Annotated in this window: 113 protein-coding genes and 1 pseudogene (2 of these 114 cut by a window edge); 64 read left to right on the top strand and 50 right to left on the bottom strand. The window is 63.6% G+C overall.

The window, feature by feature from the left end; genetic code table 11:
- Positions 1–33 carry the 5' portion of a deoxyribose-phosphate aldolase gene (gene deoC / locus KU306_RS15715; RefSeq protein ID WP_258302476.1) on the bottom strand. It extends 606 nt beyond the left edge of the window, so 33 of the gene's 639 nt are visible here — the first part of the coding sequence; the start codon lies at positions 31–33; the stop codon falls past the left edge of the window.
- Positions 34–99: 66 nt separating this feature from the next.
- On the opposite strand from deoC, the gene KU306_RS15710 reads away from it, so the two are divergent.
- The 3 genes from KU306_RS15710 (at position 100) to KU306_RS15700 (ending at position 2,558) form a co-directional block, all read left to right on the top strand.
- Positions 100–912 carry a DUF63 family protein gene (locus tag KU306_RS15710; protein WP_007543205.1) on the top strand — a complete coding sequence of 271 codons (813 nt, stop codon included), beginning with the start codon at positions 100–102 and terminating at the stop codon, positions 910–912.
- Between the two features lie 140 nt (positions 913–1,052).
- Positions 1,053–1,943, top strand: a complete 891-nt coding sequence (locus tag KU306_RS15705; protein ID WP_007543207.1) for an ATP-dependent ribose-1-phosphate kinase — start codon at positions 1,053–1,055, stop codon at positions 1,941–1,943.
- Positions 1,944–2,033: 90 nt separating this feature from the next.
- Positions 2,034–2,558 (top strand): hypothetical protein, encoded by a 525-nt coding sequence (locus KU306_RS15700; protein ID WP_049918768.1) that lies wholly within the window; start codon positions 2,034–2,036, stop codon positions 2,556–2,558.
- Between the two features lie 59 nt (positions 2,559–2,617).
- Here KU306_RS15700 and KU306_RS15695 read toward each other — a convergent pair whose 3' ends face one another.
- Entirely contained in the window at positions 2,618–3,061 is a 444-nt protein-coding gene (locus KU306_RS15695) for a hypothetical protein (RefSeq protein ID WP_258302475.1), read from the bottom strand.
- Between the two features lie 221 nt (positions 3,062–3,282).
- Here KU306_RS15695 and KU306_RS15690 point away from each other — a divergent pair, with 221 nt between their 5' ends.
- Together KU306_RS15690 and KU306_RS15685 are read left to right on the top strand one after the other, a co-directional pair.
- On the top strand, positions 3,283–4,011 hold the full coding sequence (locus tag KU306_RS15690; protein ID WP_007543210.1) for a guanosine phosphorylase: 729 nt from the start codon (positions 3,283–3,285) through the stop codon (positions 4,009–4,011).
- 9 nt (positions 4,012–4,020) lie between these two features.
- Entirely contained in the window at positions 4,021–5,475 is a 1,455-nt protein-coding gene (locus KU306_RS15685) for an HPP family protein (RefSeq protein WP_258302474.1), read from the top strand.
- 93 nt (positions 5,476–5,568) lie between these two features.
- Here the strand turns inward: KU306_RS15685 and KU306_RS15680 are convergent, their stop codons facing one another.
- Positions 5,569–6,810 carry an NAD-binding protein gene (locus tag KU306_RS15680; protein ID WP_258302473.1) on the bottom strand — a complete coding sequence of 414 codons (1,242 nt, stop codon included), beginning with the start codon at positions 6,808–6,810 and terminating at the stop codon, positions 5,569–5,571.
- Positions 6,811–6,919: 109 nt separating this feature from the next.
- On the opposite strand from KU306_RS15680, the gene KU306_RS15675 reads away from it, so the two are divergent.
- Genes KU306_RS15675 through KU306_RS15665 form a run of 3 tightly spaced genes read left to right on the top strand, consistent with a single transcriptional unit; the run spans position 6,920 to position 9,848 of the window.
- Positions 6,920–8,131, top strand: coding sequence for a DUF8167 domain-containing protein (locus KU306_RS15675; RefSeq protein ID WP_258302472.1), 1,212 nt, complete (start codon positions 6,920–6,922; stop codon positions 8,129–8,131).
- Positions 8,128–9,561, top strand: coding sequence for a DUF8167 domain-containing protein (locus KU306_RS15670; RefSeq protein ID WP_258302471.1), 1,434 nt, complete (start codon positions 8,128–8,130; stop codon positions 9,559–9,561). Before KU306_RS15675 ends, KU306_RS15670 begins: the two co-directional genes overlap by 4 nt.
- Positions 9,562–9,584: 23 nt before the next feature.
- Positions 9,585–9,848: a ubiquitin-like small modifier protein 1 gene (locus tag KU306_RS15665; RefSeq protein WP_258302470.1), complete on the top strand. Its 264-nt coding sequence runs from the start codon at positions 9,585–9,587 to the stop codon at positions 9,846–9,848.
- A 9-nt stretch (positions 9,849–9,857) separates the two neighbouring features.
- On the opposite strand, the gene KU306_RS15660 is transcribed toward KU306_RS15665, so the two are convergent.
- The 3 genes from KU306_RS15660 to KU306_RS15650 all read right to left on the bottom strand — a co-directional run bounded on the left by KU306_RS15660 (position 9,858) and on the right by KU306_RS15650 (position 13,411).
- The gene (locus tag KU306_RS15660; protein WP_258302469.1) at positions 9,858–10,931 is read right to left on the bottom strand and encodes an SDR family oxidoreductase; all 1,074 of its coding nucleotides are present in this window, start codon (positions 10,929–10,931) and stop codon (positions 9,858–9,860) included.
- On the bottom strand, positions 10,928–12,493 hold the full coding sequence (locus tag KU306_RS15655) for a succinic semialdehyde dehydrogenase (protein WP_258302468.1): 1,566 nt from the start codon (positions 12,491–12,493) through the stop codon (positions 10,928–10,930). The genes KU306_RS15660 and KU306_RS15655 overlap by 4 nt, the downstream gene beginning before the upstream one ends.
- A gap of 75 nt (positions 12,494–12,568) precedes the next feature.
- Positions 12,569–13,411: a Rieske (2Fe-2S) protein gene (locus tag KU306_RS15650; protein ID WP_258302467.1), complete on the bottom strand. Its 843-nt coding sequence runs from the start codon at positions 13,409–13,411 to the stop codon at positions 12,569–12,571.
- Between the two features lie 224 nt (positions 13,412–13,635).
- On the opposite strand from KU306_RS15650, the gene ppc reads away from it, so the two are divergent.
- Complete coding sequence (gene ppc, locus KU306_RS15645; protein WP_258303410.1) at positions 13,636–16,329, top strand: phosphoenolpyruvate carboxylase; 2,694 nt, start codon at positions 13,636–13,638, stop codon at positions 16,327–16,329.
- 109 nt (positions 16,330–16,438) lie between these two features.
- Here ppc and KU306_RS15640 read toward each other — a convergent pair whose 3' ends face one another.
- Positions 16,439–16,606, bottom strand: coding sequence for a hypothetical protein (locus KU306_RS15640; protein WP_169317607.1), 168 nt, complete (start codon positions 16,604–16,606; stop codon positions 16,439–16,441).
- Between the two features lie 115 nt (positions 16,607–16,721).
- The gene (locus KU306_RS15635) at positions 16,722–17,522 is read right to left on the bottom strand and encodes an aldo/keto reductase (RefSeq protein WP_258302466.1); all 801 of its coding nucleotides are present in this window, start codon (positions 17,520–17,522) and stop codon (positions 16,722–16,724) included.
- Between the two features lie 473 nt (positions 17,523–17,995).
- On the opposite strand from KU306_RS15635, the gene KU306_RS15630 reads away from it, so the two are divergent.
- The 13 genes from KU306_RS15630 (at position 17,996) to KU306_RS15570 (ending at position 29,489) form a co-directional block, all read left to right on the top strand.
- Positions 17,996–19,342 (top strand): MFS transporter, encoded by a 1,347-nt coding sequence (locus KU306_RS15630; protein WP_258302465.1) that lies wholly within the window; start codon positions 17,996–17,998, stop codon positions 19,340–19,342.
- A gap of 69 nt (positions 19,343–19,411) precedes the next feature.
- Positions 19,412–19,969 carry a maltose acetyltransferase domain-containing protein gene (locus KU306_RS15625; protein ID WP_007543223.1) on the top strand — a complete coding sequence of 186 codons (558 nt, stop codon included), beginning with the start codon at positions 19,412–19,414 and terminating at the stop codon, positions 19,967–19,969.
- Between the two features lie 111 nt (positions 19,970–20,080).
- Entirely contained in the window at positions 20,081–21,730 is a 1,650-nt protein-coding gene (gene pyrG, locus KU306_RS15620; protein WP_007543225.1) for a glutamine hydrolyzing CTP synthase, read from the top strand.
- Positions 21,730–22,647, top strand: coding sequence for a glutamine-hydrolyzing GMP synthase (gene guaA / locus KU306_RS15615; protein ID WP_007543227.1), 918 nt, complete (start codon positions 21,730–21,732; stop codon positions 22,645–22,647). Before pyrG ends, guaA begins: the two co-directional genes overlap by 1 nt.
- Complete coding sequence (locus tag KU306_RS15610) at positions 22,644–22,964, top strand: DUF7126 family protein (protein WP_007543229.1); 321 nt, start codon at positions 22,644–22,646, stop codon at positions 22,962–22,964. The genes guaA and KU306_RS15610 overlap by 4 nt, the downstream gene beginning before the upstream one ends.
- Before the next feature lie 487 nt (positions 22,965–23,451).
- Positions 23,452–24,030 (top strand): DUF4382 domain-containing protein, encoded by a 579-nt coding sequence (locus KU306_RS15605; RefSeq protein WP_007543231.1) that lies wholly within the window; start codon positions 23,452–23,454, stop codon positions 24,028–24,030.
- A gap of 223 nt (positions 24,031–24,253) precedes the next feature.
- Positions 24,254–25,216, top strand: coding sequence for a beta-ribofuranosylaminobenzene 5'-phosphate synthase family protein (locus tag KU306_RS15600; RefSeq protein ID WP_258302464.1), 963 nt, complete (start codon positions 24,254–24,256; stop codon positions 25,214–25,216).
- A gap of 75 nt (positions 25,217–25,291) precedes the next feature.
- Positions 25,292–26,128, top strand: coding sequence for an RAD55 family ATPase (locus tag KU306_RS15595; protein ID WP_007543234.1), 837 nt, complete (start codon positions 25,292–25,294; stop codon positions 26,126–26,128).
- A gap of 102 nt (positions 26,129–26,230) precedes the next feature.
- Positions 26,231–27,166, top strand: coding sequence for a magnesium transporter CorA family protein (locus KU306_RS15590; protein ID WP_258302463.1), 936 nt, complete (start codon positions 26,231–26,233; stop codon positions 27,164–27,166).
- Entirely contained in the window at positions 27,159–27,710 is a 552-nt protein-coding gene (locus tag KU306_RS15585; protein WP_258302462.1) for a DUF8135 domain-containing protein, read from the top strand. Before KU306_RS15590 ends, KU306_RS15585 begins: the two co-directional genes overlap by 8 nt.
- A gap of 61 nt (positions 27,711–27,771) precedes the next feature.
- A complete protein-coding gene (locus KU306_RS15580) occupies positions 27,772–28,101 on the top strand; it encodes a transcription factor S (protein WP_258302461.1) in 330 nt (109 codons plus the stop codon).
- Between the two features lie 664 nt (positions 28,102–28,765).
- Positions 28,766–28,951 (top strand): HalOD1 output domain-containing protein, encoded by a 186-nt coding sequence (locus tag KU306_RS15575; RefSeq protein WP_258302460.1) that lies wholly within the window; start codon positions 28,766–28,768, stop codon positions 28,949–28,951.
- A gap of 133 nt (positions 28,952–29,084) precedes the next feature.
- Positions 29,085–29,489: a hypothetical protein gene (locus KU306_RS15570; RefSeq protein ID WP_258302459.1), complete on the top strand. Its 405-nt coding sequence runs from the start codon at positions 29,085–29,087 to the stop codon at positions 29,487–29,489.
- Positions 29,490–29,518: 29 nt separating this feature from the next.
- Here the strand turns inward: KU306_RS15570 and KU306_RS15565 are convergent, their stop codons facing one another.
- Positions 29,519–30,133 carry an alpha/beta hydrolase gene (locus KU306_RS15565; protein ID WP_258302458.1) on the bottom strand — a complete coding sequence of 205 codons (615 nt, stop codon included), beginning with the start codon at positions 30,131–30,133 and terminating at the stop codon, positions 29,519–29,521.
- Between the two features lie 54 nt (positions 30,134–30,187).
- On the opposite strand from KU306_RS15565, the gene KU306_RS15560 reads away from it, so the two are divergent.
- Together KU306_RS15560 and KU306_RS15555 are read left to right on the top strand one after the other, a co-directional pair.
- Positions 30,188–31,003: a PspA/IM30 family protein gene (locus KU306_RS15560; protein WP_007543247.1), complete on the top strand. Its 816-nt coding sequence runs from the start codon at positions 30,188–30,190 to the stop codon at positions 31,001–31,003.
- 84 nt (positions 31,004–31,087) lie between these two features.
- The gene (locus tag KU306_RS15555; protein WP_258302457.1) at positions 31,088–32,167 is read left to right on the top strand and encodes a DUF7972 family membrane protein; all 1,080 of its coding nucleotides are present in this window, start codon (positions 31,088–31,090) and stop codon (positions 32,165–32,167) included.
- 6 nt (positions 32,168–32,173) lie between these two features.
- Here the strand turns inward: KU306_RS15555 and KU306_RS15550 are convergent, their stop codons facing one another.
- From KU306_RS15550 to KU306_RS15520, 7 genes are all read right to left on the bottom strand, one after another.
- Positions 32,174–33,211 carry a dipeptide epimerase gene (locus tag KU306_RS15550; RefSeq protein WP_258302456.1) on the bottom strand — a complete coding sequence of 346 codons (1,038 nt, stop codon included), beginning with the start codon at positions 33,209–33,211 and terminating at the stop codon, positions 32,174–32,176.
- Complete coding sequence (locus KU306_RS15545; RefSeq protein WP_258302455.1) at positions 33,212–34,237, bottom strand: N-acetyltransferase DgcN family protein; 1,026 nt, start codon at positions 34,235–34,237, stop codon at positions 33,212–33,214.
- A gap of 81 nt (positions 34,238–34,318) precedes the next feature.
- Positions 34,319–35,230: a Vms1/Ankzf1 family peptidyl-tRNA hydrolase gene (locus tag KU306_RS15540; protein ID WP_258302454.1), complete on the bottom strand. Its 912-nt coding sequence runs from the start codon at positions 35,228–35,230 to the stop codon at positions 34,319–34,321.
- A 66-nt stretch (positions 35,231–35,296) separates the two neighbouring features.
- Positions 35,297–35,665, bottom strand: coding sequence for a DUF5802 family protein (locus KU306_RS15535; RefSeq protein ID WP_007543259.1), 369 nt, complete (start codon positions 35,663–35,665; stop codon positions 35,297–35,299).
- 131 nt (positions 35,666–35,796) lie between these two features.
- Positions 35,797–36,138, bottom strand: a complete 342-nt coding sequence (locus tag KU306_RS15530) for a DUF7977 family protein (RefSeq protein WP_007543260.1) — start codon at positions 36,136–36,138, stop codon at positions 35,797–35,799.
- Positions 36,128–37,168, bottom strand: coding sequence for a zinc-binding dehydrogenase (locus tag KU306_RS15525; RefSeq protein ID WP_258302453.1), 1,041 nt, complete (start codon positions 37,166–37,168; stop codon positions 36,128–36,130). Before KU306_RS15525 ends, KU306_RS15530 begins: the two co-directional genes overlap by 11 nt.
- A 157-nt stretch (positions 37,169–37,325) precedes the next feature.
- A complete protein-coding gene (locus KU306_RS15520) occupies positions 37,326–38,618 on the bottom strand; it encodes an RNA-guided endonuclease TnpB family protein (protein WP_258302452.1) in 1,293 nt (430 codons plus the stop codon).
- A 58-nt stretch (positions 38,619–38,676) separates the two neighbouring features.
- Between KU306_RS15520 and KU306_RS15515 the strand changes: the two genes are divergently transcribed.
- The 4 genes from KU306_RS15515 to ilvD all read left to right on the top strand — a co-directional run bounded on the left by KU306_RS15515 (position 38,677) and on the right by ilvD (position 42,262).
- The gene (locus tag KU306_RS15515) at positions 38,677–38,811 is read left to right on the top strand and encodes a hypothetical protein (RefSeq protein WP_007543265.1); all 135 of its coding nucleotides are present in this window, start codon (positions 38,677–38,679) and stop codon (positions 38,809–38,811) included.
- A 70-nt stretch (positions 38,812–38,881) separates the two neighbouring features.
- On the top strand, positions 38,882–39,691 hold the full coding sequence (locus KU306_RS15510) for a helix-turn-helix transcriptional regulator (protein ID WP_258302451.1): 810 nt from the start codon (positions 38,882–38,884) through the stop codon (positions 39,689–39,691).
- Between the two features lie 78 nt (positions 39,692–39,769).
- Positions 39,770–40,417, top strand: coding sequence for a MogA/MoaB family molybdenum cofactor biosynthesis protein (locus tag KU306_RS15505; RefSeq protein WP_258302450.1), 648 nt, complete (start codon positions 39,770–39,772; stop codon positions 40,415–40,417).
- A gap of 93 nt (positions 40,418–40,510) precedes the next feature.
- A complete protein-coding gene (gene ilvD, locus KU306_RS15500; protein ID WP_258302449.1) occupies positions 40,511–42,262 on the top strand; it encodes a dihydroxy-acid dehydratase in 1,752 nt (583 codons plus the stop codon).
- Between the two features lie 33 nt (positions 42,263–42,295).
- Here ilvD and KU306_RS15495 read toward each other — a convergent pair whose 3' ends face one another.
- Positions 42,296–43,255, bottom strand: coding sequence for a D-2-hydroxyacid dehydrogenase (locus KU306_RS15495; protein ID WP_007543272.1), 960 nt, complete (start codon positions 43,253–43,255; stop codon positions 42,296–42,298).
- Between the two features lie 60 nt (positions 43,256–43,315).
- Positions 43,316–43,543 carry a hypothetical protein gene (locus KU306_RS18995; protein WP_007543274.1) on the bottom strand — a complete coding sequence of 76 codons (228 nt, stop codon included), beginning with the start codon at positions 43,541–43,543 and terminating at the stop codon, positions 43,316–43,318.
- A 164-nt stretch (positions 43,544–43,707) separates the two neighbouring features.
- Between KU306_RS18995 and KU306_RS15490 the strand changes: the two genes are divergently transcribed.
- The 4 genes from KU306_RS15490 to KU306_RS15475 all read left to right on the top strand — a co-directional run bounded on the left by KU306_RS15490 (position 43,708) and on the right by KU306_RS15475 (position 48,817).
- Positions 43,708–45,099 carry an NAD(P)/FAD-dependent oxidoreductase gene (locus KU306_RS15490; RefSeq protein ID WP_258302448.1) on the top strand — a complete coding sequence of 464 codons (1,392 nt, stop codon included), beginning with the start codon at positions 43,708–43,710 and terminating at the stop codon, positions 45,097–45,099.
- A 42-nt stretch (positions 45,100–45,141) separates the two neighbouring features.
- The gene (locus KU306_RS15485) at positions 45,142–45,561 is read left to right on the top strand and encodes a hypothetical protein (protein ID WP_007543278.1); all 420 of its coding nucleotides are present in this window, start codon (positions 45,142–45,144) and stop codon (positions 45,559–45,561) included.
- Positions 45,562–45,898: 337 nt separating this feature from the next.
- Positions 45,899–47,584, top strand: a complete 1,686-nt coding sequence (locus KU306_RS15480) for a potassium channel family protein (RefSeq protein ID WP_258302447.1) — start codon at positions 45,899–45,901, stop codon at positions 47,582–47,584.
- A 165-nt stretch (positions 47,585–47,749) separates the two neighbouring features.
- The gene (locus KU306_RS15475) at positions 47,750–48,817 is read left to right on the top strand and encodes a CNNM domain-containing protein (protein WP_258303409.1); all 1,068 of its coding nucleotides are present in this window, start codon (positions 47,750–47,752) and stop codon (positions 48,815–48,817) included.
- A gap of 10 nt (positions 48,818–48,827) precedes the next feature.
- Here KU306_RS15475 and KU306_RS15470 read toward each other — a convergent pair whose 3' ends face one another.
- Both KU306_RS15470 and KU306_RS15465 read right to left on the bottom strand, forming a co-directional pair.
- Positions 48,828–50,081, bottom strand: coding sequence for a PAS domain S-box protein (locus KU306_RS15470; RefSeq protein ID WP_258302446.1), 1,254 nt, complete (start codon positions 50,079–50,081; stop codon positions 48,828–48,830).
- 108 nt (positions 50,082–50,189) lie between these two features.
- Positions 50,190–51,500: an alpha/beta hydrolase gene (locus tag KU306_RS15465; protein ID WP_258302445.1), complete on the bottom strand. Its 1,311-nt coding sequence runs from the start codon at positions 51,498–51,500 to the stop codon at positions 50,190–50,192.
- A gap of 178 nt (positions 51,501–51,678) precedes the next feature.
- On the opposite strand from KU306_RS15465, the gene KU306_RS15460 reads away from it, so the two are divergent.
- The gene (locus tag KU306_RS15460) at positions 51,679–51,846 is read left to right on the top strand and encodes a hypothetical protein (protein WP_169317608.1); all 168 of its coding nucleotides are present in this window, start codon (positions 51,679–51,681) and stop codon (positions 51,844–51,846) included.
- Between the two features lie 10 nt (positions 51,847–51,856).
- Positions 51,857–52,165 (top strand): amphi-Trp domain-containing protein, encoded by a 309-nt coding sequence (locus KU306_RS15455; protein WP_007543286.1) that lies wholly within the window; start codon positions 51,857–51,859, stop codon positions 52,163–52,165.
- Positions 52,166–52,183: 18 nt separating this feature from the next.
- On the opposite strand, the gene dpsA is transcribed toward KU306_RS15455, so the two are convergent.
- Both dpsA and KU306_RS15445 read right to left on the bottom strand, forming a co-directional pair.
- Positions 52,184–52,729, bottom strand: coding sequence for a DNA starvation/stationary phase protection protein DpsA (dpsA, locus tag KU306_RS15450; protein ID WP_258302444.1), 546 nt, complete (start codon positions 52,727–52,729; stop codon positions 52,184–52,186).
- Positions 52,730–52,880: 151 nt separating this feature from the next.
- The gene (locus KU306_RS15445) at positions 52,881–54,293 is read right to left on the bottom strand and encodes an ATP-binding protein (RefSeq protein WP_258302443.1); all 1,413 of its coding nucleotides are present in this window, start codon (positions 54,291–54,293) and stop codon (positions 52,881–52,883) included.
- 151 nt (positions 54,294–54,444) lie between these two features.
- On the opposite strand from KU306_RS15445, the gene KU306_RS15440 reads away from it, so the two are divergent.
- Positions 54,445–54,996 (top strand): GNAT family N-acetyltransferase, encoded by a 552-nt coding sequence (locus KU306_RS15440; RefSeq protein WP_258302442.1) that lies wholly within the window; start codon positions 54,445–54,447, stop codon positions 54,994–54,996.
- Positions 54,997–55,055: 59 nt separating this feature from the next.
- Here the strand turns inward: KU306_RS15440 and KU306_RS15435 are convergent, their stop codons facing one another.
- Entirely contained in the window at positions 55,056–56,168 is a 1,113-nt protein-coding gene (locus tag KU306_RS15435) for a pyridoxal-phosphate-dependent aminotransferase family protein (RefSeq protein WP_258302441.1), read from the bottom strand.
- A 299-nt stretch (positions 56,169–56,467) separates the two neighbouring features.
- On the opposite strand from KU306_RS15435, the gene KU306_RS15430 reads away from it, so the two are divergent.
- Positions 56,468–57,748, top strand: coding sequence for an LVIVD repeat-containing protein (locus KU306_RS15430; protein WP_258302440.1), 1,281 nt, complete (start codon positions 56,468–56,470; stop codon positions 57,746–57,748).
- 123 nt (positions 57,749–57,871) lie between these two features.
- Here the strand turns inward: KU306_RS15430 and KU306_RS15425 are convergent, their stop codons facing one another.
- The 3 genes from KU306_RS15425 to KU306_RS15415 all read right to left on the bottom strand — a co-directional run bounded on the left by KU306_RS15425 (position 57,872) and on the right by KU306_RS15415 (position 60,602).
- Positions 57,872–58,516 carry a helix-turn-helix domain-containing protein gene (locus tag KU306_RS15425; protein ID WP_425499547.1) on the bottom strand — a complete coding sequence of 215 codons (645 nt, stop codon included), beginning with the start codon at positions 58,514–58,516 and terminating at the stop codon, positions 57,872–57,874.
- Positions 58,517–58,550: 34 nt separating this feature from the next.
- Positions 58,551–59,513, bottom strand: coding sequence for an alpha/beta fold hydrolase (locus KU306_RS15420; protein ID WP_258302438.1), 963 nt, complete (start codon positions 59,511–59,513; stop codon positions 58,551–58,553).
- A 99-nt stretch (positions 59,514–59,612) separates the two neighbouring features.
- The gene (locus KU306_RS15415) at positions 59,613–60,602 is read right to left on the bottom strand and encodes a ring-cleaving dioxygenase (protein ID WP_007543302.1); all 990 of its coding nucleotides are present in this window, start codon (positions 60,600–60,602) and stop codon (positions 59,613–59,615) included.
- A 69-nt stretch (positions 60,603–60,671) separates the two neighbouring features.
- Between KU306_RS15415 and KU306_RS15410 the strand changes: the two are divergent.
- Positions 60,672–60,809, top strand: a pseudogene (locus KU306_RS15410) (helix-turn-helix domain-containing protein); the annotation flags it as partial.
- 20 nt (positions 60,810–60,829) lie between these two features.
- Here the strand turns inward: KU306_RS15410 and KU306_RS15405 are convergent.
- The 5 genes from KU306_RS15405 to KU306_RS15385 form a co-directional block, all read right to left on the bottom strand.
- Entirely contained in the window at positions 60,830–62,092 is a 1,263-nt protein-coding gene (locus KU306_RS15405; protein ID WP_258302436.1) for an MFS transporter, read from the bottom strand.
- A 23-nt stretch (positions 62,093–62,115) separates the two neighbouring features.
- Positions 62,116–63,333, bottom strand: coding sequence for a phosphotransferase (locus KU306_RS15400; RefSeq protein WP_258302435.1), 1,218 nt, complete (start codon positions 63,331–63,333; stop codon positions 62,116–62,118).
- 141 nt (positions 63,334–63,474) lie between these two features.
- On the bottom strand, positions 63,475–64,533 hold the full coding sequence (locus tag KU306_RS15395; RefSeq protein ID WP_258302434.1) for an SAM-dependent methyltransferase: 1,059 nt from the start codon (positions 64,531–64,533) through the stop codon (positions 63,475–63,477).
- 13 nt (positions 64,534–64,546) lie between these two features.
- On the bottom strand, positions 64,547–65,485 hold the full coding sequence (locus tag KU306_RS15390; RefSeq protein WP_258302433.1) for an alpha/beta fold hydrolase: 939 nt from the start codon (positions 65,483–65,485) through the stop codon (positions 64,547–64,549).
- Positions 65,486–65,545: 60 nt separating this feature from the next.
- Entirely contained in the window at positions 65,546–66,481 is a 936-nt protein-coding gene (locus KU306_RS15385) for a helix-turn-helix transcriptional regulator (protein WP_007543317.1), read from the bottom strand.
- A 223-nt stretch (positions 66,482–66,704) separates the two neighbouring features.
- On the opposite strand from KU306_RS15385, the gene KU306_RS15380 reads away from it, so the two are divergent.
- Entirely contained in the window at positions 66,705–68,105 is a 1,401-nt protein-coding gene (locus KU306_RS15380) for an FAD-binding oxidoreductase (protein WP_258302432.1), read from the top strand.
- A gap of 24 nt (positions 68,106–68,129) precedes the next feature.
- Here KU306_RS15380 and KU306_RS15375 read toward each other — a convergent pair whose 3' ends face one another.
- The 3 genes from KU306_RS15375 to KU306_RS15365 all read right to left on the bottom strand — a co-directional run bounded on the left by KU306_RS15375 (position 68,130) and on the right by KU306_RS15365 (position 70,674).
- Positions 68,130–68,921: an alpha/beta fold hydrolase gene (locus KU306_RS15375; protein WP_007543321.1), complete on the bottom strand. Its 792-nt coding sequence runs from the start codon at positions 68,919–68,921 to the stop codon at positions 68,130–68,132.
- Between the two features lie 100 nt (positions 68,922–69,021).
- The gene (locus KU306_RS15370) at positions 69,022–69,630 is read right to left on the bottom strand and encodes a hypothetical protein (RefSeq protein ID WP_258302431.1); all 609 of its coding nucleotides are present in this window, start codon (positions 69,628–69,630) and stop codon (positions 69,022–69,024) included.
- A gap of 99 nt (positions 69,631–69,729) precedes the next feature.
- Entirely contained in the window at positions 69,730–70,674 is a 945-nt protein-coding gene (locus tag KU306_RS15365; protein ID WP_258302430.1) for an ATP-grasp domain-containing protein, read from the bottom strand.
- 117 nt (positions 70,675–70,791) lie between these two features.
- Between KU306_RS15365 and KU306_RS15360 the strand changes: the two genes are divergently transcribed.
- Positions 70,792–71,226, top strand: coding sequence for a cytidine/deoxycytidylate deaminase family protein (locus KU306_RS15360; protein WP_007543326.1), 435 nt, complete (start codon positions 70,792–70,794; stop codon positions 71,224–71,226).
- A 14-nt stretch (positions 71,227–71,240) separates the two neighbouring features.
- On the opposite strand, the gene KU306_RS15355 is transcribed toward KU306_RS15360, so the two are convergent.
- A complete protein-coding gene (locus KU306_RS15355) occupies positions 71,241–71,900 on the bottom strand; it encodes an HAD family hydrolase (RefSeq protein ID WP_258302429.1) in 660 nt (219 codons plus the stop codon).
- Between the two features lie 114 nt (positions 71,901–72,014).
- A complete protein-coding gene (locus KU306_RS15350; RefSeq protein ID WP_258302428.1) occupies positions 72,015–73,175 on the bottom strand; it encodes a dihydropteroate synthase in 1,161 nt (386 codons plus the stop codon).
- Between the two features lie 243 nt (positions 73,176–73,418).
- Here KU306_RS15350 and KU306_RS15345 point away from each other — a divergent pair, with 243 nt between their 5' ends.
- From KU306_RS15345 to KU306_RS15330, 4 genes are all read left to right on the top strand, one after another.
- A complete protein-coding gene (locus KU306_RS15345; protein ID WP_258302427.1) occupies positions 73,419–75,515 on the top strand; it encodes a pentapeptide repeat-containing protein in 2,097 nt (698 codons plus the stop codon).
- 50 nt (positions 75,516–75,565) lie between these two features.
- Positions 75,566–75,817: an MTH865 family protein gene (locus tag KU306_RS15340; RefSeq protein WP_007543333.1), complete on the top strand. Its 252-nt coding sequence runs from the start codon at positions 75,566–75,568 to the stop codon at positions 75,815–75,817.
- A gap of 155 nt (positions 75,818–75,972) precedes the next feature.
- Complete coding sequence (locus KU306_RS15335) at positions 75,973–77,415, top strand: alpha,alpha-trehalose-phosphate synthase (UDP-forming) (RefSeq protein ID WP_258302426.1); 1,443 nt, start codon at positions 75,973–75,975, stop codon at positions 77,413–77,415.
- 164 nt (positions 77,416–77,579) lie between these two features.
- On the top strand, positions 77,580–78,401 hold the full coding sequence (locus tag KU306_RS15330; protein WP_258302425.1) for an arylamine N-acetyltransferase family protein: 822 nt from the start codon (positions 77,580–77,582) through the stop codon (positions 78,399–78,401).
- A 24-nt stretch (positions 78,402–78,425) separates the two neighbouring features.
- On the opposite strand, the gene thiD is transcribed toward KU306_RS15330, so the two are convergent.
- Genes thiD through thiE form a run of 3 tightly spaced genes read right to left on the bottom strand, consistent with a single transcriptional unit; the run spans position 78,426 to position 80,772 of the window.
- The gene (gene thiD, locus KU306_RS15325) at positions 78,426–79,253 is read right to left on the bottom strand and encodes a bifunctional hydroxymethylpyrimidine kinase/phosphomethylpyrimidine kinase (RefSeq protein WP_258302424.1); all 828 of its coding nucleotides are present in this window, start codon (positions 79,251–79,253) and stop codon (positions 78,426–78,428) included.
- Positions 79,250–80,131, bottom strand: coding sequence for a hydroxyethylthiazole kinase (gene thiM, locus KU306_RS15320; protein WP_258302423.1), 882 nt, complete (start codon positions 80,129–80,131; stop codon positions 79,250–79,252). The genes thiD and thiM overlap by 4 nt, the downstream gene beginning before the upstream one ends.
- Positions 80,128–80,772 carry a thiamine phosphate synthase gene (gene thiE / locus KU306_RS15315; protein WP_258302422.1) on the bottom strand — a complete coding sequence of 215 codons (645 nt, stop codon included), beginning with the start codon at positions 80,770–80,772 and terminating at the stop codon, positions 80,128–80,130. Before thiE ends, thiM begins: the two co-directional genes overlap by 4 nt.
- Before the next feature lie 141 nt (positions 80,773–80,913).
- Between thiE and KU306_RS15310 the strand changes: the two genes are divergently transcribed.
- The 17 genes from KU306_RS15310 to KU306_RS15230 all read left to right on the top strand — a co-directional run bounded on the left by KU306_RS15310 (position 80,914) and on the right by KU306_RS15230 (position 97,514).
- The gene (locus KU306_RS15310; RefSeq protein ID WP_258302421.1) at positions 80,914–81,519 is read left to right on the top strand and encodes a flavodoxin domain-containing protein; all 606 of its coding nucleotides are present in this window, start codon (positions 80,914–80,916) and stop codon (positions 81,517–81,519) included.
- Between the two features lie 3 nt (positions 81,520–81,522).
- Entirely contained in the window at positions 81,523–82,335 is an 813-nt protein-coding gene (locus KU306_RS15305) for a hypothetical protein (protein ID WP_258302420.1), read from the top strand.
- A 125-nt stretch (positions 82,336–82,460) separates the two neighbouring features.
- On the top strand, positions 82,461–85,571 hold the full coding sequence (locus KU306_RS15300; protein WP_258302419.1) for an FAD-binding and (Fe-S)-binding domain-containing protein: 3,111 nt from the start codon (positions 82,461–82,463) through the stop codon (positions 85,569–85,571).
- A 166-nt stretch (positions 85,572–85,737) separates the two neighbouring features.
- Positions 85,738–86,871 carry a pyridoxal-phosphate-dependent aminotransferase family protein gene (locus tag KU306_RS15295; protein ID WP_258303408.1) on the top strand — a complete coding sequence of 378 codons (1,134 nt, stop codon included), beginning with the start codon at positions 85,738–85,740 and terminating at the stop codon, positions 86,869–86,871.
- A 159-nt stretch (positions 86,872–87,030) separates the two neighbouring features.
- Positions 87,031–87,315 (top strand): hypothetical protein, encoded by a 285-nt coding sequence (locus tag KU306_RS15290; RefSeq protein ID WP_007543345.1) that lies wholly within the window; start codon positions 87,031–87,033, stop codon positions 87,313–87,315.
- A 57-nt stretch (positions 87,316–87,372) separates the two neighbouring features.
- Positions 87,373–87,951: a hypothetical protein gene (locus KU306_RS15285; protein ID WP_258302418.1), complete on the top strand. Its 579-nt coding sequence runs from the start codon at positions 87,373–87,375 to the stop codon at positions 87,949–87,951.
- A 93-nt stretch (positions 87,952–88,044) separates the two neighbouring features.
- A complete protein-coding gene (gene hisD, locus KU306_RS15280; protein WP_193788127.1) occupies positions 88,045–89,331 on the top strand; it encodes a histidinol dehydrogenase in 1,287 nt (428 codons plus the stop codon).
- Positions 89,332–89,499: 168 nt separating this feature from the next.
- Complete coding sequence (locus KU306_RS15275) at positions 89,500–90,834, top strand: gluconate 2-dehydrogenase subunit 3 family protein (RefSeq protein ID WP_007543349.1); 1,335 nt, start codon at positions 89,500–89,502, stop codon at positions 90,832–90,834.
- Entirely contained in the window at positions 90,834–92,516 is a 1,683-nt protein-coding gene (locus tag KU306_RS15270) for a GMC family oxidoreductase (protein ID WP_258302417.1), read from the top strand. Before KU306_RS15275 ends, KU306_RS15270 begins: the two co-directional genes overlap by 1 nt.
- Positions 92,517–92,588: 72 nt before the next feature.
- Positions 92,589–92,954, top strand: a complete 366-nt coding sequence (locus KU306_RS15265) for a HesB/IscA family protein (protein WP_007543352.1) — start codon at positions 92,589–92,591, stop codon at positions 92,952–92,954.
- Between the two features lie 40 nt (positions 92,955–92,994).
- The gene (locus tag KU306_RS15260) at positions 92,995–93,243 is read left to right on the top strand and encodes a DUF5816 domain-containing protein (protein WP_007543354.1); all 249 of its coding nucleotides are present in this window, start codon (positions 92,995–92,997) and stop codon (positions 93,241–93,243) included.
- 218 nt (positions 93,244–93,461) lie between these two features.
- Positions 93,462–93,806 (top strand): DUF7116 family protein, encoded by a 345-nt coding sequence (locus KU306_RS15255; RefSeq protein WP_074795129.1) that lies wholly within the window; start codon positions 93,462–93,464, stop codon positions 93,804–93,806.
- 47 nt (positions 93,807–93,853) lie between these two features.
- Complete coding sequence (locus KU306_RS15250; protein WP_258302416.1) at positions 93,854–94,585, top strand: hypothetical protein; 732 nt, start codon at positions 93,854–93,856, stop codon at positions 94,583–94,585.
- Entirely contained in the window at positions 94,582–95,241 is a 660-nt protein-coding gene (locus tag KU306_RS15245) for a DUF2238 domain-containing protein (RefSeq protein WP_258302415.1), read from the top strand. The genes KU306_RS15250 and KU306_RS15245 overlap by 4 nt, the downstream gene beginning before the upstream one ends.
- 51 nt (positions 95,242–95,292) lie before the next feature.
- Entirely contained in the window at positions 95,293–95,502 is a 210-nt protein-coding gene (locus tag KU306_RS15240; protein WP_258302414.1) for a dodecin, read from the top strand.
- 141 nt (positions 95,503–95,643) lie between these two features.
- Positions 95,644–97,023, top strand: a complete 1,380-nt coding sequence (locus KU306_RS15235) for a bifunctional metallophosphatase/5'-nucleotidase (protein WP_258302413.1) — start codon at positions 95,644–95,646, stop codon at positions 97,021–97,023.
- A gap of 83 nt (positions 97,024–97,106) precedes the next feature.
- The gene (locus KU306_RS15230) at positions 97,107–97,514 is read left to right on the top strand and encodes a universal stress protein (RefSeq protein WP_007543367.1); all 408 of its coding nucleotides are present in this window, start codon (positions 97,107–97,109) and stop codon (positions 97,512–97,514) included.
- Positions 97,515–97,529: 15 nt separating this feature from the next.
- Here KU306_RS15230 and KU306_RS15225 read toward each other — a convergent pair whose 3' ends face one another.
- Entirely contained in the window at positions 97,530–98,654 is a 1,125-nt protein-coding gene (locus tag KU306_RS15225; protein WP_258302412.1) for a mechanosensitive ion channel family protein, read from the bottom strand.
- Between the two features lie 268 nt (positions 98,655–98,922).
- On the opposite strand from KU306_RS15225, the gene trmB reads away from it, so the two are divergent.
- A complete protein-coding gene (gene trmB / locus KU306_RS15220; RefSeq protein ID WP_007543371.1) occupies positions 98,923–99,984 on the top strand; it encodes an HTH-type sugar sensing transcriptional regulator TrmB in 1,062 nt (353 codons plus the stop codon).
- 27 nt (positions 99,985–100,011) lie between these two features.
- Here trmB and KU306_RS15215 read toward each other — a convergent pair whose 3' ends face one another.
- From KU306_RS15215 to KU306_RS15180, 8 genes are all read right to left on the bottom strand, one after another.
- On the bottom strand, positions 100,012–100,803 hold the full coding sequence (locus tag KU306_RS15215) for a DUF8054 domain-containing protein (RefSeq protein ID WP_258302411.1): 792 nt from the start codon (positions 100,801–100,803) through the stop codon (positions 100,012–100,014).
- 45 nt (positions 100,804–100,848) lie between these two features.
- Entirely contained in the window at positions 100,849–101,937 is a 1,089-nt protein-coding gene (locus KU306_RS15210; protein WP_007543375.1) for a Gfo/Idh/MocA family protein, read from the bottom strand.
- A gap of 113 nt (positions 101,938–102,050) precedes the next feature.
- Positions 102,051–102,254, bottom strand: a complete 204-nt coding sequence (locus tag KU306_RS15205) for a DUF8005 family protein (protein ID WP_007543377.1) — start codon at positions 102,252–102,254, stop codon at positions 102,051–102,053.
- Positions 102,255–102,304: 50 nt separating this feature from the next.
- Positions 102,305–103,492 (bottom strand): ABC transporter ATP-binding protein, encoded by a 1,188-nt coding sequence (locus KU306_RS15200; protein WP_007543379.1) that lies wholly within the window; start codon positions 103,490–103,492, stop codon positions 102,305–102,307.
- A gap of 2 nt (positions 103,493–103,494) precedes the next feature.
- Entirely contained in the window at positions 103,495–104,454 is a 960-nt protein-coding gene (locus KU306_RS15195; RefSeq protein ID WP_007543381.1) for a carbohydrate ABC transporter permease, read from the bottom strand.
- 1 nt (position 104,455) lies between these two features.
- Positions 104,456–105,403: a carbohydrate ABC transporter permease gene (locus KU306_RS15190; protein ID WP_007543383.1), complete on the bottom strand. Its 948-nt coding sequence runs from the start codon at positions 105,401–105,403 to the stop codon at positions 104,456–104,458.
- 131 nt (positions 105,404–105,534) lie between these two features.
- On the bottom strand, positions 105,535–107,037 hold the full coding sequence (locus KU306_RS15185; RefSeq protein ID WP_258303407.1) for an extracellular solute-binding protein: 1,503 nt from the start codon (positions 107,035–107,037) through the stop codon (positions 105,535–105,537).
- A gap of 211 nt (positions 107,038–107,248) precedes the next feature.
- Complete coding sequence (locus KU306_RS15180; protein ID WP_258302410.1) at positions 107,249–108,235, bottom strand: aldo/keto reductase; 987 nt, start codon at positions 108,233–108,235, stop codon at positions 107,249–107,251.
- Between the two features lie 108 nt (positions 108,236–108,343).
- On the opposite strand from KU306_RS15180, the gene priS reads away from it, so the two are divergent.
- From priS to bcp, 3 genes are read left to right on the top strand one after another with little or no spacing between them, the layout of a single operon-like run.
- Complete coding sequence (priS, locus tag KU306_RS15175) at positions 108,344–109,501, top strand: DNA primase small subunit PriS (RefSeq protein ID WP_007543389.1); 1,158 nt, start codon at positions 108,344–108,346, stop codon at positions 109,499–109,501.
- Positions 109,498–110,520 (top strand): DNA replication protein, encoded by a 1,023-nt coding sequence (locus KU306_RS15170; RefSeq protein WP_258302409.1) that lies wholly within the window; start codon positions 109,498–109,500, stop codon positions 110,518–110,520. The genes priS and KU306_RS15170 overlap by 4 nt, the downstream gene beginning before the upstream one ends.
- A gap of 36 nt (positions 110,521–110,556) precedes the next feature.
- Complete coding sequence (gene bcp, locus KU306_RS15165; RefSeq protein ID WP_007543391.1) at positions 110,557–111,015, top strand: thioredoxin-dependent thiol peroxidase; 459 nt, start codon at positions 110,557–110,559, stop codon at positions 111,013–111,015.
- A 246-nt stretch (positions 111,016–111,261) separates the two neighbouring features.
- Here bcp and KU306_RS15160 read toward each other — a convergent pair whose 3' ends face one another.
- Together KU306_RS15160 and KU306_RS15155 are read right to left on the bottom strand one after the other, a co-directional pair.
- Positions 111,262–113,520, bottom strand: coding sequence for a CDC48 family AAA ATPase (locus tag KU306_RS15160; protein WP_007543392.1), 2,259 nt, complete (start codon positions 113,518–113,520; stop codon positions 111,262–111,264).
- Positions 113,521–113,709: the 3' portion of an Hsp20/alpha crystallin family protein gene (locus KU306_RS15155; protein ID WP_258302408.1), read on the bottom strand. It continues 60 nt past the right edge of the window; the window shows 189 of its 249 coding nt (coding positions 61–249); its start codon lies beyond the right edge, outside the window; the stop codon is at positions 113,521–113,523. It lies immediately after the preceding gene.

The raw sequence follows: 113,709 nt of genomic DNA, 5'->3' as shown, positions 1-113,709 counted from the left end.
GTCGATTCGGGCGGCGAGGTCGTCTCGGTTCATACCCCGAGGTGGCGACGGGGACCTAAAGAACGTAAGGCTTTCACGCCGCCCCGTCGGGCTTCTTGCATGGCCATCCTCCCCGAAGGATTCGCGCTGCCCCCACTGCCGTACCTCGCCGTCCTCGTCGCGGGACTCGTCGGTGTGGGTGTCGGACTCGTTCGAACCCGGCCACCGGTCTCGGAGGGCCATATCCTCGCCCTCGTTCCGTGGATGGTGTCCGGGTCTGCGCTACACGTCTTCTACGTCCTCGACTTTCTTCCCCCGGCGCTCCGCCCCCTCGCCGGGACGCCCGCCGTCTACGCGACGGTGGCTGTGCTCGCGGGCGCGACGTGGCTCGGTCTCCACGTCGGCGACGTTGACACACCGCGGAATCTTGCGGTGCCGGGCCTCGCCCTCGCGGGCCTGCTCGTCGGGTTCGCGCTCTTCGTCGGCCTCGCTGGCGGGACGCTCGCCCCGCTGTGGCCCGGTATCGCGCTCGTCCTCTCGCTTCTCGTCGGTCCGGTCGCGTGGGTCGCCGTCACCCGCATCGCCCCGGAGGCGGCCGATGCGGGACGATTAGGCGCGCTCACCATCTTCGGCCACGCGCTCGACGCCATCTCGACTGCCGTCGGTATCGACGTGCTCGGGTTCGGCGAGCGGACGCCGCTCTCGAAGGTCATTCTCGAAGCCGCTGCCGCGCTCCCGACCGCCGAGGTTATCGGCGTCGGCTGGTTGTTCGTCCTCGTCAAACTCGTCGTCGCCGGATTCGTCGTGACGCTCCTCGCAGACTACGTCCGTGAGGAACCGACCGAGGGGGCGCTGCTCTTGGGTCTCGTCGCGGCCGTCGGTCTCGGGCCGGGCGTCCACAATCTGCTGCTGTTCGCCGTCTCGGGCGTCTGACCGGTCGGCGACCGAAACTCATCTGCGGGCGTGGCCGACCCAGCCGGCGACTAACTCGAACCGCACAAACTGTCTGATTTTTCAGAAGAATGGGATATCCGGGAGAGTTATCTAATCGGCGGACCGAGTCTTGGGGACGTATGTCCCGAGTTATCTGCGCCGGTCACGTCAACTGGGACGTCACACTCCGGGTCGATTCTCTCCCCGACCCCGACGGCGAGGCGACCGTCGAGTCCCGCGTCGGCGCGGGCGGCGGTAGCGCCGCCAACGTGGCCAGCGGTCTCGTCGGATTGGATGTCCCCGCGACACTCCTCGGAAGCGTCGGCGACGACGAACACGGCCACGCGGCTATCGCGGAACTCGCCTCGAAAGGGGTTGATTGCCGACATGTCGTCAGCACTGACGACGGCCCGACGACGGTCAAGTACGTCGTCGTCGACGCGAAGGGCGAAGTGTTCGTCCTCGGCTCTCCGGGCGTGAACGAAGTGTTCGAGGCGTCAGCCCTCCCGAAATCTGCCCTCGCCGAGGCCGACCATCTCCACCTTACGAGCCAAGCACCGGCGACAGCCGCCGAACTCGCCCGTCGAGCCTCCGCCGTCGGAACGACAGTCAGCTTCGACCCCGGCCGGAGAATCGGCGACCGCGGCTACACCGAGGCGCTTCGGCAGGTCGATTTCGTCTTTCTCAACGACCGCGAGGCGGCGACGGCACTGGGTGACTCTGGAAACGGTGGGTCCGTCGGCGACGCCCTCGACAACGCGACGCTCGTCCTCAAACACGGGCCGAAGGGCGCAGAAGTTCGGGACGGCGACGACACACACGTCCATCCGGGCTACCCGGTCGACGCCATCGACACGACCGGTGCGGGAGACGCGTTCGCGGCCGGATTCATCGCGTCTCGAATCGACGGCGAGACGTACGAGCGCGCCTTGGCTATCGCCAACGCCTGCGGTGCGCTCACGGCCGCCGAACCGGGGGCGCGGACACAGCTATCGTGGCGGCGACTCGACGATTTGGTCGAGGCGATTTGAGTCTCTACTGTAACGCATGGTGTAAACCACGCAACTGGTCGCAGTCGACGACCCAATCAATTTTATCCCTCCCTTGCATCGCTCGGGACGATGTTACAGCACGTGTTGTCCGTGGTTGCCGCCGTCGGTGCGGCCACGGGTATCGGCCCCCTCTCCGGGCGGCTGCTACTCGGGGCGTTCGCCGGACTCGCGGCGGCAGTCGTGATGGACATCCCGATGTGGCGACAAGAGGAGGGTTACACGCCCGCGTACGTCGCCGCGTCTGTGCTCCGGCGGGCCAGTCCGAACGAGGTTTCGTTCATCGACGCGAACGTCGTCCACCACGTCGCCGGCGCGTTGGCCGGCGTCCTCTACGCGCTCGTCCACCTCGCCGTCGACGTCGTCGTTCCCGACGTGCCCATCTTCGGGCTCGACATCTTCCCGCACGTCGTCGCCGTCGTCGTCGTCGTGCCCAGTATCTACGCGCTGTTTTCGTACTTCGTCCTCCCGCGGGCCGGGCGAGCAATCTACGAAGAACGGGCGACCGCCGTCCGCGGGCAGTGGCTCCGCTCGGCGCTCGTCTTCGGAGTGACGCTGCTCGTTCTCGGACCCGCACTGTTCGCTGGCATTCAGTGAAAAGCGTTCGTGGGGGCTAGTGCGTCGAATCTACTCTCTCAGTTCATACGTCAAACCGACTAATCCAGCGTGTCGTCAAACCGACTAATCCAGCGCTGGGCGACAGTAGCAACCACCCACCCCGACGTATTGGAGACGACGTCACCGACCGTATCCTCCCATCCACCCGCCATGAGGACGAAGTGCGGTGTCGCCGCTTCGAGTACCTCCCAAGCGATGCCGATACTGAAGAGGAACACCAGCGCCGCGACAGGGCTGACCCCGATACGGTACAACCACACCACGAGCGCGGCGCTACAGGCGGCGTGCATGGCGATGTCCCACCACCAGATTGACTCGTACAACGGGAGGAGCCCCAGACTCACGACAGCGAGCGTGGCAAACGTGAGAACCCGTGGGTTCGTCGCTGCGGTACCGGCCCAAAAACGCCACGTCTCGGTCGGTGCGTCGTGCGTGGTGGACGAGGAGGTCGTAAACAGGTGCGAGCCCGGCCGAGTTGCCATTGCCAAGAGAGACGGGAGTAAATCGGTTAGTTACTCATCCGTGACATTCCAGTTAGGCCGCCAAAAAGCGGGAAGATACACATTAACGTCCATCTTCGAAAGAATGTTCAAAATTCCAGATTATTTTGTGAAGCGGTCACAACGGCCACGGCCACCCTCTCATCGAGCGGTCGAATCCGGCGAACCGCGTCGTTTTTCACCACGACACGAGACGTTCGGATATGGCGAAACAGCCTCATCTCCTCGTCGAAGAAGGCGACGTGAACGATATCGCACTCATCCCCGGCGACCCCGGTCGCGTCGACCGTATCGCCAAGCAGTGTGAGAACGTCGAGGAGGTCGCACAGAACCGAGAGTACAAGGTCGTCAACGCGGAGTACGAGGGCGTCCCGCTGACCATCTCCTCGACCGGTATCGGCTGCCCGTCGGCCGCAATCGCTATCGAGGAACTGTCGCGCGTCGGCGTCGAGACGTTCATCCGCGTCGGCACCATCGGCGCGCTGCAGGAAGACATCGAAATCGGCGACATGATTGTCGCGACCGGTGCCGCCAAGGAAGAAGGAACCTCCAAACGCTACGAATCTGAAGTCTACCCGGCCGTCCCCGATTACGACGTCCTCTCGTCTCTCGTCGACGCCGCAGAGGCCAACGACGAAGACGTCCACGTCGGCCCCATCGTCTCCGACGACGCGTTCTACAACGAGTCCGACGAGTACGTCCACGACTGGAACGACGCTGGCCTGCTGGCTATCGAGATGGAGGCGGCGACGGTGTTCTCGCTCGCCCGCCGCAAGGGCCTCCGCGCCGGTGCAATCTGTACGGTCGACGGCAACCTCGTCGCCGGAACTCAGAAGGGTGCCGACTCCGACGACGAACTCCCGGAGAAGGCCAAGAACAACGTCGAACGCGCTATCTCCATCACTCTCGACGCCGTCACCGAACTGGCGTAAGGCACTCGCATGCGCCTCCGTCGTTTCGCGGCCAGGTTGGTCGTACGCACCCGGACGCTCTGGGGACGGATTCGGCGCAGAGAGCGGCGCGAGATGGTCGCATTCCGACGCTGGATAGAGAACACGAGTAATCTGCTGCATCTCACCGTCCTGCTTCTCATTCCGGTTCTCATCGGGGCGGTGACGTTCGTCTCCAACGCCATCGACGCACTCTCGTTCCTCCTGTTTCCGCCGCTCGCGTCGGGGACGTACACGCTTTTTTCGGACCCGGAAGGACGCTACGCCTCGCCGTATCGATTCATCCTCGCACTCACGGTGGGTGCCCTCTGCGGCCTCGTCGCCTACGGCTTCACGGCGTGGGTGCACGGCCCGACCGACATGGCAATCGTCCATCCCTCGTCGGCAGCGCTGGCTATCTTTCTGGCTGGCGGGGCGACGTGGGCACTCGACGTGGAAGCCCCGTCCGCGTTTTCGACGGCGCTCTTGACGCTCGTCACTGGCGACGTAGAACCCGTCGAATACGTCGTGAGCATCTTCGCCGCGAGTCTCGTCATCGCCGGGGTGTTCACGCTCTGGCGCGAGGAGTTCTACGAGCGCCGCGCCGAATATCTCTACGAGACGGTTCGCGGCGACGACCACGTTCTCGTCCCGATGCGGGGCGACGACAAGATGGCGACGCGAACCGCGTTCTTCGCCGCCCGCCTCGCTGCCGCGCACGCCGCCGGAAAAGTCGTCCTCCTCGACGTCTTGCCGCCTGACGAAGTGGTCGATAGCGAGGCTGAAAACGCACCCTCCGACTCGACACCGAACCTCCCCGTTTCGGAGACGACCGGAAATCCGGCAGCCGACGCGGCGGTCGAACGTCTCGAATCCACCGCCCATCAGCTTCGAACCCACGTTGGCATCCCGGTCGAAGTCGTCGTCGCCAGCGGGGACTCTCTCCCGGCGACCACGGAGGCGGCCGCGAACACCAACTCCGACCTCATCGTGACGCCGTACGAGGAAGACCGCGGCTTCCTCTCGGACTACGTTCGCGGGCTCTTCGGCGGCGAGTACGACACCGTCGCGTTTCGGTCGGTCGGGACCGAGTACTGCTGGCGTCGCGTCCTCGTGCTCGTGGCTCGGCCCGGAGATTCCGCACACGCGATGATAGACTTCGCCAGCCGACTCGCTGGCGAAACCGGCAGCGTGAGCGTGACGACCTGCATCTCGACGGAGGTCGAACGCCGACCGGCAGAGACGAAGCTCGCGAACCTCGTCGAGACGGTCGATGGAAACGTCGAGACACGAGTGTCGAAATCCGATGTGACGGCGTTTATCGACGCCAACGCGGCGAGCTACGACCTCGTCGTCCTCGGGTCGAGTGGCGACCGGTCGGCAGCGTCGCGATTCATCTCGCCGCCGACGTTCGAACGAATCAGAGAAATCGACTGCGACGTGGCTGTCTTCGACCGCGGGCTGTGAGTTGCGGTTCGCTGCAGGCTGTGAGTCGCGGTCGGCTAAACGACGTGACTCGCGGTCAGATGAATGACGTGAGTCGCAGTCGGCCGTGTGGAGCTAGTCGCTGCTGTTGCTCTCGGCCTCACCATCGCTACCGTCCACACCGTCATCGCTCTCCGCTGGCGGAGCGTCCGGCTCTTCGTCGAGAAGCCGGTCTTCGATAGACTCCAGTCCGCCGCCACCGATGGCGGACTCGGCGAGGAAGTGGCCGCCGAGCGCGGCGGGGCTGATGACCGTATTCGCCCCGGCACGCCGCAGTTTTCGTTCGTTCTCGCGCTGGCTCGCCGAGGCGACGATGTGCACGTCGGGGTTGAGTTGCCGGGCGGTGAGGATGGCGAGTGCGTCTTCGGCGTCGTTGCTGGTGGCGACGACGACAGACCGCGCCGTGTCGACGCGGCCGCGTTCGAGTGATTCTTCGTCGCTCGGGTCGGCCGTGAGCACGTCGTAGCCACGTTCCGTGAGGCGCTGGGCGCGCTCCGCGTTGGGCGTGATGATGAGCACGTCTGCCCGCCCGTCGAGTTCTTCGAGTATCGGTTCGGTCAGTTCCCCGTGGCCGAGGACGAGGACGTGGTTCTCCAGAATGTCGAGTTGTGATTCGGTCATGCGTCCGAGTGCTTTGGTGAGTCGTGCTTCGATTGCGGGCGTGAGCAGGACACCGAGCGCCACCGCGAAACTCGCGACGGTCACGAGCAGCGCCGACATCCCGAACAGTTTGGCGACGGGCGTCCGCGGCGTGATGTCGCCGTACCCGACGGTGCTGCCGGTGACGAGCGCGAAGTAGAACGCGTCGAACAGCGTCTCGACGCCGTTGAAATCTTCTCTGAGCGCGTACGCGCCGGCGGTCGCGTAGGTCTGTGCGCCGGCGATGGCGAGGAGTGCCGAGAGTTGCGTCACCGTCAGGTCGAGGTCGCGGTCGAACGCCCGACGATTGAACAAGAGGAGTCCGAGGCCGACGACCGAGAGGCTGACGAGGAGCGTGAGCGCGACGAGTGGCTCGATTCGGTCGGGCGACTGGACGAGTCCCTGCGCGGCGGACACCGGGAGCAAAATTATCGTCGTGTACCACGCGGCGCGAAGGCGGCGACGGAGACCGAAGGCGCTCGCGAGGAGCAGAAAGCCGGTCAACGTGCCGGTGAATCCGGCAGCGGTTCGGACGGTGTCCGGAATGTACGGCCCGAGCAGTCCCCCGGTCGCTGGCAGGCTGATGTTGACCAACCCGGTCACGGCCGAGAGGACGGCGACGACGAACACCACGGCTATCGTCGTCCGAGCACCGAACCAGTCGCGTACCGACACCATGTCTCCCGAAACTGTGGCCCAATCGTAGATAAGGAATTGGGTATTTCCCGGTCGATGGCGGCGGTGTCCCCCCGGCACGCATTTATTTCGCCGGCGACTTGACTGGGCTATGGCTTCACTCCCCGTCGAAGTCGTCTACGGACTCTACTTCGGCATCTTGACGGGTCTCGTCCCCGCCGCCGTCGCCTGGCTCTTGGGCTTCGGATTTCGGTATCTCACCGGCGTGACGGTTCCCGGACTCGCCGTCGTCGTCCTCGGCGTCGCCATCGCCGGAGCGAGTGGGGGCCTCATGGCCCTCGCCGACCCGACGATTACGCAGTCGGACAATCAGGTTCGGCTCACGGTCGCGCTCCTGGTCGTGTTGATGGCGTCGCTGTACGCCCACAACCGCGGCGACGCCTTCGCCAACGAGATTCCACGGAAGGTGTCGCTTCGGAAGTTGACCGAGCGAACGCTCTCGACCGACGTGGTCGAACTCGTCGGCGGACGCGGACAGGTCAGTATCTCCGTCTCTGGGGACGTCGCTGACGTAGAAGGCTACCCGCCGGTGCCACACGACATTCGGGCGGCCATCCGCGACGGGGAGTGGACGTTTCCGGCCGACATCCCGCTCATCGAACTCGAATCTCGGTTCGCCGACCGCCTCCAGACCGAATTCGACCTCGCGGCGGTCGAGGTGACGCTCGACGAGCGCGCTCGGGCGACTGTCGCCGCTGCCGCACCCTTTGGCGGGCTCTCGAAGCGCCTCCCACCCGGAAAACGCGCCGTTTCCATCGACGCGCTGGTCCCGACTGGCCTCGCGGTGGGCGACGAAGTCTCGGTCGTCGCTGGCAACGAGACGGTCCCCGCGACGGTCGTCGGCATCGACAACCCGGTCGAGGCACCCATCGTCGAGAGCGACGAGGACGACGAGTCGGACGCGACGAAACCAGCGCCGCGCGCTCCCACGGCTGCGGGTGGCGACGGAAGCGTGACGCTCGCCGTCTCTCGGCAAGCCGTCGATACGCTCGTCGGAACGACCCCCGACCGACTCGTCGTGCTCTCGCGCGGTGTTCGGCGAGAGTTCGAACTCGTGTCGTTGCTTCGGCGCGCAGGCAAGCGATTCTCTCGGCTCTCGGTCGGCGCGGATGCGCCTCTCGATGGGGTGACACTCAGTGATGCTGCCGTCCGCGACACCTACAACGTCGCCGTCCTCGCCGTTCGCCACGGTGGGGCGTGGACGATGGCCCCGCGGGGCGACCAACTGGTGAGCGCGGGGGATACGGTGTTCGCTGTCGGCGCTCGCTCTGACCTCACCGCGTTCGAGGAGGCGGTCGCATGAGCGAACTGTTCCTGTTCGTCGGGCAGGTCTCGATTCCGTCCGCTGGCGACCCGCTCGTGCGGTCGGCCCTCCGGTTCGTCGGCCTCGTCGTGGGTGCGTTCGTCGCCTCCAGCGTCGCCGCCATCCTCTATCGGTGGTACACCCGCGAGGTCATCCCGCGCTCGCTCGCGGTGCTCTTCGGAGCGGCGCTCGTCGCGCTCTATCTCAACACTATCGGCCTGTTCGGAGAGTTCGCCGCCGGAACCAACCCGGCCGTCTTCGAACCGGAGACGGTGCTGTACAACGGCGGCGCGCTGGCCGGGGGCGCGCTCGTCTCCCCGGTCGGCCGCATCGTCGGCGACAGAATCGCCACGGACGTGTTCGCCGTGGCCGGGGCGAAGGAACTCGACGCCGACGTGAGCCGGTTGGTTCGAACGGTCGGCCGCGTGACGACCGTCACGCTCCCCGAAGATATCGACGACATCGAGGCGTACGACCCCGTCCCCGAGACGGTCAAAGCGCAACTGCGCGAGAAGACGCTCTTGTTCCCGCGTCGGCTCTCGGTCCCCGAACTCCGGGACCGACTCGTCAGCCGAATCAAAGACGACCACGGCGTCGGCCACGTGGACGTGGAAATCGCAGACGACGGGACAGTCTCGTACCTCGCGCTCGGCAGTCGAGCCGCTGGACTCGGGCCGACACTCGGTCCCGGAACCGTCGCGATTGCAATCCGTGGCGACCCCGGTCCAGGTGCGGCCGCTGGCGACCCAGTTCAAGTGTGGGCAGTCCCCGATTCGGACGACGACGAAGCGGTGACTGAGGCGGAGAGTGCCACCGACGGCGCTGGTGAGTCACCTGCTGTGTCCGCCTCGGCCGACTCGGAGACTGCCGATGCCGAACCCGCAGGACCGAATCGCGTCGCGTTCGGCGAACTCCGCGGTGTTACAGACGGTGTTTCGACGGTCGCGCTCGACGAGGTCGACGCCGAACGGCTCTCTGGGGCCGACTCGTACCACCTCGTCACGCTCCCGGCGAGTCCCCACGTCGACCGTGAGTTCGCGTCGCTGCTTCGGACCGCAGACGAGACGATGGCCGTCGTCACGGTCAGCGAGGACTCGGCACTCGATGGAGCGACGGTCGCCGACGTCGAGACGACCGTCGTCGCGATTCGCACCCCGAACAGACCGGTCGAGGCTATCCCTGCCCGCGGCCGTGAGGTCGCTTCCGGCGAGATGCTGTACGTCGTGGGGAGACCGGAACTCCTGCGACAGGTCGAACGACAGGCAACTGAGGGGACGGAGACAGACGGTGGAGGCGACGAGGGTGCGGAGACAGACGGTGGAGGCGACGGGGATGCGGAGACTGATGGGGGAGATGACGGAGATACCAGTGACACGTCGGACGAGTCGGCAGCCGGGGACGACACAGACCCGTCGGCGCAACCCTCATGAGCCCCGAGCGTGGAGACGGGGGTATGGAGTGGAAGTTATTCGCCGACCTCGCGGAGGTCGCCGGGTCCCGGACGGTCGAAGTCGAGGTCGAACGCGACGCGACCGTCGGCGACGCCCTCGACGCGCTCGTCGGGAGCCACCCGCCGCTCGAATCCCGCGTGTTCGCCGACGACGGCGGGCTCTACGAGCACATCAACGTCCTTCGAAACGGCGAGCCCGCGCCGCTCGACGCGGCAGTCGAAGTCGGCGACGAACTCGCCCTCTTCCCGCCGGTCAGCGGTGGCTAGTCGCGGGCTTCAGGTCATCGCGTCAGACCGAAGGTTCGGGTTCTCACGGACGAACTGAACCAGTTGGTCGGCGTAGGACTCGAACGCTGGCGGGGCGATACCGGACCCCGCCAAGTGTGCTCGGGCGTTCGCACCGACGTACTGCGTCGGGTGCGTGAAGTACGCGAGCGTCTCCGGTTCGATACCGACGAGCGATTCGAGAGTGTCCCACCGTTCGAGTGCGGACTGCGCGACGCGACGGGGGAGTGGGAGCACGAGACCGGCCCTGTCCGCCGCGTCGAGGAGCGTCGACACGAACTGGCGAATCGTCGGTGGATTCGGGTCGCACAACTGGTAGGTAGTGTTCTCGGCGCGGTCGAGTCGAGAGAGGTGGTCGATAGCCTCGACGACGTAGTCCCGCGGGACGACGTTCAACTCGGTCGCGTCCGGGTCGCCGAGTCGCGGGACGACCGCGATTGACGGTTGCCGAAGGAGCCAGCGAACGAGGTAGTACGGCCCGTCGTACTTCTGGGTCTCGCCGGTTCTGCTGTCGCCGACGACGATTGCCGGCCGGTACACCGTCGCAGGAACCGCGTCCATTCGCTCGCGGACCAGCACTTCCGCGCGGAACTTCGTCTCCTCGTAGTGGTTGTTGAACGTCTGTCCGACGTCGAGGTCGGACTCGGTGAAGACGCCGTCGTAGCGACCGCTGACGTAACAGGTGCTGACGTAGTGCAGTCTGTCGACGCCGGCCGACTCGGCGAAGTCGAGGACGTGGCGCGTTCCATCGACGTTGACCGCCTGCCCGACTTCGGGGGCGACGCCCAGGTCGTAGACGGCCGCGAGGTGGTACACCGCCGTAGTCTGTGATTCGAGCGTCGAGTACGTCTCGGCGTCGAGGCCGAGTTCCGGGTCGGTGATGTCGCCTTCGACGAGCGTGAGCGACTCACGCCAGTCCGACCCGAAGATGTCCGTCGCCCGCGACACGGCATCGTCGTAGTACTGTGGCTGTACGAGACAGACGAGTTCGTCGGTTCGGTCGTCGAGTCGGCCGACCAGCGCGCTCCCGAGGAACCCCGGGAAGCCGGTGAGGAAGACGCTCACGGCCCCAACTCCGAGACGTGTTTCCAGAGTCGAGCGCCGACTGTCGCTGCCTCCGCCCAGAGTCGCTTTCCGCGCTTGGGCGGCGAGAGCGACACGACTCGCTGGGTCGCGACTGTCTGTGACTCCGTGTACTTTCGCATGCCACGCCGGCCGTGACGGCGACCGATTCCCGAGTCTTTCATTCCGCCCATCGGGGCGTCGAACGACCCCCACGCCGCGATATAGGCGTCGTTGACGTTGACGGTCCCGGCTTCCAGTCGCGTCGCGACTTGCTCGCCTCTGTCTTTGTTCTCCGTCCAGACGCTCGCGTTCAACCCGTAGGCCGAGTCGTTCGTTCGCTCGATGGCTTCCGAGACGCTCTCGACTTCGTACAGCGAAACGACCGGGCCGAACGTCTCCTCGTCGGCGAGTGTCATCTCGGGCGTCACGTCGGTGAGAACCGTCGGTTCGTAGAAGTATGGCCCGAGGTCGGGTCGAGCGCGCCCGCCCGTGAGAACTGTCGCACCCTGCTCGACCGCGTCTTCGACGTGGGCTTCGACCTTCGCGAGCAACTCACCGTCGAGCAATGAGCCCACGTCGTGGTCGTAGTCGTAGCCCGCGTCGAGCGCGAGCGCGCGTGTCTCGCGGAGGAAGGCGTCGCGGAAGTCGTCGGCGACGGACTCGTGGACGTAGATTCGCTCGATGGAGATACAGAGCTGTCCGGCGTTAGCGAAACAGCCTTTGACAGCGCCGCGAGCCGCTTTTTCCACGTCAGCGTCGTCGAGGACGAGAAGCGCGTTCTTTCCGCCGAGTTCGAGCGAACACTCCGTGAGGTGACGGCCCGCCGCCTCGGCGACGATGCGACCGACTTCGGTGCTGCCGGTGAAACTCACGTGGTCGACCGCCTCGACGAGCGGGTCGCCGAGTGTCGGCCCCTCGCCGGTGACGACTTGCAGGACGCCTTCCGGAAGACCGCACTCGTGGAGGAGTTCGAGTCCCCACAGCGGCGTAAACGGCGTTCCCTCGTCTGGCTTGATGACGACGCTGTTTCCGGCGAGCAGCGCGGGAATCGCTTCGGAGAGAGACAGCGACAGCGGGTAGTTCCACGGTGAGATGATGCCGACGACGCCGACGGGGTGGTGGTGTTCGACGGTCTTGGTCAAGAGCGGAATCGCACCGCCGCGACGGGTGGGAGTGAGCACCTGTCCGGCGTGGTTTCCGTAATACCGTGCAGCGCTCGCGGCGTCGAGAACTTCTTCGAGCGCGTCCACGCGAGCCTTTCCAGTTTCGGTCTGGATGATGTCGAGAATCGACTCGCGGCGGTCGAGCAGTGCGTCGTGGAACCGGCGAATCACGGCGACGCGGTCTTCGACCGGCCACGACGCCCACTCGTCTGCGGCCGCTCGGGCGTCTTCGACGGCCGTTCGAACGTCGTCGGGCGTCGATAGGGGGACGTCGCCGACGACGCTGTCGTCGTACGGTGCGCGAACTGGGAGCGAGTCGCGGTTAGTCGGGGATGCAGCGAGACCTGCGAGCGCGTCGAACCGCTCGCGGGCGACCGGGGAGGAAGGGGCGTCGACCATACATCCCCCATTGGGCGCGAGGCTACTAACCAGCGTGGGACGAAACAGAGAACGGAGGGCTGATTTCGGGCCTTACTACTCGGGCCGCGGCAGTGCGGTAAAGAGGGTCTGGACGATAGAGAACGGGTCGTAGACGGACTGGTGGCACTGACAGTAAACGCCGTCTTCTGCGTTGAACTTGGCGGCGTCGGCAGCCTGCTTGTAACCGGGGACACAGCAGAAGTGCGTACACTTGTTGAGCCACGCGATGACGCCTTGGTCGGTCGAGGCGGCGAGCCAGTCGTTGTCCTGGGCCGCCTCTTCGATGCGCTCAGAGCGGAGGATCTGAATCGGCATCGTGTCTTCGGCGTCCTGCGAGCGCCACGTTCCGGTGGCGGGCTTCCCGAGGCCGTCTCGTCCGATACCGTTGCCCCACTCTTTGTAGTCGCCGAAGTCTTCGATGTTCAGCTTGTCGCCGGCGCTGTAGGCGTCCTTCTGCCAATCGTATCCGCCGGAGTCGGCGCGGAAGTAGTTGTCAGACTCGTAGTCCGGTGCGAGACCGCCGTAGGACTGCACACCGCAGTACTGGAACCACGCCGAGGAGTAGGTGACGCCGGACCCTTTGTAGTCGTCAGTCTCGGCGATTTTAACGTCGATACCGTTCTGTGTAACCGTCTTGACTTCCGGCCAGACACCCTTGATGAACCCATCGCTGTCGATTTCGATGGGAATCTGGGGCATCCCGCGCGGGGCGGGTCCTGCGGTGTTCTCGATGGCGTACGCCTGCGTCGGACCGCCACCCGCACCTGGGGAGGTAGTGGCGGAATTGATGGCGGCCGCACCAGTCGTTCCCACGCCCGCGAGCGCCGCTCCCCCAACGACGCCTTTGACGAACCGACGGCGACCCGAGTCGTCGGGGTACTTGTCGCTATCGCTCATATCAGGAACTTCGCCCCGTCCAGTAAAAGCGTGACGAATCCCCCGTGTGAGTGGGACGCACGAAACCGCCGTCCTCAATACTTTGGGCCACTAAATACTATGATTCTCGGATTTTGGTGGAATCCACCAGTCGTTTACTAACGTTTGTTTGGATGGGCATTTCGGGCAATTTTTCGGCGCTACGCCTGCCCTTTTACAATGTGGTACTCGTATTTGAGTACGAGATGCAACTGCACACCAGAGACGTCAGACAGGACGTTCGCGAGCTGGGGGCGCTGCTCGGGGACGTTCTGGAAGCCCAAACCTCCACGGCGTCGTTCGAGACGGTAGAAGAACTTCGACAGTCCGCCATCGCCTATCGAAAAGGCGAGGCGGGGTCACGCGAAGCACTCTACGACGTCGTCGCCGACCTCGACCCGGAGACCGAAGGCGTCGTCGCCCGCGCCTTTACGACCTACTTCGAACTCATCAACCTCGCTGAGGAGCGCGAGCGCGTGCGCGTCATCCGAGAGGCCTCGCAGGAAGGAACGCTCGAAGACGGCATCTTAGATACACTCGACGCCCTCCGCGACGAAGGTGTCGACGAGGACCTCCTCGGGCGCGTGCTCGAAGACGTGCTCATCGAGCCGACGTTCACCGCACACCCGACCGAGGCACGTCGCAAGACGGTGAAAGCAAAGCTTCGCTCCATCGCCAACCGACTGGAAGGCATCGACGAACGACGCCTCACGGACCTCGAACACGACCAAGAGTGGCGACACATCATCGCCGAAGTAACGAGTCTCTGGCAGACCTCGCAGGTCCGCAATCGCCGCCCCGAGCCGACCGACGAGGCGCGGAACGTCCAGTGGTATCTGGAGAACATCCTGTTCGACGTGGTCGGCGAAGTGTACGAGGAACTCGAAGAGGAGTTCCACGACGAGTACCCCGACCTCGACGTCCCGAAGCTCTTCGAGTTCCGCTCGTGGGCCGGGTCCGACCGCGACGGCAACCCCTTCGTCACGCCCGAAGTGACAGAAGAGACGCTCGAACGGCAGCGAAGCGTCGTCTTAGAGAAATACAGTGACGCCCTGAAACGACTCTCTGGTGTGCTCAGTCAGGACGCCACACGAATCGACCTCGGTCCCGAACTGGAGCGGTCGCTGAAAGCCGACCGCGAACTGCTCCCGGTCGTCGCCGACGAAGTCGACGAACGGTACCCCGACGAGCCGTACCGCCAGAAGCTGAAGTTGATGCGCGAGCGCCTGCGCCGCATCGAGGACGTTCGCCCGAACGGCTACCGCGAGCCGCAGGAACTGATGGACGACCTCGCGGTCATCGACGCCAGCCTCCGCGGAACCGGAGCCGAACAGGTCGCGGACGTGTACGTCGAACCCCTGATGCGACAGGTCGATACGTTCGGCTTCACGCTCGCCAGCCTCGACCTTCGCGACCACCAGGAGAACCACACCGAGGCGGTCCACGAGGCACTGGCTCACGAGGGAATCGACTATCAGAGTCGTCCCGAAGAAGAGCGCGTCGAACTCCTCACCGACGCGATGCTCCAAGAAGAGCCCATCGTCGACCTCGACGAACCGGGCGACGTATCCGAGACGGCACAGCGCGTCCTCCGCCGCTTCCGGAAACTCGGCGAGTGGCAGCGCGAGTACGGCGTCAGCGCCATCGACACCTACTGTATCTCGATGACCGAAGAGCCGTCGCACGTGCTCGAAGTCCTCTTCCTCGCGGACCAAGCGGGCGTCGTCTCCCTGCCGGACCACTGCGGTCTCGACGTGGTTCCCCTCCTCGAAACCGAATCGGCGCTGAACGGCGCGCGGCGCATCATGGGAACGCTGTTCGAAAACGAGGCCTACGGGAAGGCGCTGGCCGCCCGGAACAACGTCCAGGAGATTATGCTCGGGTACTCCGACTCGAACAAGGAAAACGGCTTCCTCGCGGCCAACTGGGACCTCTACAAGAACCAGCGCCGCCTCGCCGACATCTGCGACGACTTCGACGTCACGATGCGGTTGTTCCACGGTCGCGGCGGGTCCATCTCGCGCGGCGGCGGCCCGATGAACGAGGCCATGCTGGCGCTCCCGAACGAGACCATCACCGGCCAAATCAAGTTCACCGAACAGGGCGAGGCTATCGCCGAGAAGTACGCCAACCCGCGAATCGCCGAGCGCAACCTCGAACAGATGCTCAACGCGCAGATTCGGGCGCGCCTGAACGCGATTCGCCAACCCGAAGAGCACGTCCCGGAAGAGTGGGTCGACGCCATGGACACGATGGCCACGACCGCCCGCGCGGAGTACCGTGACCTCCTCGAATCCGAGGGCTTCGTCTCCTACTTCGAGCAGGCGACGCCCATCACCGTCATCGAGGAACTCAACCTCGGGTCGCGCCCGGCCTCGCGGTCGGACGAACGCAGTGTCGAAGACCTCCGCGCCATCCCGTGGGTGTTCTCGTGGACGCAGTCGCGGTGTATCCTCCCCGGGTGGTACTCGCTTGCCGCGGGTGTCGAAGCCTATCTCGACGACGGCGGCGACCTCGACACCCTCCGCGAGATGTACGACGAGTGGCCGTTCTTCCGAAGCACGCTCGACAACGCCGCGATGGCTATCGCCCGCACCGACCTCGAAATCGCGTCGGACTACGCGGACCTCGCCGACGAAGAGCTTCGAGAGACGTTCTTCCCGCGTCTCCAAGCCGAGTACGAGTCCGCAGAGGGACTCATGCTCGATATCATCGGCCGCGACGGACTGCTGAAGCGGGAGTGGCTCGAAGACAGCCTTCAGCGTCGCAACCCCTACGTCGACCCGCTGAACCTCTTGCAGACGCACTTACTCGCCCAGAACCACCGCACCGACGAAGAAGAACGAACCCTGCGGCTCACCGTCAAAGGCATCGCCGCCGGGATGAAGAACACAGGATAAGGCCGCGCCAGCGACTCGGCCGCCTTCGGCAGTCGCTCACGGGCCGCAGTGAGATTCCGGCCACCCACCGGAATCACCACCTCGGCTGCTAGTCTTCAACCGCGTCAGGTCAGGCGCGCCGGAGGTCGTACGGATTCGAACAGACAGGGCACGTTTCGCGCGTGAGGCGATACTCTGGTTTGACGCCCTGTCTGACTCCATCGAAATCGGCGTCACCCTCGTAACTCGGTTCGACGTGCTGTCCACAGTGCGGACAGGCCACCACCACTGTCGCCATACGAGACCCTACGAGAGTATCTCTCATATACGTTAACCTGGATTGCGAAAGGCTCGCATAAGGGGGTGAACGATTCGCCCAGCCCCCCACATTCTGAAAGAATCTCGCCTGAGCGTTAGCTCTGATTCCACGGCGCTTCGTCGAAGTCGACGATGCGGTGGTGTTCGTCGAGCGCGTCGATAGCAGCGATATCGTCGTCGGAGAGTTCGATATCGAGCGCGGCGAGGTTGTCACGGATGTGTTCGGGCGAGGCAGCCTTCGGAATCGGAGTGGCACCCTTCTCGACGAGCCACGCCAGCGACACCTGTGCGGGCGAGGCCTCGTGCTTCTCGGCGATGTCGACGAGCGTGTCGTTGTCGGCGACTTCGTTGCGTGCAATTGGCGAGTACGCGACCAGATGGTGGCCGTCTTCCTCGGCCATCCCGAGCAGTTCCTCCTGCTGAAGCAGCGGGTGCATCTCGACCTGATGGGCGAAAAGCGGCGTTTCGAGTCGGTCCAGTGCCTCTTCGAGTTGGTCGGGTCGGAAGTTACTGAGGCCGACGTTGGCGACGATGCCCTCCTCGACGAGTTCGTCGAGCGCCGCGAGCGTCTCGTCGGGGTCGTAGGAGTCCAGCGGCCAGTGGACGTACAAGAGGTCGATAGTCTCGACGCCGAGCTTCTCGGCCGATTCGCGGGCCGTCTTCAGCACGTCGTCGAAGCCGAGGTTGTCGGTGTCCAGTTTCGTTGCCACGAAGATATCGTCGATATCGACGTCAGATTCCGCGAGGGCCTCGCCGACGAACTCCTCGTTGTCGTACATCTGGGCCGTGTCGATGTGGCGATAGCCCACGTCGAGGGCTGTCGTGACGGCCTCGATGCACTCGTCTCTGTCTTCGAGTTTGTACGTCCCGAAGCCGAGTTGCGGGAATTCCTTCATACGCGAGTACACTCGATGGGACGCTTCAAAGCCTGCGATTGCGGAACAGGTCTCCGCCGCTCTGCTGGAATCCACGCAGCGTCGCTGGCGACGAACTTAGGAGGGAGAGGCTGGCGGTTCGTCGCTGAGTCGGGAGGACGTGTCAACCCACCAAAACCACTAAGTGGGAGTTCGCAGATTGTGCGCCTGAACCGTTCTATGACCTGCTGGCGTGCGATTCGCTCAGTGTACGACCCACTCACGCGCACTGCCGCGTGAGGGACCCGATAGCCGCAGCACTCGGGTTCGCGCCGCTACGTTCTGTAGCCGAAGTACACTGACCGAACACACACGTCAATGCAGATATTCGCTGAGCCACCGGCGGAGAGCCGGGGCTCGTTCGATAGTCGTTCGCCTTCCAAACACCAGCCGTCTCGCTCGCACTCGTGCAGGCCGAGTGACCACCTCGCGCCGACTGCCGGAGGTGGTCGCCCATGACTGGGGCCGAGATAGCCGAAACAGCTGGTTCTCCCACTGGCCACTCGTCGCTGTGGCGGAACCGTGATTTCCGGCGGTTCTTCGCCGGACAGTTCGTGACGAACGCCGGAGACAGCCTCTACACCGTCGCCGTGCTGTGGCTCGTCTTCGACCTCAGCGGCTCGACCATCCTCACGGGCATCGCAAATTCGATACTCCTCCTCCCGTGGCTCTTGCAGATATTCGCCGGGCCAATCGTCGACCGACTCCCGTTCAGGCTCGTCCTCGTCGGCTCGCAGGTCGCTCAGGGTGTCGTCGTCCTCGTGCTCCCACTGGCCGCGGCGACGGGTCATCTGAGCGTCGAACTTCTGCTCGCTGTCGTCCCCGTGTTGATGCTCGCCGCACTGCTGATGACGCCGATGGAGGCCGCTCTCGTCCCGCGTCTCGTGAGCGACGAGCGGTTATCCAAAGCGAACTCCGCCCTCGCAACCGTCACGCTCGGGCTGGACATGGTGTTCGATGCACTCGGCGGCGCGTTCATCGCCGTCTTCGGTGCGACGGCGCTGTTCCTGTTCGACTCGGTCACATTCGCTCTCGCGGGGCTGCTGTTCGCTGGGATTTCGCTGTCGAACACGAGTGGTCCCAGCGAACCCGAGCAGGCCACTGACTCGACGACGACGGAGTCCGACGAGACGGATAGTGACTCGATATTCGAGTCGTACGTCTCAGACCTCCGCGTGGGTGTCTCGACGCTCCGCGGGACCGTCTTCGTCGAGTTCATGTTCACGACGGCGGTGGCCAACCTCGCAACCGGCGTGACGCTCGCAATCCTTCCGGCGTTCGGCGACAGCCTCGGCGGGCCTGCTGTCTACGGCCTGTTGCTCGGTGCGCTCGGTATCGGTCGGCTCCTCGGGTCGCTCGTCGCTCCCCGCCTCGAACACGTGTCGTACGGCCGACTGCTATTCGTCGGCAACGCGGTCGGTGCCTGCTGCTGGTTTGTCTCCGTCTACGTGCCGACGGCAGCACTTACGGTCGTCCTATTCGGCCTCGCGTGGGTTCCGATTGGTATCTCCGGGGTGCTCTCGTCGACCCTGAACCAGACCGTGTTCCCGAAGGACCTCCTCGGACGGCTGTCCACTATCAAGGGCACTGCATCCGGCGCGACGCTCCCGCTCGGGTCGCTTATCGGCGGTGTCGTCGCGGAAGGACTCGGCACCACCACGACCATGGCAGTCGCCGCGTTCGGCTTCGGGTTTACGGGATTGTACCTTCTCGCGCGTCCGCGACTCCGACGGCTTCCCGCAGTCGCCGACGCCACTCCCGAGGCATTCGGGGTGACAGTGTCGGCTGAGAACGAAGAGTAACGCTCTCGCCTCGCCTTTCGCCGCCGATTCGGGGACACATACAACACATCCCCTCGTGAATGCACCAGCATGCCCTCCGAGAAAGAAAAGATGCTCGCGGGTGAGTTGTACGACGCGAGCGACCCGGAGCTCGTCGCGGAGCGAAAGCGCGCGCGCCGACTCACGCGACTGTTCAACGACACCGACGAAACCGAGACGGAGCGCCGCGAGGAACTCGTCCGCGACCTCTTTGGTGCGGTCAGCGAATCGTTCGAAATCGAACCCCCGTTCCGGTGTGACTACGGGTACAACATCCGCGTCGGCGAGAACTTCTTCGCCAACTTCGACTGCGTCTTTCTCGACGTGTGTCCCATCACCATCGGCGACAACTGCCAAATCGCACCGGGCGTCCACATCTACACCGCGACCCACCCACTCGACGCGGCCGAGCGCATCAAGGGCCCCGAGTCGGGCGACCCGGTGACGATTGGAGACAACGCGTGGCTCGGCGGGCGCGCGGTCATCAACCCCGGCGTCACCATCGGCGACGACGTGGTGGTCGCTTCCGGGGCCGTCGTGACGGAAGACGTGCCGGACTCGGTGGTTGTCGGTGGGAATCCGGCCCGCGTCGTCAAAGAACTGGAGTAACTGACTGGGTGTTCGCCGTCTGCGGATTCTTCAGTTTTCGGGCATGTGCGGGCGTCTGGCACACAGTGTTGGCTCCGAAATCGTTTTGAAGTACGCTCGCACACGGTCAGTATGCCGACGGACGAATACGACCCCGATATGGGGCGCAAGTTCATTTTCGTAACCGGGGGTGTCATGTCCGGCCTCGGGAAGGGTATCACGGCCGCCAGCACAGGCCGACTCCTGAAGAACGCCGGGTTCGACGTCACCGCGGTCAAAATCGACCCGTATCTGAACGTCGACGCGGGGACCATGAACCCCTACGAGCACGGCGAAGTGTACGTGCTGAAAGACGGCGCGGAAGTCGACCTCGACCTCGGGAACTACGAACGGTTCCTGGGCATCGACATGACCGCCGACCACAACATCACGACGGGCAAGACCTACCAGCACGTCATTCAGAAGGAGCGCGCTGGCGACTACCTCGGGAAGACGGTCCAGATTATCCCGCACGTCACAGAAGACATCAAGCGCCGCATCCGCGAGGCGGCCGAGGGGACCGACGTGTGTATCGTCGAAGTCGGTGGCACGGTGGGCGACATCGAGTCGATGCCGTTCCTCGAAGCCCTCCGCCAGTTCGCCTCCGAGGAGGAAGACGGCGACGTGCTCTTTACCCACGTCACGCTCGTCCCCTACTCGAAGAACGGCGAGCAGAAGACCAAGCCCACACAGCACTCCGTCAAGGAACTCCGGAGTATCGGTCTCCAGCCCGACATCCTCGTCGGGCGCGCGGACGACAAACTCGAACCGGAGACGAAGACCAAGATTGCGCAGTTCTGTGACGTGCCGGACGCCGCCGTCTTCTCGAACCCCGACGTTCCGGACATCTACCACGTCCCCCTGATGGTCGAAGAAGAAGGGCTCGACGAGTACGTGATGGAACGCCTCGAAATCGACGACGAGGCGCTCCCGAAGGCCGACCGCGACAACCGCTGGCGCGAACTCGTCACGGCCGAGCGCACCGGTTCCGTCGACATCGCGCTCGTCGGCAAGTACGCGCTCGAAGACGCCTACATGTCCATCCACGAGGCGCTCAAGCACGCCGGTATCGAGTGCGGCGTCGACGTGAACATCCTGTGGGTCGACGCCGACGAGATGCACGACAAGCACGAAGAGCGCCTGAAGGGCGCAGACGGCGTCGTCGTTCCCGGCGGATTCGGCTCCCGCGGGACGGACGGCAAAATCGAGGCCATCCGATACGCCCGTGAGAACGACGTTCCGTTCCTCGGTCTCTGTCTCGGCTTCCAGATGGCCGTCGTCGAGCAAGCGCGCAACGTCCTCGGCTACGAAGACGCGCACTCGACCGAACTCGACGAAGACACGTCGTACCCGGTCATCGACCTGCTCCCCGAGCAGTACGAAGTCGACGAGATGGGCGGCACGATGCGTCTCGGTGCCCACGAGACGGACATCGACCAAGGCACCCTCGCAGAAGTGGTCTACGGCGGCACGTCCTGTACGGAGCGCCACCGCCACCGCTACGAGGTGAACCCCGAACTCATCGACGAACTCGAATCCGAAGACCTGCGGTTCTCCGGCCGCGCAGAGAACCGCATGGAGATTCTGGAACTGGACGACCACCCGTTCTTCTTCGGGACGCAGTTCCACCCCGAATTCCGTTCCCGACCCGACCGCGCGAGTCCGCCGTTCCTCGGCTTCCTCCGTGGCGTCCTCGGCGAACTCGACGCGCGTGAACTCGACAACGAAGAGGTGACAGCATAATGGTAAACGTAGACGAATTCATCGAAGACGCAACAGCATCGATTCGCGACCAAATCGGCGACGAACACGCCATCATCGCCCTCTCGGGCGGTGTGGACTCCTCCGTCGCAGCGACCCTCGCGTACGAGGCCGTCGGCGAGCAGCTCACCCCTGTCTACGTCGACACCGGCCTGATGCGCAAAGGCGAGACCGAACAGATTGCGGACACCTTCTCCTTCATGGAGAGCCTCCGCGTCGTCGACGCCGAAGAGCGGTTCTTCGACGCCCTCGAAGGCGTCGTCGACCCCGAGGAAAAGCGCAAGGTCATCGGCGAGCAGTTCATCCGCGAGTTCGAGCGCGAGGCGAAAGAGACCGACGCGCAGTATCTCGTCCAGGGGACCATCTACCCCGACCGCATCGAGTCCGAAGGCAACATCAAGTCCCACCACAACGTCGGCGGCCTGCCGGACGTCGTCGACTTCGAGGGCATCGTCGAACCCGTCCGCGACCTCTACAAGGACGAAGTTCGCGAAGTCGCTCGCGCCCTCGGTCTCGAATCCATCATCGCAGAGCGTATGCCCTTCCCGGGCCCGGGCCTCGCGGTCCGCGTCCTCGGCGAAGTGACGCCCGAAAAGGTCGACGTCGCGCGCGACGCGTGTCACATCGTCGAAGACGAGACCGAAAAGCACGACCCGTGGCAGGCGTTCGCCGCCGTCATCGGCAAGGGGACCGGTGTCAAGGGTGACAACCGCGTCCACGGCTGGATTGTCTCGGTTCGCTCCGTGGAGTCCCGCGACGGCATGACCGCCCGCGCACAGGAACTCCCGTGGGACACCCTCCAGCGCATCCAATCGCGTATCACCGGCACGAACGAAAACGTCGCCCGCGTCGTCTACGACGTGACCCACAAACCACCCGCGACCATCGAATACGAATGACGACTGCACTCGTCGCCGGAACCGACCCGGAAGGGCTCGGCGAAGCGCTCGAATCGGAAGGCGCAACCATCGTCCGTATCACCGGCATTGCCTCGGCAGAATCGCTCGGCGAGGCCGGTATCGAGGAGGCTGACCTCCTCGTCCTCACCGACATGGACGACGCGACGGCCATCTCGGTGGCCAAGGAACTGAACCCCGACGTTCGCGTCGTGACCTACTCGCGAGACTCGCTCCCCGAGTTCGCGAAGGGACAGGCCGACCTCGCGGTCGACCCCGACCTCCTCGCGGCCGACGTGGTCGCCGAAGAACTGCTCTGAACGCTGCCCGTCGGTCACGCTGACCGAGCTTTGCGGTTCGTATTTTTCGCTACGTACCGACGCACGGCTACTCAGTGAGTCGCGACGCGCGTGTCTCGTGTCGCGTTCGGTGGCGCACCAGTGTCGCGTTCGGGTGGCGCGTCAGCATTGCATCCGGGTGATCCACCCGACCAGAACACAGTCGGCGAAATCGACAGCCGTCGTCGCCTGTTTTTCAGCCAAACTCGGCGAAAACCGGGCCCAACCGTCCGTAATTTTCGTCGAACGACCGCAACCCGGTACAGCGATTTCCACCCTTCAATACCGACCGGGCCACAGCCGAGGATGCGGAATCGCGCCGGACGCCGCCTGCACCTCGCCCGGTCTGTAGGCACGGCGCGTGAAGAGATTCGGCCAGCGTGTGGCCGCTTCATGAGCACTTCGGTCACCTGCCCGGGTGACCTTCACAGTACAGTTCGACAGACACACCGATAGCACACATGACACGATGACACTCAACCGACGAACATTCGTCACGAGCGCCGTTGGAATCGCCGCTGCAAGTACCGCCGGTCTCGCCGGCTGCATGGGTACCGCGTCCGCGACGACCGGAACGCTCTCGACGCGCGTGAGCGACAACCCCGGCGACATCTCGGACTTCGAATCCTGCTTCGTCACCATCTCGACGATTCGCGTACAGCCGACAGATGGCGACGAGAAGTCCATGGACGCGGGCGATACCGAAGTCGACTTAGTCGAACTACAGGGCGATGCCTCCGCGCTCGTCGACGACTTCGAAGTCGAGACGGGGACCTACGAGTATCTTCAGGTCGACGTCGGCGAAACCGACGCCACCCTCACCGATGGCTCCGAGGCGACTGTCGAAGTCCCCGGCTCCGCCCCGCTGAAATTCGACACGTCGTTCGAGATACGCGCCGACCAGACGACGACCTTCACGGCGGATTTCACGCCTGTGAAAGCCGGGAACTCCGGAAAATACGTCCTTCAGCCCGTCGCTGACGAGGTGACGGTCGTCTACGAGTCCGACGAGACGACCACGGCCACGAACACGACGACGAGCGAATAGACTTCATCTCACTCTCGCTCGTCAACACCGACCCACTCTCTCACGACTCTCTCACAGGTCTCCGATGACGTGGTCTCCCTTCGGCCCTCCTCTTAGTACCCGCCTAGTTCCCGTCTGTTCCCCGTCTATCGAACTCCCTAATCGACAGACAGCGTCGGGTAATGGCGGCCCGCGTTGCCATGGTCGCAACTCCCTTTATCAGTGGATCCTGACAGACGGGTACATGGCACGGGTCTCGGTCGGCGCGCGAATCCACTTCGGCTTTCTCAACTTGAGCCTCGCGCGCGACCGCCTCTACGGCGGGTTGGGCGTGGCACTCGACGAGCCACGGGTAGTCGTCTCCGCCGAACCCGCCGCAGAAGTCCGGTGTCGCCACCCCGTCGCAACCGAATACGTCCAGCGGGCCGCAGACCTCCTCGACATCGGCGGCGTCGACGTGGTAATCGAGCGGTCGCTTCCCCGACACACAGGTCTCGGAAGCGGGACGCAACTCGCGCTCGCAGTCCTCCGGGCGGTCGCCGAGGCGACGAACACTGACGCCGACGTTCGGAACCTCGCACCCGAGATGGGTCGCGGCGGGCGCTCCGGTGTCGGCGTGGCGACGTTCGAAGCGGGCGGTGCCGTCATCGACGCGGGCCACCCGACAGCGCGCTTTACTACCGACAGACCCGACGACGGCGAGTGGACCGTCCCGCCGGTGGTCGCCCGGCACTCGGTTCCTGACGACTGGCGCTTCCTGCTGGTCACGCCGGACGTCGACCCCGGAAGAAACGGCGCGGCGGAGGAGGCGAGCATGCGCACGGTCGTCGAGCGCGCCGACCCGACGACGAGCGACCGAATCGCCGGTATCGCCGCCAGACGGCTTCTTCCGGCGCTCGCAGAGGGGTCGGCAGAACGCTTCGGCGACGCGGTCGAGTCGCTCGGCCGACTCAACGGCACGTGGTACGCCGACGAACAGGGTGGCGTCTACCGGCCGCCGGTCGGCGCTATCGTCTCCTCGCTCGACGAGTCGCCGGCGGTGTTCGGTGCCGGACAATCCTCGTGGGGACCGTCGGTGTACGGCGTGACCGATGCCGAGCACGCCGACGAAGCAGTCGCAGCAGGACGGGCCGCGCTCGACGACGCCGGCGTCGCGGGAAGCGTCTCGCTCTGCCGTGGCCGGAACCGCGGCGCGCGAGTCGAGTGAGGGGGCGACACTGCGCTCGAAGGCGGCGTCGACCGCCCCGAAACGACTAACCGACCTGACCGAGTCGGTGGCGACATGGAGTACATCCCCTTCGGGGTCCCCCGACTCGACGGCATCATCGGCGGGGGCGCACCGCCGGGAAACGTCGTCCTCCTCGCGGGTGAGTCCGGTGCCGGCGCACGTGAGTTCCTCTACACGAGCGTCACGATGAACGGTCTCGCACACGCCGACGAAGAGCTATTCGACCTTCACTACGGCACCCTCGACGAGTCCGCCAGCCCGCCGCCGGAGATTCACTACGTCTCGTTCACTTCCGGTGGGTCGTATCTCCACCGCGAGATGGGGTATACGATGGACGACGAAATCGTCGACGCCGCCACCGAACACATCGAGTTCCACGACCTCTCGTCTGAGTACTTCCAACTCAGCGCGATTCCCCGCGAGTGGTACCTCGGGCAGACGACGACGCTCGACGACCTCGGAAGCCGTCACAACCGCGAATCCGTGTTGAACGCGCTCGGAACGACACTGAGCGAACACGCACCCGGGAACCTCGTCGTCATCGACTCCGTAACCGACCTTCTCGCTGGTATCTCCGACGAGATGACGTGGTCCGACATCGCGATGGTGATGAAGGGTCTCGCGACGGCCTCCCACCGGTGGGGTGGCCTCATTCTCGTTCTCGTGAGCACCGAGGCGCTGACAGACACACAACTCGGCCTCCTCAAGGGCGCAGCCGACGGGACGCTCCAGTTCTCGTGGGAGTCCGGGGGGTCGAAACGAGCGCGGACGATGGTCGTCCAGGAGTTCAGAGGCGTCCTCTCGCAGCTCGAAAGCGAGAACATCGTCCAGTTCGAGACCGAGATAAACGAAAGCGGGCTCGACGTGAGCGACGTCAGAAAGATTCGCTGAGAGACCGGCGATTTCGGCTCGAAACACTGTCGTGTCATCCAATTCTCACGCAACGTAGCGCGGAGCCAGTTCTTAAGGTGGAGCAGCCGAATTGCTACCAGCATGGCAGGGGACGACGGAGGTTCGCTCCCGGAAGACCTCCGCGACTGGGTCGACGAACGCGCCGAAGCAGAGGGCGTCGACCGGTCGACGATACTCACACGGGCACTCAGCGTCTACCGACTTGCTGTCACCGACTCGGGCGAGTCCGTCGACGCCTTGGAGTCACTTCCAGAGCGACTCGACGACCTCGAAGGGCAACTCGATAGTCTCGGAGACGACGTCGATACCCTCGAAGACGACGTTGGGGGCCTCGAAGACGACGTCGACGAGAAGATAGACGACGTGCGGATGCGCGTCGTGCAGGTCAAACGCGAGACCGACGGGAAAGCGCCGAGAGACCACGACCACCCCGACCTTCAGGTCGGTATCGACCGCGCGACCGCAGGTGTCGAGGCCGTTCGCGACCGTCTCGACGAACTGGACGACCGCGTCGACACCGGCTTCGACAACTTCGAAGACGTGCTCTCGTATCTCGACGAGACGACCGCCGACCTCGATGGAAAGCTTCGGTCGGTCGTCCAGGCGCTGTTGAACGTTCGCGCCCGAACTGCGGACATCCAGGCTGCGGAACTCGAACGAAAGGCACTCGCCGACTTGCTCCGCGTCGCCAACGACGCGAACGAGCGCAAAGCGAAGTGCGAGGCGTGTCGCGAGACGGTCCATCTGGACTTACTCACCGAGCCGCGGTGCCCCGCGTGTCAATCCCCGTTCCAGGAATTATCGGCATCGCGTGGCTTCTTCGGGTCTGCAACGCTCCACACCGGAACCCCGCCCGAACTCGAAGCGGCAGAGACCGACGGCGAGGAGACGACAGGCGGCGTGGAAGACATCCTCGACGAAGCGACTGAGACAGACGCAGATGTCGAGCGGCCGGACCCCGTAGAGGACACAGGCAACACCGAGGTGACCGCCAGCGGCGAACACAGCGATGACTGATTCCGACGACGCCCACGAGTCCAGTGACGACGGGGGCGATACGACCGAGACGGTAGACGACTTCCTCGGAGGCGACGCCCGACAGGGACACGACGCCGACCACGAAACCACCACCGAAGACGGCGCAGACGTCGTTTCCGACGGCGACAGTGACCGCTCTGAGCCGCTTTCGGATATCGCGAGTCGAGTCGCCGAACGCCGCGCCCAAGCGAGCGTCAGAGACGACAGCGAAGACGAGTTGTTCGAATCCATGAGCGTCGGCGACCTCGACGACGAGGACGTGTGGACCTCGTTGGTCGATGGCGACGACGACGAGGAGGTCGCTGTCGGTGTCGGCGTCGGTGCCTCCGCAGAACCGGTCGACGACCACGGCGACGTGTCTGACCCCGAGCACGTCATCCCGAAAAACGAGTTCTGCCAGCGCTGTGAGTACTTCTCCGACCCGCCGGAACTCGCGTGTACCCACGAGGGGACGACAATCGTCGAGATGCCCGACAGCGACCACTTCTGCGTGCGAAACTGTCCGATGGTCGACGACGAGTGAGACGGCGCGCGTCGACTACGGAAGTGACAGATTCTTAGTGTCGCAACCGGCTAGTTTTGGTATGCAGTTTTGCGACGAGTGCGGTTCGATGATGGTCTCACAGGACGGCACGATGACGTGTACGAACGACGAGTGCGAGGGGACCGCCGACCGGGACGAGGACCTCGCAGAACAGTTCGTCTCGACCGAGGTGCAGTCCGGCGACGAACTCATCGAGACCGAAGAGGGCGCGGACTTCGAGGGCAAACCCACTGCGAAGGACGTCGTCTGCGACGAGTGTGGCCACACCGAAGCGTGGTACACCATCAAGCAGACGGCGTCCGCGGACGAACCGCCGACGCGGTTTTTCAAGTGCCAAGAATGCGGATACAGATGGCGGGAGTACAACTAACGCGAGCACGCGACCCCGAAGTTTCGACATGACCAAACGAGACAAGAGTGGTCAGAAGCGACATAGCCCGAGCTATTATTGTCGTTGCGCTGTCCGTATAGACTAGTGCAAACAGTTCCAGCCACGAGTCGTTCGAGAGCGTCCCATGTCGGGTGTGATGAACATCCCCGGCATGGGCGTCCCTGAGCAGGGAACGCGGTCGAAGCTGGCTGGACGCCGCATGTAAAAAGCTTCCCAAACTCCGGGTCGTATTCGCGCTTTTCTGGCTCTCTACCCGGTATCCTCTCGTTTGGGTATACCTCCCCGTCGCGTATTCGACCGCAGAGTGGCTGGTGCCCCTGCTGGTGCCCGCATTTGGCTGGGTTGGCGGCGTCCTCACGAAGGCACTCGAGATTGCAATCGCCACGATACTCGTCGAGGTGGTGTGGCACCGACGGCGAGAAGAGACGTGAGCAGCGTAGCGACCCCATCTTATGCCATCGTACCATTCCCTGTGTTCGAGAGTCATCGCGCACGCCACGTTGCTGCGTAACTTAGTTCACCAAGAGAGCAACTGCACTCTCACCCTGGGCATCCATGACACCACCACCTGACCCCCCCTAAACCGGACCTTGAGGTTCGGTGGATAGACGAAACGGACTCACTGACGGAGGCACTGGTCACTGTGGCGACCGAACTCGGCGTCGACCCGACGCAAGAATCCACGCGCCTGCAAGACGTACTGGACGTGGACTCACTGCACGCACTCGTCGGCGACACCAGAGCGGCGACAGTCCAGGTTTCGTTCGACATCTGGGGGATTCAGTTCACCGTCACGCCCCTCACCGTCGCTGCGACGAGTGACACCTAATCGGGGCCATCTGCTACCCCGTTTGCAGGTCGTCTGCCGAGAGCGCGCCAACTCCATCGTGGTCGAATTCGTCCGCGTCGGCAGAGACGACACCACCACGGCGTTTTTGTCAGCGGGAGACGACATTTGGCGTATGTCCCTCCAGCACCGACTTCGGGAGTGGTTCCGTCCGTGGTACGCGCTCGTCTTCGCGGTCTTCGTGGCCGGGACCGCATGGTCCCTCCGCGGGCAGCCACTCGGACTGTCGTCGATTCTCATCGCCGTCACGGGCGGGTTGCTCGGCGCTATCGTCTTCCAGTTCACCGTCGGTAGCGTGTGGGCGTACATCGTCGAGTACGCTAACGCGGGGGGAAGGTGGACCGACGGGCCGTTTCTCGCCCCGTTCACAATCGGCATCACGACTGGTGCCGTGACGTACGTCTACGACGCGTCGGTCGGCGCAGCAGCGTGGGCAGCGTTCTGGTCGTTTGCCGTCTCGGCCGCCGCACTCGCGGTTATCGCGCAGTTCTACGCCGGGTATCGTGAGTCGTCACCCTAACCGATTTCGAGCGGTCGTCGAAGCGGTTCTCACGACTCGTCCGGTTGGAGCGCCGGAACGAGGAAGTCGGCGACCGCGTCCGCGACTTTTCCGGTCTGCCCGACGAAGAAGTGGTCGGCGGCGAGTTCGACGACCGACTGGTGATACTCGCGTGCGCAGTCCACGATGGGTGTCGCGTCCACGATAGTGTCTCGCGTGCCGTAGATGATTTGCACCGGGACGTGAATCTGGTCGAACACCGCGACCACGTCGAGGTCGGATTCGAGACGCGGCGCGGGAGCGAGTGCCGAGACGGCGTCTACGTCCGCTCCCTCGGCGGTCGAAAGAAGCGCCATCGCCCCGCCGAAACTGAATCCGAAGAGGCCGACGCGGTCGTAGCGCTCGCGTGCCCACTCGACGGCGTGGCGAGTGTCGGCCTGTTCTCCGTATCCGTGGTCCCACTCGCCGTAATCGAACCGCAGGCAGTCGATGCCGTGGGCGGAGAGCGCGTCGCTGACGGCCGTGAGACGTGCGTCGCTTCGGTTGCCACTGTGTTGCGGATGCGGGGGGCACGCGACGACGATTGCGTCTGCCGCGGTGTCACCCGCGCGGTCGAGTGTCGCCCGAACGTCTCTGCCGCCGGGGACGAGGAGTGGGTCGCTCATGAGGACATCTTGCTCTGGTGAGGTTTTAAGCCGAGCGTCACTAAGATAGTGGGTATGGGAATCCTCTCTCGCACGTCGTACGTCATTCGGTCGAAGATAAACGCCCTCCTCAACCGTGCGGAGGACCCGACCGAGACGCTCGACTACTCGTACGAGAAGATGCGTGACGAACTCCAGCAGGTCAAACAGGGTATCGCCGACCTGACGACGCAGAAAAAGCGACTGGAGATTCAGAAGCGACGCCTCGAAGAGAACGTCGAAAAGCACAACGAGCAGGCCCGCGAGGCCGTCCAACAGGACCGCGAAGACCTGGCGCGGAAGGCCCTCGAAAAGAAGCAGGCCAAGATGAACCAAATCGAGGAACTCGACGCGCAGATTGCGGGTCTACAGGACACACAGGACAACCTCGTCGAGAAGAAAAACGACCTGCAGAACCGCATCGAAGAGTTCCGCACGAAGAAGGAGACGATGAAGGCTCGCTACGAGGCCGCCGAAGCGTCGAGTCGCGTCTCCGAGGCCATGTCCGGCGTCGGCGACGAGATGGCCGACGTGGGTCGCGCGCTCGAACGCGCCGAAGAGCAGACCGACGAGATGGAAGCGCGGTCGGCCGCGATGGACGAACTCATGGATTCGGGTGCGTTCGAAGACCAGCTTTCGGACAAAGACGCCATCGAGCGTGAACTCGAAGCGGGTCGGTCGAACGCGGAAGTCGACACCGAATTAGAGACGCTAAAAGCCGAGATGGGCAAGTCGTCCGCTCCGGCAGAAGAGTCCGAGGCGGACGCCGACGTCGACCTCGACGAGAGCGTCGCAAACGAGGAAGTCGAAGCCGAACTGGAGGAACTCAAGAACGACGACGATTCGTCGTAACTCGACTGGCCGCACACGCTGAGGGAGCCGTTTTTTCCGACCGACCGCCACTATTCCTTTCTGCCTGCCCGGAGACCGTAGCGTATGTCGAACAGCGACGGGTCGTCGTCCGGCGAACCGGGCGACAGAATGCGTGAACGCGGTACGACGAGTCGGGCGAAACTCGGCGTCTACCTCCGGACCGACCGCCGAATCGTCGCCGCGGCCCCGCTCGTCGTCATCTTCGTCGCCATCGTCGCCATCGGTGTTCTCGCCCCGACGCCACTTCGAGACGCCGTCGCCTCCTCGGACCCAGTCGAGACGCTCGCACAGGGGCTTTTGACCGCTATCGTCACGGGTGTCACGCTGGTCGTCAGCATCAACCAACTCGTGTTGTCGCGCGAACTCGGCCCGCTCGGCGACCAGCGCGAGCGAATGGAGGGGTCGATACAGTTCCGTGACGACGTCGCCGACCTCCTCGACGTCCCCGTCGCCCCGCCCGAACCCTCGGCGTTCATGCGGGCGTTAGCCGAGAGTATCGCAGCGCGAGCGCGGGCGGTCGACGAGACGGTCTCACCCGACCGCGACGTCGACGCCGACGGACAGCCCTCGACGGACGAGGTGAGCGCACGCGTCCACGAGTTCGCGACCGAGGTGTCGGAGAACGCCGACGATGTCGCTGCCCGACTCGACGGCAAGCAGTTCGGGACGTTCGAGGTGTTGTCGGCGGCGCTGGACCTCAACTACTCGTGGAAGATTTATCAGGCGACGCGTCTGCGACGAACCGCTGACGACCTCTCGTCGGAGACGGAGACGGCGCTCGCCGACCTCGAAGACGCGCTCGAACTGTTCGGACCGGCACGCGAACACGTCAAGACGCTCTACTTCCGGTGGGAACTCGTGGACCTCTCGCGGGCGATGTTCTACACGGCGGTGCCCGCGCTCGTGGCGAGTATCGCTGCGATACTGTTTCTCGACAATCCCGAAAGCGTCGCGGGTGCAACGTTCGGCGTCTCGAACCTGCTTCTCGTGGTCGCGTTCGTCACCGCCGTCTCGTTGTCGCCGTTTACCGTCCTCGCGGCGTACGTGCTCCGTATCGCCACGGTCGCCAAGCGAACACTCTCTATCGGTCCGTTCGTGTTGCGGTCGGAGACGCGAGACGAAAATCTCGACTGGGAGTCCTGACGCCGGTTACAGGGGGTGTGCGCCGGTTCCAGAGCGGTCGAGCGATTCGAGGTCGATTGCTCCGTGCGGCATCGGCACGCCCTCGTAGGGGTCGTCGGCGAGCAGGAGCGACCCGTCGAGGTCGGCGTAGTCGAGAAGCGGCGCGAGGTGACAGCCGGCGGCGATAGCGGCGTTCGTCTCAATCATGCATCCGAGCATGACTTCGAGACCGTGAGCGCGCGCGGTGTGAATCATGCGCTTCGCCTCGGTGAGACCGCCGCACTTCATCAGTTTCAGGTTCGCGATGTCGACGCGGTCGGCAATCTTCGGGATGTCGTCGACGGTGACGCAGGACTCGTCGGCGGCGATGGGGAGCGCGGCGTTCTCGTAGACGAACTTCAGGCCCTCGTGGTCCTCTGCCGGGACCGGTTGCTCGATAAACTCGACGCCGTAGTCGGCGAGGAACTCGGACATCTCGACCGCTTCGCGGGGCGTCCACGCCTCGTTGGCATCGACTCGGATGGTCACGCCGGGTGCTTCGTCGCGGACGGCCTCGACGATGGCCTTGTCGCGGTCGGTGCCGAGTTTGACTTTGAGGACGTCGTACCCAGACTCGTAGGCGTCTGCCGTCTTCTCGCGCATCGTCTGGAGGTCGTCGAGACCGATGGTGAACGACGACGACGGCGTGCGGTCGGGGTCGAGACCCCACAGCCGGTACAGTGGGATACCGAGGCGCTTGGCCGCGAGGTCGTGCAGCGCGATGCTGACGGCGGTTCGCGCCGCGGGGTTGTGGCGGACCGTCTCTTTCATCCGGCGTTCGATGCGGTCGATAGCGTGGGGGTCGCCGACCTCTTCGACGACCGCGAGGAGGTCCGGAAGCACCGCTTCGACGGTGTCTGCGGTCTCGCCGTAGTGAGACGACGGGGCGGCCGCGCCGACGCCCGTCATGCCGCCTTCGTCCTCGATTCTGACGACGACGTTCTCGGCTTCGGTCTGAGTCCCGCGGGAGATGCCGAACGGATCGGCGAGCGACATCGAGATGCGCTCGAACTCGGTCGAGAGCATTCAGAACACCTCGTCGATAAACGCCCCCGTGTCGAACCGAACCGGGTCGACGGCGGGCGCGCCGAGTTCGTCTGCGAACGCTTCGACTGCGGCAGCGGCCTCGTCGTCGTCGTCGATTTTCGAGGTGTTGAGCGCGCCACCGACGACGTCGGTCTCGTGGACCGGGGCTGCGAGGTTCTCGTAGAGGGAGACGTACTCCGAGAGTTCGGGGAGCGCGAAGTCCTCGTAGCCGTGAATCGCGTCACGGGAGGACTCGTGACAGAGAATCAGTTTGTCGGCCATCGCGCCGTGGAGAATACCGCAGGTGACCGCGGAGTACGCGGGGTGTGTGATGCTGCCCTGTCCCTCGACGAAGAGCACGTCGTACTCGTCGCCCTTTTCGAGAATCATCTCCTCGACCGACCCGGCGGTGAAGTCGCTGACGACGCGGTCGACCGGGTTGCCCCAGCCAGCAATCATGATGCCGGTCTGGCCGGTCGGGATGAACCCCGCGTCGATACCCCGCTCGCGGGCGGCCTCGACGAGTTCGAGCGTCGCGGTCATCTTGCCGACCGAGCAGTCGGTGCCGACGGTGAGGACGACTTCGGCGTCGACGTCGGCAGCGGTGCCCTGTGCGACCCCGATGTCGTCGTGGGGCTTGCGCACGTCGTTGATGTCACAGCCGTACTCGTCAGCGAGGGCGGCGAACTCCTCGTCGTCGTTGAGGAAGTAGTGGAGTCCCGCGATGATGTCACAGCCGCGTTCGAGTGCGGTGCGAACGTCGTCGCGCCACGTCTCGTCGAAGCCGCCGCCGATGGGGGCGATGCCGACGAGGAGCGCGTCTGCGTCGGGCGCGTCGGCCATCGAGGAGACGATGGGTACGTCGGGGAGGTCGCGGCGGTGGTCGCTCGCGGACGTCCCGGGGTTGTCGCGGTCGAGGACGGCGACCACGTCGTAATCGGCGTACTTCAGCACGCCGGTGGCTGTCTTCGCGCGGTCCGGGAACTTCTCGTGTGCGAGGACGACGACTCGCTGTGGGTCGCTCATACTGAATGCCACGGCGTGGCAACCTAAAAGGACGACCACTTCGGAAAGAATGGAGAGCGGGTCGGGGGGTTCGAGCCGAACTCAGAGGCGATACAGTCGCGTCATCCAGAACTCTCGTGAGGCCGTTCGAAGCGCCGCTTCGGGGTCGCCCGTGGCGTCGACTGTGGCCGTCTGCGACGCTCGCTCGCGGAACTCGCCGAGGACTGCCCGCTCACCGAGGACGACGAGGTCGCTCGCACCTTCGGCGTCGCCCGCGACGTACTCGTCCAGCGTCTCGTGGCACTCGTCGAGGTGGTCGTCGATTTGTCCCTCGCGGATGCGCTCGAAGCGCGACTGCGAGAACCCGCCCTTCGAGTGGGCGGATTTCACGTCGCTTTCGAATCCTGTCTCGTAGACCAGCTCGCCGTCGTCGTAGCGGCCGAGAGCGAAGAGGTCTGCCCGGACGAGCGCGACCACAGTCTCGGCGGTCGGCGCGAACCACGTTTCGTCGAGCGAGAAGCTTTCGCCCCAGTCGTCGAAGGCGTCGGGGAGACGCGGCGGGGAGAGCGCGACGCTCACGAGACCGGCATCGTCGGTGAGCGCGAGACACGGTGCGGCCCGGCGGACGAGCGGGGCGCGCTCGTCGAAGGCGTCTTCGACCGCGGCTGGGAGCGACCGGTCGTCGGGAACGACGGCCGTGAGTGCGCCTTCTGCCCCGGTCGAAACAGAGTCCAGTCGGTAGAGAATCTCGTGGAGGCGGTCCCCGCGGAGGTCTTCCGTGCCGCGGTAGTCGAGGGCGTCGTCGTCGCCGGAGAGGCGCTCGACGCGGTCTTCTAACTCTTCGATGCGGTCTTCGAGTCGGTTGACCTCGGCTTCGGCCTCTTGTCTCGCCCGGACTGCTTCTTTTCGGCGGTCTGACTCACCGGAGAGCCGACCCTCCAGCGCGTCGCGCTCGTCTTCTAACTCGGCGATTCGCGCTTTGAGTTCGGCTCGCCCCAACAACTCGTCCAGCATACGCGGAAGCGTGCGGGCCGACCACTTGAGGTTTCGGTCGTCCGGCGAAAATCGTGGGGTGTGGTATCAGGCAGAGAGGTCCTGGCGTGTCGAGACCGAGTTGATGTCGTAGCCCGCGTAGCGAAGGAGTTCTTCCGCCCGGTTCGCGTCGGCGAGGAGAACCGGCCTGTCGTCCGGGAGTGCCGCCGAATCGACGGTCTGACGTGGGAGGGCGAGTGTCCCCGCGGGAACACCGTCGTCGGCCACGACGGGGAAGTGTGTACTGTCGAGCTTCATCACGAGCGGGTGGTCGATTCGCTCGACCCCGCGACCCGTGGTGTAGACGTGCTCGTTCAGTCGCTCGTGGTCTGTCCGCTGTATCGCAGCCTCGGCTCCGTCGTACGGCTCGACGTACAGTCGGCCGAGGTAGTATCCGCTGGAGAATCGTTCGAACATCTGTGCAAGTGAATCTCAACCACGGTGGTAGATAAGCCTTGTCGATACTTTTTATATCGAAGCGCAAACTCAGCGATTCCAACTGCGTTTCGTCGGGCGGCAAACGGCCGTGTCAAAAGAGGGTCGGAGACTTACGAATCGCCGCGAGTCGCCGCCGTCATCGACCAGACGGCGACGAGGCCGAGCAGGAGCGCGGGTAGCATCGGCAGCGCCAGCATGGCGGCGATGTACGGGAGGCCTGCCATCGCCGGAAGCGACGGGACGAGGTACACTGCACCCGGAATCACGAGGAAACAGAGGCCGACGACGCCGACGAGAATCCATCCACGGCGTCCGAAGCCCTCCGGCTCAGGTTCGTTGGCTCCGACAGTGATGTCGCGGTCGGAGCCCCCGGTTCCGGCGGTATCGCCGGTGTCGGACTCACCCGGTCGGTGGACGTAGGTATCGTCCCGAGTCGTGGTGTCAGAGCTCACTATCTGGGATAACGACCACCTTACCAAAGCCCTGTCGCTCTTCGAGGAGTTCGTGCGCACGTTCGATTTCGCTCATCGGCAGCGTCTCTCTGATGCGCGGTTCGAAGGTGCCGTCCCAGACGAGGTCGAGGGCTTCGTCGGCCTCTCCGGGCGTCGCCATCGTCGAGCCGATGACCGACAGTTGGTTCCAGAAGATGTAGTTGAGACCCGCACCCGGGTCGGGGCCGGTGGTCGCGCCGCAGGTGACGACCCGTCCGCCCTTGGTGAGGCTCTTGAGCGACTGCTTGTACGTCGACTCGCCGATGTGGTCGACGACCATGTCGACGCCGCGGCCGTCGGTCATCTCGTAGATTTTCCGCGAGAAGTCTTCGTCTTCGTAGTTGATGACGTGGTCTGCGCCGCAGTCGCGGGCGTACTCCAGTTTCTCTTCGGTCGAGGCCGTCGCGTACACCTCGGCACCCGCGTGGTCGGCGATTTGGACTGCCGCGTGGCCGACACCGCCGGACGCACCGAGGACGAGCACGCTCTCACCGGGGCGGAGTTCGCCGCGGTGGATGAGCATCCGCCACGCCGTCTGGAAGACGAGCGACGCCGACCCCGCGACTTCCCACGGAACATCCTCGGGGACGGGAACGAGGTTCTCCTCGGGAACTGCTGCGTACTCCGCGTGGACGCCGCGCATGTGCTCGCCGATGATCCGATAGTCGGGTGCGAGCGTCGGGTCGCCCTTCCGGGAGAATTCGTCGCCGCCGTCTGAAACACCCGCGAGGAGTGCGACGTGGTCGCCTTCTTCGAATCGCGTCACGCGCTCGCCAACCTCGGTCACGACACCGGCCATGTCGCTGCCGGGAATGTGTGGCATCTCCAGTTCGACGCCCGGGAGACCGCGTCGCGTCCAGACGTCCAGATGGTTGAGTGACGCTGCTTTCACGTCGACGAGGACTTCTTCGGGACCAGCTTCTGGGTCGGGGAAGTCGCCGTATTCGAGGACGTCTCGGTCGCCGTGTTCGCTAAATTGGACCGCTTTCATCTCGGTCCGACCGACGAAGGGAAGAAATAAAAGTCTAAGTTTACGCCGATTGTCTTTCTTCTTGTTCGACAATCGTCGTTCTCTAGTGTTCCTCCAATTATACTCTCCGTTCGACGACTCGCCCCCAATATTTCGCTATGTGACATCCTCGCCCGCCCTAAAGGGCGGGGCTTCCTACAAGGGAAGCCTCGTCGTCGGAGGTTTCAGAACTGAAGTCTCCGAGCGTCGTCTGTCGGGATTGCCGACTCTGCTCGCAGTGTCCTGTGGTGCTGTCACAAGCACTCCCATCCTGTGGCGAGTCATCGGTGTACGGTTTCAACGCGCACCTCTCTCCCCACGGGTTGACGCGACGTGCGATGTTCACACTCGCGTTAATGTCTGCTTGGTACTCCGTCACCCAACACTCGTCGTTCGTACAGCGGAACATGGCTTGAGAACTACGAGAACCGATGTGTCCACACTCATGGCACGTCTGACTCGTGTACGAAGGATTCACGAATCGGACACAGATGCCCGCGTCACGGGCCTTGTCCTCGATTCGACCAGTGAGTCGTGCGAACGCCCAGTTGTGGAGACGGCGGTTCATCCACTTGCCGTAGTCCAGATGTTCACGGATGTACGACAGGTCTTCGAGAACGATAACGGGGTTCTCGAACTGTTGAGCGTACTCGACAGCTTCACGAGACGCCTTCTCGACAATATCCGTGAGGGCGTTTTGGTAGTGGTCGAATCGTTCTTGAATACGCCACTCGGCGTCTCGCTCTTGGAGACGACGGAGCGTCGTGAACATCTCCTTGCGGAGGTGTCGGGCACGACCGCCGTCATAGATGTACGGTTGGGTTGGAGTACCGTCCCGAAGGGCACAGCCCGTCAGGAGTTTGGATTCGCCAATATCGAAGCCGATGTACATCGGCCCGTCCGGTTCAGTTGGCTCCGCGACCTCGTACTCGACAGTGACGTGAAGCACCCAGTTGGTGCGGTGTTCTTGGAGTCGAAACTCGCCGACTGTCACGTCGCCGTCGAGGAGGTCGCCGTCGAGGAGGTCGCCCCACAACTCTCGCTGTGCGGGATTGATACGGAGCGGAATCCAGAAGGCGTTGCCACGTCCTGCCTGTGGGACGCGCCAGCAGAACTCGTGTCGTCGCTCGTCGGAATGGTCGAGACGCCAGCCAGGGTTCGTGAACCGAACGGGATGGTCGTCTTTCAACTCCGAAGCGTTGTACGTGTCCCGCAGTTTCGGGACATAGTTCTTGAGAGCATCTTTCGCGTAGGACGTGAGCGTGTACGGCGTCACAACATCATTGACCGCTGTCTGTGTCGTCGCACCACTCTCGAACGATTCGGAAAGGGCGCGACGGTAGGTAGCCACAGTTCGTTGAAGCCGACGCTCTTTGTGCGCCGTTGGGGGCGCGAGCGTGGCCTGCAACGTCTTGGTGGCAGTAGCGGTCACAGTAGAACACTCGAAATCATGAAAGTTAAAACTAACGAATCACTAAGTTGTAGCATAGATGCCGAACCTGAACATCGAAGTGAGCGACGAAGAATACGAGAAACTGAGCGAAGTAAAGGAAGCACACGGCCTGACATGGCGAGGACTCGTCATTCAGGGTGCGAAAGCACTAGACACCGAAGGGCCACTGTAGGTCAAGGGGTACTGTGTACGAACGCGATTCCTCCCCGTCCTAAACGACGGGGTTTCCTCGCTACCGCAAGATGACGGGACACCCCAACGGAAACTCGCTTTCTCAGTTGCTCGTGCGCCGTGAGACGTTCATCAGAGCGCTCGCGGCCCAGCCTCGTGACAAACGCACCCTGGCTGCCGACCTCGACACCTCTCGGTCGACGGTCGACCGCGTCGTCCGCGAATGCGTAAACGCGGGTATCGTCGAGCAGGATGGTGGTGTCTACGAACTGACTCTCACGGGACAGTGTGCGCTGGAGGTGTTCGACCGGTTCGAACGAGCCACTCGGGGCGTCGAGGACGCACACGACCTGCTCGCGATGCTCCCGGCCGACGCACCCCTCGACCCGGTGTTTCTGAGCGGTGCGGACGTGTACACCTCGACCCCCGAACTGCCGGACAGCGTCCTGCAGCGACTCTTCGAGAGCATCGAGAACGCCGGCCATCTCTGTGGTGTCGCTCCGGTCGCGCTCGCCGGGCAACTCCGCCCGTACTACGAGGCAGCGACCGCCGGGGGAACCACGGTCGAGATGGTAATCGACACCGAACTGTTCGACCGACTGCTCGCGACACCGGACTCGCGAGCGGTCATCGCCGAGCAACTGGAAAACGACGCGGTGGACATCTATCGGACACCCGTTCCGTTTGGATTCGGACTCTGGGTGACAGAACGCGATGCAGGTATCGTCGTCTACACCGACACGGGTGTCGGTGGCATCGCCCGCAACGACCACGAAGGGGCGCTCGCATGGGCGACAGACCTATTCGAGTCGCTCCGTGCGGACGCGACTGAGGTAACGCTCTCGTCGCTCGGGGAACTCACACCCGACGACGCAGAGTGACCGACGAGTCGCAGGCGAGTACATGTCGGAGACGAGTGGACGTTGGCTCTTTTACACACGCAATCGAAGGTCAGCATCGTGAGCGACCACCACCACAGCGACGAACACAGCCATGACCACCACGGTCACAGCGACGGCAACCACCACGGCGACGGCGACTACCACGACCACAGCGACGGCCACAATCACGACGACCACCACGACCATAGCAACAGCCACGACCACGACCATCACCACCACGACATCGAAGAACTCGCAGTCGCCGTTCTCACCATCTCCTCGACGCGAACCGTCGAAGAGGACCCGGCGGGCGACGCCATCGAGTCGGCGCTTCACGACGCCGGCCACACTATCGCTGTTCGGCGCGTCGTCGACGACGACTACGACGAGATTCAGGGCGTCGTCGCTCGGATGGCCGACCGCGGCGACGTGGACGTGACCATCACCACTGGCGGGACGGGCGTTACACCCGACGACGAGACGGTCGAAGCCGTCCAGCAACTGTTCGGAAAGACACTTCCGGGGTTCGGCGAACTGTTCCGCCGACTCTCCTACGACGAGATTGGAACGCGCGTCGTCGGCACGCGAGCGACTGCTGGCACCGTCGACGACATGCCGACGTTCTGCCTGCCGGGCAGCGAGAACGCCGCTCGACTCGGGGCCGAAGAGATACTCGTCCCCGAGATGCCGCACCTCACTGGACTCGCTCGACGCGACACCGAGTAGCGTTCACCCGAACCTGTTCGCGTTTCCCGCGACCAGACTGCAACGTCTGCCCAGTCGCTGCCATTTAAGTTTGCTCGACGGGTCCGCTCAGGTATGAGCCAACAGCCTGCACGCGAGGAGGACGACGACACGTTCTCCAGCGGCAAGGACCCGAACCTCCGAAGTTCGGAGGTCACAGAGGGGCCGGACAAAGCCCCCCACCGCGCGATGTTCCGAGCGATGGGGTTCGACGACGAAGACCTCGGTTCGCCGATGGTCGGCGTCGCCAACCCTGCGGCGGACATCACTCCCTGTAACGTCCACCTCGACGACGTCGCCGACGCCGCCATCGAGGGTGTCGACGAGGCCGGTGGGATGCCCATCGAATTCGGCACCATCACCATCTCCGACGCCATCTCGATGGGGACAGAGGGGATGAAAGCCTCGCTCATCTCCCGCGAGATAATCGCCGACTCCGTCGAACTCGTCTCCTTCGGCGAGCGCATGGACGCCCTCGTCACCGTCGCCGGGTGCGACAAGAACCTCCCCGGAATGATGATGGCCTCCATCCGAACCGACCTCCCGTCTGTCTTCCTCTACGGTGGGTCTATCATGCCCGGCCAGCACGAGGGGCGCGAAGTGACGGTCCAGAACGTCTTCGAGGGCGTCGGCACTTACGCGGAAGGCGACATGAGCGCCGACGAACTCGACGACCTCGAACGGAACGCCTGTCCCGGCGCTGGGTCGTGCGGTGGGATGTTCACCGCCAACACGATGGCCTCCATCTCCGAAGCGCTCGGCATGGCCCCGCTCGGCTCTGCCTCCGCGCCCGCCGAGTCCGAAGCGCGCTACGAGGTCGCCCGCCGCGCTGGCGAGGCCGTCCTCCAGTGCGTCGAAAACGACCTCCGCCCCTCCGACGTCCTCTCGAAGAAGTCCTTCGAGAACGCCATCGCGCTGCAGGTCGCTATCGGTGGCTCGACCAACGCGGTCCTGCACCTCCTCGCGCTCGCCGCCGAGGCCGGCGTCGACCTCGACATCGAGGAGTTCAACACGATTTCCGACCGCACGCCGAAGATTGCCAACCTCCAACCCGGTGGCACTCGCGTCATGAACGACCTGCACGAAGTCGGCGGCGTTCCGGTCGTCATCCGCCGCCTTCTCGAAGCTGGCCTGTTCCACGGCGACGCGATGACCGTCACTGGCCGCACCATCGAGGAGGAACTCGCCCAACTCGACCTGCCGGACGACGAGGCCATCGACGAGGACTTCCTCTACACCGTCGACGAGCCGTATCAGGACGAAGGGGCCATCAAGATTCTCACCGGCAACCTCGCACCCGACGGCGCGGTCCTCAAGGTCACCGGGGACGACAAATTCCACCACACAGGCCCGGCACGCATCTTCGAGAACGAAGAAGACGCCATGCGCTACGTGCAGGAGGGACACATCGAATCGGGCGACGTTATCGCCATCCGCAACGAGGGTCCCCGCGGCGGCCCCGGCATGCGCGAGATGCTCGGCGTCACCGCCGCCGTCGTCGGACAGGGTCACGAAGACGACGTGGCGCTGCTCACCGACGGGCGGTTCTCCGGCGCGACCCGCGGTCCGATGGTCGGCCACGTCGCACCCGAGGCGGTCGAAGGCGGTCCTATCGCGCTCCTCGAAGACGGCGACGAAGTGACCGTGGACATCCCGAACCGCGAACTCTCGGTCGACCTCTCGGACGAGGAGTTCGCGGCCCGAAAGGAAGACTGGGAACCGAAGCAGCCTGCCTACACCTCCGGCGTGCTGGCGAAGTACGCGCGTGACTTCGGTTCTGCGGCGAACGGTGCCGTGACGAACCCGGCCGTCAAGCGCGACGAGTAAGCGACTGTTCGCTGAGACGCTTCGATTCTGTTTTCAGACCACGCGATTCTCCAGGTCGTCATCACCCTCGTCTAACTTCGAGAGGTTCGCGGCGATGATGTCGGACATTCGCTCCCAGTACTTCGGCGTGTGTCCCGCGTTGTGGGGCGTGATGAGGACGTTGTCGAACTGCCAGAGGTCGTGGTCCGACGGGAGCGGTTCGGGGTCGGTCACGTCGAGCGCGGCACCCCGGATGCCGTTGCTCCGAATCGCGTCCAGCAGGGCGTCGGTATCGACGACCGGCCCGCGGCCGATGTTCACGAGGACGGTCTCGGGGGCCATCGATTTGAACGCGTTCGCGTCGATGAGCCCGCGCGTCGTCTCCGTCAGAGGGCACGCGATGACGACGTAGTCGGAGCGAGCGTAGGCGTCGTGGAGACCCTGCACGTCGTCGAAGCCGACGACTTCGTCGGTCGGGCCGCCTTTCTCCGGGGAGTAGCGGACGCCGATAGTCTCGACGCCGAACGGTTCGAGACGGTTGACGACGGTGCGTCCGATTGCGCCCAGTCCGACGATGGTGACTGTCGACCCTTGAAGCTCGAACGTCGGATACGACTGCCAGACGCCGTCTCGCTTCTGGGTCTCGGCGACGTGGAACCGCCGAGTGAAATAGAGGATGCTCCCGAGGACCTGCTCGGCGATATTGGGGCCGTGGACACCCGACGCGTTCGTCACGGCGACGTCGTGGTCGGCGAGTGCCTCGATAGGGAGGTGGCCAGTTCCGGCGAAGACGCACGCGAAGAGGTCGAGATTCTCGGCGTCTTCGAGGACCGATTCGTCGATGGAGAAGCCAGTCGCGACCTGGACGCGAGAGAGGAGGTCACGTTCCTCTTCGGGCGTTCGTGCGAGGGCGACCTCTCGGTCGGGGAGTCGCTCGCGCAGCGTCTCGGCGTACTCCTCGGCGGACAGTCCGTGAATCTTCTGGCGAAGGACGGCGATGTCTGGGTCGCGCATGGACGATGATTCTCGGAGATGGTGATGAATCTGTTCGATTCGGACAAGTCGACGCGAGAATCAGCCGAGTTGACTGCGAGTGCTTCGGCGGCGTTTCGAAATCGTTCGTGTGACGGCGACGGCGTCTACGGTCGGGTCGACCACGTACCGAGACCCATCTTCGCCGAGTTTCCATGCGACTGGTGCATATCCCTGGGGAGCAGGGCCCCCGTCTACGAAGACGAGGTCGCCCCTTTCATCTCGAAAGACCACGGGCGTACGGTCACATCTTGCCTCGTCTCCGCTCATCATCTGTGAACTCCAATGACAGGAGTGATAAATCTCCGTCCCTAGTTATCAGAGTCGGTATCTAGGAATTGCCGAAGGCTAACTCACCCCACGACCGACAGCCGGCGAGGCCCCACCGAGTCGGTTCAAGGGGTTTAATACACGAGGCCAAGACCTGTAGCGGTATGGAACGCGTAGACGTCGCTATCGTCGGTGGCGGCCCGGCTGGAACCTCGGCGGCACACGCCGCCGCATCAGCCGGTGCTTCTGCCGTAGTCCTGGAGAAGGGCGTCCCCCGCGCCGACCGACAGGGTCTCGGCCCGGATTCGACGGATGCGGCCGGGATTCTCGACTACTGGGTGGACATCATGGACATCCACCCCGACGAGATGCCGGACGACGTCGTCCTCGACATTCTCGACCGAGCCGAGTTCATCGGCCCGAACGAGACCGTGACGCTTCGAAGTACCGGCATCGACTCGTCGTACGACGAGTTCGGATACACCTTCCACCGCGCGAAGTTCGACGACTGGATGCGAAGCCGCGCCGAAGAGGCGGGTGCCGAGTATCGCCTGAAAGCCTCCGTCCGCGACGTGGAAACCGACCTCGACGCGACTGGCGGCGAGGACGACCCGCGACACGTCGTCCGACTGGCCAACGGCGAAAACGTTGGTGCGGACTTCCTCATCCTCGCCGACGGACCCCAGCGGACGGTCACGAACAAGGTGCTCGACGACTTCCTCCCGTTCGACATCACAGAGCGCCTCGCCTCGCCGAAGGTGAACCACATCGCCTACCAAGAACACCGGGAGTTCCCGCCCGAGTTGTTCGAGGAAGTCGATGGAGGCATCAAGTTCTGGTGGGGCTACATGCCCGGCCACACGGCGTATCCGTGGGTCTTCCCGAACGACAACAACGTCTGCCGCGTCGGACTGACGATGCCCATCGGACTCGACATCGACGAGGTGGACGACCGCGAGGGCTACACACTTCTTCGCGAGGACGACGAGAAAATCCCGCAAGGTCGCGAGTACGTCCGCCGACTTCTCGAACAGGAGTACGGCGACGAGTACGACGTCGACGAGGACTTCCCGCTCGTCGAAGACCGCGGGAAGAACAAGGGGACCGAGACCTACTCCATCTCCTCGACCCGCCCCATCGACTCGCCGACGAAAGCCGGTATCGCCGTCACCGGCGGTGCGATGGGTTCGACCTCCGCCTTCCACGAGGGCGGCGACCACGTTGCGGTCAGAACCGGTGCTATCGCGGGCGAACTCGCCGCCGAAGGCGACCTGAGCGAGTACAACACTCGCTGGAAAGACGCTATCGGCGACGAGATTCTCCGGAACGTCGCGATGGCCGACATCGTCCACGACTACGGACCGAGCGACTGGGACCGGACGTTCAAGGCCGCCCGGAAGCTTCTCGACTCTGATAAGGGGTACAAGGCGTTCGACCGAGCGAAGCTTACCGCCGGGTTCAGTGCCGCAAAGCTCGCGACGAAGTACAAACGGACGAAGGTCAAGTTCCGGAACGGCAAGTACGTCCAGTTGACGGAATCTGAGTACACGCTGTAGGCGACAGAAGTTTTATTTCAGATTCAGATAATTTGACGTACGATGAGAGCACCGCCGTCACGCCGCCGCCTCCTTCGTATCGGTCTCGCAGTCGCGAGTGCCGGCGTGGTGGCATCGCTCGCGGGGTGTTCGTCCTTTCGCGGGTGTTCGAACGACGAGATATTCCTGCGCGCGGAGTTGGTCGGGAATGCACCGCCGAACGCCACCGTCGTGAGCGCAGAAGACCCACGAATCGCGGAGAGTCCGTGGATTAAGCAGGTCGTCGAAGGGGCCGCCAGCGGGCACCCCCGCGAGTCGAGTATCTCCGACTGTCTCACCGACTACGAGTCGCTTCGAAACAATCTCGAACGACTGCCCGAAGCCGGCGGGCCGAACGACCGCCTGTACTACGTTCGAATCGATGGACAGGTCGTCCGCGTCCGCGCCGTCTTCTTCGAGGGCGACGAGCGGGTTCGGTCGTAACTCGTTTTACCCCTGCCGAACTAGAGCGGGTGCGTACCACAAGTCCCCGTCCGAGTGGTCCCACTTCGGGAGCGATGACAGAACGGCGAACCCAGGTACGCGACATCAAACGCAGCGTGTACGCTGCTCTACTGACCGGCAAACGCCGGTGTACTTCGGAACGTCCGCGCCCGAAAGACGGACCGCCTGGCACGAGGGTTTCCCGGTTGACGCGGCACGCCGCCTCGGGATGATACCGGCCGTTAGTGTTCTGGGCGACATCTCACACACCGAAGAGTGAAATCTCGATGTGAGCACACACTGTTTTGTCTGTTTCCGTACTAACATACATGTCCCAATGACCTCACTCCCCGAGTCGATTCGGCGGTTCGGCCCGAGCCGCCGAATCCGACACGTCATCTACTACATCATCGGGCTCGTGTCACTCGTGGTCTTCTACGCGGTGGCGTACAACTACGCGCTGGCGCGACTCGAAGGCGTCAACCAGTCGATTTTCGCCTCGTTCGAATTCGTCATCCAGACGATGACCACCACGGGATACGGTCAGGACTCGGATATCTGGAGCCACCCGCTGATGTTCCTGTTCGTCGCCTCGATTCAGATATCCGGTATCGCAATCGGATTTTTCACCCTCCGTCTCATCATCATTCCGCTGTTTACGAGCGCTCAGGTCAACCTCGACGACCGACTCAGCCCGAAGTCCGACCACGTCATCATCTGTGAGTATCGCCGAGACTCCGTGATTCTGCTGGACGAACTCAAGCAACTTGGCATCGATTACGTGCTTATTTCGTCTTCACGGGAAGACGCCGAGTCGCTCTCGAACCGTGGCTACGCCGCTATTCACGGCTCTCCGCAGTCGGCAGCCACGTTCGAACGGGCTAGCATCCGCACCGCGCGCGCGGTGATTACCGACGCCGGCAACGCGAACGTCAATACGATACTCACCGTGCGGACGCTCCGTTCAGACATCGACGTCATCGCGCTGACCGACGACAGCGACATGGAAGGGGTACTGCGCACCGTCGGCGCGGACACCGTGTTGTCTCCGCACGCGGTCTTGGGACACCGCCTCGCAGAGAAGGCTGTCGCCTCGTTCAGTTCTGAGTTGCGAGACACCATCGAAATCGGCGGGACGACGAAGTTGATGGAACTCCCCGTGTCCGAGTCGAGCGAACTGGTCGGTCGCAAAATCCGGGACACGAAGGTCAGGGAGCGAACCGGGGCCACCATCGTCGGTGCCTGGTTCGACGGCGAGTTGCAGTTGCCACCCAGCCCGGACGCCGTCGTCAGTCCAAATACCGTCCTTCTGGTGTCTGGTGAGGAGGCTGCGCTCGAAGAGCTAAACGAGTTCACTCGGCCACCCCGGTCGTTCACCGAACACGAGCGCTTCGTTCTCCTCGGGTTGGGTGAAGTCGGACAGGCCGCCAAGTCGGTTATTCAGGAGGCTGGTGGTGATGTCGTGGGAATCGACCTCGAAGAGCGAGACGGGGTCGACGTCGTCGGCGATGGCGGGTCCCGAGAGGCCTTGCTCGAAGCAGGTGTCGAGACCGCAGGAGCCATCGTCGTCGGCGTCCCTGACGACTCGGTTGCGCTCTTGACGACAGCGATGGCGCAGTCTCTCTCCCCCGAGATAGAGATACTCGTCCGTGTGGGGGACGCAGAGACGACACAGAAGGCGTTTACCGCCGGTGCAGATTACGTCCTGTCGGTCCCGAGGGTGAGCGCGAGGATGGTCGCAAAAGAGCTTCGGGGCGAAGACATCCTCGCCCCGGCGAGCCAGATTCGCCTCGTCCGAGTACCAGCCGCTGAGTTCGCCGGGAAGACACTCGCAAACTCCCGTATTTACGAGCAGACTGGCTGTCGCGTCATCGCTATTCAAGACGCCGACGGACAGACTGTAGATATCGACCCACAGCGGCGATTCACTGGCGACGAACGGCTTACGATCGTCGGACGCGACGAAGCTGTACAGAAGTTCCTCAAGCGGTTCGACGTCTCTCCGACTGACTTGGCTAGCTGAGTCGCCGTAGTCGACAGGGTGAGTTATCACCCTCGGTGGCGGTCGCGTTTCGGGCGATAGTCTCCGTGAGAGGCCGCGAGAGTCGCGTACACCGCCAGATACCGTCTTCCCTGCTTATTTCAGTCCACAGTGCAATATCCCACCCAAATGAGTACGCCGAGCCAGATACCTCCACTTGAGATTACCCTCCGCTTAGTGGCGGGTCTCGCCCTCATCTTGACAAACGGCTTTTTCGTCGCTATCGAGTTCGCGTTGACGCGGGCTCGTCAGTTCAGCAAACAAGAGTTCATCGGCGACACGCCCACGCTGGAGCGAGCGTGGGAGATGACGCAGAACCTAGAGATTTACTTGACGACCTGTCAGGTCGGCATCACGGCATCGAGCATTGCAGTCGGTATCGTCGCAGAACCGGCGTTGGCCGCGCTGTTCAGACCGTACTTCGCCAACACGCCACTCGCGTCGGTCGGCGCAGGCGCACTCATCGCGTTCGGTATCATCAACCTCCTGCACCTCACCCACGGTGAGCAGACGCCGACGTACCTCGGTGTCGAACGCTCGCGGATGGTCTGTCGATACGGTGCGACCCCGCTGTACTGGTTCAACTGGCTCATCTCTCCGCTCATCACGCTCGGTGACTGGATTGCCAAGGCGACGCTCAAGCTGTTCGGCATCGAGATGACGGGTGCGTGGCTCGAAACCGAAGAAGAGGTGCTCGAATCTCGGGCACAGCTTCGGAACCGACTCCACTCCCTCCTCGAAGAAGGCGAACTGCCAGAGGAACGCCGGGAAGAAGTTCTCCGTGCGCTCGACGTAGACGAACTCGCGGTCAGTGAAATCATGGTTCCGGCCGACGATATCATCGCCGTCTCGACGACGGCCACTCCGGAAGAGAACTTCGATGAGATTCGCAACACGCCACACACTCGGTTCCCACTCGTTGGCGAGGAGTTGACTGACTTCCGTGGCGTCGTGTATGCGCCGTCGATTATCGACAACTACGAAGAGTTACAGGACGGGACGCTCTCGTTCGCCGAGATTGCAGCGCCGACGATGACGCTGGCGGCAGAGACGAACGTCAGCGACGCGTTCGACCAGTTCCAAGCAGAAGACCAAGAGTTGGCGCTCGTCATCGAAGACGGCAACGTGGTTGGACTCCTCACCGCGACCGACGCGCTCGAAGCGGTGATGGGCGAACTCGAAGACCCGCTCGACCAGCGCGCTGTCTCCGACTGATTCCCGCGACTCACTCATCGTCCGGCGACGGACGCGCCGTGCGTAATTTGAGTACGACTCGCGTGCCGCCCCACTGGCTGGGTTCGACGACGAGTTCCCCGCCAGAACTGCGAATAATCCACCGAGTGAGCCACAGGCCCATCCCGGCGCTGTGCATCAAGTCCGTCTCTGTCTCTCGTGTCAGTACCTCCCGTTCGACTTTCGGCAGGCCGGGACCGTCGTCTTCGATGACGAGGTCGACGTACTGAGACGATTCGGATTCCAAGGGCGTCCCGACGAACACCCGAGGTGTCTCCGAATCGTTGTGCTCGACGGCGTTTTCGATGAGGTTGTCGAGTGCATACGGAAACAGTTCGTGGGCCTCGATGGTCGTCCCCGCTCGGATATTCGACTGTATCTCGGCCGCTGGCCAATCTAACTCGAGGCGGTCGAGGTGGTTCTGTAGCTCCGCCCCGAGTTCGAACGTCGTGAGGCTCTCTTCGTCGTCTCTCGCCTGAAGCTGTTCGATGTGCCGAGCGCTCTCGCTCAGACTCTCGATGTTCACCAGCCGTTTTTCCATCGCCTCGACGTGTTTGTTTCCGTCCGAAACCTGGTCGGCGAGCAGGTCGAGATGCCCGCGAAGCACGGTGATATCGTTTCGAATGTTGTGGCGAAGCACGCGATTGAGAATGGTGAGACGCTGCTCGCGCTGTTTCTGTGCGGTGATGTCGCTGATTACGAACGTCGCACCGGTGGGCGTGTCACCGGTCGTGTACACTGGGGCAGCCCACAGTCGAACGTCGAGGGTCGAACCGTTCTTGTGCCGGTGGCGAGTTTCGATGCCGGTTAGCCGCTCTCCACGCTGGAGTTGCGAGAAGTACGTTTCGAACGTGTCGGGAAGTTCGGCGAGCAGTCGAGCGTACGACTCGGTCAGAAACTCGGATTCTGTCCACCCAAATATGCGTTCGGCACCGGTGTTCCACAACTGAACGGACCCGTCTTCGGCGACGACGATGATTGCGACGGGCGCGACTTCGATGACGGAGAGAAACTGCTCTCGAAGATACTCGACTGTCGCGGTGAAGACGTCCGCCCGCTCTTGGGGCGTCAAATACTCCTGCATGATAGAGACAAAATCAGAAACGAGAGTCGCAACTAACTCCTCGCGTTGCGCGGGTGCATGAGACTGGTACGACTCGATAAAGCGCTGTTGCGCCTCCGTGTGACCCTCTGTCTTGAGGACGTTGAAGAGTGCGCCGACAAGTTGTTCCGTATGCCTGCTCATTTAGGTGAGCCTAAAATCAGGATACCCAAATGGGTTCCGAGTGTGGAATCCCCAATCAGGGGTGGGTTCAGCCGAGAATATCGGACGTGATTCTCTCGAATCAGACGTTCAGGACGCCGAGTTCGGTGTGTTGGCAGCGACCTCGGAGACCCATTCGGCGAGGTCCGAGACGACGCGTTCGGCGACGTTGCCGCCGAAAAAGAGACTTACTGGATGGGTAGGTGCGAACCCATCTTGGAAGAAATGGTCGAGGCCGTCGTAGAGTTCGACGCGACTCCCGTCGGCGAGGGCCACAGCCTGCCACTTCTCGAATTCGTCTCGGAACCACGCCGCAAGGTCAGCCTGAACCTCTTCGTCGGCCCGGCAGGTCTTCAACACGAACGTCGGAATATCGACAGCGCTCGCAGTCCCGGCAGGGTTGTAGTTTCTCATGCTACGGTGCCACGTCCCGGGTCGGCCCCAGAGAACCTCGTCGTCGCCGTAGTCGCCCTCGGCGAGGCGGCGGACCGTCTCACGCTCGCGTTCGAGTTCCGCCACTTGGTCCTCGCTGAGGTCACCATCGAGTTCGAATTCGTAGCGCAGGAACGTGAGGTCGTCCGGGTCCTGCGTCGAGTCGGCACGCGCGTCGAGTGCGGCGACGCCCGCCACATCACCGTGTCGGTCAGCGATTCGCGGGCCGCACATCCCGCCTTGGCTGTGCCCTGCGAGGAACACAGCACGCTCGTCGACCTCATCGACAGCGGCGAGCGTGTCTACTGCCGCGACCGCGTCGTCGACGACGACCGTGTCGAGCGTGTAGTTCCCGTCGGCGACCTCGTGGTCGGCGAGTCGTTTCTCGTACCGGAGCGTGGCGATACCTCGGCTGGCGAGCCCCCACGCGAGGTCTTTGAGAATCTTCGATGCGCCTGCGGTTCCGTCCGGGTCGTGGATACCAGCACCGTGGACGAGGACGACGGCTGGGAACGGGCCGTCTCCTTCCGGGACCGCGAGGACGCCGTCGAGGTCTACGTCTCCGGCGTCGATAGTCACGTCGCGCTCGTTGAAGGCGCTCTCGTCTGCGTACGCCGGAGGCTCGTACTCGGGAGAAAACTGGACGTTTTCGACGCCTTCCGTTCCGATATCGAGTCTCGCCGTCTCGGTTCCGTCCTCGAATTCGAGTACGACGGCGACGTCGTTGTCATCGAGACGTAGTTCACCGACACCCGCTGGCGTCCCGTACTGGCTGTAGAGTCCCCACCAGTACGTCTCGAAGACCTCTTCGGAATCCATCGTCGCGTCGCCGAACGCGTCGGGAAACGAGTCGATAACTGCGCTCCGACCCGTTTCGGTCAACAGGTCGGCCGCATCGACGAACGATTCGTCGAGAAACGCTGTCGAGAACTGACGTGCCATCTCCTCGGCGGTGCTCGTGGAGACCATCGTTCGAATAGCGATTGTCTCCTGGGTGACAAATAGATTGACATGTTTGGATGGCCGGACGGCGGTGATATTCCACGGTTCTCATCGGAGACTAGATAGTTCAAATCGAACGATACAAAGCCAGACGCGCCCACAGAAACCGTTTCCTTTATTTTTTAGGTTTGCCTAAAGCATTCCAATGAGCACTGGTACGCAGTCGCGCCGCGGGCAACCAGCCGAGACAGAACCCACCCAGCGGCCGGAGATAGCGACTTGTGAAAGCAGCCCTGGAAAGACGGTGTTTCTCGAATCGGGGAACACCGATGGATGGATTTCGAGTGACGTGACCGTCGACGTTCGAGAATAATTACCGTACAATGACAGACAATCAAGACACCACCGAAGAAGCGGAAGAGACCGAACGAACCATCATCAGAAGCGGCCGTGAGTTCGAACAAGAGTATCGGCTCGATGCGACCGAGGCGGGGGAGTTCCTGATTCGATTGGGCGAACAACTCCGCGACGACGACGAACTCCGTATCGTGGACGAAAAGTGGGAACTGCCGTTCGCGTTCGGTGAACCAATCGAACTCGAAATCGACTTCGACGGCGTCGGCGACCCCGAACTCGAAATCGAACTGGAGCTACCGGGACGAACCGACGAAAAAGGACCGGACGTTCGATAGCCTGTCGGTAGGCTCTCGTTACTTCGTCGCCGAGTCGAGGACGAGCGTGTCGTCTTCGAGGTAGTGGTCGATGACGTGCGCGTGTTCTTCGACTTCGATGATTTGCTCGCGGAGCATGTGCGCGGTCCCGTGGTCACCGAGCCCCTCCGCGAGTTCGATGTGGTCGCGGTAGCTCTCGATGATGTCGCCGTATATATCGAGGTCGTTCGAGAGCGACGTCCGGATGTCGTTCACGTCTTCGTCTTCGGGCTCGACGGTCGCGACGTCCGACAGCGTGGCCATGCTGGCGTTCGGAACACCCCCGAGTGCTTGCACGCGCTCGGCGATTTCGTCGGCCGCCTCCTCGACTTCCTCGTACGCCTCTTGGAGGAAGCGATGGATACCGAGGTGTTCCGCCCCCTCGACGTTCCAGTGGTGCTTGTGTAACTGGTGGTAGAGGACGTACGCGTCCGCGAGGTCCGTGTTCAGCGCGTCGATAATCTGCTCGGCCTTCTCCTCTTCGAGACGAAGCGGGTTCTCCCCGACTGTGCCCGCTTCTTGACGAACGTTCTTTTGCGTGCTCATGTACATAGTATGCTACTTGTGAACACTTATAGATGCCCGGTAGACTGACTTCTCCCAAACAGCGGCACCGACCGAACTGTGCGGTATGGCGGCGACAACAGACGAAACGGTCGTGAGAAAGCGTCCTGGCTAGGGATTTGGGACTGCTGGACTAATTGGCCGGCTTCGGAAGCTTGACCACGAAAATGGAACCGCGTGGTTCGTTGTCTTCGACCCATACGTCCCCGCCGTACTGGTCGACCAGCGTGTAGACGAGGTGGAGTCCGACCCCTGTCCCGGGGCTTTTCGGGCCCATCCGTCCCTTCCCGAAGATTTCTTCTTTGCGGTCGTCAGGAACACCCGGGCCGTTGTCTGCGACCTCTACGACGACGTCCGACTCAGTTTCGTGGAAATCGACGTGAACCTCGGGCTCCGCCGAGTCGTTGTGCCGGATTGCGTTGCTCAGGATGTTGCCGAACACGGACGTCAACAACTCGTTGGCTCGGACCCGCATCACCGGAAGTTCGTCGACGACGAAGGTCGCGTCTTCGTACGCCGTCCGTTTCTTGTCTACCTCGGATTTGATGGTCCGACCGAGGTTGACGAATTCGAGGTCGATTTCGGTGTCGTCTTCCAGCGACTCGACGAAGTCGCGGGCGATAGCCGTGAGTTCGGCGATGTGGCTACTCGTGTCGTCGATGCGGTCCACAGTCGCCATCCCCGCCTCGTCGACGTGGTCTCTGATGATGTCGGCCCACCCCATCAGTAACTGGACGTCGTTGTTGATGTCGTGGCGGACGATTCGATTAATCATCGTGAGCTTCTCGGTCTTCTGCTCTAACTCCTGCTCGTTGCGTTTTTGGAGCGTTATCTCCCGGGTCACGAGCTGTACCGAATCGACCTCACCCGCCGTCGAGAGTGGAACCGCGATGTTGTGGAAGTGTCGTACGCCGATGCTATCCTGAAAGGTGACTGCACTCCCGGCGGTAATCGCACGCTTGCTTTGTTTGAGCCTCGTGGCCGCAACGTCGTCTGGGATGAACTCCGACAACTGCTTGCCGACGAGTTCGTCTTGAGAGACACCGAAGGCCGTCGCCATCGTCTCGTTTGCAGCGAGAATCTCACCCGTGACGCTAATTTGGCCGATTTCGTCCGGGGAGTTGTCGACCAATCGTTCGTACTTTCGTTGCGTCCGGCGTTGCTCGACGACGTTTCGGATGCGATTGACGAGGAGTTCGAGCGGTTCGTCCTCCCGCACGGCCTGTTTCATCAGGTACTCGTCGATACCCATCCTGATGGCGCGACTCGCAATCTCCTCGCCGCCTTCCCCGGTAAGGAGGATAAACGGGATGTCGTACTGCTCGTCGACCATCTCGTAGAGCTCTAACCCGTCCGTCTCGGGCATCCGGAAATCGCTCACAATACAATCGACCGGTTTACGATTCAACTCCAACATCGCCTCGCCAGCGTTCGTCGCCATCGTTGTCGTCATCCCGTAATTCGACTCCAGTTTGTCGGCGAGAAGAGAGACGAAGAAGGCACTGTCATCGACGATGAGAATAGAGAGCGAGTCGTCGCGCGACATAGATATGGTGTGTCGGGTTCTCCATTATAACCTCTCGCCCCCGATATTCGATTCTGAGAATAGAACCGCCGTTTCCGGGCGATTAACCCGCATAGACTCCCCATTTCGGTTAGACAGAAGACACTTGCAGCGTGGTTCTGTACGGTTCCTCATGCCCGGTCCCGTCTTTTTACGAGGTGAGGTCGTAACGCTCAGACCAATCGAACGTGACGACCTCGAATTTATCCAGCGCGTGATGAACGACCCCGCGGTCTGGCGACCGGCGTTGGATATCGACCCCACGAACGACGCACAAATCGAGGAGTTCTACGACAACGTACTCTCTGGCACTGACGGAGTACACTGTCTCGTGTGCGCCGACGAGGAGCCAGTCGGCGTCGTCTCGCTGACCGAGTCGCAGTACGGACCCGACGAGACGAGTCGAGCGCGGTCTATCGAACTGGCGTACTGGCTCGCACCCGAACACCACGGGCGGGGATACGGGTCGGATGCCGCCCGGCAGATGGTGCAGTACGCGTTCGAAGACCGAAATCTGCGACGAGTGTACGCCCAAATCGGGAGCTTCAACGAAGCCTCGGCCGCCCTCCTGGAGTCACTCGGGTTCGAGCACGAGGGGACGTTACGGCAGGCGGCGTGGTACCGCGGTGAGTATCACGACGTGCTTTGTTACGGTTTACTTCGCGACGAGTGGCAGCAGCAGTAGGTTGACGACCGAATCTCCCCGGTACTTCGTCGCTTCCCGAAGGGTGTCCGAACGGTCAGCTACAGGTCCGCGACGTCTTCGATAGCGTCGGTGAGTTCCTTGATGGACTCGACGGTGTGTTCGCCCATGTGACCGATGCGGAACGTCTTCTCGCCGAGCGTCGAACCGTAGCCGTTCGAGAAGACCATGTCGTACTTCTCGGAGACTTCTTCGATGGTGCCAGCCACGTCGATGCCCTGCGTGTTCTCGATGCAGGCCACCGTCTGGGACTCGTAGCCCTCCTCGGGGAACATGTCGAAGTGTTCGTACGCCCAGTCGCGGGTGTACTCGGCCATCTCCCGGTGGCGTTCGCTGCGCCCCTCGTGGCCCTCTTCGAGCATGTATTTCATCTGCTTCCGGTAGGCCAGCATGATGGGAATCGCCGGCGTGGAGTGCGTCTGGCCCTTCCGGTCGTAGTAGTCGATGCAGCGCTGGAAGCCGCCGTACCACGACGCCGAATCCTTCTCGACTTCGCGCTCGTAGGCGTCCTCGCTGACGGTACAAATCGCCAGTCCCGGCGGCATCGCGAACGCCTTCTGCGACGACGCGAAGAGCACGTCGATGTTGTGCTCGTCGATGTCGACGTAGTCGCCACCGAGCGAGGAGACGGCGTCGACGACGAAGTACGTGTCCGGGTACTCCGCGACGACGTCACCGATTTCCTCGACGGGGTTGCGGACGCCGGTCGAACTCTCGTTCATCACCGTCGCGACCACGTCGTAGTGCTTGTCGCTCGACTCCAGTGTCTCGCGGATGTCTTCGGGTTTGATTGCCTGTCCCCACTCGTATTCGAGACGGTCGACGTTCTTGCCCAGTCGCTCGGCCACGTTGGCGTGGCGCTCGCTGAAACTCCCACACGTCGGGACGAGGATGTTCTCGTCGACGAGGTTGAGCGTCGAAGCCTCCCAGAATTCCGTCCCAGAGCCGGTGAGGATGATGACGTCGTTGTCGGTGCCGAGGAACTCCTTCGTGTCCTCGACGATAGTCGTATAGAGGTCCGTCATCCGGTCCATTCGGTGGCCGAACATCGGTTCGGACATCGCCTCGATGACGTCGTCGCGCACCCCTGTCGGACCCGGGATATACAGCTTCTTTTCGGGATAGTCGCCCGTGTACTCGCGTTTCTCGGTCACATGAACCACCTAAGTACCGAGTACTGTGTAGCGGGGTGGCATGGTAGTTTTGATTCCGACCATATACGGGACGACTCGGATTTCGTGTTCGGCCCGATTCTCGATACGTCGAGTAGGCGGTTGCCGGGGGCTGCCGGGGAGAGCCATAGCGAAGCGAGAGCTCGTTTCACCTCGCATGTCCGCCAATTGTTCTCGCAGATATAGTTCGATATCCTATACAGTTTTATCGCAGAGAAATTAACACATAGTGTAAAAAACATAATTATTTTTGATGTTGTTTTATCTGATGGAGGTCACTCATGACCTACACACGACGAACCGCGCTAAGGCTCATCGGCGCAACGACGCTGGGCAGTATTGGCACAACAACAGCCGCGGCGGACCCTGGTGGGAAGAAGGACAAAGGTGCAATCAGAAAGATGGGTCACTCTCTGCTGTCGGACCCAGCAGGCGGGTACGCAGAAGAGGACATCCGCCCGGATGGGCAGTACGCTATCCTCGGGAGCTTCACCGGCCCCGGCGGAAGCTTCCTCGTCGATATCAGCAATCCGACGAACCCGACAGAAGTACACGAGTTCCCGACGCCCACGAATGGAGTTCGGCACGCAGACGTGAAGTTCGACCGGCGCGACGGACTCTATTATCGGTCGCGCGAAGGTGGTGACGACGACCCCACGACGTTCGAGCCACCGAACGGTGTGGACGTTATCGACTATGGCTGGAGCGACGGAACGCCCGAAGAACCCGTCAAGGCCTCCCGCATCCCGGCTGGAGGGACACACAACGTCCGCGCCCACCCGGAAGCGGACGTGCTCTACACGACGGAACACGACGGCGTCGGTGTCTGGGACACGAGCGACCCCACGGACGTCACTGGCGGGGAGGTGTTCGGTCCGGACGCCGACCTCCACGACATGATCGTCGACGCCGAACGTGACCTCCTCCATTGCGCGTTCATTGGCGGGGGGTTCGACGGCTACGTCATCATGGACATCAGCGACCCGATGGAACCGGACGTAGTCGGGGAGTTCAGCTACGAAGGACAGCCATCGTACGACGACGTCGCCGTCGGCGAGGAGGGATTCCAGAACTGCCACTACGCGAACTTCGACCCCAACAGAGAACTCGCGTACGTCGGCGACGAAATCGGCTTCGGAAAGCCCGGCGGCAAGCACGTCTTCGACATCGGATGGGGTGACGGCTCCATCGAGAACCCGAAACCAATCGGGTACACCACGTCGCCGAACGCCGAACTCATGGACGAAGCGTTCGAACTGTTCGACTGGACCGGCCACAACTTCGACATCATCCCGAAAGGCCGGACGACGATGCTCGTCAGTGGCGACTACCACGAAGGGGCGGTCGTCTACGACGTGACTGACCCGACCAACCCGACGCCGACTGACCAGTACCGAACTGACGACATGGACGACCAGGCGAACGGTGCCGGATTCGTCGGCCCGGCCCCGATGGCGTGGGGTGTCGATTACGCCGACAAGCGTGACTTCACGGTCGTCAGCGACATGCAGACTGGCATCTACGTGCTCAAGTTCACGCCGTCGGCGGCGAAGGGGGGCTAACCCTCTTGGAGCCGTTTCCCAGGAGGAGTCACGCGTCGGTCGCAAAGTCGTCGAGACGTGGGCGTCCGACGAGACGTTCGCCGAGCTTGAAAGCGAGCCGTCTGCCGACTCACGCGACGCCCGTCACAAAGTCTCGACGTAGGATTTGAGAACAGCGGCCTCGGCTTTCCGTATCAGTTCTCCCGCCGTACTCGTCGAACAGTCGAGAGCGTCCGCGACGTCTGCAACTGACCCGTCTCGGGGGCGTTCGTAATAGCCGACAGCGACCGCGACTTCGAGGGCCTCTCGCTGCCGAGGGGTGAGCTGTGAGGGCGACGTTCGACGCGCGAACTCGTGGACGCGTTCGATAGTCACGTCGCCGAGTTCGGAAAGGTCGTCGTGGAATGCACTGAGAGCCGTGGCTTCGCCGACCGCTTCGAACCGGACCGTCCCGTCCGCACGGAAGACGACCGGCGGGAGGAAGATGACGTGCGACTCCGCGATTGTCTCCAGCAGGGCCGGAGCAAACTCGTAGCCGTCCTGTTGGAGGAACACGTACGTCCCGTCGACGTCCTCGACGAAGTGACTCGAACGGAGCGAGTCAATACTGGCGACGGTTCGCTCGGTTGCGGCCCGGTCGCCGTCGCACCAGAACAACGTCGTCGCGTCCGCCGTCGGGCTCCACATCAGGAGTTCAGCCCGAGAGGCTCCCGTCACGTCCATCAGTTGGTCGTGCAGCGGGTGGACGAATCGCTCGGGATACGTGACCGAAAACTGGATGTGTTTCATACCGAGGGTGGACATCGTTCTGTCTCCCATGGTATCAATCGGTCCGATGTACGCTCGCCTCGGAGCGGCGTCGGTCGGATTCTCCGTCTCCGCCTCCGTCTCCGTAGGTAGCGAGGACTTCCGGCACACTCTGGAGGAGCGTTCGCAAGTGGTCGGCGTCGTCGACGACCGTCAACTGCGCAGTCGGCACGCGCTCGCGGAATTCTCGAACCCCCGCTATCGGGACGTTCGCATCGTCGTCACCGTGCCAGAAGCACACCTCGGTCTCGATGTCGTCGAAGTCGATATCCCAGTCTGTCGCAGTCGCTCGGAACTCGGTGACAGCACCGCGTCTGGAGGCGCGGAACGCCTCTACGAAATCTTCCTTGACGACCGCCGCGACAGCATCCGAAATCGGGCCTGCCGTCTCAGCAGTCTCACTCGTGGTGTACTGCGAGACGACGAACGACGGGTCGAGTCGGTCTGCAAGCCACGCCTGTCCGCGAAAGAGGCCGCGAAGAATCGACGGTGCAGTCGTCGCCAGTCCCCTGAGCACTCGCAGCGGGGCGGGCGTCTCCGAGCCGACTTCAGGGGGCGTCGCTCCGGCGACGACATCGACGCGAGAGACTCGTTCGGGGTGCGTCGCTGCGGTCGAAAGCGCGTACGGCGCACCGCCGGAGAAGGCGACGAGGCCGGCGGATTCGACGCCAGCGTCGTCGAGGACGGCACGAACGAGGGCTCCGGCGTCTCGTATCGAGCAGTCCCACGGCGTCGAGTTCCCGTATCCGGGGCGCTCGAACGCGAGTAGTCGCACGCCGTGTTCCGTCGCGGCGGTGTCGAACAGCGCAGCTACCAATCGCGAACCGGGAGTCCCGTGGAAGAACACGACCGGGGTGCCCTCAGAGCACCCGTATTCGGTGTAGGCCACCTGCCGGTCGTCACCGACTGAGACGGTTTCGACGTGCGAGTCGTCCCGATTCGTTCGCTCCCGAACCGACTCCGGAATCCGTGTCACCATTCACTGAGAGTTCTCGTCGCCGAAGGGAGTGACTGGTGCCGGACTCATCCGGCGGTATTTGTATTCGCGTTCGGAGGTGGACTCGTACTCGACGCCGTCTCAGTCGTCGGCCTCCGCCGACTCTGCTCGCGGTATCGTCACGTCCGGGAGACCGGCCTCGATTTCGTCGCGCCGGTCTTCGAACTCGCCGGGAAGGACGAGTCGCCCGCCGAGGTCGTCCAGCGGTTCGTCGCTCGCGTATCCCGGTCCGTTCGTGGCGAGTTCGAACAGCACACCGCCGAACTCACGGAAGTAGACCGAACGGAACCAGTGGCGGTTTATCTGAGTGGTCGGTCGCAGTCCCATCGACTGCACGGCGTTCCGCATCGCTGCTTGGTCCTCGTCCGTCGGCGTCTGGAACGCGACGTGGTGAACGGTTCCGCGGCCCTGCCGACTGCTCTCGATGGTCGGCAGCACGTCGACGTACTTCCCGACCGGCCCCTGCGCGGCGAATCTCCGTCGCTCGTCGCCCGAGGCATCGCCTTCCGACTGCTCGCTGGCCACTTCCTCGAAGCCCATCGTTTCGAGCAGGTTCGTGGTCGGCTCGGGGTCCGCTTCCCAGAGCGTCACCGAGTGGAATCCACGAATCGCCGATTCCTCGGGGACGAATTCGGTCCACGGAACGGTCGGGTCGTCGTCGGGAATCTCGACTTCGACGAGTTCGACCGGGAGGCCGTCAGGGTCGCGGAAGGGAAGGACGGTCTCGCCGAATCGCTCGATTCGGTCGTCGTACTCGACGCCGTAGTCGTCGAATCGGTCTTCCCAGTAGTCGAGACTTCCGTCGGGGACGCGGAACGCGGTCCGCGAGACCTGTCCGGTGCCGACCGTCCCACGTGGGAGGTCTGCCCACGGGAAGAACGTCATACTCGTTCCGGGCGTCCCCTCGGCGTCCGTGAAGAAGAAGTGGTACGCGCTGGGGTCGTCCTGGTTGATAGAGCGCTTGGCGAGTCGGAGGCCGAGGGTCTCGACCCAGAAGTCGAGGTTCTGCTGTGGGTCGCCCGCGATGCACGTCACGTGGTGAATACCGGGACTTGGGGTGGTGTCTGTCATCGTCCAGAGTAGGGGCCGAAGCGACTTGAGTCTCTGCTGACGTGAGGGTTACTGGGTGACAGCGGGGTTCTCGTCTACGAACGCGGGGATTACTCCGTGCCGCGGGCGGTGTCCGGTAGCGACCTCACCCACGAACTCGGTATCTCGAAGACAACGCTCCACGAGCATCTTCGGAACGTCGAGGCGACGCTACTCCGGGGCGACTGATCACCCTGGTTCTCACTCGACTACTTCGGACTCTCTGCTTTCTGGGCAGCGCTCGTTTGGGAACTGCCTGAGACGGGTGGGTCGGTAAGGTAGAGCACGCCCGAAACAAGGAGGAAGAGCACACCGAACCCGATAACCGCGGTGAGTGGACTCCACGCGTCAGCCACCACGCCGCCGAACAGATGCAGTGGCGTCCGAAGCAACGCAAATACCATCGCGGCCGCGCTCAGGACGGTGGCCCGTCCGGCGGACGGGATGTGGTCGTTGAGGTAGCCGCTGATGATTGGTTTCATCGCCGCGCGCGTTCCCTTCATCACGAAGAACGACGGGACCGCGATGACCGCGACGACTGCAGGCGCAGCTAGCACCACCCCCGTCAGAATCGGAATGACGAACACCGTTCGCCCGAGTCCGAATCGGTCTACGAGGTCGCCCGCGTAGAAACTCCCGAACGCACCCACGCCCGCGAACGTGGCGTAGAGCACTCCCAACCCGATTTCCGGGGGCAGTCTGAAGGGCAGTGTCGTGAGGCTGGCTTCGAACGCGTCGACTGCGACCGGTTGGATGAACTCCTCCATCGCACTGGTGACGCCCAAAAAGAATCCGGCGTAGATGACAAAGGAGCGGAGCGACCGACCGGCGAATGCGTCTCTAACGACCTGTAGGACGACCCTGATCTCGGGTGTCGTCTCCTCGGCGACCCGCGGACCGGGGAGCGACGCGACCACGACGATGCCGACCAGCGCGAAGACCGCGCTCGCGAGAAACGGGTATCGTGGGTCGAGGATGTACAACCCGGCACCGACGACCATCGTCAGAGCCATCGACCACTGTCCGATTGCGGTGCCCCGGCCGCTGATACCCGTGAATCGCTCGGCGGCGAGCGTCCCACCCAGTGCGTCGTACAGCCATGCGTCTTCACTTCCCGACGCGAAGGCCAACGAGAGCGCCCAGAGCGACCACACAGCCAGAAACTCGGGATAGCTCTGTGCGACGACCATCCCGAGTAAGTGGACGAACGCGAGCGCGCGACTCACGATGATACTGTTTCGCCGGCCGATTCGGTCGCCGACGTAGCCAGTCGGAATCTCTCCGGCGACCGTCAACACGGCCTGAAGTGCGCTCAGCGAGACGATTTCCGTGAACGACAGCTCCCGCGAGAGCAGGAACAACACGAATATCGGAAAGGCGAATCCGCGCGGGTCGAGCGAGCGATACAGGTAGTATCGGGTGGCGACGCTCCGAGACCGGCGCTCTCGTGACGGGTCGGGCGAGGATGTCACTTAGTCTCCACCGAACCGCCGACTCACGCTTTCCCGAGATTCGACTCGTCGGTGGTGTCGCCAACGGCCGACTGCGACACGTCGAGTTCGCCGATGGTGTCGAGGGCGAACTGATGTAGTTCGCAGTTACCGTCGAAGACATCCTCGATAGGGTCTCCGACCATCTCGGCAATCCACTCGTGGTTCCGCTCGTCGAGCGTCAATTTGACCGCGATGCCGACCCACTCCAACCAGCGGGCGGCGACGTGCAGTCGGTAGCCGCGCTCGACGAGTTCGTCGGGGCCATCCCAACCGACCGACCTCAGTCCCTCGCGATAGCCATCGAGCACTGCCCGTTCGAGGTCCGCCGCACGGGAGACGGGCCAATCGAGGAACATCAGCGTGAGAATCACCAACGCCCCAGCGTCGTCTCCGAGTCTGGCGATACCGCACTGGTCCCAGTCGATGGCAACTGTTTGAGGCGTTCCGTCCTCGGTCGTGGTCGCAAAGAGGTTGCGACCGAAGGCGTCGAAGTGGCAGAACGTCTTCGGCAGGTCGTCGCGGGCGGCAACGAACCGGTCGCGGTTCTGCCACGCCGAAAAGAGTCGGTTTCGACTCTCCTCGGTCGGGAAGTGACGGCGAACGATGGGTTCCTGTGGAAGCGTATCGACGAGAGCCACGACGCTGGCGGTCCTGTGAAAGTCGAACGTCCGCTCTATGACCCATTCCCCGGACGGGATATCACTGCCCGTGAGGAACGCACCGTTGAACTGCCCGAGGTGGCGGGCGACCTGTCGGTACTGGTCGAGGGTCCACGACTCTGACCCACCATAGTCGTCCGAGAGGTCTTCGAGCCACAACCAGACCGCTTCACCGGGATACTCGTCGATGCGGTACGTGGTCGCTGGAACCAACCCAACGGACGTCTGGTCGGCGATGTTCGAGCGGTACGCTTCCGCCTCTCGCTTCCAGTAGGGGTGGCCCGATGGGTCCTCACCGGGGCGTTTTGCGAGAACCTTGAGAACGACCGACCACGTCGTCGTCGTCGCCGACACCGTTGCCGTTCCTTCGAACCGGAAGAGGGCTGTCCCAAAATAGCCCCCTCCGGCCCCGACGCGCATCGGCGAGTACTCCCACTCGTCGACGGTCGCAGTGTCGTCACCGAGCACCGCCCTCACTATCGGAGTCAGCGTCTCGGCGTCGATATCTGAGACTTGCTGTTCGATTTCGGAACTGATGCCCGGGATGTTCAGCGATGTCATCGGACCCTCTCACCCGAGTCGGGAAAGTGACACATGCGGTGCACCCTTACCTCCAGTCTTCGCTTCACGGAAATTCACCAATTGATAAATGATACCATACGACATACAAATTCCTGCTGTCAGCGATACTGTCTCAGCAAGCTACCGTTTCGTCGCCTGGACGACCGTCTGCCCAGGTCCAGCACGCCGAATTGCTGTTCGGCGTACGTCTTCGAAGCCTGCGTCGCGGAGCCACTCGCGGACCGCTTCGTACGGGTGGATCGTCGCGTCCAGCGTGACCAGATACGTCAACCCGACGAACCCCTGACCCGTCTTTCCGACCGGCATTCGTGCGGTGTCCGCCAGTTGGTCGAGCACGACGAGTTGGCCACCGGGACGAAGCCACTCGGCGACGCGTTCGAACAGCCGCCTGTTGTCCGCATCGTCGTGGGCGTGGATGACGTTGAACACGAGCGCAACGTCGTGTTCAGCGCCGAGGTCGTCTTCCCAGTAGTCGCCGCCGGTGACCTCGACGCGGGCTTCGAGGCCCGCCGCTGCAATCTCTTCTCGGGCGACGTCCAGCGCTTCGGGGTAGTCGAAGACGACGGCGGAGAGGTTCGGGTGCCTCCGACACAGTTCAATCGCGTACAGGCCGTGCCCGCCGCCAACGTCGAGGACGCGTGTCGCACCGTCAGGAACGCCGACGGCGTCGGCAACCTCGTCGACGACGACGCTCGCTGCCGCGCGGAACCCCTTTTGCGCAGTCTCCCAGCGCGTCGGCTCTTCGTCGAACCACTCGTAAATCGTCTGCGGTGGATGGCCCTCGCGGACGACCGTCTCGAAGTTGTCCTCCCAAAACGGGAAGACGAGTTCGTCCCAGAACGTGAGCCACGGGGCCATGTTGGTCTCCGACTCCGCGAGCAGCCACTTCGTCGTCATTCGCGTGTTCCGGTACCGACCGCCGTCCGTGGTGACGTACCCCTGCGCGTCGAGGAACGTCGATAGCACCTCGATGGCGTTTGCGTCCGCATCGAGCCGGTCGGCGAGTTCGGTCGCAGACAGTGGCTCCCCAGCTGACGCGAGTTTTTCGAAGAGGCCGATATCGAGTGCGAGCACTACTGCTTCGAACGTCGACGCACCGAAGAGGTCCAAGATGGGTGCAGGCCCCTTGTCGAGCCGGAGCAACAGCAATCGTTCGAGGAAGTTTGGATTGACTGGCATCGTATTCCTCGCGTCAGTGAGATTCTCCCGTCGCAGTTGTGTCTCCCGCCGCGGTTGCATCTCCCGTCGCGCCCTTCACCTCGTGCGCGAACTCCCGCACCGCCGCGGTGAAGAACGCCGGGTTGTCGATGTTCGAAGCGTGGCCCGCGTCGGGGACGACAGTCACCTCCACGTCGGCGTTCGTGAGTGACTCGGCGAGACGCGTGTGCATGGTCCGAAATGCCTTCGGCGCGTGTTCGCCGTACAGCAGCAACACCGGCACGTCGATTTCAGACCCGTCGAAGTCGCTCTCTGGGAATCGCGCCATCGCCCTGGCAATCTTGGCGAATTCGGCGTGTGAAATCCGCGGCGCGTCTTCGACGAGTCGCTGAATCGTGTCGGCGTCGGTCGCAACACCCGGCGAGAGGAGGTTGCCGACCCGGAGTTGGATTTTGTTCAGCGTCGGATACCGAATCACGCGGTCGAGCAGGGCGAAGAACCGCAGGTTCGAGAAGATGAGCCGCCCGGACAGTGGAAGCGGGGCGGCGGTGAACGTGTCTGAGAGGACGAGCCCGGCGACTTCGTCGGGATGGGCGGCCGCGTACACCTGCGCGATACAGCCCCCCATCGAAAGCCCGCAGAGAATCGGGTTTTCGACGTCCAGTGCCGACAGGAGGGCGTCGAGGTCTGCGGCGTACAGGTCCATCGAGTACGGGTCGCGGTCGGAACCGCCGGTGTGTCCGTGACCGCGCACGTCGTAGGTGATGGTCGTGAATTCGTCACTGAGCGCATCCACCTGCGGCCCCCACTCGGTCGTGCTCATGAACATCCCGTGGATGAACACGATTGGCGGGCCGTCGCCGCGCCGTTCGTAGTACGTCTCGATATCTCCGGTCCGGACCGTGTCGGTTGTCGTGTCGTCTCCGGCCGACGGCCCGCCGGTCGTTGATTCCCCACCCTCACCACGAATCATGCGAGAGATACGCTCACTGTGGAGAAAACGATGTCTCTCGATACGAGTTCGGACAAGGAGTCACCCGTCTGCAAGTAGTTCGGAATCCGCCCTGACAGATTCGTAGACGCGTTCGGCCCACTCGCGGGCGACAGGTGACTCGGTATCGACGAACACTCGCATGAGTCCGGTCGTCTCGTCGTAGCCACCGATGCCGACTCGCTCGTCGAAGAGGGCGAGGCCGTACGGCAGGTCGTCGCGCGTCCGCAGTGTCAGGTGGCCGCTTTCGACTGCTTCCCGCGCCTGCTCGGGGTACGTCTCGAAGAGTTTGTCCGCGATGTGCGGGAGGTAGATAATCTCCGTCTCGGTGGTCTCGAAGACGTGTTGGTGGAACCCGCCGAGGGCGAGCGGGGCCATGTGCGTCGTATTGAACCCCCGGAACGTCTCGGAGGAGCGGACGAGCGAAATAAAGCGCTCGACCGGGCGGTAGGGGTCGTCAGGCTCTGCGACAGTGACTGTCGCGTCGACGAACGGTTCGACGACGAACTCCTGGTGGTCCTCGCAGACGGCTTCCAAGAGCGGTGTGAGTCGCCGTGCAGTTCCGACGTTGGCCTCGAATCGAAGCACTTCCTCTGCGATAATCTGACCGAGTCCGGTCAGTCGGAAGCGACCGTCGACTTTCTCGACGAATCCCTGCTGGTCGAGCCACTGGGTGAACCGGTGGCTCGTCGCCTTCGACACGTCGAGGCGAGATTCGATTTCTCTCCTGTCGAGCGGGCCGTCGAGCAGCGCTTCGAGGACCGGCCCGTGACGGACGATGTCGCCGAGCACGTCCGTCTCGATGCGCTCGTTCGCCCGTTCGAGTCTCCGGCCGAGATACCGGCGGTTGCGCGCGTTCTCTAAGATGGCCTCTAAGAGCGGTGTTCCCGGTTCCGGAGAGCCCTCACGACTGGTGTCGTAGCTCGTATCGCGGCTGGTATCGTGACTCGTATCTCGACTGTGCTCGTCCGAAGCCATGACCCTTGCTAGCAACAGACGAGAGGGACGATAGTAACGTTACCTCGTTCAAACTCCGTGAGTGCGCTTCGAGTCTCGACTCAGTGAGTGCACTTCGAACCGCAACTCAGCCAGTCGTTCCTCGAACTCCGATTCCCGGCGTTTCGTCGCGTGAAACACGGTTCAGTCCCTGAAACGCGGGGCAGCGAGTGAGGCTAACCGAGAAAGAATCGTATGTTAGCACATGTCTATAACCGACATCGACGACACGGCGCGAGAGGAGTTTATCGAGGGCTTCCACGGGAGCGTAATTCGCCCCGACGCCGACGAGTACGACGACGCACGGGCGGTGTGGAACGGGATGATAGACAGGCAGCCGGGCCTCATCGCCCGGTGTGCGGGCGTCGCGGACGTTGTCAGTGCGGTGACCTTCGGCCGCGAGAACGACCTCCTCGTCTCGGTTAGAGGCGGTGGCCACAACGTCGCGGGAAGCGCCGTCTGCGACGACGGACTCGTCATCGACCTCTCGGAGATGACGAGCGTCCGCGTCGACCCGGACGCGCGAACCGCGTGGGTCGAAGCCGGTGCGACGTGGGCCGACGTGGACCACGAGACGCAGGCGTTCGGCCTCGCAGCACCCGGCGGCGTCGTCTCGGACACCGGCGTCGCGGGGCTGACTCTCGGCGGCGGTATCGGCCACCTCCGCCGGAAGTACGGACTCAGTTGTGACGCGCTGCGGTCGGTCGAACTCGTCACCGCAGCCGGCGAGTTCGTGACCGCGAGCGAGGACCAACACGCCGAGTTGTTCTGGGGTATCCGAGGCGGAGGCGGCAACTTCGGCGTCGTCACGGCGTTCGAATTCGACCTCTTCCCCGTCGGCCCGGACGTCGCGATGTGCCTCGTCTTCTACTCGGCAGACGAGTTCGAATCGACGATGGGTTCCTACCGCGAATACTGCGCGTCAGCCCCCGACAAAGTGAGTTCCCTGACGTTCTCGGGCGTGATGCCCGACGAAGAACTCTTCTCGGATGACGCGCTCGACGAGCAGAAAATCGGGGTGCTCGGGTGCTACGCCGGACCTCCGGCGGAGGGCGCGGCCGCGCTCGAACCGCTTCGAACGCTCGCCGAGCCGGTGGCCGACTTCAGCGGCGTGCTGCCCTACGTCGAACTCCAGCAACTCCTCGACGAAGACTACCCCGACGGAATGCGCTACTACTGGAAGTCGCTGTACCTCGATGGGCTCTCGGATAGCGTTCTCGACCGACTGGCGTACTGGGTCGACGCCGCGCCATCTCCGCTTTCGACGGTAGACGTCTGGCATCTGGGTGGGGCGATAAGCGACGTGGACGACGACGAGAACGCGTTCGCCGGACGACACGCGCCGTATCTCCTCGGCGTCGAAGCCAACTGGGAAGCCCCCGAAACGGACGACGAGAACGTCGCGTGGGCCCGCGACTGCCTCGACGACATGCGGCAGTTCTCCGACGGGTCGGTCTACCTCAACTTCCCCGGTTTTCTGGAGGAGGGCGACGACATGATGCAGACCACGTTCGGCCCGACCTACGAGCGACTGGTCGCGCTGAAAGACGAGTACGACCCGACGAACCTGTTCCGGATGAACCAGAACGTGGCCCCCTCGTCGTAGCCGTGTTCTGCCCGATAGAGTCGTCTATACCCGCCGAAGGAACGCCCGCAACTCCGCGAGTCCGGCATCGTACTGGTCGCGGAAGATGCAGTGGCCCGCGCCGGGGACGTGGACGAGTCGGCCATCGGCTAACGTCGAAGCCGTGTCGAGGTGGTCCGCTCTCGTCTCCGGGTCGGCGTCGGCTTTCAACACGAGCGCCGGGGCGGTGATGTCGGGAAATATCTCGGCCGCGGCCCCGAACCCTGCCCGCGTAATCTCCGCAATCGCCGGACGACACTCAGTTCGGGCGACGGCGAGGCGTCGGGCGAGGTCCGGTCGCTCGTCTCGATACTCGTCGGCGATGGTGTCCACACCCTTCTCGGACCACTCTCGAACCGCGTTTCGGACCTCATTCGCCCGCTCGTCGGGGCCACTCTCCGGGATATCGAGCATGCAAGCGGGGTCTTCGAGCACGACTGCACGCGGGAGGTCAGGGTGCATCGCGGCGGCCAACGCGACAGTCGACCCACCCATCGAGTGGCCGAGCAAAATTGGGTTCGAGAGGTCGAGGGCGTCGAGCAACCCCACGAGGTCGGCGACTCTGTCGCGGGGTCCGTACCCGGTTTCGGGCGCGTCCGAAAGGCCGTGAGCGCGGGCGTCGTAGGTCACGACGTCGTAGTCGGCTGCGAGGTCCTCGACGAGTGGTTCCCAGCACCGCCCGTTGTCGGTAAAGCCGTGTGCCATCACCAGCGGTGGTCCCTCGCCGGTTCGGTAGTACTGCAACGAGACGCCGTCGACGTGGATAGAATCTGTTTCCCAATCGTCAGGAAGGTTCATTGGCAGAACTGGCGAGTAGTCGAAGAAAAACCTCTCGCTCTATTCAGGCCTGCGTTCAGGCGCGCAGTTCTGGCCTGCAGTCCAGGCGCGCAGTTCTGGCCTATAATTCACGCCGGAAGAACCGGCTCAGAGCGAACAACACCACCGCGAGAACGGCGGCCGGGATGGCGACCGCAGGGACGCTCACGGGAATCTCCGTGCCAGCGAAGGGATTTCCGCCCCCGGCGGCGAGATAGCCCGCCAACAACTCTTGTCCGGCGTGACCGAGGAGGAAGAATCCATCGAGGGTGACGACGGCCGCCGCACCGGTAACGAGGCTAATCATCGTCGCAGCATCTTCGACGTTCAACAGGTGTGCGGCCTCGCCTTCGCTCATCACGTCGCCGCGCTGGACGCGCTGATAGCCGACGTACACCAACCCGAGCGCTGCAACCGCCTCGATGGCACCCGCGTACGCCCCAAGGACGAGGATTTTCGGGGCGGACGACAGCGGGTCACCGCCGGGAAAGAGGCGCTGTGTCGACGCCGGGAGCGTCATCGCCAGTGGCAACACCAACGCGAGTGCGCCGAAGATTGCACTCTGTAACGCGAGTTTGTATTCGAGGTGCTGCTTGAAGAGACTGCGTCGGCGCACTCGAACCCGTTCGTAGGCAGACTGTCCCAGCAGCGCCGACGCGATGGGGTCGTCGAAACCGTCGTCACCATCCATGCTGTACGAGTGTCGGGTGCGGGACCTCGATATAAAATCTAGTCGGTCCCGAAATCAGTCGTGACAGACAACAGTTCGACCGACTAAGGGGTTCGGCAGTCAATCGAGTACCGAGACGACAGCATCCGTGAGGTCGGCGACTGCGTCGTGGCCACCGAGGTCGAGATACGGCTCGATGAGTTCGAGTTCCATGAGTCGAAACTCGCCGTCGCGCTCGATTCCATCGACGCGGGCGTAGGGGAGGTGTTCCGCGTCGACGCCGACGAGTTCGGCCGCTGTCTCCAAGGCCTCAGTCGCCTGCACGACGATTTCCTCGTCCGGTTCGTACGTCCGATTTTCTGTCTCGAAATTCGGTTCGACACCGAACTCGTCTGGCGCGCGGAAACTCTGCCACGCGTAGCTGTACGCTCCGCAGAAGAACACGAGCGAGCGCTCGCCATCGGCTATCTCGGGGGCGAACTCCTGTACGAGCGCGCCGCGCGACGAGAGCGTCTCACGGTCCGCTCCGCCGCCCGCGGTCGACCCTGTTTGCCGTGCCGCCGAAAACGGCTCTTCGAATCGCGGTTGGTCCCGCGCCGCCGTTTCGAGCGACGTTTTCCACGCGCCTGCCGAACTCGTCCCGATTGCCGGTTTGACGACCGCTTCCTCCCAGCCACGCTCTCGGAGTATCGTCTCCAGGTTCGGTCGCTCTCCGGGTTCGACCCACGCGGTCGGGATGACGGGAACGCCCGCGGCGTCGAGAGCGCTCAGATAGGATTTGTTCACGTTCCACCGAACCACGTCCGGCGGGTTGAGAAGCGTCACACCCGCGTCTTCGACGGTCGAAATCCAGTCGCGGAAGTCGTCCGGTCGCGTGTAGTACGTCCAGCAGGACCGAAGGAGGGCGACGTCGAAGTCGGACCAGTCCACCGACGAGTCCATCCAGCGAACTCCCTCGGCGTCGAAGCCCCGACTGCGAAGCGCCTCACGGAGCGCCTTCCCGTCGGCGGTCAACTCCGGGGCGTCGGTCCCGGTGACGATGCCGAGACGTTGGGAAGTCGTCATGATACGAACACGGTCGAGTGGAAGTGGGTAAAGTGTTCGCGTCGGGTTAGCACAATGCAACCACCGATTCCAAGTGCCCGTCAGAACTGATAACAGTCCGAAGACTCACCGACCTGCATGGAGTCGGCTCCGCTGACTGACGAAGACACGGCCCTCATCGACACCGTCACCGAGACGAATCTGGACACCTTCGAACCCGGTTTCTTCGACGGCGCACACATCGTTACGGCAGGAATTCGGATGGCCGACGGCGAGATATACGAGGGCGTGAGCCTCCCGGCGAGTATCGGCCGCGCCTCGATGTGCGCCGAACCCGTCGCCGTCGGTTCGGCTATCGCCGACGGGTACACCCACGACGAGATACAGACCTGCGTCGCGGTCGCGTATCCGATGGACAGCCACGACGCGACTGAGGTCCGAGTCGTCCCGCCGTGTGGCCCCTGCCGCGAACTGCTCGCCGACTACAACGACGCGATGCGGGTTATCGTCCCCATCGACGGCGACAATCGGGTCGTCGATGCAATCGACTTGCTGCCGACGCGAACGTGGTAGTCGGGGGTCCGTTCCTACTCGGCTAGCGGGACGACATCGTGGAGTGACTCCACCTCGTAGGTCGGCGCGACCGAGAGGTCGATATCTCGGGTGTGCGCGCGTCGGACGAACACGGAGTCGAGTCCGGCACGCTCCGCTGCGACCACGTCGCTGTTGCTGTCGCCGACGTAGAGCGCCGACTCCGCGCCGAGGTCGGCCATCGCTCGGTCGATGTAGTGCGTGTTCGGTTTCTTGAGCGTGAGGCTCTCCAGTGTCTTCTCGCGGCCGTAGTAGGTGTCGAACAGCGAGCGCATCTCGAAGAAGTCCAGTTTGTACTCGATAGTGCTGTGGTGGTTGTTGCTCACGATACCGCGGGCGACCGAGAGGTCGGCGATGGCGGAGACGTCGTCGTAGCGTTCCCGAGCGCCTGCCTCGAAGGCGTCGAACTGCGACTGCTCGTCGTGGTGTTCGAAGGCGTCCCAGAACTCGCTCACGTCGAGGTCGTACACCGAACACACCTCGAAGAGGGCGTCAGCGCTCTTCCCGCCCACGACGGCGTCGAGGTGCTCCGGTCGGATGTCCTCGACACCGACAGCGCGGAACGCCTCACGAGTCGCCTCGCGTTGTGTCTCCGGTGCCGGTGGTTCGACGAGAATTCCGTCGCTGTCGAACAGCACCGCGTCGTATCGTGTCACGACCGACACCAGTACGCGGTGCGAAAATAGGTATTTTGGTTTTGACAGTTCGGGGCGCGTTCGGTTTGGCAGTTCGAAGCGCGAGTCCGGACGCTTCGAAGCGGCGTGACCGAATTATCGGTCCGCGTACTTCGTGGCCGCTCGGCGGATGCTCCCGGCCAGTTCGGTCAGGTTGTCGCTCGTCCCGGAAATCTCGTCTGCGACCTGTGTGAGGACCGCGACGCTTCCACTCAGGAACACGCCCGCGCTCTCGCTCGGGGCGAGTGGCACGTCGTACTCCACACAGACCGATTCGAGGGCGTCGATGTCGCGCTGTTCGAGGCCTTCGGCGACGAACGAGAGCGACACGCCGCTCGCGGCGCTCGCGTCGTCACCGCCGCGCATGGCCAGTTGTTTCTCCGCCTCGCGGCGCGAGATATCGGTGTATTCGACGACTCGGACGGTGTCGTCGTCGACGAGTCGGTCACTGCCGAGGGCGTGAGCGACGAGCGCCACGTCGCGCGTCTCGGCCACGTCGTGGGTTCTGATGATGTGCGCGCCGCGTTCGACTTCCATCGTCGCCGCGGCGAGGCTGACCGGTAGTTGGTCTTCGTTCTCCATCCGCCCGGCGATGTCGCCGAGGAAGTCCTCACGATTCGTCGCCGTCAGAATCGGGCGGTTGAACGCGCGGAACTCACGGAGTCGGCGGAATCGCTCGCGGTCGTCAGCGAACGTCTTTTCGGGCGTCCACTTCCCGAAGGAGGGGTCGAGAATCGTCTTGTCGGTGAAGCCGCCGCGTTCGAGCGCGGCGAAGGTCTCTTCCATCGAGATGACCGCACCGGGATTCTGGGGGTCCGGCGGGCTTGCCATCTTGATGTTCGGCACGTCGTAGTCCTCACAGACCTCGCGCATCCGCGGGTCGGCGAAGCCAGCCACGTCGTTGACGATGTCGAACCCGCGGGTGAGTGCCTCTTCGGCGACGTCTGCGTACCGGGTTTCGATAGAGAAGACGGCGTCGTCGCCGATTTCGTCGATGACGGCGACGGCCTTGTCCAACCGTTCGAGTTCCTTCTCGGCCGGGAGGACGTCGTACTTGATGTTCGCCGACTGGAGACCGATATCGACGATGTCGGCACCCTCGCCGATGAGTTCGTCTTCGGCGAACCGCGCGGCGTCTTCGACTTCGGCGTGCATACTCGGTTTCCACCCCGAACTTGGGCTCATGTTCAGCACACCCATGATTCGCGGGCGGTACCCGTCACCGACGGTGAAGTCGCCGAGTTCGACCGTTCTCATATGTGCGTAGGACGGTTGCCGAACAAAAAGCACATCGGTCGAGTGGGGACGGATTGCAGCGAAACTGGCCGACGACTCCCCGACGAGGCCGGCCAACCAAATGTTGATGTGGGTGTGGTGTGTCGGGCTGGCTGACACCTCGAATGACCGAATCGACTGGTGCGAGCGAGGCGACGAGTGAGGCGACGAGTGAGGCGACGAGTGAGGGGAGATACAGTTGCGTCGAGAGACCGGGTGAACGACGTGGCGACTGAACAGCCCACCTGTAAGTTCGTCTTCGACCCGGATGGATGGGAGACCGACCGCGAATTGGAGAGTCCGCTCCGCGGCGACGACTCCCTGACGGACGACGGCAAGTGGGAGTGCCCGCACGACCCGGTCTCCGGGTTCGACCACTGTCCGTTTCACTTACCGCACCTCCCGCCCGCAGAGCGCCCTGACGGCATCGACCAGAGCGAGGAATTCCTGCGCGTCCTGAAGGAAGTCGCCGAGTGCGACGACCGGACTGAGCGCCGCCGGAAAAAGCAGTTCGTCGGCGCGGCGTTCGACACGCTCCGTCTCGATTCGGTCGTGATAGACGCCGACGACAACTACCCAATCGACCTTCGACACGCGACTATCGGCTCGCTCGACTGTACGAACGCGACGGTCACTCACGAACTGGATTTGAGCGGGGCAACCGTCGGCGGGGAGAGTCGACTTCACGGGACGTTCGAGTCGGTTCGGTGTTTCGGAACGACGGTCGACGACCTCACACTCGACGTGTCGAGACTGGACGACGCCGTGTTCGCGTCGGCCGACTGCGGCACAGTCTCGTTCGAGGACGCGACCGTCGAACGCGTCGATTTACGCGACGTTGACGCCGAGCGCGTGGCGTTCGACCGTGCCTCGATTCGGCGCGCGTCCTTCGACGAGGCGACTATCGACACGGCTCGGTTTTCCTTCGCCGACATCCGACTGTGCGACTTCGACGACGTGACGTTCGGTGTCGGAAACTTCTACTTCGCGTCGTTCGAGGAGGCGGACTTCCGCGGTGCGACGATAGACCGGGCGGTGTTCAAAGACACGACGTTCGACGGCGCGTACTTCAACGACGTGTCGTTCGCGCTCGCGAACTTCATCCACACCAGTATCTCGCGGGCGCACTTCTCCGGCGCGTCACTGGGCGAAGTCTCGTTCTACGAGTCTACCTTCGAGTTCGAAGCGGACTTCTCGGACACCCACCTCGGCTGGGCCAGTTTTCAGGATTGCACGTTCGACGCCGCCGATTTTTCGGGGTCGGTCCTCGAACAAGCCGTGTTCCGAGGCGCGACCTTCGAGGAGGCGGACTTCCGCGGGGTCGACCCGGCGGGCGCGTTGAACCTCAAAGAGACGACTGTCGAGCGTCGCCTCCGGGTGCGACCGGACGTGACTCGCGCCCCGAACGACTCGTACGTCTGTCTTCAGGGGAGCACGATTGCCGGTGGCTGTCTCGAACAACCCACGGACGGGACCGTGATTTACGACGTTGCGGGCGCGACACTCGGCACCGTCGAGTTCGCCGCGCCCGACGACGTAGACGTGCTCTCTCGAATCCGGTTCTACCGGACGCGATTCGACGCGTTCGACTACCGCGACGACGACATCGACCTCGCGGCGAACCAGTTCGAGATACACCGCAACCCCGACGACCTCGGTGAACGGGCGTCGTCGCTGGCGAGTTACGGGCTTGCGCTCACGCAGGCGCGCCGCGACGAAGAGTCTGAATTCGGGCACGTATTCGAATCGGGTGGGTACGGGGAGTTGCGAGACCGGGCGGCCGAGAGACTCGCCCGCGACCCAGACCGCTATCACGACGGGGCGCTCTGGGACGAGCCGGACGCAGAGGGACTCGAATCGACCTACCTCTACGCGAAGAACGGCGCGAGCAAAATCAACGACAACCAATCGGCGGCCGAGTTCTTCCGCCTCGAAATGAGCCACCGGCGGGACCGCTACGCCGAGTTGGCGGGGGACGCCGATTCGCGAATCGAGTGGGTTAGCTACCGGCGTCGCTGGGCGAGCAACCTCGTTCTCGACTGGGTGACCGGCTACGGTGAGCGCCCGTCGAACGTCGTCGGCACGTCGATGCTTGCGGTCGCCCTGTTTTCGGTGCTCTACTACGTTCTCGCGCCCGGTCTCTACGAGAATCCGCTGAACTACGGGATACTGAGCATCGGCTCGTTCGTGACGCTCCTGCTCGGACAAGCGTCGAAAGTGTCGATACCGCTGATTAACTTCCTCAGTCAGGTCGAGGCGTTCCTCGGCGCGTTCCTCATCGCGCTGTTCGTGTTCACGCTCACGCGGTCTATCAACCGCTGAGGCGGGGACTCTGAGACAGACTTAAGTCGCTGTTGTCCGAGGTGGGAGCGATGACTGACGCCGACTCCGACGAAGTTCGAACACAGCTCGAACAGGCGTTTTCGGAGGTGAACCTCCCGATAACCGGACCGCACGACCTCTCAGCGGCGTTCCGGTCGGGAGACAACACGAGCTTCGAGATTGCGGACTCCGAGTTGACGCCCGCCGACCTCCAACTCGCGGTTTCGCCCGATGGCTACCCCTACGAGACTGTCGAGGCGTTCGTCGACGAACTCGTCGATGCTCTGGAAGACAGCACGTAGTCAACACGGAAAGTGCGGAGAACGGCCGGGGCGATAGAGACTGTTTTACGCGAGCAACCGTACACCCACATGAGTTGTCAGCACCGTGCCGAGCGACGTGGCGAGCGCGGGAGGACACCAATCGAGATGGAGTCGAGACCACCCACCCCAGAGCTGTGACAGAAAACGACACCGACGCCGGACTCGTCGTGCTCACCAACCGCGAGCCGTACGTCCACGACGCGCCGAACGACGTGACCAAACCGGTCGGGGGACTGACCGCCGCGATGGACGACGTGATGCGCGAGGTCGGCGGCACGTGGGTCGCACACGGCCACGGCCGCGCCGACTTCGACGTGACAGATACCGATGGGTACGTCACCGTCCCGCCGGAGGCCGGGCAGTACTCGCTCAAGCGACTCGACATCCCCGACCAGCCCTACGAGGGCTACTACTACGGCTACAGCAACCAGGTTCTCTGGCCGCTCTGTCACGAACACGTCGACCGGATTCGGGCCTCGCCGGACGATTGGACCGCCTACACCGCGGTGAACGAGCAGTTCGCCAGTGCCGCTCTCGACGCACTCGCCCGGCAGACAGCCGAGTCGACACTGCTGTGGGTTCACGACTACCACCTCGCGTTGGTCCCCGAACTCGTCCGCCGTCAGACCGACGGCGACGTGACGATTCAGCACTTCTGGCACATTCCGTGGCCGCCTGCGCAGTTGTTCGACCGGAGTCCCCACGCGGCGGCTCTGTTGACCGGATTGCTCGGCAACGACCGCATCGGGTTCCACACCCACGGCTACGCACAGGAGTTCCTCGCGACAGTCGAGCGAACGCTTCCAGATGCCGAGGTCGACTCCGACGCGCTTCAGGTGACTCACGACGGCCGAACCGTCGAAGTGTACGTCGCACCCGTCGGCATCGACACCCAGACGGTCGATGACCTCGCAGAGAGTCCCGAAGCCGAACGGTTCTGGCGCGACCTCAGCGAACGAGAGGGAATCGCCCCCGACGAGCGAATCGCCGTCAGCGTGGACCGACTGGATTACACGAAAGGCATCCTCCAGCGACTCGACGCCGTGGAACACCTGCTCGAACGCGACGACTCCCTGCGCGGGTCGTTTCGACTGCTCCAGAAAGGGTCGCCGACGCGCGAGCAGATTCCGGAGTACGAGCGCTATCAGCGGGATATATTCGAGAAGATACGCCACCTCAACGACCGGTTCGGAACCGAGGAGTGGCAGCCGGTCGTCTATCTCGACGGTCGCTACACGCGCGCCGAAATCAGCAGTCTCTATCGGAACGCCGACGTGTGCATCGTGAGCCCGCTCGCAGACGGCTACAACCTCGTCGCACAGGAGTACGTCGCCGCGAACCAGTCGGCTTCGGGGGCACTCGTCCTCAGCAAGTTCGCGGGCGTCCACACGCTCATCGGCGACGACGCGTTCACCATCAACCCGCACGACACCGCCGGGTTCGCGGCGCAAATCGAAGCCGCGCTGGACGCCCCGAAGACGGAGCGAGCCGAGCGATTCCAGCGCATGTACGAGCAGGTCGCAGCGTCCGATATCGGCGCGTGGATGGACCACTCGCTGGGACAGTGGAGTCGGTGAGCGTCGGCGCGACCAGACCACTCGGATTCCTTACTAAATTCTCCTTCAGGGAGCGCCTTTGAGGGACGAGCGAGTACGTGTAGATGCAGTGAGGTAGGTATCCCCCACTCGGCCCTCCGCCGTCGAGACGCCAGTGAACTGACTCGGACGGCTTCCAGTCTCCTATGAACTCCGACACGTATCTCTCCCGAATCGGTATCGACCCCGACTCACTCGGCGAGCCGTCGCTTTCGTCCCTCCGTCGCCTCCAGCACGCCCACGTGACGACGATTCCCTTCGAGACGCTCGCCGTCACTGGCCACCCCTTCGACGAGGCAGACGACGGCGAGGGCGTCCGCCTCGAACTGCCGCACCTCTTCGAGAAAGTCGTCGAGCGCGAGCGCGGCGGCTTCTGTTTCGAACTCAACGGCCTGTCCAACTGGCTGCTCTCCGACCTCGGATTCGACGCCGACAGAGTGGCTGCACGCGTCCTCGACGACGACGGCGTCGGTCGCCCACCGGCAAACCACCACTCGAACGTCGTCGAACTCGACCAGAGATACGTCGTCGACGTCGGCATGGGCGTCCCCTCGATGCGACGGCCGACTCCGCTCGACGGCGAGGTCAGAACCGACGAGGCGGGCGTCTCGTGGCGCGTCGTCGAGAGCGACCGCCCGGACGAGACGCATCTGACGCAGTACCGCTACGAACCCGACGGCGAGTGGCAAGACCGCTACCTGTTTTCGGACACCCCGCGCATGCTGACGTACTTCGAAGCGACGTGCGACTACCTCCAGAGCGCCCCCGAGTCGTCGTTTACCGGCGACCCCGTCGTCATCCGGCCGACCGAGGACGGGCATCGAAAACTCACTCCCGAGTCGCTGACGCGGTACGTGGGAAGCGAGTCGAGCGAGCGCGAGATTGGTGCGGCGGAGTGGGACGACCTCCTCGAAGGCGAGTTCGGCATCGACTACCGAACCGAGGCGGACGAGTCGCCGGTCGCGTAGAGCCACCCGGTAGCGATTTCGGGCTTAGTCGTCGCCGAAGTCGGCGAGGTGGTTCACGCTTCCCGCGCCCTGCCCGACGTCTGCGGGTGCGGCGAGCGCCGACTGCGTGAACTCGATGCCGCGCTCGACGGCGGTTTCGAGGTCGTCGCCGCGGGCGAGACCGGCCGCGATTGCGCTCGACAGCGTGCATCCGGAGCCGTGCGTCCGGTCGGTATCGACTCGCGGGTTGGTGAAGGTCGTCGTCTCCTCGCGGGTGACGAGCGTGTCGACGACCGTTCCGTCGCCGGTTTCGACGTGGCCACCCTTCAGGAGGACCGCGTCGGCACCGCGCTCGAAGAACCAGTCGGCGACCTCGCGGATTGCTTCGGGACTGTCCGGCACGTGGCCGGTGAGTTCTGCGGCCTCGTCTGCGTTCGGCGTCACGAGCGTCGCCTGCGCGAAGATGTCGTCGTAGGCGTCGATGGCGTCGTCGTCGAGCAATCGGTCACCCGAGGTCGCGACCATCACGGGGTCCACGACGGTGGGAGCGTCGTATTCGGAGAGGCACTCCGCGACCGTCTCGACTGCCTCGGCCGTGGCGAGCATCCCGAGTTTTATCGCGCCGATGTCGAAGTCGTCGGCGACGGCGTCGAACTGAGTTCGCACGGTTTCCGTCGGGAGGACGTGGGTGTCGGCGACGCCGCGGGTGTTCTGCGAGGTCACACCGACGATGACTGAGCCACCGTAGACGCCGAGACGCGTCATGGTCTTCAGGTCGGCCTGAATTCCCGCACCACCGCCGGAGTCGGTGGAGGCGATAGTGAGCGCGTACGGCGGGGTTTCAGGCGTGGGCGAGAGCGTGCCGTCGCTCATGGGTGCACCTCGATTTCGATTCGCTCGGCGCGGTCCGCGAGGTCGGGAAGGGGGTCGTCGGACCGCTCTTCGGCCGTTCCGTTTGCGAGGCCGGCAACCGCATCGAGGAACGCGACGCGGTAACTCGCCGGGCCGTGATACTCGCCGAAGACGCCGTTTGCGGCCAGTTCGCCAGCCAGCCCGTAGGCCATCGTCCCCGCCAACGCGGCTTCGAGCGGGTCGTCGATGGCGGCGGCGAACGTCGCCAGCGTCACGCCGAGCATACACCCGGTTCCGACGACGGTGCCCATCATCTCGTGGCCCGCGTGGACCTCGTAGGCGACTTCGTCGGTCGCGACGATGTCCGTCTCGCCGGATGCGACGACGACAGACCCCGTTTCGCGGGCGCACGCGACCGCCGTCGCCGCGATTTCGGCGTACTCGCCGACCGATTCGACACCGCGAACTTCCGCGTCGGCACCGGCGAGCGCGGAGATTTCACCGTAGTTGCCGTTGAGTACGTCCACGTCGAGTTCCGTGACGAGTCTGTCGGCGACGCGAGAGCGAGTCGGAGTCGCACCGACGCCGACGGGGTCGACGACGAGCGGCACGTCGTTCTCGCTCGCGGCGCGGCCCGCGGTCAGCATCGTCTCTTCGCCCGTCTCGCTGACTGTCCCCATGTTCAGGAGACAGCCGCTCGCGATGGAGACCATGTCGCCGACCTCGCGCTCGTCGTCGGACATGACCGGCAGGCCGCCCCAGTGGAGCGTGATGTTCGCCACGTCGTTGACGGTCACGTCGTTAGTGACCGAGTTGACGAGGGGTTCGGCCGACGTGACGGCCGAGAGCGCGCGCTGGAGGTCGAAGTCGCAGTCGAGACCGCCCGACGAGTGCGTCATCGGCGGTCCCTCCCGTCTTCGACCGCGGTCGCGAGCTGGCGCGTCGCAGCTTCGGGGTCGTCAGCGCCGGTGATTTCGGTGATGACCGCGACGCCGTCGGCTCCGGCGGCGACCACGTCAGCCGCGTTCGAGGCAGTGATACCCCCGATGCCGACGATGGGAATCGAGACGGCGTCCGCGACGGCCGCGACGCGCTCGATGCCGATTTCGTACTCGTCGTCGTCGATGTCTTTCGAGTCGGTGGCGAAGACGGCACCGACGCCGAGGTAGTCGGCACCGGCGTCTTCGGCGGCCCGTGCAGCCTCGACCGTCGAAACCGACCGGCCGACGATGGCGTCTCGACCCAACTGGTCGCGGGCGGCCGCTATCGGGAGGTCGTCGTCGCCGAGGTGGACGCCGTCGGCACCGACTGCCGCGGCGATATCGACGCGGTCGTTGACGACGAACGGGACGCCTGCCTCGGCCGTCAGTTCGCGCACGTCGCTGGCGAGAACGTAGCGCTCGCGGGCAGTCGCGTGCTTCTCGCGAAGTTGCACGAAGTCCACGCCGCCGTCGACCGCGGCCTCGACGACCTCGGTCGTCGACCTGTCGCCCGACAGGTCCGACTGGGTGACGAGATACGTGTCCATGGAGATATTCATTGGTTGTATCTGTTGGTAGTCGACTGTGGCGGCAAAGTCGTTACCATTCGGCGAATTTCCGAAGCGGCCGGTTCTCGGCGACTGAGAGGGTGCTATCGGGATTATCTCGGTGGACAGCGAATCGACACGTGGTGAGTGGTGATGATGTCATTCCTCGTCGCATACGGAACCAAAGAGGGACAGACCGAGAAGATAGCCGAGCGAATCGTCGCAGTACTCGACGGCCGGGGCCACGAAGCAACTGCGGTCTCAGTCGCCGACGTTCCGGCGGACCTGTCGGTCGCCGACTTCGACGCGGTGCTCGTCGGGTCGTCCATCCACATGGGAAAGCACGGAACGAAGATACACCGCTTCGTCAGGGAACACCGCGAGGCACTCGAGACGCGGCCGAACGCGTTCTTCCAAGTGTCGCTGTCGTCGGCGTTCCCGAGCGAGGAGAGCGACGCGCACGTCGCCGAGTACATCGAGGAGTTCGTCGAGAACACTGGGTGGGAACCCGACCGAATCGGGGCCTTCGGGGGTGCGCTCCGCTACTCGAAATACGGGTTCTTCACGCGGATGATGATGATGAAGCGCATCACGCGGGAGACCATCGGCGAGACGGACACCTCCCGGGACTACGAGTACACCGACTGGGACGAAGTCGAGACGTTCGCCGCCGACTTCGCCGCCCTCGTCGAGGCGGGTGACGTGGCGGTCAACGACGACGTGGCGGCTGGTGGCGAGCCCGAAGAAACGTCCGTGTAAAGCATGAAGACCCGCACGCTCGGTATTTTGGTCGTCGCCGTGCTCGTCGTGGTCGCAGCAGTCGGTGGCGGACTCTGGGCGCTCGGCCGACTCTCGTTTCTCGACTCCTACGGGAGCGAGTACTACTACGAAGTCCGCGTCTCGGCGAACGAGCCGATTTCGAACGTGACCATCTTCGCCCCGTTGCCGGTCGTCGACGGCGACTCGCCCGTCGCGGGCGTCATCGAGACGCGGGAGTACCTGCTCCCCGAGACGTGGTCGTACGACGTGGTCGAAACGGAGTACGGTCCGATGCTCAGACTCCAAGCCGACGAACTCCCGGCCGACCCGACGTATCACCGCCCGGTCATCGAAAACGACCGACTCGTCCGGTGGGAGCGAGTCTCGGCCGACGAGTACGACCGAAACGACACCGACGTCGTCAGAATCGACCACGATGCAATCGAGTTGACCGCCGACCGGACGGTGAACCGCTCCATCGAAACGCGGGCCCCCGAAGGGACGGAACCGCTGTTCGAACCGCGGTCGAACGTGACCGCAGTTCCCTGTGAGTGGCCCCACGAGGACGACGACGTGCGGTGTTACAGCTACGACACGCGGATATTCGTCTCGTACGACGGCCCGGAGACGACCGAACTGTCCGTGACCGTCGAACTCCGCGGCACCAACTCGTGGTGGGTCGGCGGATGGAACTACAACGAGTACACCGACCGCGTGTACGTCTACGACCTGCCGGCCGACCAGCGCGGATGGGTCGTCGTCGAGGGGGCCGCCGAGACTGGTGTCGGGAACTATCCCCGAAATCCGCCACAGTGAGTCCTCTCGACCACCGTATTACCTCAACCACTGCATCACGTTCCAGCAACCGTGACAGTCGCCGAGTCCGGCAAATGTGACGGCCTGCACACACACTTTTCACTTTTACATGATTATACATGATAATGGCTGACGACGACCAGACGCGGGCGACTCGACCACCCGCGACGACAGACGGCCGCGACCTGAGTGACTTGCAGGCGTTTCAGGAGTCGCAGGCCTACGACGTAGCGGACGTGGCCGAGTACGCCGCGCTGGCAGCAGCCCTGCGTGAGGTCGTCGCTGGTGAGGTCCGATTCGACGAGTACACGCAGGTGTTGTACGCGACCGACGGGTCGATTTACGGGGCGCGACCGGCGGGCGTCGTCATCCCGAAGACTGTCGCGGACGTTCGTGCAGCGGTCGAAACGGCCGCCGAGCACGACGTGCCGATTCTTCCGCGCGGTGCCGGGTCGTCGCTCGCCGGGCAGTCTGTCGGTCCCGGGTGTGTCGTCCTCGACTTCTCGAAGTATATGGACGACATCGTCGTGGTCGACCCCGAGAACCGCCGGGCGACGGTCCAACCCGGCGTGGTGCAAGACGACCTCGACGACCACCTCGCGCAGTTCGGCCTCCAGTTCGCGCCCGACCCGGCGTCGTCGAATCGGGCGACACTCGGCGGCGGCATCGGCAACAACTCGACCGGCGCGCACTCGGTTCGGTACGGCATCACCGACGCCTACACCGAGGAGTTGCGCGTCGTCCTCGCCGACGGGTCGGAGATTCACACCCGCGACGTCGTCCTCGACAGCGACGAATGGGACGACATCGTCTCGAAAGACGACCGCGAGGCCGAGATTTACCGGACTGTCCGGGCGCTGGTCGAAGACAACGAAGCCGAAATCGAGCGCCGGTATCCCGAACTCAAACGCTGCGTGTCGGGCTACAACCTCCACAAAGTCGTCTTCGAGAACGACGACGGCGAGCGCGTCATCAACCTCTCGAAGCTGTTCGTCGGTGCCGAGGGGACACTCGGCGTCGTCGTCGAAGCGACCGTCTCGCTTGTGACCGTCCCCGAAGACACCGCGCTCGTCCTCTACGCCTACGACGACCTCGTCGATGCGATGGCCGCGGTTCCCGACGCCCTCGACTTCGACGCCAGCGCGGTCGAACTCATGGACGACGAGGTGTTTCGGATGGCCCGCGAATCCAGCGAGTACGCGCAGTACGTCGAGCAGATTCCGGACGGGACCGCCGCGACGCTGATGCTGGAGTTCGACTCCGAGTTGCACGACGACTTCGAGGCGACGATTCGGCGGGCGAACGAGCACTTCCTCGAATCGGGGGACGCCCACGCCGACGGGGACGGCGGCGGCACCGCCTTCGATGCCATCGAAGCCTACTCCGACGAGGCGCAGGGCGACATCTGGAAGCTCCGAAAGGCGGCGATTCCGCTTCTCATGTCGCTTCCGGGCGACCCGAAGCCCTACCCGTTCATCGAGGACGCGAGCGTGCCGCCCGAGGAACTCGCCGAGTACGTCCAGTCGTTCGAGGCGGTGCTGGCCGACCACGACACGTCGGCCGCCTACTTCGCCCACGCTGGGGTCGGCACGCTCCACATTCGACCCATCCTGAACCTGAAAGACGCCGACGGCATCGAGACGATGCACTCGATTACCGACGACGTGACCGACCTCGTATTGGAACACCACGGCGCGTTCTCGGGCGAGCACGGCGACGGACTCGCGCGAACCGAGTGGAACCCGAAGATGTACGGCCCGGACCTCTGGGAGGCGTTCAAGGACCTCAAGTCCGTGTTCGACCCCGAGTGGCGAATGAATCCGGGAAAGGTCGTCTACCGCGACGACGACCCGACCGATATGCGCGAGCACCTTCGGTACGGCCCGGAGTACTCGTCGCTCGAACCCACCACGGCACTCGACTTCGACGACGAAGGCGGATTTTCGCACCTCGTCGAACTGTGCAACGGGTGTGGGACCTGCCGACAGACTGGGTCCGAGACGATGTGTCCAACCTACCGCGCTTCGCGGGACGAGATGGAGACGACCCGCGGCCGGGCGAACATGCTTCGTGCGGCCATCAGCGGCGACCTGCCAGAGTCGGAGCTGTACGCCGAGCGATTCCAAAAAGAGGTTCTCGACCTCTGTATCGGGTGTAAGGGCTGCAAAAACGACTGTCCGACCGGCGTGGACCTCGCCAAGTTGAAAGCCGAGGTCAAACACCAGTACCACGCCGAAGAGGGGTCGTCGGTCAGAGAGCGACTCTTCGCGCAAATCGACGCCGCGGCGAAGTTGGGGAGCAAACTCGCACCGGTCTCGAACTGGCTCACAGCGATTCCCGGAGCGCGGACCGTGATGGACCGCTATTTCGGCATCGCTGCCGACAGGAGTCTTCCGACGTTCACCCGGAACACGCTCGAACGCTGGATGAACGGCCGACGGTCCGCAGTCTCTCCGTCCGAGGCGACTCACCGGGTGCTCCTGTTCCCAGATACGTACACGAACTACGTGTCTCCCGAAGTCGGGAAGGCCGCAGTTCGAACCCTCGAAGCGGCGGGCGTCCACGTCACACTCGCCGAAAACGTCGCTCCGAGCGGTCGAGCAGCCTTCTCCGGCGGCTTCCTCGACGTGGCTCGCCAGCGGGCACATCACAACGTCCGGCGATTGCGGCCATTCGTCGAAGACGGCTGGTCGGTCGTGTTCACCGAGCCGTCCGACGCGGTGATGTTCCAAGACGAGTACGCCGACCTGCTCGACGGACAGGCCGCACTGGACGTCGGCGCGGCCGCCTACGGCATCATGGAGTTCGTCGACGTGTTCCGACTCGACGAACAACTCGACGTTCGAGGACGAGAGGGAAGTTCGGCCGCGGCCCCGCAAGCCGCGGCAGACGGCGGCCGCAACTCACCCGAGTCACTGACATACCACGGCCACTGCAACCAGAAGGCGCTCAACAAGGACCACCACGCAGTCGGCGTGCTCCGGCGCGTCGGCTACGACGTGGACCCACTCGATTCGGGGTGCTGCGGGATGGCCGGGAGCTTCGGCTACGAGTCCGAACACTACGACCTCTCGAAAGCCATCGGCCGAATTCTGTTCGAGCAGGTGGACGAGAGCAGCGGAGACACCGTGGTCGCGCCGGGGGCGTCGTGTCGGACGCAACTCACAGACCGAAACGAGGCCGCACACCGGCCACCGCACCCGATTGAGAAGGTCGCCGAGTTGCTTCGGGAGTGAGCTACGACCGGGCTGGGCGGTACAGTCAGGGGCGTTCAGCGACTCGACACCGAAGCCGGGTGCCGGTTCCGCAAACACACCTTTTACACTACGGTGGGGCATCACAGCACACACCATGTCAGATGCACCCGATGTCGGCGAACTCACTCCGCCGAATCGAACGCTGATGGGGCCGGGTCCGAGCGACGTTCACCCGCGAGTCCTCCGCGCGATGTCAACACCGCTCGTCGGGCACCTCGACCCCTCGTTCATCGAGATTATGGACGACGTGCAGGAGCTCATGCGCTACACGTTCCGGACCGACAACCAGTGGACGATACCCGTCTCGGGAACCGGGTCGGCGTCGATGGAGGCGGCCATCGGCAACCTCGTCGAACCGGGTGACACCGTCCTCGTGCCGACGAACGGCTATTTCGGCGGTCGCATGGAGTCGATGGCCGAACGCGCCGGTGGGAGCGTCGTCCACGTCGACGCCCCGTGGGGCAAGCCGCTCGACCCCGCCGACGTACAGGACGCGTTCGACGAACACCAACCGGACGTGTTCGGCTTCGTCCACGCCGAGACTTCGACCGGCGTGAAGCAACCGAACGTCCCCGAACTGACGAGCATCGCCCACGACCACGACGCCTACGTCGTCGCCGACTGCGTGACCTCTCTGGGCGGCGTCGAACTCGAAGTCGACGACTGGGGCATCGACGTGGCCTACTCCGGGCCGCAGAAGTGCCTCTCCTGTCCGCCGGGTGCGAGTCCGCTGACGCTCAACGACCGCGCGATGGACAAGGTGCTCTCACGTGAGGAAGCACCCCGGTCGTGGTATCTCGACCTCTCGCTTCTCGAAGGCTACTGGGGCGATGACCGCTCGTACCACCACACCGCACCTATCACCAACGTCTACGCGATTCGGGAGGCGCTCCGCCTCGTCGCCGAGGAAGGCATCGAAGATAGGTGGGAGCGCCACCGCCGCGTCGCTGGCGCGCTCAAAGCCGGTGTCGAAGCGATGGGTCTCGGCCTCAACCCCGAAGACGACTACTGGCTGCCGAGCCTCAACGCGGTGCTCGTCCCCGACGGCGTCGATGCTGGCGCGGCAATCGACTACGTCCTCGACCACTACGACCTCGAAATCGCGGGCGGCCTCGGCGCGCTCGCGGGCGACATCTTCCGTATCGGGTGTATGGGCTACTCTGCACAGTCCGAGAACGTCGCGTTCCTCATGACTGCACTGGGCGAGGCGCTGGAGGCGCAGGATGCAGACGTTGACGTGGACGCCGGATTCGCGGCGATGCGCGAGCGACTGCACTAGGTGGGTATCCACCCAATCCTGCTCTTCGACCGCGAAAGTGGCGTCAGCTCGGCGATAATCGGCGTTGATTCGCGGTGACAGTCAGGCGAACCAGAGTAAATCGGCCGGGGCAGTTTCACCCCTTCATGGTGGTTGACCCCGCAGTTGTCATCGCCGAACATGAACCGACACGCTATCATCGGCGTCGTGCTCGCAGTCCTCCTCTCGACTGCGGGTGTCGCCGCCGCAACCCCCGGAAACGCCCCCGTAGAACCGAACGCCGACGAGTCCGGTGTCGCTGGCGCACAGGGACCGCCGAGTGAGTTGCCGGGACCGGTTCCGGACTTCGTCTCTGACATCCACAGCGCGATTACCGACTTCCTCAACGGCATGCTTGACGGTGCGCTCGGCCCCGTAGTCAGTGACGCGACCGAAGACACCGTCTCAGAGACCGGCGATGCGTGATACGCATCGGCCCAAGCATACATCCCGAACTAGCCCGAGCAAACTACCTAGCCCGAAATGAAGCAATCTACACTGGTTGTCCTCGCACTCGTCGCACTCGTCGGCGGCGGTGTTGCGACCGCGTTTGTGACCGGTGTCGGCCCGTTCGCCAGCGACGACGACGAGCTAGACGGTGAGTTCCCGACACAGACGGCGACACCAAGCTCCGGAGACGACTCGTCCGGCAGTGGCGACGGCGGTGACAGTAGCGGCGGCGACTCCGACGGCTCCTCGTCTGACGAGACCTCGACGCCGCCGTTTACGTTCGTCATCGAAAACATCGAGGAGTGTGGCCAGACGTGCCGCGACGTGACGAGCACCGTGACGAACCAACAAGACGACTCCGCGACCGGCGTCACGGTCTACAGTCGCATCTACGTCGGCAACAGCACCGCCGAGGACGACGTCGTCTGGCAAGGAAAAGAGGCGATTGGCGGCCTCGAAAGCGGCGAGTCCTACACCGCGACGCGTCGCGTCGAACTTTCGTTCACGGAGGCGTTCGCGTTCCAGCAAGCCGACGGGTGGATAACCATCCAGACGACGATTCAAAGCGACGAGCAGACGCTGACCTACACTGAGCGTCGGGACGTCGTCTGAACCGCCCCGCGGGTGTCGGGCGCACATCGCTCCGTCAACCCCCATCGGTTCCGCAACGACTTTTCGCGCCGCCTGCCAACGCCGGGTATGAACATCGAGGTTCGCGAACTGGCCGGTCTCGGCCCCGACGCTCGCCGCGCCTTCTTCGAGCGAGACGCCGGTGTCGCCGAAGTCCGGGCGGACGTCCGCGACATCGTCGAGCGCGTCAGAACCGAAGGCGACGTCGCACTCCGCGACTTTTCCCGCGAGTTCGACGACGTCGAAGTGGGAAACATCGACGTGACGGACGCCGCAGAACGCGCCTACGACGAAATCGACGACGACGTGCGCGAGGCTATCGAGACGGCCGCGGCGAACATCCGCGAGTTCCACGAGCGACAGGTCCCCGAGGACTGGCGCGAGGACTTCAGTGGTGACGACTCTGGGACACGCGAATTGGGTCGGCGCTACCGCCCGCTCGAACGCGTCGGCGTCTACGCCCCCGGCGGGACCGCCGCGTACCCGTCGAGCGTCCTGATGGGGGTCATCCCGGCGAAAGTCGCTGGCGTCGAACACGTGGCTGTCGCAACCCCCCCGGCCGAGACGATGAACCCGGTCACGCTGGCCGCGATGCACGTCGCGGATGTCGATGCCGTCTACTCGGTCGGTGGGGCGCAGGGCATCGCCGCGCTCGCATACGGGACCGAGACGGTGAACGCGGTCCAGAAAGTTGTCGGGCCGGGTAACAAGTGGGTCACCGCCGCCAAGGCCGAAGTCCGGGGCGACGTGGACATCGACTTCCTCGCCGGCCCATCCGAGATTCTCGTCGTCGCCGACGAGACCGCAGACCCGCGGTTCGTCGCGTCCGACCTCGTCGCGCAGGCCGAACACGACCCCAACGCCTCGGTCGTCGCCGTCACCGACGACGAGGAGGTTGCAGACGCCATCGTCGCGGAAGTCGAGACCCAAGCCGCCGAGAGAGACCGGACCGAGACCATCGAGGCCGCCTTGGAGAACGACGCCTCTGGCGTCCTCCTCGCGCGGTCGATGTCGGAAGCAGTGCTCTTCGCCGAGGAGTACGCCGCCGAGCACCTGTCGATTCAGGCCGACGACGACGAAGCCCTCTTGGACCGCATCGACTCGGCGGGAAGCGTCTTCCTCGGGCCGTACACCCCCGTCGCGGCGGGTGACTACGCTTCCGGGACGAACCACGTCCTCCCGACCGGTGCGGGCGCAAAGCGACAGGGCGGTCTCTCCGTAGACCACTTCGTTCGCTCGACGACCGTCCAGCGACTCGACGAGGCCGCGTTAGCAGACCTCTCGGAGACGATTACGACGCTCGCAGAGGCAGAGGGCCTCGACGCGCACGCAGAGAGCGTCCGCGAGCGTCTCGGCGAGTAACTGTAACTGCCGACCGCTTTCGGCGAGTCGGAACCGTTCGGTTTATTTCCTGACACTTAGTTACGACCTTTCAAACGAGGTTAGATGGCCTATAACCCCCGAAATTCGGATATTAGTGAAATACTGTCGCCCCGTCTTTTTATCTTGTCAGACGACGACTAGAGACTGATGACCAGAAGTGAGGTGACGGCCGTCGTGATTGCGACGTCCCTCATCGGGGTGGTGCTCTCTCTCGTCGCGGGCATCGTCGGCAGCACAGTCGACGTCGCGACGAGCGTGTGGGTCGTCGCGGGTCTCCTCGGGGGTGCGCCGGGTGCACTCGGGTCGGCAGTCGGCGCCGTGTTCATCGACATCTCTCGCGGGACGCTCGGGTGGGAGACGCCGATTCGGGCCCTTTCGGCGTGCGTGACTGCGATTGTTCCCTTCGCACTCCGTCGCCTCGCGGTCGGCGACGACGTTCGACTCTCCTCACTTCGTGACTTCGTTGCCCTCGAATTTGCCGTCGTAGTCGGCGTTCTCGGCGGCGTCGCGACCCTCGCGTGGGGTGGCGAACTGCTCGGGACCGTCCCGTTTCTCGTCGCGCCGCGGCTGTTCTTCCCGCAGGTCGTCGGCCCGCTCGTGGCCGTCGCATTCGTGTTCGGCATCGGAACGCGCCGCGGCATCGACCTCGACGTCGCAAAACGCGCATCGCCGATACTCCCGCTTCGAGGGACCTACGGCGGCACTGTGCTCACCGTCACCGTCCTCGCCTGGTTCGGTCTCGGCGTCGTCGGCAGCATCGGCTATCGGACGTTCGAAATCGTCGCGACCAGCAGTCCGAAACAGTTCACCGACCGCGGCCTCGGCTTCCTGCTGCAACTCGACACGCCGCTTTTCGGACCCGGCGCGCGACATCTTCAAATCGCCCTCGGCGTCGCCGCGCTCTCGGTTCTCGCCGCGATTCTGGTCGCCGAGCGCCACCGCCCGGACTCGCGCCAGGAGGCTATCGTCCTCACCCGGCGCGACGCGCTCATCACCTTCGCGGCCGCCGGTGCCGTCGCCGTCGGCGTCGTGGGCGCGCAACGACCACTGCAACCCAACGACTCGGAGACGCTCGCAGACCGTGACGTGCAGACGATGTTGGCCGTCGCCGAAGTCGTTCTGCCGTCGGTCGTCACGGTCGAAACTGGGTTCGTCACGACCTATTTCAGCCGAACGGGCGAGGACCGAGCGCGAGAACTCAAGCGGGCGCTCGCCGAACTCGACCGCGAGTCGCGACGCGAGTTCGGTCGGCACTTCGCCGACCTCTCGGTGGAGACCCGAGACGAGTACCTGAAAGACCTCGCTGTCGACCGTGTCCCGTCGGACCCGACCGGTGACACCGCCGCGCGACTTCGCTACTACATCGTCGACGCGCTTCTCTACGCGCTGTACAGTTCGCCGAAAGGCTCGACGCTTCTCGGCATCGAGAACCCTTCCGGATACCCCGGCGGATACGACGACTACCAACGGAGCCCCGAGTAATGCCCATCCCCAACCGCACAACAGACACGACCGCAGACCGGACGCCCAGCCCCCGCGCCGACGTGTGTATCGTCGGCGCTGGTGTCGCTGGCGGCCTCGTCGCCGCCCAACTCGCAACCGCGGGCTTCGACGTCGTCGTCCTCGACGCAGGCCCCCGATTCGACCGCAGCGACGACCTCGCCCGCATGGAGACGGGACTTCGACCGGTTCACTCGCTCGGCGACGTCTGGGAGATGGGCGGCCCTCGCGACCGGTACACGACTGCTGGTGAAGTGGCCTACCCGCTCAACGACCTGCGAGTCAAGGGCGTCGGCGGGACGACGCTCGCGTGGGGTGGATACACGCCTCGACTCCACGAGAAAGACTTCGAGATGCAGTCTCGGTACGGTCTCGCGAGCGATTGGCCCATCTCCTACGACGACCTCGAACCGTACTACGCCCGCGCCGAGGCGGAACTCGGTGTCGCCGGAGACGACGACAACCCGTTCGTCGAGCGTAGTTCACCCTTCCAGATGCCAGCGTTCCCGCCGAGCTACACGGACACGCTGTTCAGGGACGCCTGCGAGGAGCTGGGAATCGCGTTCCACTCGTTGCCGAAGGCAATCTGCTCTGAGCCGTACGACGGCAGAAGCCCGTGTGTCGGCTACAGTACGTGTACGCCGGTCTGTCCCTCAGGGGCGAAGTACACTGGCTTCGTCCACATCCGCAAGGCCGAGAAAGCGGGAGCACGGGTCATCGACAGGGCGACCGTTCGACGCCTCGAACACGGCGCTGACGGGAAGACGCTCGAAGCGGCGGTGTACGCGACGCCCGATGGGTCGCAGTATCGCCAAGAAGCGCGCTCGTTCGTCCTCGCCGCGGGGGGTGTCGAGACCGCTCGCCTCCTGTTGCTCTCGGCGTCCGACGCCCATCCAGACGGACTCGCAAACTCGTCCGGTGCGGTCGGTCGGAACTTCATGGACCACCTCTACGTGAACTCGTTTGCGACGCTCACCGAACCGCTTCAACAGGAGCCAATCGGCTACGTCACGAGTCAGTCACAGGAGTTCTACGACCACGACGACCCGACGCCGGGGAGCGTCATGCTCACCTTCGGAAACATCCAGTCGGTGAAGCCTATCGAAGTCGCGCTCCGCGGCGGCGACGCCGTGCTTCGTGAGGATCTCGACGACACTATCATGGGCAATCGGTGGGGCGACGAACTGCTCGACTCACTCCAGTCACGCATCAGCAGTACGCCGGGTGAACTCGCTATTTACGGTGCCGTCGAGATGCTGCCGGACCCCGACAATCGCATCACGCTCGACAGAAGCACGACCGACGCCTTCGGCGACCCCGTGCCGAACGTTCGTCTCTCGCCGGACGCCCACGCCCGGACCACCGGCGAGTTCGCCACGGAAAAGCAACGGGAGATACTGCGGGCGCTACCGGTTCCGACCGCAGACATCTCGTCGAGTAACACGTTCGGCCTCGGCGCGCACCACATGGGAACCGCACGGATGGGCGACGACCCCGAGACGAGCGTCGTCGATGCGGAGTTGCGAACTCACGACGTGGACAATCTGTTCGTGGCGTCGAGCGCGGCCTTTACCACCGGCGGGGCCGCCAATCCGACGCTCACCATCGCCGCACTGTCGCTGAAAGCGGCCGACGCGCTCGAACGCGAGTTGCGACAGGAGTGAAGCGAGACACCAGAAGGCGAGTCGTGTTGGACCGGCGCCACAGTTAACCGTTCCCACAGTATAACGGGATGTATGAGCACGGAATCCACGACCGGAACAGAGGACAAGGCTGTCGTGGTCACGCCCGACGCGGCGGAGGAGGCGATTTCCCTCCTCGAAGGTGAGTCGATGGACACAGACGTCGCTGGGCTTCGCTTGTTCGTCCAACAGGGCGGCTGTGCCGGACTCTCGTACGGGATGCGGTTCGACAACGAACCCGAGGACGACGACACCGTGGTGGAACGACACGGCCTGCGCGTCTTCGTCGACCCCGCGAGTCTCAACTACGTCAGCGGTGCGACGCTGGACTACGAAGGCGGCCTGCAGGGTGCGGGCTTCCACGTCGAGAACCCCAACGCGACGAGCAGTTGCGGGTGCGGTGAATCCTTCCGAACGTAGGCCCCGACTCCTTAAGCCACCCGAGGACAAACCGGGGTTCATGGCCGAACTCGAAGCGCATACGGTATCCAGTGGGAAGACTGTCTTCGTCGCCCGCGACGAGGTCGAACGCGGGGCGAAAGGGCCGTTTTTCATCGTCTACTCGACGGAAGAAGCCGAACGTCGCTGGGGATACCGATGCGGGAACTGCGAGTCGTTCGACACGGCGATGGACACCATGGGCCGCGTCGAGTGTAACGTCTGCAGTAACGTCCGAAAGCCCGAAGAGTGGGACGCTGCCCACGAATGAGTGACTGACGACCGCGACTCGAACCCGACAAACTGGCTTTTTGTCTTTCTCTGGTTACGCTCATCTCTCTCGTCACACTGGTCACCCTCAACGACGGTGAGCGAGAGTTGTGAGGTTTCGAATAGGACAAAAGTGGCGAGGGGAACAGCCACCTCTCAACTTTTGGTATGGTATACCGTGACAATCTTTATGTCACGTGGCGTGGTACGATGACGTGCATGGCCCAGGCTTCGATGCCTCCTGTTCAGGAGGCTCGGTCGATATTCGGCAAGCTGGGGTACACCATCAAAGGCGATGGCCCCGATATGCTTGCCGAACGCAAGTGGCGTACGGTCCAGGTGACCGCAATGGGTTCGCGTGAAGCGTCTCAGTGCCGACCGGCACTTCCGGACGGAGGCGAGGAGACAGAGTATCGCCTTCGCTGTTTCGTGACGTGGAGCGACCACGCTGAGACGTTGCGAAAACGTCTCCGTGGCGTGGACCTCCCGTACGAGTGGGCCATTATCGGGGTATCGAACATGGGGGGAGACGACTACCAAGTCGTCCACGGTGTGAACGCATAGCGCCGTTTCCGCCGAAACGTTTTCTCAGCCCAATACATAGTGTCGATATGTCGCAACCCGCGCAGACCGGGCTCCGTCGATTCGTTCGTAGTCGACGCCTCAACGCAGTACTGGCGTGGCTGTTCGCAGGCTTCCTCGTCGCAGTCGCTATCGGCAGTGTCGTGACCGGCGGCAGCCTCGTCTGGGGCGGATTCGCTGCGGCCGTCGCCGTGCTCGTGGTCGTTCCGGCCGTCTCCTTCCGGGAACCGAGCGCGATGCTCCCGTGGGAGGTGGTCGCGCTCGCGTCGCTCCCGCTCGTGTCTCGCGTCCTCGTCAGCGGGCAGACTATCGGCGGCTTCGCCTTCACCGGCCGACTCTCGACGTATCTCGCGGTCGCAGCAGTCGCGCTCATCGTCGCCGTCGAGTTGGACGTGTTCACGCCGGTTCGGATGAACCGCACGTTCGCCGTCTTCTTCGTCGTCATCGCGACGATGGCCGCCGCGGGCGTCTGGGCTGTCGTCCAGTGGCTCTCGGACCTCTATCTCGGCACGCAACTGCTATTGAACGGTCGCCCAGACCCGGTCATCGAGGAGGCGATGATGTGGGACTTCGTCGCCGCGACCGTCGCCGGACTCTTCGCAGGGTTGCTCTTCGAGTACTACTTCCGCCGCCGGTCGGGGTCGAAAGAGCGACTTCCGACCGACCTCGCCGACGTGGGCGAGTCGAGCGACGCTGCTGCCGGGAGCAACGCCCCTGACGCGAGCGGTCGTGTCGGCCGCGACGGGGGTGAGACGCGATGAAAATCCGCGAACACCTCCACATCAGCCCACGTCGTCAGCAACAACTCTCGCGAGCGATGCAGGTCACCCTCATCGGTCTCGTCTTCATCGGTCTCGACAGAGGTGACATCGGCATCGTCGTCAACGCCTCGGTCGGTCTCGGCGTGACGTACCTCCCCGCGATTCTCGAACGCGACTACCGGATTCCGATGGACGCCGGACTGACCCTCTGGATTTCCTCGGCGGCGTTTCTCCACGCCCTCGGGACCGTCGGACTCCCCGGGTCAGAGACGAACTTCTACGCCGGTATCTGGTGGTGGGACCACCTCACGCACGCCTTGTCGTCGTCGGTCGTCGCGGCCGCGGGCTACGCGACCGTTCGCGCGCTCGACGAACACACCGACGCCATCTACCTCCCGCCGCGGTTCATGTTCGTCTTCATCCTGCTTTTCGTCCTCGCGTTCGGCGTCTTCTGGGAGGTCATCGAGTTCGCCGTCTCCGGGGTCGCCGCGCTCGCGGGCACCGGGTCGGTGCTGACCCAGTACGGACTCGACGACACGCTCTTGGACCTCGTCTTCGACGCCATCGGCGGCCTCATCGTCGCGCTCTGGGGCACGGCGCATCTCTCGGATGTCGTTGGGGCGATTCAGACGCGGTTCGAACAGACCCCGCGATGAACAGTAGTCGGGAATGATTATTTGTGATAGTAAAACGAAGAGTCACGAGAGATGGTGTTCAAGAAAATCACCCTCATCGGTCGGAGTAACGAGAGTTTCGACGCTGCCGTGGACGATGCCATCGACCGCGCAGAAGAGACGCTCGCGGGCGTCCACTGGGTCGAGGTAGACGAGCTCGGCGTCGAAATCGCGTCTGTCGACACGCGAGAGTACCAAGCAGAAGTCACCGTCGCCTTCGAACTGCAACAAGGCGAGCAGTAGCACCGCCGCACTGACGCGTCGAACTGTCCGACGACCATCGGGACGACCCGGTCCCGAACTTGGAGCGCTCCCGGTCGGCCTCGCCGACCACGTCGTCCCGACGGCTTCTTGTTCACCCGAAACGTCACTGACGAGAAGCGAATGCCACGGCTCCTCCACTACTCCGACCTCGAAAACGTCTACGACGACCCCGAGCGCGCCGGCCGCCTCGCCGGGTGCGTCACGGCGCTCAACGGCGACGACACGCTCGTCGTCGGCACGGGCGACAACAGCGCGCCGGGCGTCCTCTCGCTGGTCGAACGCGGCGGGCAAGTCCTCGACTTCTACCGCGCCGTCGACGCCGACTTGGAGACGTTCGGCAACCACGATTTCGACTACGGCCCGGTTCGACTCCGGGAACTCGTCTCCGAGAGCCGCCCGACGTGGGTCTCGTGTAACACCCGCGACGAGGACGGCGAACGGTTCGCCGCCGACGAAGGAACCGTCCCGTGGACGACCCGGGACGTCGACGGCGTCACACTGGGCTTCTTCGGCGTCACCGACCCTGCGACCGGCTCTATCAATCCCGAAGCAGTCGACGTGACGTTCGACGACCCCTACGTCGAAGCGACAGCGGCCGCGACAGCCCTTCGAGACGACGGAGCCGACTACGTCGTCGCCCTCTCACATCTCGGCAGCGGCGACGACGAACTCGCCCGCCGCTGCGACGTTGACCTCATCCTCGGCGGTCACGTCCACGCCGAACGCGACGACGTGGTCGAGGGCGTGCCCATCGTCCGCCCCGGCGCGAACGGCCACGTCGTCTGGGAGGTTCGCATCGACGACGACCGCGTGGAGACGGTTCGGCACAAGACCGGCGAGTACCGACCCGACGAAGCGTTCGTCAGGGCGCTCAACGGTCGCGTCGATGCCGCGGGACTCGACGAGGTGCTGTGTCGAATCGACCGCCCGATGGACCGCTCAGAGGAGACGGTCGCCGCGGGCGAGTGCCGCGTCGGCAACGCCATCGCCGACGCCTACCGGTGGGCGACTGGTGCCGACGTGGGACTGCAAAACAGCGGCGGCGTCCGGTCCGGCCCGCCAATCGGTCCCGACGTGACCCACGCCGACCTCGTGAGTCTGGTCCCGTTCGAAGAACAGCTCGTGGTCGCCGAAGTGACGGGGACGGAACTCCTCGCGGTGTTCAACGCCGCCCGTGGCGCGACGATGGGGTTCGGCGAACCCGACTGGTGGCACGCCCAGATTAGCGGTGCGCGAACCGTCTGGGACGACGAGCAAAACGAGGTCATCGAGGCGACGGTCGATGGCGAGGCAATCGACCCCGACGCGTACTACACGCTCGCAACGAGCGACTACATCCTCCACACGACACAGGAGTTTCCGGCGGTCACGCAGTCCCACCGCGTTGGCGAGTACGGTATCCAACACGAGGTGCTGGCCGAGTACGCCCGCGAGGTCGGCTTCGACGCGGCGGTCGAAGGACGCATCGAACGCCGGTCCGCACGCCCGGCAGAGGACTGACCCGTGGTGACAGCCCGCGCCCTCGTCGGCGAGTCCGTCCGCGAGGGAAAGGTTCAGGCACGCCCGGCAAGTGGGTTCCGAGTATGACACGCGTCGTGGTCCCGGTTCGGTACCCGCTTTCGAAACACTCGCGGGCGACGCTCGAAGAGGCCGTCCGAATCGCCCGCGAGCGCGACGCCGAGTTGACAGTCCTCCACGTCGACCTCTACCAGTCGAACCGCGGGGTGACGCGAACCGAACTCAAACGGGCGGTCGAACGCGAGTTCGGCCCCCTCGTTCGCGCCCGCTACGTCGTCCGTCGCGGCTTCCTCGTCGAGGAGACGATTCTCGAAGAGGTGGCCGCCGAGGAAGCCGACATCGTCGTCATCGGGTCGAAACAGGCGAGTCGCTGGCGGCGGATGCTCCGGCGCTTCCTCGACGACCCTGACATCGACATGTACCTCCGAGAGAAACTGGATTGTACGGTGATTACGGTCCGCGCAGACAGCTAACCACCGACCGAACTGTCACGCTTCGGCGGCGCTGTCGTCGTCGCCCTTCTCGTCGCTACCACCTTTCTCGTCGTCGTCGCCCTTCTCGTCGCTACCGTTTTCCACGTCGAGTCGCGCGTCAGCCACCGACTCAGCATCCGGCGGCGGTGACGCAACCACGTGCCGAGCGTCCGATTCGGCGGCGTTTCCGGCGACCTGTGTCGCGCCGTTTGCGCTGTCGCCAGTGACGCGGACCGCACCGCTCGTCTCGTCGAAGACGAGGTGAGTGTGCGGGTACGCGAACTCGATGTTGGCGTCGGACTCTTCGAGGAGGTCCCAGAGGCGCGTCTGGACCTCCGACTGAATTCGGAGCAGTTTGTACGGTTTGAGCGACCAGTACCGGAGGCGAAAGAGGACGCCGTTGTCGGCGTACGACTGGATGTACGCGGTCGGTTTCGCCGGGTAGCGGGCGCTCCCGATGCGGATGTCCGGCCCGCCTTCGATGACTTGGTCACAGTCGCGGGCGGCGCGTTCGATGAGGTTGCGGGCGGCGTCGAGGTCCGACTCGTAGGTGACGAGGATGTCGAGCGACAGGCGCGTGCGCTCGTCCTCGGCAGAGTAGTTGATGACGTCGCGCTCGCGGATGGTCGAGTTCGGCATCACGAGGAAGGTGTTGTCGAGGGTGAACACCTTCGTGTAGCGGAGGTTTATCTCGTCGACGAAGCCGCGCGTGCCGTCGTCGAGTTCTATCATGTCGCCGATTTCGTAGGGCTGGTCGGCGAGGATGAACACCCCGTTGATGATGCTCCCGACGATGGGCGCGAGCACAATACCGAGGACGGCCGAGAACACCGTCACCGAGAGGACGATGTCGCCGAGCCGAAGGCCGATTAGACTCGCGGCGGCCGCGGCCCCGGTCAAGACAATCGACAGGCGGACGATGCGGAGGATGGTCTGTGCGACGCTCTGGCGGTGGAACTGGCGAGCGACAGGGCGACCAATCAGGCGAACGACGTACTTCGAGACGACGATGCTGAGCGCGACGACGAGGACCGCGGTGACGATGTTCCATCCCGGGAAAATCAGCGATTCGGGGATGAAATCCGGCGGAGTTACGCCACCCGTCTGGAGCGCGACGAGGGCGGGATTCGCGGCTGTCACCGCGACCCACCCGCTAATCGACCCACATCGCCGGCGTTCCGCTCGACTCCGCGCATAGCAATCGCAACGGGGAGCGACGAAAAAAGGGTTGTCACTGTCGTGGATGCGTGTGAGAGTTGGGAGAACAGTGCCGCGAAAGCGAACCTGACCTGCCCGATGAGAGGATGTATATGTGAGGAATCGGTACCTCGTTATACACCCAGTTACGGAACGGGGTGCTACTCGAACTTTAGTAAATGGTTTACGTGATGCCGTAGAGGAAACGACCATGGCTGACGAACTGCGCCTCACGATGGAGCGCGTTGGCGAGCGGTTCAATCTCGGCGAATACGAAATCGACGCGTATCTCGCTGTTCTCGAACACGGACAACTGACGGCGAGCGAAATCGCCGACCGAACGAGCATCCCGCAACCGCGGGTGTACGACACGGTCCGAAGCCTCTCGGACCGCGGTCTGGTCGAACTCAGAGAGTCGCGGCCGATGAAAATCGTCGCCGTCGACCCCGACGACGCCTTCTCGAACGTCAAGACCTCGCTCGAAGAACTCATCGAGGAACTCGAAGCGCGGTACACCGCACCCGCCCGCGACACCGAGGCCGTCTCGCTCGTGAAGTCGCGGTCGACCATCCTACGCTACGTCGAAGAGATTATCGAGGCCGCAGAGTACGAACTCGTCCTCTCGCTGACGCCCGACCTGCTGCGTCGCTTCCGCGACGACCTCGCCGCCGCCATCGACAGCGGCGTGAGCATCGACCTGCTCATCACGCCTGCCTCTCGCGCTCCCGACCCGAGCGAGTTCAACTACCTCGACGTGGCGACCATCGCCCGCGCGCGCCGCGGTATCACCACGCCGGTCCTCGCAGTCGCCGACGGCGAGTACTCCATCTACGCCACGCAGGACGCCTTGCGCGACGACCGCGACCGCTACGGCGTCATTTTCAACCGCTCCGCGCTCGGCTTCCTCGTGAGCGGGTTCTTCGGGACCGTCCTCTGGAGCACCGCCGAGACCATCGTCGCCGACGGCAAGAAGCGACCCTTCCCGCGCCGTTACGCCTCTATCCGCCGCGCAGTCAAGGATATCCGCGAAATCGAAGGCGACTTCTACGCTTCCGTCTCCGGCCGCGACATCGAGACGGGCGACGCCATCGTCGTCGAGGGGCGCGTCATCGAGACGGCCTTCGAAGACACCGAGGAAGTCGCGTCGCTCCACATCGAGACCGACGAAGGAATCGTCGAAGTCGGCGGTCTCGTCGCCGCGCTCGAAGACGTCGAAGGACAAGAGATTCTGCTCGGCCGCGACGAAGTGCCGGACCGCGACCAGTTCGCCTGAACTGACACCGCAGCGGTTTCCGCGTTTTCACTCCTCGTCGAACTCGTAGACGACCGACCCACAGTCCTCGCAGGCGAGGACGTCCTGTTCCGGCGAGTCGTAGATGCTCGCCGTGCCACCGCAGCAGTCGCGCGTCGTCGTCTCTTCGAGCGCGCCGCCGCAGGACGGACAGACCTCCGCGAACATGCGAAGCGGCTCTGTCGCCGCGAGAGCGACCATCGGGTCGACACCGCGTTCGATAACCGTGTAGAGGGTCGCAACGTCGGCGATAGCCTGCGTGCGCGAGAGCCAGACTGACAGGTCGGGGCCGTGAAGTCCGATGCCGTCGTACTCGGGTGACGCCTCGGCTTCGAACGGGACGGCGGTCTCGACCGCGTCGGCCAGTTCGTCGTCACTTCCTTTTCGGAGCGTCGCCATCGTGTCTTCCCACGCTGCTCGGGCGTCGTCGGCGAGGAACAGGCCGTCCGGTTCTTCGACCAGCACGCCAGCGTCGAGGAGCGTCGAGAGCATGACCTCGGGGTCGACGTTGGCGTCGAGCGATTCGGACTTCCGCGGTTCGTCTTCGTCGTGGCCGAAGACGCCAGCGAGACCGACGGCCGCGACGAGTCGCGGTGCGAACGACGGCGTGCCGGGGACGATGTAGCCTCGGAAGTAGACGGCGAGCGCGCCGAGTGCGAGGGCGACGACCCCGGCCGGAATCCAGAGGAATCCGAGCGCGAGTGCCGCGGCCGCGACGACGACGGCGTTGACGACGGTACAGGGGAGACAGCGGTTCTCACCGGTGTATTCTGGTCGTTTGAGTGCGTCGAGGAGTGTCATGATACGAGGCGGAAGGAGTGTGCGCGTCTTGCTATCGGAGTCTGTTCAGTTCACTGGTGGGGCTTCGACGGGGTCGAGGCGGACCGAGCGGCCTTCTTCGGACGAGCGATAGATGGCGTCGATGACGCGCTGGACCGCGAGGCCCTGTTCGACCGTGTTGCGGCCGGGGTGTTCGCCCGCCGCGACTGCTTCGAGGAAGAGCTTCTGTTCGGACTTGTGGGTGTCGTTGGGCTGGGTCTCGATGTTGGCCGTGCTGAGGTGGTTGCCGCCGCCGGTGCCGCCCTCGTACACTTCGAGTTCGTGGCTGGCGCGGTCGAAGCGAGCGCCACCCTCGGTGCCGCGGAGGAAGAACTCGTCGTTGGTCGGGCGGTTCGTCGCCCACGCGACTTCGAGCGAGATGGTCGTCCCCTCGGCGGTTCGGATGAACGCACTCGCGGAGTCGTCGACGTCGAACCCTTCGGGACCGACGTCGTCGCCCCACATCTCGACGAACGTGTAGTCGTCTTTGTCGCCGAACTGCGAGCGAGTGACGCCCGAGACTTCGACGACCTCGGGGAAGTCGAGGAAGTAGAGTGCGAGGTCGATAGCGTGAACGCCGATGTCGATAAGCGAGCCACCGCCGGAGATGTCCTTCGAGGTGAACCACGAACCGCGGCCGGGGATGCCGCGTCGGCGCACGTAGTTGGCTTCGATGTGAGACATGTCGCCGAACCGGCCGTCTTCGTAGTAGTGGCGAACGACCTCGACCGGGTTCGCAAAGCGGTTGTTGAAACCGACCATACAGAAGCCATCGGCCTGTTTCGCCGCGTCGGCGATGCGCTCGGCGGATTCGAGCGAGTGCGCGAGCGGCTTTTCGAGAAGCACGTCGAGCCCGGCGTCGAGGGCCGCGACGGCGTACTCCTCGTGGAAGCGGTTCGGGGTCGTGATGACGACGGCATCGACCTCTGCGAACAGCTCTGCTTTCTCTTCGTAGGTGTTTACGTCGTACTTCTCTGCGAACCGTCGTCGGGCGTCAGCCTGGATATCGAGGCCGCCGACGAGGTCGGCACCGAGGTCGACCAATCGGTCTGCGTGGTGGTGCCCGATGTTTCCAAGTCCGACGATACCGACCCGGACTGATGACACTGTATTCATGATTCAATTATTAACTACTACTGGTGTTAAGTTTCACGTTCTGTGGTCTGTATTGCCAGAATCGGCGTCAGACGCCTGCAAGCGCGCCGGTCGCGGGGTGACTCGACTGGGCGTCAGTAGAGTTGTTCCTCGCGCTCCTTGCGCTCTTCTTCGCGGCGTTCTTTTTCCTTGAGTTTTCGACGGCCTCGAAGGTACTGTCGACCCTTCGGGATGAATTTGTTCTTCACGTCGAGGACGAACGAGACGATGCCGTACGCCCAAAAGAAGAACAGGACAGTCATCCCGCCGAGGTAGAGTATTCCGAGTTCGTTGACCATGGGTACGTGATACCGTGTGTTGTGGATAAGCGTTGTGTGGGTGTGACGACTCAGTCGTCGCTTTCGGCCTCCGCATCAGCAGGCCCGCTGGCCGTGATGGTGCTTTCGATGCCGTGACTGAGTGCGATACCCGTCTCCGTGTCGAAGAGGTGGACTCTGGTTCGGTCGAGGACGACTTCGACGTCTCTGTCTTCTTCGATGTCGGAGTCCGGCGAGACGCTCATCAGGAGTTGGTCGTTGGCGGCGACCGACGCCTCTTCGAGGTCCGCGTGTGCTTCTTCGGCGAGCTTCAGGTAGACGAATATCTCGTCGCCCATCGGCTCCAACACGTCCGTCGTCGCCTCGATGCGGTGGGTCGGGTTCGCCACCTGTCGCTCGTTCTGGACGAGGTAGACGTCCTCGGGCCGGATGCCCATCGTCACGTCTCTGCCCGTCTCGATGCCGACGTCGGCAGGGTCGAACTCGACGTCGATGTTGGTCGAGACGAACCCGTTTTCGGTAATCTCCCCGTCGAGGAAGTTCATCGAGGGCGACCCGATGAACCCGGCGACGAAGAGGTTCGCAGGCTCGTTGTAGCAGACGAGCGGCGGGTCGATTTGCTGGAGTTGGCCGGAGTCGATGACCGCGATGCGGTCGGACATCGTCATCGCCTCCGCCTGGTCGTGGGTGACGTAGACGATAGTCGTATCCAGCTCTTTGTGCAGACGCTGGAGTTCCGTGCGCATGTGGACGCGGAGCTTCGCGTCGAGGTTCGCAAGCGGCTCGTCCATCAGGAACACGCCGGGGTTGCGGACGATTGCACGGGCGATGGCGACGCGCTGTCGCTGCCCACCGGACATCTCGTCGGGCATGCGTTCGAGCATCCCGCCGAGTTGCACAATCTCGGAGGCGCGCTCGACGCGACGGTCGATTTCCTCCTTGTCGTAGTTGCGGAGGCGGAGACCGAACGAGATGTTGTCGTACACGTCCATGTGCGGGAACAGCGCGATGTTCTGGAACACCATCGCCACCCCGCGGTCCTTCGGTGGAAGGTTCGTGACCTCGCGGTCGCCGATGAAGACCTTCCCTTCCGAGGGGATGGTCAGCCCCGCAATCATCTCCATGGTCGTCGACTTGCCGCATCCCGATGGACCGACGAGGCAGATAAATTCGCCGTCGTTGATTTCGAGATTCATGTCGTCGACCGCCGTTACGTCGTCGTAGTGCTTGCTTACGTGTTCGAGTTTAACGTCTCCCATGGTTACTCCTTCAGTGCTCCTGCAGTCAGTCCACTGACGATACGCTCTTGTGCTATGATAACAAGGACCGCCACAGGTAAGACTCCCACGATGGAAGCGGCGGCCATCAGGTTAAACGGCGTGTCGAACTGGCCCTGGTATTTCAGGATGCCGGCGACGATGGGTGCCCACGAGGAGGCCTCACCGTTGTTCATCAGGAACGAGAAGAAGAACTCGTTGTACACTGCGATGAACGTGAGGACACCCGCTGTCGCCACGCCGGGTGCCGAAAGCGGCACGATGACGCGGAACAGCGCCCCGAGACGCGTGGTTCCTTCGACCCGTGCTGCATCCTCCAACCCGTCCGGAATCTGTCCGTAGAAGGTCGTGAGGATGAAGATAGACAGGGGAAGGAACAGTGCGCTAAAGGGCAGCACCATCGGTGCCGGCGTGTTGAACAGGTCCGGCGACGAGATGGTGACAGCGCCGATGCTCAGCGCGGTGTTCCCGGTGAACAGTTCGAACAGCGGGATGAGGAACGCTGCCGGTGGGAAGTACGAGATGGCGAGGATACCGAGCATCAGGATGCCCTTTCCGGGGAACCGAAGTCGCCCGAAGACGTACCCCGCGAGGCTCGCGATGAGCAACACGATGACAGTCGTCGTGATACCGAGCACGAAGCTGTTGAACATGAACAGGTGGAACGGCACCCGTTCGAACATCGTGATGAACACCTCGGGCTGGAAGCCCTTCGGCAGCAGTCCCATGTTGGTGATGAGGCGGTTCGGCGTGAGCGCCAGCACCAACAGCCAGTAGAACGGGAACAGCGTCGTGACCAGGAAGAACACCGTCGCGACGTAGAACATCGCGCGGTAGACTCTGTCCGGGTTCTTGATTGCTTTGTCCACCCACCGGCCGAGCGGACCGCGTTTCATCTCTGCGTCGTCGGCTCCGACACCGACACCGGACGTTTCGCTGGACATGTTAGATACCCTCGCTGGCGAAGTTGACGATGTATACGGAGACCACGACGGCGATGATGCCCGCGGTGACGAACGCCACCGTCGCCGAGGTTCCGTACAGCGGTGCGTTGAACGTGGTGACGACGAGACACGAGAGGGACGGGACCGTCTGGCACCCGGCCATCGTCTCGATGATACCGTAGACCCGCATCGCGTCGATGGTGCGGAACAGCATCGCGACCAGCACCGTCGGCAGGATGAGCGGGAAGGTAATCAGCTTGAACTGCTGCCAGCGCGACGCGCCGGCCACCTTCGCCACGTCGTACAGCGACCGGTCGATGCTCTGCATCCCGGCGAGGATGAGAAGCGCCATGAACGCTGACGTCTTCCACACGTCGGCCACGATGATGAGGAACAACGCGTCTGCGGTGTCACGCAGCGGCGTCGTTCCGATGAGTCCGAGTTGGTTCAACAGCGCCGGATTGTCGCTCGTCCCGATGAGGAAGCCGATGTTCGGCTGGAACATCAGGAAGAAAATCATCCCCTGAATGACGATGGGCACGGCCCACGGGATGATGATAGCGACGCGGACCCACCGCCGACCACGGAAGTCCTGGTCGAGGATGAGCGCCTGACCGAAGCCGATGAGCGTTTCGAAGAGCACGCTGAACAGGGTGAAGATGAGCGTCACCATCAGCGCGCTCGAGTAAATGTCCGTTACGAACGGGAACTGTGTCGTGAACGTCGGGAGGAACGCGGACGGAAGTGCGAAGTCTCGTGCTCCGGTGAACAGGTCGATGTAGTTCTGCAACCCGACGAACTCACCCAGGCGTGCGGACCCCGTTAGCTGGTCGGCGAACAGCGACATGCTGAACGTCTGGACCAGTGGGTAGACCGCGATTACCCCCAAAAGGATGAGTGCGGGTGCGAGAAGCAGGTACGCGAACTGCGTCTCCGTGAGCGTTTCCATCCAGTTTACGGCCGACGCGTACGGGCCGGTGCGCCGGGAATCAGAAACTGCCTCCCCCGATTGTTGTTCTGTAGCCATGACAATTGATAACGTTTGTGTGGGATAAGTTACGTCTTATCCCGTGACGGAGTTTATGCGGCGCTCTGCTCGATCTGTTCGAGTTGCGACTTGAGGTCGGACATCGCCTTCTCCGGGGTCTTCTCCCGTGCCATCGCGTTGTTGACTTCTTGGGAGATTTTCCCGGACTGCTGTGGCCACACGACAGTGACCGGACGGGGGATGGCGTTGTTGCCAGCGACCTTCAGCGCGTCGAGGTAGCGACCGATGACGGGCACCTGCTGTGCACGCTCGGAGTCGAGCAGCGACGGGCGTGGCGGAATCCAGCCGATGATTTCGAACATATCGAGCTGGAACTGCTCGTCTTGCATGGCCTTGAAGACCTGCACGGCCGCCTGCTTTTTGGCGTCCGTCGCGTTCGGGTTCATCGTCAGGTGCCACCCACCGAGCGCGGCGACGGGACCACCAGTTCCCTCGTACTTCGCTTCGTCGGGCGTGACACCGTACGGAATCGGCATGACACCGAGGTCTTCGCCGAAGCCGGTCTGGTCGTTGTCTTCGGTCGGCTCGGCACCGTTGATGACGATGGAGTACGGCCAGTTGCGGTGCATGATGGCGTCGCCGCCGGTGAACGGCTTGCGAGACGGTTCTTCGGTCCACTGGAGAACGGCCTCGGGCGCAATCTTGCCCGTGATACCCTCCAGCGAGTGTTCGTCGTCCTCGCCGTGAATGAGGGTACGAACCATTCGGATGGAGTCGAGAACAGGCTCTTCGTCGACTGTGACCGGGCGGTCACCGACTGGACCGAAGAGGTTGTCTCGACCACCGAAGTACGCGCCACCGTACGAGGTCATGAACTCGTTGAAGTCACAGCACGACAGGCCTTCGTAGACGTTCGCTTGGAAGGTGTACCCGTACTGGACGTCGGAGTTGGCTTCCATGGCCTCTTTCGTGACTTTCGAGAACTCCTCCCAGGACATGGACTCGGTCGCCCACGTGTCGAAGTCGTCGTCGGTATAGCCCGCGTTTCGAAGCAGGTCTTTTCGGTACTGCATCGTCGGGAAGTCGGGGAAAAGCGGCTGTCCGTATAGGTCACCGTCTGTTCCCTTCGCCGTCGAGACGCTGGCATCGAAGTACTCGTCTTCGATGGCCGATGTCATCTCGCTCGGCAGCGACTTCGATAGGTTCTGCAGTTGGTTCCGCGCGATGAACGGAATCGTCCACCCGCTGTCCATCATCAGCAGTGTCGGTTCTTGCCGACCACCACTGAGCCACTGCTGGTACTGCGCTTGACGGTTGTCAGTCACCTGCGACCCGGCGACGATTTCCACCGTGATATTGTCTGGCAATCCAGCGTTCCGAAGTGCCTCGAAAATCGCGTCTTCGTTGTCGGCGACGCGGGTGTCCGCCGCCCACTTGACGGTAATCTCCTCGGTTGGTTCTTCGGTGTTAATCGGTGTGTCGTCGTCTCCGTTGCCACCACCGCCACCGTTGCCACCACCGTTGCCGTCTCCGCCCCCTGTACTAATGCAGCCCGCGAGTCCGACTGCAGCGCCCGATGCGCCGGCAGCCTTCACGAAACTGCGTCGAGAGACGCCATTGCGCTTGCCCCTGTGTGAGTCAGTATCAACCATTACAGTTTGTACTCTAAGTTTAGTGATTATTTATACTTTTGGTGGGAGTTACTACCGCTGTTGTAGTAAACTACTTGTCAATATTCACTGCAGTCCGAATTCCAATCTATTCGATATTTGTGAGAATCGATACCTAGATACGGGTTGTCACAGCTTAGTCTTTTCCCGGAGCAGGCCATCGAGGCGTCTTTGGGGCCTCAATGCGCTCGATATCCGCACTCGATAGGTCGACGTCGAGAGCACCGATATTCTCGTCGAGGTGGTCGAGTCGGCGTGGCCCGATGATTGGCGCGTCGACGACTGGTTTGTGTAATAACCACGAAAGTGACACCTGTGCAGGCGACGCATCCTTTTCATCAGCGATGGCACGAATCTCGTCGAGGACGGCCCAGTTTTCGTCCGTAAATCGGTCGGACGTGTAGTCGTCCGTGTCCGCGCGCGTGTCCGCGGGGACCTCGCTATCTCGTTCGTACTTTCCGGTGAGAAAGCCGCCGGCGAGCGGTGACCACGGGATGACACCGACACCTTCTCCCTCACAGACGGGGAGGAGATTCGCTTCCTCGTGTCTATCGACCGCGTTGTACTCGGGTTGCATACACGCGAAGCGTTCGACGTTCTCGACGTCCGCGGTGTACAGCGCTTTGGTGAACTTGTACGCCGACATCGTACTCGCGCCGATGTACCGGACGAGACCCTCCTCGACGAGGTGGTCGAGCGCCGAAAGCGTCTCTTCGATTGGGACCTGCTCGTCCCACCGGTGAATCTGATAGAGGTCGATGTAATCGGTGCCGAGTCTGTCGAGACTCGCCTGCGCTTGGTCGAGAATGTGCTTGCGCGAGAGTCCGGATTTGTTTGGCCCGTCACCCATCGGGAAGAACACCTTCGTCGCGACGACCAGTTCGTCGCGGTCGCGCCCGGCGATTGCGTCGCCGACGATTCGCTCCGATTCACCGCGAGAGTAGGCGTTGGCCGTGTCGAGGAAGTTGATGCCGGCGTCGAGCGCGTGGTCGAGGAGTTCGAGGCTCGCCTCTCTGTCGTTCATCATCCACTCCGCACCGGACCCGAAGTTCATACACCCGAGACAGAAGCGCGAGACTTCCAGACCGGTGTTCCCCAGATACGTGTACTTCATCTCTGTCATAGTGACACATACACATACCGCGGAGAAAAATGTGCGTACGGTGAGGTGAATCACGAGCGACGCCCTGAGACGTAATCGCTTTACCCACCCCTCGGGAATCCGGAGTGTATGGACGGGCGCACACGCGAGTACCTCGAAGGGCGCTTCGGTGACTACTACCGAAGCGCCGCCGTCCCTCTCCCGCCCGCGCCGGGCGAGCGAGAGTGGGGCGTCATCCCCTGGTCTGCGGGCGGCACACGGATGCACCGTCACCAGTCGCTTTTGGACCTCGGTGACCTCGACGACTACCTCACGCGCAGCGCGCCCAGACACGTCTACTTTTCGTCGGCCCGCTTTTCGGACCCCGGTGCGTCCTCCATGGACGAGAAGGGCTGGCGCGGCGCGGACCTCGTCTTCGACATCGACGCCGACCACCTCCCGGGCGTCGACCCCGACGAGACGAACTACGCGGACATGCTCGAATTCGGAAAAGAGGCGCTGTTGGACCTCGTCGACCTCCTCGAACGCGACTTCGACTTCGACGAGATGCAGGTCGTCTTCTCCGGCGGCCGCGGCTACCACGTCCACGTCAGAGACGACTCCGTCCGACAACTCGACAGCGACGCGCGACGCGAAATCGTCGATTACATCCGCGCTATCGACCTCGACGTGGAGGGACTCATCGAGACGCGCCAGTACGGAACGACGACACGGCGCGTCCTTCGAACCGAAGGCGGGTGGGGCCGCCGGACGCACCAGCGCCTCCTCGATTTCGCCGACGGCCTGATGGAGATGGAAGAAGACGCCGCGCTCGAACGACTGATGGAACTCGACGGTATCGGCGAGGGTCGCGCGGAGACCATCCTCGGGACGTTCCGCAACAACCCCGAGGCAATCCGTGACGGAAACGTCGAAGCGGGCGGCCCGGGCGTCCGAACGCTCGTCGAAGCACTCGCGAACGAGACGGTCGAGGACGAAACGTCGCCCATCGACGAACCGGTGACGACCGACACGAAGCGCCTGATTCGACTCCCGAAGAGTCTCCACGGCGGGTCGGGGCTCGTCGTCCAACCGCTCGACCGCGACGAAATCGACGACTTCGACCCGCTCGCCGACGCCGTTCCCGACCGCTTCCGCGACGAAGAGACGACAGTGAAAGTCACCGACGCCGGACCGGTGACGTTCGATGGCGATACATTTACACTCCAGTCTGGCGTCCAATCAGTACGCGAGAGTCTCGGGATTTTCCTCATGACCCGCGGGCGAGCCGAGAAGGTGCAACAATGAACGTAGACGAACTCAGGAGTGTGCTGCGGACCGAACGGCAGAAAGACAGCCTGCAGCAGCTACGCGAGTCGTTCTACGAAGACGTCTCCGACTACATCGCCGAGCGAAAGGCGACGAGAGAACAGAAAGCGGAGGAGCTCGGCACCCACTACTCGCCCGATATTCGACAGATTACCGACGAAATCGAGACCGCAGAAGAGGTCGTCACGTCGATTTACGAACGCCGTGTCGGCAAGGTCGTCAAGGCTGCGAGTTTCTCGGCCGCCGGGATGTCCAGTACGACCGAGGGGCTGACGACCGAAGAAAAGCGTCTCTTCGAGGACCTCGTCTCCCGAATCGAAGAAAACAGGTCGACGGTCCTCTCGTCGCTCGAAGACGTCGCGGCCGCCGACGCACCGGCGGGCGGCCACGAGTCGGCAGGGAGCCACGGGCTAGCAGGCGACCACGGAACGGGCGCGTCCCACGACGTGGCCGCCGACCCCGACACAGCCGAGGCACCTGCGTCTGACCCCACGATTCCACCGGACGAACCGGACCCCGAGACCGCTGATTCTGCGCCCACGTTCGACACGCCATCTGAGAGTGCTGGCGACGTACTCGCCAACGCGATGGGCGACGGCGACGATGCTGACGAGTCGATGGAGGGTGCTTCCGAGTCGCCGACAATGGCGGCCAATTCCGAGTCGCCGACAACAGCCGCCTCCGAGTCGCCCGCGGCAGACGACGACGCTCCCCGTCCCCCGAGCGAGGCCGACGCGGTCCTCGGCGACGACGGGGCAAACGTGGCAGACGGGGACTCGGACGCTGACCCGACCACACCCCCGAAGGCGGAGGCTGACGACGACCCACTCGCGGGACTCGTCGACGACCGCGAGACGGTTCGAATCACCGCCGACGTGGGGACGATTCTCGGTATCGACGACCGGGAGTACGACCTCGCTCGCGAGGACGTGGTGACGCTTCCTGCGGCGAACGCCGACCCACTCGTCGAGCGCGGTGCGGCCGAGAAACTCGAGTGAGAAAGACCCTTCTCCGGTCCGTGTGAAGACACAGCCATGCTCTCAGTAGGTGACGCAGCACCCGATTTCGAACTTCCAGACCAGCACGGCGACACCGTTTCGCTGTCCGAGTACCGCGGCCAGCGCGTCGTGGTGTACTTCTATCCCCGAGCGGACACGCCGGGGTGTACCACAGAGGCGTGCGGTTTCCGCGATTCGTGGGACGAGTTCGGCGAGCGCGACGTGGCGGTCCTCGGCATCAGCGACGACCCAGTCTCGGACCTCGACTCCTTCGCCGACAAGTACGACCTGCCGTTCTCGCTTCTGTCCGACGAAGACGGCAGCGTCTCAAGCGCGTACGACTCCTACGGCGAAAAGAACATGTTCGGAAAGACCTTCGACGGCGTGTTCAGGAACACGTATCTCGTCGGACCGGACGGAACGATAGAGCAAGTCTACGAAGGCGTCTCACCCGACGGCCACGCCGAAGAAATTCTCGCCGACCTCGACGACTAACTACCCCTCTCAGTCTCCGACGGCGACCGACACTCCCGTTGCAACTCTGCTTCGAGTACCTTCTTTACAATCGCAGTGAGACACACCTCATTTCCGGTGAAACAAACGCGAAGCTCGTTGAAAATTTAGTATCCCTAGCAGTGGGTACCACTACATAGCAGACAGGAGTAATAAGAACATGTCGGTCCGCCGGAGTCCCCCCGATTCAGCCCGGGGCGACAGCCGACTCGCCGAACGGAAGTGGACCTAGTAGAAGGTCCGGCCCGCTTCGTCTTCGTGTTGGACTTCGCTCTGGTGGAAGCGCTCTTCGATTTCGTCGTAGCGGCGGCGGACCTCGTCGGTGACGCTCGGTCCGACCTCGTCGAGCGCGTCGACGAAGTGGTCCATCGTGACGCGCACGTTGCCGATGCTCTCGTCGATTTCGTCTTTCTCTACGCTCGTGATGAACTCACGGCTGGCGTTCATCGACGCCTCGCGGCAGAGCGCTTCGATGTCGGCACCGACGTAGCCGTCGGTTCTCGACGCGATTTTGTCGAGGTCGACGTCGTCGGCCAGCGGCTTGTGCTCCGTGTGGACGTCGAGGATGGCGCGGCGAGCGTCCTCGTCCGGCACGGGAACGTGAACGTGGCGGTCGAGGCGACCGGGGCGCAAGAGCGCCGCGTCGATGAGGTCCGGGCGGTTCGTGGTCGCGATGACGACCACGTCTTCGAGCGATTCGAGGCCGTCCAACTCGGTCAAGAGTTGCGAGACGACGCGCTCTGTGACGCCGGAACTCGTGGAGTCGCTCCCGCGTTCTGCGGCGATGGAGTCGATTTCGTCGAAGAACACCACAGTCGGGGCGTTTTCGCGGGCTTTCTTGAACACTTCGCGGACGCCCTTCTCGGACTCGCCGACGAACTTGTTGAGCAGTTCGGGGCCCTTGATAGAGATGAAGTTCGACTCCGCCTCGTTGGCGACGGCCTTGGCGAGGAGGGTCTTCCCCGTCCCCGGTGGGCCGTACATCAGGACGCCTTTGGCGGCGGCCATGTCCATCTTCTCGAAGACCTCGGGGTATTCGAGGGGCCACTGGATGGTCTCACGGAGGCGTTCTTTGGTGTCTCCGAGGCCGCCGACGTCCTCCCAGGTAACGTCCGGCACTTCGACGAACACTTCGCGGAGCGCGGAGGGTTCGGTGCTCTTGAGCGCCTCCTTGAAGTCGTCTTCAGTGACGCGCAGACTTTCGAGGACTTCGGCGTCGATTTCCTCGGCTTCGAGGTCGAGTTCCGGGCGGATGCGACGCAGCGCGTGCATCGCCGACTCCTTCGCCAGCGATTCGAGGTCGGCACCGACGAACCCGTGGGTGTTGTCGGCGTAGGAGTCGAGGTCGACCTCGTCGGTCAGCGGCATGTTCCGCGTGTGGACCTGCAGAATCTCCTTGCGGCCCTCGCGGTCCGGGACGCCGATTTCGATTTCGCGGTCGAAGCGACCGCCCCGCCGGAGTGCGGTGTCGATGGCGTCGACACGGTTGGTCGCGCCGATGACGACGACTTCGCCGCGCTCGTCGAGGCCGTCCATCAGCGACAGCAGTTGTGCGACGACGCGGCGTTCGACGTCACCGCCGGCCTCGCCGCGCTTGGGCGCGATGGAGTCGATTTCGTCGATGAAGACGATAGCCGGCGAGTTCTCCGTGGCCTCCTCGAAGATTTCACGGAGTTGCTCTTCGGACTCGCCGTAGTACTTCGACATGATTTCCGGGCCGGAAATCGTGTGGAAGGAGGCGTCGATTTCGTTGGCGACGGCCTTGGCGATGAGCGTCTTTCCGGTCCCCGGCGGGCCGTGCAGGAGGACGCCTTTCGGCGGTTCGATGCCGAGGCGCTTGAACAGTTCCGGGTGACGCATCGGCAGTTCGATCATCTCGCGGACCTGTTCGAGCTCCTTGTCGAGACCGCCGATGTCCTCGTAGGTCACGGAGGGACCGTCACTCGTACCGGAGGAGGTGTCGGCGATTTGCTCGGCCGGCTTCTGGCTGACTTGGAACTCGGTGTTGTCGTTGACGACGACCGTTCCGGACGGTTGCGTCGAGGCGATTTTGATTGGCACCGACTGGTTCGACGCGCTCATGAAGCCGAATCCGAGCGGAAGCTGGACGTTCTGGCCCTTCGTGACGGGCTGTCCGGAGAGTTTGTCGCGGATGTAGGTGCCGACGTTCCCGCCGATACGGAGGTTCTGCGGGAGCGCAATCGTCACCTTCTGTGCGGGCTTGACGTCGGCTTTCGCCACGTCGACGCGGTCGTCGATGCCGACGCCGGCCTCTTGCCGGAGCCGACCGTCGATACGGATGACGCCCGTGTTCTGGTCTTCGGGGTAGCCCGGCCAGACACGCGCGATGGCGGTACCGCCGTCGGGGCCTTCGATGCGGATGAAATCTCCGCCTTCGAGGTCGAGCTTATTCGCGGCGGCCCGGTCGATAGCAGCGAGTCCACGACCGGCGTCCTTCTGCTTCAGGGGTTTGACGATGAGTTTCATTTATTTCTGGATGGTGATGGTGAGCACGCCGTTTTGCACGCCGACCTCGGCGTCGCCGGCGGGGAGTTCGAACTCCGTCTCGGTCACGCGGGCTCCGGTGTCGGCGACGACGATGGCCGTCGAGCCGACGATATCGACATCGACCTCGTCCTCCGAGAGACCGACGTCGGCGGCGATGACCCAACTGTC

The organism is Haloferax larsenii (assembly GCF_024730625.1).
In the GTDB taxonomy this organism is placed as follows: domain Archaea; phylum Halobacteriota; class Halobacteria; order Halobacteriales; family Haloferacaceae; genus Haloferax; species Haloferax larsenii.
Note: the sequence above shows the minus strand (reverse complement) of the source record. Positions and strands in the feature narration are given on the sequence as shown.

Coding starts and splice junctions, on each gene's coding strand:
- KU306_RS15420 (WP_258302438.1), bottom strand. CDS start 59,513: ATGGTGACACGGATTCCGGAGTCGGTTCGGGAGCGAACGAATCGGGAC.
- KU306_RS15365 (WP_258302430.1), bottom strand. CDS start 70,674: ATGACGACTTCCCAACGTCTCGGCATCGTCACCGGGACCGACGCCCCG.
- KU306_RS15180 (WP_258302410.1), bottom strand. CDS start 108,235: ATGACAGAGATGAAGTACACGTATCTGGGGAACACCGGTCTGGAAGTC.
- KU306_RS15640 (WP_169317607.1), bottom strand. CDS start 16,606: ATGGCGACAGTGGTGGTGGCCTGTCCGCACTGTGGACAGCACGTCGAA.
- KU306_RS15310 (WP_258302421.1), top strand. CDS start 80,914: ATGATGTCATTCCTCGTCGCATACGGAACCAAAGAGGGACAGACCGAG.
- KU306_RS15370 (WP_258302431.1), bottom strand. CDS start 69,630: ATGGATGGTGACGACGGTTTCGACGACCCCATCGCGTCGGCGCTGCTG.
- KU306_RS15380 (WP_258302432.1), top strand. CDS start 66,705: ATGTCTATAACCGACATCGACGACACGGCGCGAGAGGAGTTTATCGAG.
- thiE (WP_258302422.1), bottom strand. CDS start 80,772: ATGAATATCTCCATGGACACGTATCTCGTCACCCAGTCGGACCTGTCG.
- KU306_RS15555 (WP_258302457.1), top strand. CDS start 31,088: ATGTCGAACAGCGACGGGTCGTCGTCCGGCGAACCGGGCGACAGAATG.
- KU306_RS15460 (WP_169317608.1), top strand. CDS start 51,679: ATGAGCACTGGTACGCAGTCGCGCCGCGGGCAACCAGCCGAGACAGAA.
- pyrG (WP_007543225.1), top strand. CDS start 20,081: ATGCCGACGGACGAATACGACCCCGATATGGGGCGCAAGTTCATTTTC.
- KU306_RS15570 (WP_258302459.1), top strand. CDS start 29,085: ATGTCCCTCCAGCACCGACTTCGGGAGTGGTTCCGTCCGTGGTACGCG.
- KU306_RS15445 (WP_258302443.1), bottom strand. CDS start 54,293: ATGTCGCGCGACGACTCGCTCTCTATTCTCATCGTCGATGACAGTGCC.
- KU306_RS15595 (WP_007543234.1), top strand. CDS start 25,292: ATGGAGTACATCCCCTTCGGGGTCCCCCGACTCGACGGCATCATCGGC.
- KU306_RS15425 (WP_425499547.1), bottom strand. CDS start 58,516: ATGAAACACATCCAGTTTTCGGTCACGTATCCCGAGCGATTCGTCCAC.
- KU306_RS15215 (WP_258302411.1), bottom strand. CDS start 100,803: ATGACACTCCTCGACGCACTCAAACGACCAGAATACACCGGTGAGAAC.
- KU306_RS15200 (WP_007543379.1), bottom strand. CDS start 103,492: ATGGGAGACGTTAAACTCGAACACGTAAGCAAGCACTACGACGACGTA.
- KU306_RS15190 (WP_007543383.1), bottom strand. CDS start 105,403: ATGGAAACGCTCACGGAGACGCAGTTCGCGTACCTGCTTCTCGCACCC.
- thiD (WP_258302424.1), bottom strand. CDS start 79,253: ATGAGCGACGGCACGCTCTCGCCCACGCCTGAAACCCCGCCGTACGCG.
- KU306_RS15545 (WP_258302455.1), bottom strand. CDS start 34,237: ATGAGCGACCCACAGCGAGTCGTCGTCCTCGCACACGAGAAGTTCCCG.
- KU306_RS15655 (WP_258302468.1), bottom strand. CDS start 12,493: ATGGTCGACGCCCCTTCCTCCCCGGTCGCCCGCGAGCGGTTCGACGCG.
- KU306_RS15245 (WP_258302415.1), top strand. CDS start 94,582: ATGAAAATCCGCGAACACCTCCACATCAGCCCACGTCGTCAGCAACAA.
- ppc (WP_258303410.1), top strand. CDS start 13,636: ATGCAACTGCACACCAGAGACGTCAGACAGGACGTTCGCGAGCTGGGG.
- KU306_RS15465 (WP_258302445.1), bottom strand. CDS start 51,500: ATGGTCTCCACGAGCACCGCCGAGGAGATGGCACGTCAGTTCTCGACA.
- KU306_RS15710 (WP_007543205.1), top strand. CDS start 100: ATGGCCATCCTCCCCGAAGGATTCGCGCTGCCCCCACTGCCGTACCTC.
- KU306_RS15290 (WP_007543345.1), top strand. CDS start 87,031: ATGAACCGACACGCTATCATCGGCGTCGTGCTCGCAGTCCTCCTCTCG.
- KU306_RS15690 (WP_007543210.1), top strand. CDS start 3,283: ATGGCGAAACAGCCTCATCTCCTCGTCGAAGAAGGCGACGTGAACGAT.
- KU306_RS15665 (WP_258302470.1), top strand. CDS start 9,585: ATGGAGTGGAAGTTATTCGCCGACCTCGCGGAGGTCGCCGGGTCCCGG.
- thiM (WP_258302423.1), bottom strand. CDS start 80,131: ATGACGCACTCGTCGGGCGGTCTCGACTGCGACTTCGACCTCCAGCGC.
- KU306_RS15255 (WP_074795129.1), top strand. CDS start 93,462: ATGGCCCAGGCTTCGATGCCTCCTGTTCAGGAGGCTCGGTCGATATTC.
- KU306_RS15240 (WP_258302414.1), top strand. CDS start 95,293: ATGGTGTTCAAGAAAATCACCCTCATCGGTCGGAGTAACGAGAGTTTC.
- KU306_RS15395 (WP_258302434.1), bottom strand. CDS start 64,533: ATGCCAGTCAATCCAAACTTCCTCGAACGATTGCTGTTGCTCCGGCTC.
- KU306_RS15535 (WP_007543259.1), bottom strand. CDS start 35,665: ATGTTCGAACGATTCTCCAGCGGATACTACCTCGGCCGACTGTACGTC.
- KU306_RS15600 (WP_258302464.1), top strand. CDS start 24,254: ATGGCACGGGTCTCGGTCGGCGCGCGAATCCACTTCGGCTTTCTCAAC.
- trmB (WP_007543371.1), top strand. CDS start 98,923: ATGGCTGACGAACTGCGCCTCACGATGGAGCGCGTTGGCGAGCGGTTC.
- KU306_RS15295 (WP_258303408.1), top strand. CDS start 85,738: ATGGGGCCGGGTCCGAGCGACGTTCACCCGCGAGTCCTCCGCGCGATG.
- KU306_RS15235 (WP_258302413.1), top strand. CDS start 95,644: ATGCCACGGCTCCTCCACTACTCCGACCTCGAAAACGTCTACGACGAC.
- KU306_RS15650 (WP_258302467.1), bottom strand. CDS start 13,411: ATGAGCGATAGCGACAAGTACCCCGACGACTCGGGTCGCCGTCGGTTC.
- KU306_RS15275 (WP_007543349.1), top strand. CDS start 89,500: ATGACCAGAAGTGAGGTGACGGCCGTCGTGATTGCGACGTCCCTCATC.
- KU306_RS15695 (WP_258302475.1), bottom strand. CDS start 3,061: ATGGCAACTCGGCCGGGCTCGCACCTGTTTACGACCTCCTCGTCCACC.
- KU306_RS15550 (WP_258302456.1), bottom strand. CDS start 33,211: ATGCTCTCGACCGAGTTCGAGCGCATCTCGATGTCGCTCGCCGATCCG.
- KU306_RS15705 (WP_007543207.1), top strand. CDS start 1,053: ATGTCCCGAGTTATCTGCGCCGGTCACGTCAACTGGGACGTCACACTC.
- KU306_RS15375 (WP_007543321.1), bottom strand. CDS start 68,921: ATGAACCTTCCTGACGATTGGGAAACAGATTCTATCCACGTCGACGGC.
- KU306_RS15560 (WP_007543247.1), top strand. CDS start 30,188: ATGGGAATCCTCTCTCGCACGTCGTACGTCATTCGGTCGAAGATAAAC.
- KU306_RS15265 (WP_007543352.1), top strand. CDS start 92,589: ATGAGCACGGAATCCACGACCGGAACAGAGGACAAGGCTGTCGTGGTC.
- KU306_RS15630 (WP_258302465.1), top strand. CDS start 17,996: ATGACTGGGGCCGAGATAGCCGAAACAGCTGGTTCTCCCACTGGCCAC.
- KU306_RS15590 (WP_258302463.1), top strand. CDS start 26,231: ATGGCAGGGGACGACGGAGGTTCGCTCCCGGAAGACCTCCGCGACTGG.
- KU306_RS15330 (WP_258302425.1), top strand. CDS start 77,580: ATGAACTCCGACACGTATCTCTCCCGAATCGGTATCGACCCCGACTCA.
- KU306_RS15610 (WP_007543229.1), top strand. CDS start 22,644: ATGACGACTGCACTCGTCGCCGGAACCGACCCGGAAGGGCTCGGCGAA.
- KU306_RS15455 (WP_007543286.1), top strand. CDS start 51,857: ATGACAGACAATCAAGACACCACCGAAGAAGCGGAAGAGACCGAACGA.
- KU306_RS15300 (WP_258302419.1), top strand. CDS start 82,461: ATGGCTGACGACGACCAGACGCGGGCGACTCGACCACCCGCGACGACA.
- KU306_RS15540 (WP_258302454.1), bottom strand. CDS start 35,230: ATGCTGGACGAGTTGTTGGGGCGAGCCGAACTCAAAGCGCGAATCGCC.
- KU306_RS15390 (WP_258302433.1), bottom strand. CDS start 65,485: ATGATTCGTGGTGAGGGTGGGGAATCAACGACCGGCGGGCCGTCGGCC.
- KU306_RS15415 (WP_007543302.1), bottom strand. CDS start 60,602: ATGACAGACACCACCCCAAGTCCCGGTATTCACCACGTGACGTGCATC.
- KU306_RS15565 (WP_258302458.1), bottom strand. CDS start 30,133: ATGAGCGACCCACTCCTCGTCCCCGGCGGCAGAGACGTTCGGGCGACA.
- KU306_RS15195 (WP_007543381.1), bottom strand. CDS start 104,454: ATGTCCAGCGAAACGTCCGGTGTCGGTGTCGGAGCCGACGACGCAGAG.
- KU306_RS15510 (WP_258302451.1), top strand. CDS start 38,882: ATGACGGGACACCCCAACGGAAACTCGCTTTCTCAGTTGCTCGTGCGC.
- KU306_RS15430 (WP_258302440.1), top strand. CDS start 56,468: ATGACCTACACACGACGAACCGCGCTAAGGCTCATCGGCGCAACGACG.
- KU306_RS15360 (WP_007543326.1), top strand. CDS start 70,792: ATGGAGTCGGCTCCGCTGACTGACGAAGACACGGCCCTCATCGACACC.
- KU306_RS15170 (WP_258302409.1), top strand. CDS start 109,498: ATGAACGTAGACGAACTCAGGAGTGTGCTGCGGACCGAACGGCAGAAA.
- KU306_RS15160 (WP_007543392.1), bottom strand. CDS start 113,520: ATGAAACTCATCGTCAAACCCCTGAAGCAGAAGGACGCCGGTCGTGGA.
- KU306_RS15675 (WP_258302472.1), top strand. CDS start 6,920: ATGGCTTCACTCCCCGTCGAAGTCGTCTACGGACTCTACTTCGGCATC.
- KU306_RS15625 (WP_007543223.1), top strand. CDS start 19,412: ATGCCCTCCGAGAAAGAAAAGATGCTCGCGGGTGAGTTGTACGACGCG.
- KU306_RS15515 (WP_007543265.1), top strand. CDS start 38,677: ATGCCGAACCTGAACATCGAAGTGAGCGACGAAGAATACGAGAAACTG.
- dpsA (WP_258302444.1), bottom strand. CDS start 52,729: ATGAGCACGCAAAAGAACGTTCGTCAAGAAGCGGGCACAGTCGGGGAG.
- KU306_RS15605 (WP_007543231.1), top strand. CDS start 23,452: ATGACACTCAACCGACGAACATTCGTCACGAGCGCCGTTGGAATCGCC.
- KU306_RS15490 (WP_258302448.1), top strand. CDS start 43,708: ATGGAACGCGTAGACGTCGCTATCGTCGGTGGCGGCCCGGCTGGAACC.
- KU306_RS15585 (WP_258302462.1), top strand. CDS start 27,159: ATGACTGATTCCGACGACGCCCACGAGTCCAGTGACGACGGGGGCGAT.
- ilvD (WP_258302449.1), top strand. CDS start 40,511: ATGAGCCAACAGCCTGCACGCGAGGAGGACGACGACACGTTCTCCAGC.
- KU306_RS15285 (WP_258302418.1), top strand. CDS start 87,373: ATGAAGCAATCTACACTGGTTGTCCTCGCACTCGTCGCACTCGTCGGC.
- KU306_RS15485 (WP_007543278.1), top strand. CDS start 45,142: ATGAGAGCACCGCCGTCACGCCGCCGCCTCCTTCGTATCGGTCTCGCA.
- KU306_RS15685 (WP_258302474.1), top strand. CDS start 4,021: ATGCGCCTCCGTCGTTTCGCGGCCAGGTTGGTCGTACGCACCCGGACG.
- KU306_RS15670 (WP_258302471.1), top strand. CDS start 8,128: ATGAGCGAACTGTTCCTGTTCGTCGGGCAGGTCTCGATTCCGTCCGCT.
- KU306_RS18995 (WP_007543274.1), bottom strand. CDS start 43,543: ATGAGCGGAGACGAGGCAAGATGTGACCGTACGCCCGTGGTCTTTCGA.
- KU306_RS15525 (WP_258302453.1), bottom strand. CDS start 37,168: ATGAAAGCGGTCCAATTTAGCGAACACGGCGACCGAGACGTCCTCGAA.
- KU306_RS15270 (WP_258302417.1), top strand. CDS start 90,834: ATGCCCATCCCCAACCGCACAACAGACACGACCGCAGACCGGACGCCC.
- KU306_RS15305 (WP_258302420.1), top strand. CDS start 81,523: ATGAAGACCCGCACGCTCGGTATTTTGGTCGTCGCCGTGCTCGTCGTG.
- KU306_RS15635 (WP_258302466.1), bottom strand. CDS start 17,522: ATGAAGGAATTCCCGCAACTCGGCTTCGGGACGTACAAACTCGAAGAC.
- KU306_RS15480 (WP_258302447.1), top strand. CDS start 45,899: ATGACCTCACTCCCCGAGTCGATTCGGCGGTTCGGCCCGAGCCGCCGA.
- guaA (WP_007543227.1), top strand. CDS start 21,730: ATGGTAAACGTAGACGAATTCATCGAAGACGCAACAGCATCGATTCGC.
- KU306_RS15440 (WP_258302442.1), top strand. CDS start 54,445: ATGCCCGGTCCCGTCTTTTTACGAGGTGAGGTCGTAACGCTCAGACCA.
- KU306_RS15680 (WP_258302473.1), bottom strand. CDS start 6,810: ATGGTGTCGGTACGCGACTGGTTCGGTGCTCGGACGACGATAGCCGTG.
- KU306_RS15230 (WP_007543367.1), top strand. CDS start 97,107: ATGACACGCGTCGTGGTCCCGGTTCGGTACCCGCTTTCGAAACACTCG.
- KU306_RS15470 (WP_258302446.1), bottom strand. CDS start 50,081: ATGAGCAGGCATACGGAACAACTTGTCGGCGCACTCTTCAACGTCCTC.
- KU306_RS15210 (WP_007543375.1), bottom strand. CDS start 101,937: ATGAATACAGTGTCATCAGTCCGGGTCGGTATCGTCGGACTTGGAAAC.
- KU306_RS15400 (WP_258302435.1), bottom strand. CDS start 63,333: ATGACATCGCTGAACATCCCGGGCATCAGTTCCGAAATCGAACAGCAA.
- KU306_RS15260 (WP_007543354.1), top strand. CDS start 92,995: ATGGCCGAACTCGAAGCGCATACGGTATCCAGTGGGAAGACTGTCTTC.
- KU306_RS15340 (WP_007543333.1), top strand. CDS start 75,566: ATGACTGACGCCGACTCCGACGAAGTTCGAACACAGCTCGAACAGGCG.
- KU306_RS15385 (WP_007543317.1), bottom strand. CDS start 66,481: ATGGCTTCGGACGAGCACAGTCGAGATACGAGTCACGATACCAGCCGC.
- KU306_RS15250 (WP_258302416.1), top strand. CDS start 93,854: ATGTCGCAACCCGCGCAGACCGGGCTCCGTCGATTCGTTCGTAGTCGA.
- KU306_RS15205 (WP_007543377.1), bottom strand. CDS start 102,254: ATGGTCAACGAACTCGGAATACTCTACCTCGGCGGGATGACTGTCCTG.
- priS (WP_007543389.1), top strand. CDS start 108,344: ATGGACGGGCGCACACGCGAGTACCTCGAAGGGCGCTTCGGTGACTAC.
- KU306_RS15580 (WP_258302461.1), top strand. CDS start 27,772: ATGCAGTTTTGCGACGAGTGCGGTTCGATGATGGTCTCACAGGACGGC.
- KU306_RS15350 (WP_258302428.1), bottom strand. CDS start 73,175: ATGAGAACGGTCGAACTCGGCGACTTCACCGTCGGTGACGGGTACCGC.
- KU306_RS15495 (WP_007543272.1), bottom strand. CDS start 43,255: ATGCGCGACCCAGACATCGCCGTCCTTCGCCAGAAGATTCACGGACTG.
- KU306_RS15700 (WP_049918768.1), top strand. CDS start 2,034: ATGTTACAGCACGTGTTGTCCGTGGTTGCCGCCGTCGGTGCGGCCACG.
- bcp (WP_007543391.1), top strand. CDS start 110,557: ATGCTCTCAGTAGGTGACGCAGCACCCGATTTCGAACTTCCAGACCAG.